This is a genomic window from Eubacteriales bacterium mix99, from assembly GCA_038396605.1.
Classification (GTDB): domain Bacteria; phylum Bacillota; class Clostridia; order Caldicoprobacterales; family DTU083; genus UBA4874.
In genome coordinates this window covers 57,672-173,014 of the sequence record CP121690.1, presented here as the reverse complement: position 1 = coordinate 173,014, position 115,343 = coordinate 57,672, and the positions used below count along the sequence as shown (strand labels likewise).

Below are 115,343 nucleotides of genomic sequence, written 5' to 3'. Positions count from 1 at the left end.
ATGCCCATTCAAATATCAATTACCCTGGTGGAAGCGAATAATATGCAGATTCGCTGTTTTTTTCTATCAGGCCCGTTTCTGATTTTCCAGCTTACGGTAAGAGCCCGGCGTAACTCCCTCTGCTTTTTTAAATACCCGGATAAATACACTGCTGCTCAAAAAGCCCGTTTCTGCCGCAATCTGCTGGACGGTCTTATCCGAATCTCTCAGCAGCTCCCTGGCATGAGTGATCCGGCATATGCTGATATAGTCTGAAATACTGATGCCGTTTGTTTCCTTGAACGTTCGGGACAGGTGGGATGTGGAAAGGTTGAATTCACTGCTTAAGGCGTTCAGGCTGAGAGCAGGATCCGAAAAGTTCCGGCTGATAAAAGTTTTTATCTGTGCCCCGACAGAATATAATTCAGGCTTTTTGTGCAGATATTCCTGATACTTATTCAAAATATCGATGAGTTCGCTGCGGAACTGGGTCAAGGTATCACATTGCAGCAAGCGATAAAAGATTCCCTTCTTCCATTCCGTATCGGCATCCATCATTTTTTCAGTTACTGCTTTGGACAGGCTTCCGGAAACATCGTAGATGAAATCCTTTGCAATGCCAGGGGAAACATGGGAATCAATATTCTTATTGGTAAAAAGTGCGGAAACAAATTGGCCGATTTCCCCGGAGCTCCTGGGCTCTTTGAGAAACAGACTGATAAAATGATCGGTTTGAAAGGAAAAAGTATAGATTGAACCGTCCTCTTGTTTCTCCTGATAGGGAATAATCTGGTTGAATCCGATGGTCAACCGGTACTCCATTGCGTATTGGGCTTCCTGGAAAGCCTGTTGGATGCCATCATTTTCTTCATTTTCCGTATGTATATTACTGAGACTGATCGTCAGGGGCATTCCAAAGCTTGATTTCAGGGATGTTTTTACTTCCCTTGCAATGAACAGCAAAGTCTCCTGCATGATTGTTTCCCGGATTAATGGGGCAAAGTTTATGAGCAGTGCACATTGCTCTTTGTCCATTGGTACAACGAAACCCTGAAAGTCATTTCCAGACAATTTATCCATTGTATTGGTTGTCATTGCCGTAAAAAGATTTCCGGTGTCCAATGCTTCTGTCACTGCGGGATGGCTGTATTTTTCATCCGTATTGATCAGGATGACAGCATATTGATCCGACAGGAGAGGAATATCATTTTTTGCAAAGATATCCTGTATGGAATTTCCCTGTGTGGGGGAAGACGTATCACAGAGCAGATTGCGAATGGAGGATTGCAGCAAGTCCTTTTTTTTGTTTTGGATCTGCACAATTAAATTTTCCTGATCCTGGAAGCTTAATTGCAATACCTTTTCCAATATATCAATTTCGTTTCCTGTCTCAAAGCTTTTCGGATCATACATGGCTTTTTCGTCCACCCAGTCAATCAATTTTTTCAGTGGTGCATAGTTTTGCCTGGACAGGATATAGGCAATCCACATTCCGACACAGAAAAGCAATACGCTGAACAGCAATACTTTGTTTCGGAAATCCGTAACCGGTTTCACAGCAACCGCTTTTGGTGTTACGGATGCGTAATAACAGTCTGTTTTTGCGGATTGAATAATCTTACAGGTGTATTCTTTTCCGTCATGTTTCATATCGAAAAAGCCGTTCCTGTCAAAATACGATCTCAGATTCATATCATTGTAGGCAGAATCCGTGGACGTCAACAGATTACCGTTGCCGTTGAATACAAGAAATGCTCCGTTGCTCTCCCATTTGCTGTTGCACAATATACTTCGGAGTCTGGATGGATTAAAGCATACAAATACCTTGTCCCGTTCTTTTTTTCCCTGCTGAAACGGCGAGTAAACAAAAGCGATACTTATGGCGCCGGTTTTGGCAGGAAAAGCCGTGAAGCCGCTTGAGGTTCGCAGGGCATTGTTCCATTCCTCCATGGAGAACCCATTTTTACGGTAGTACGCTTCATAGAAGATATCGGCCGGAACGGAGCTTTTTAACCCTGCAATATAGCGCTGCTCCGAATAGTAGATAAATAGGTTTTCTATATTTGTCTGTGCCGCTGTATTCAGTTGATTCAGGTTTTTGCAGATCCGATATCTTTCATAGGATGACAGATTGTTCTGGCTTTGAAGCTCCGATTGGGCTCCAATGTAAGCCTGGACGGCCAATTCGGACATGGACAGGAACTTGTCTTCCAATGCATTGCTGAATTGCTTCAAAATCGCGTTGTTTGCCCTGTTATTCTCCTTTTTCAATATATTTGCTGTTTGAAGATGAAATAGGGAGCTGATCAACAGCGTAAAAACAAGGAGATACAAATAGGACAGAAAAAAGCGAAGCAATACGCTTTTCTTTCCGGTGCCTGTGTTCCTGCTCATCCTGTATTACCTCCGGGGGATATTATTTTGCCTCAGAATTTGAAAGCGATAAAAATAATAGCATTAACAAACAATAAAAAGCGTAAAACGCTATTTAATATTATTATATAATAGTCAAAGTGCAATAGAAATAACTTATTTATCTATATATGATATAATTTGTATATTTCGCAATGCATCATCAATCATGCATCCATTTATCAATTTCAAAATGAGAAAATTCCCATTGTATATCAATCGCGCCGGAAACTGTCCATATACAGGGAATGCGGTTCTATGCTAATCTTCTTATGTTCAGATCAGTTTACGTTCTGATCAACCGGGAGGAATCGGAACGATCTGCCCGAATTCTACTGGAAAACACAAGCACAAGGAGGTATGAAAATGTCAAAAAAGGTGCTGTCTTTTCTTCTTATCGCTGTGATGGGTTTTACGATTTTCACTGGTTGTGGCAAGAGTACCGGTGGCACTTCGGATAACACTGCCGATAAAAAGTCTGCAAAAGACGGGAGCAAAAGCCCGGAGAAGTTTACCGGATATCCTATGGATCAAAAAGATACTGAGCTTACCTGGTGGGTAGGCCAAGGGTATACTCTGAATGAGGCGTATGCCACAGCGGAAGAATCGCCATTTCACAAAAATCTGCAGGATATGGTGGGCGTAAAGATCAACTGGCAGTTTCCGACAGCCGGGACCGATGCCAATCAGGCTTTTAACCTGATGCTGAACAGCGAGACCCTGCCGGATATTATTTATCATTCCATTATGGCAGACATCGAACGTTATATGGAAGAAGGTATTATTCGTGACCTGTCAGATGATCTGGAAAAGAACTCTCCCGCCTATTATTCCTTTATCACATCCAATGAGATGTATGATAAGCATATGAAAACGGACAGCGGCAAGTATTATGGCTATGGCCTTTTCCAGGAAGACGGCGGCTGGAACGCTACCTATCAGGGTCCCTTAATTCGGCAGGATTGGCTGGATGCACAGAGCCTGGAGGCTCCGAAGACAATTTCCGATTGGGACAACATTCTGAAGACATTCAACAAGGAATACAATGCCGTATTCAGCGGCCCATGGAGCCGCGTAAAAGCTTCTGCGATCAGTGGCGCATTCGGAGCGTATACCCTGGCGGATTATAAGCTGTATGTTGATGACGATGCAAAGGTTCAGCTTGCTCAGGCCCAGCCGGAATGGAAAGATTATATGGAAAAACTTCATGAATGGTGGGAAGCCGGCTTGATCGATCAGGACATCACCACCAATGATGATGAGGCAGTCCGCACCAAGGTATTGAACGGCTTGACCGGCCTTGCCTATTCTTCCATGGGGCAGTTGTCCAACTGGGTCACAGATGCTGAAAAAGCAGGCAACGGTGCAAAATGGGTCGGAATGCAGTATCCCACAGGGGATGATGGAACCCTGTCCATGGTATACGGCGGATATGGAATTGGGCGCACTGTCGCAGCCATAACGACCAGCTGCCCCGATGAAAAACTGGAGACCGCCATGCGGGTACTGGATTATGCCTATACCGACGAAGGTAATCTATTCTGGAATTTCGGGAAGCAGGGTGAATCCTGGGATTATGATGATAAAGGGGAACCGGCTTATCTGGATCTGGTGACCAAGGATCCTGACGGGCTGAACAATGCAATCTCCAAATACGGCGGTTCGGTTTGGAACGGTTCCTGTATCCAGTTAACCAAGTTACTGTACCTGAAGAATGAACCGGTGGCAATTGAAGCAAATGATACCTGGTTTTATCCCAATGAGAAGGTTACTGCGAAGTGGGTCTTACCCAACGGAGTAACCCGGACGACCGAAGAGAGCAATGCTCTGGATGAGTTGGTCAGCTCCATACAAACCTATGTGTCGGAGACAGCCGTAAAATACATGACCGGTGAAGAATCTCTGGATTCCTATGATAAATTTGTGAAAAAGCTGGATGATATGGGCCTTCCTACAGTTTTGAAAACAAATCAGGCGGCTTATGATCGGTTCCTGGCCCGTTAATGCTCTTGAATATTATGGAAGAAATGTTGACATGGAAAGGAGACGATTCAGGTGGCAAATGGAAATTTGGCGGCATCCGGCCGGGCAACCGGGCAGAGAACTCTGAGTCATACACTGCAGCGGGATTTTAAGCTCAATAAGTATAAGTATCTGATCATACTGCCGGTTCTTGTTTATCTGGTTTTATTTGCCTATAAGCCCATGTACGGCATAATCATCGCATTTAAGGATTATCGCCCAGCTTTGGGAATAGGGGCAAGTAAATGGGTGGGATGGAAACATTTCAGGAATTTTTTTAATGACATTTATTTCGGGAGACTGATAAAGAATACTTTTTCCATCAGCGGGCTGAGTATTTTATTTGGATTCCCTGCTCCGATTCTCCTTGCCCTTTTCTTGAATGAAATCCGGGTAAACTGGTTCAAGCGCGGTATCCAAACCATTACCTATATGCCATACTTTATATCCATGGTAGTGGTGTGTTCGCTGGTGAGAACCTATGTGCAGTATGACGGACTGGTTTCCCAGCTGGCAGTGGCATTTGGCGGAAAGGCCCGGAATTTTCTGATGTCCAGCAAGTATTTTTATCCCATCTATATTATTTCGGATATCTGGAAGAACATTGGGTGGAACTCCATTATTTATCTGGCGGCTCTGACCAGTATTGACCAGGAACAATATGAGGCGGCAAGAATAGACGGAGCAGGACGGTTGAAACAGATGGTTCATATTACCGTACCCGGTATTCTGCCCACCATCGTCATTCTGTTTATTCTTCGCATGGGCAGTATTTTAAGCGTAGGTCATGAAAAAATCCTGCTTCTTTATAATGAGGGAATTTACGATGTGGCGGATGTTCTATCGACTTATACCTATCGCAAGGGTATTTTGAATGCGGCCTATAGCTATAGTACGGCGGTGGGGCTGTTCAATTCATTGGTCAATGTGGCATTCCTGCTCCTGTCCAATTTTATCAGCAGGAAAACGACCGAACTGAGTTTGTTTTAGGGGGAAAAAGGAATGGCGAAAAACAAGTTGAATCAAAGAGGTACGGGGGATGTTATATTTGAAGTCGTAAACAGTATTGTAATGATTCTTCTGGCTTTTGTAACCCTTTATCCCATGTACTATGTAGTATGCGCTTCCATCAGCGATAACGTCAGGCTGCTGGCAAGCCCCGGTGTGTTGTGGCGGCCAAAGGGATTTACCATGGGGGCGTATAAACTGGCTTTCAGCCATCCGCTTTTATTAAGCGGTTACAGGAACATCCTGTTTATTCTGGTTGCATCGCTGCCACTCAATATCATAATGACGTTATTCTGCGGATACTTTTTGTCATCCAAAAATGTTTATTTCAAAAAGCCCGTTATGATGATCATTATGTTTACCATGTTTTTCAGCGGCGGCATGATTCCCGGGTATCTGAACGTAAAGTCCCTTGGCCTTTACAATTCCCTCTGGGCGTTGATTCTTCCGGGTGCGATGAGTGTTTACAATGCGATCATCTGCAAAACAGCGATTGAAGCGCTGCCGGACAGCTTGGCGGAATCCGCCTATATCGATGGGGCAAATGATCTGTCCATCCTTTTCCGCATTATCTTTCCGCTGATTATGCCGACCGTTGCCGTTCTGCTTCTGTACTACGGCGTTGGCCACTGGAACAGCTGGTTTCCCGCGTCCCTGTATATCCAGGATAATCCAAAGCTGCCCATACAGAATGTTCTGCGGGCTGTCCTGATTGCAAACTCCAATATTCTGAATTCGGCTGCTACGGAGGACGACCAGATCAATCAGTTTGCGGAGACAATTAAATATGCGGCCATTGTAATTACAACGGTACCGGTTTTGTGCATTTATCCCTTCCTTCAAAAGTATTTTGTGAAGGGTGTGATGATAGGGGCCGTGAAAGGCTGAATGCCACACGCCGTCGCATAGATAAATGTCCGGTTATACTTGAAATGCCTGCCAGGTGTTTCAAGTGTAACCGGACTTGTTTTTCCGGAAAGCGCAGTGATATATTGGCGGAACTCGACTATGCCCCGGATCATACATTACGGGAAAAAGCTTATCAGCAAATCAAAGATCCATACGGAAGTGCATTTGTCCGGAAGTATCATTTGCACAGGGAAGGCTTTTACAGCAGTGCATGAGCCGGTTAAGCGGGTTATTTACCAGCTTTGCTTTTTATTTCGTACATGCTTTTTATCGGTTTTGAAAGGGGCATCGGTCCAGCCGACCAGGCGGATTCCTTCAGATTCAATGGCCCGGAAGACTGTGTCGTCCAGCATGAGCCGGTATTCCCATACCCGTTTTTGCCAGCTGCCGCAGATGGCTTTCAGTTCCTCTGTTTCCCTGGCCGGGTGCAGAAACATTTCCGTAATCCCGGGGTCGATACTGCGGATCCGGTTCAGATAATAATCCCGGACGGTTTCGTAGGTATCATTGGGCGTCAGGGCATTCGGATGGGAGAAAAGATCGTCCGGGATGCCGATTCCAAGCCCATCCACTTCCGCCTCAATGCCTGAAAGCGCATCTTTCAGCTCTTCAGGCAGTCCGGCAAATTTTTTTGCGGACCGCGGCAGGCGAAAATTGAGATGGTGTTTCGCGCAGAATGCGAAGGTTTCTTTCAGAAAGGGCCTGCCGTTTAATCCATATACACTGCCCATGTGATTGTCCATATGGGTCGGCCGGATACCCTGTCGTGTCATAAATTCATATTGTGCTTCCATTTCTGCCGTGATGTCCTCTGACTTTGCAGTCTGCAGCAGCGGTGGTACCTTATCATAAAAAAATCCATTCTCATCCAGAAGAGAACCAACCGTTCGGTTCCGGCAAACCGGTCCCCATTTGTAAAGGGGATATTCTGCATTGAAGGTCAGATGCAGCCCTACCCGCATTTTTTTATTGTTTTTTGCCCGGTGCAGGGCTTCCGTTGCCCATGGGCAGGGTGTCATCAGGGTGGCGGAGGTAAGAAACCCCTCGTCGAACAGATGCTCCACTGCCTGATTCGCCGACAGGCTGACCCCATAATCGTCCGCATTGATGATAAGACAGCGTTCCATACCGATGCCTCCTGTGGAAAAGTATTTGCAGCAAGAATGCTACATAATACCAGTTTACTTGACGTATTACCGGAATGCAAGTATTATATGTAGGGAAACGGATCCGTAAGGATCTGCTTTCACTGATTTCCTTTCCAATGAATTCAGATAACGGATCCAGGGGAAGGAATTGGGAACAGGCCAAAGGCACAGGAAGGAACAGGAGATTTTGGAGTGAATGGGACAATGGGCAGCCGAAGATATGCAGTTTTTCTTGATATTGATGATACGTTGATGAGCAGGGGGGTTCTGCCGCAAAAAAATATTGATGCCATCGCCCGGGCAAGGAAACTGGGCAACAAGGTATTTCTCAATACCGGACGGGCTTATTCCTTTATTCCGGAAAAGATTATGGAGAGCATCCGGTTTGACGGGGTTGTTGCAGGAATTGGTTCCTATGTGCGTTACGGGAACGAAATTTTGCGCAGCGTCACCTTCACGGAAAGGCAGCTGAAGATGCTGGTTGGACATTATCTGACCACTGAAAGCCAATGTCATGTGGAAGGGGAAACGAGGATGTTTTATATCCATCCCCGCGATCCGAAGGGAAAGACCATGATCCGGAGCAGCGATGATTTTTCCGTGCGCTATCCGGACAGCAGGATTTCCAAGTTTTCGGTGGACGGAAGGATGACCGCAGAAGAAAGGAAAATGCTGGCGGACGATTTTGTATGCTGGCAGCATGAGAATTACTATGAGTTTGCGCGAAAGGGCTGTAATAAGGCCAGCGGGATGAAGGCGGTACTGGATTGGCTGGGGTGGAGCCGAAGCGCTTCGATTGCCATGGGGGACAGCAAAAATGATATCGATATGATGAAGTTCGCCGGCATCAGCATCGCCATGGGCAATTCTCCGGACCGGATCAAGGAACTGTGTGATGATGTGACAGCGCCTGCGTTGGAGGCAGGAGTTGCCGTGGCTCTGGAGAAATATGTGATCCCGGCTTCGGGAAAAAAGGCGAAGGGGGAAGAGTCCGCATAAGATCCTGCAGACAGCCGGAAAAATACATGTTCCATACTTTTTGGATTTGACAAAATGGGTTTTTATTGTTAAAATTATAACAGTAAAAGTATATATAATGTCGAACGGCATCAGAAGAAGTGACATCAAAAAGCGGTATCAAAGGATAAACGAACCAATTAAATCAGGAGGGAAGCATAAATGGCAAGATTTACAATACCAAGGGATATTTATTACGGAAAGGGAAGCCTGGAAACCCTGAAAACCCTGAAGGGGAAAAAGGCGACATTTGTGTTGGGCGGAGGATCCATGAAGCGTTTCGGCTTTCTTGACAAGGCACTGGATTATCTGAAGGAAGCAGGGATTGAGGTGAAGCTGTTCGAAGGCGTGGAGCCCGATCCTTCTGTGGAAACCGTGATGCGCGGTGCAAAGGAAATGCAGGAGTTTGGACCCGACTGGATTATTTCCATGGGCGGCGGCTCTCCCATTGACGCAGCGAAAGCCATGTGGACGTTTTATGAGTATCCGGATACGAAATTCGAAGATCTGTGCAAACCGTTTCATTTCCCGACGCTGCGGCAGAAGGCTAAATTCGTGGCAATTCCATCGACTTCCGGGACAGCGACGGAGGTCACTTCGTTTTCCGTCATTACGGATTATTCCACAGGGATAAAATATCCTCTGGCTGATTTCAACATTACCCCGGACATCGCCATTGTGGACCCCCAGCTGGCAGAAACCATGCCGCCCAGGCTGACGGCGCATACCGGCATGGATGCACTGACCCATGCCATTGAGGCATATGTTTCCACGCTGCACAGCCCCTTTACGGATCCGCTGGCGCTGAAAGCGATTCATATGGTATTTGATTATCTTCCGGATTCCTACCGTGGCGATAAAAAGGCCAGGGAGCAGATGCATTATGCACAATGTCTGGCAGGAATGGCGTTCTCCAATGCGCTGTTGGGTATCGTTCATTCCATGGCACATAAATCAGGCGCCGCTTTTTCAACCGGCCATATTCCACATGGCTGCGCAAATGCGATTTACCTGCCTTATGTGATTCAGTACAATGCAAAGGACGGAACAGCACTGGCACGCTATGCGGAGATTGCCAGGTCGGTGGGTCTCACCGGTGCAAATGAGCAGGAGCTGATGGAAAAGCTCTGCGACAAGATCAATGAATACAATGCCAAACTGAGCATTCCCAGGACCCTGAAGGAATTTGGCATAGAAGAAAAGGAATTCAACGAAAAAGTTGCGAAGATTGCGGAAACAGCTGTCGGGGATGCCTGCACCGGTTCCAATCCCAGACCGGTCACACCTGCGGAAGTGGAAAAGCTGTTCCGCTGCATCTATTATGGCAGGAAGGTTGACTTTTAATTAAAAGGCAGACTCCTGGAATGTAGCTTCAGGGAATTGGCTTTTAAGCAGAATATGTCAGGGCTGCTTTCGATCAGAGGGGAGCAGCCTTCTGTTTTATATCTGAAATTATACCGGGAAAAGAGGAAAATGGATGTTCCAAATTCGTAAAAAAGAAAAATTGAACTCCACAGTCGGCAGGATGGAGATCGAAGCCCCGCTCATTGCAAAAAAGGCGCAGCCAGGTCAGTTCATCATTCTGCGAGTGGATCAGGACGGGGAGCGGATCCCGCTTACCATTGCCGGTTACGACCGGGAAAAGGGAACGATTACCATCATCTATCAGATCGTCGGCGGCACCACCGAAGCTCTGGATCAGAAAAAAGAAGGAGATTCCCTGGCGGATTTTGTCGGACCTCTGGGAAATGCAACAGAGACAGAGGGCCTGAAAAAGGTTGCCGTTGTGGGGGGCGGCGTAGGATGCGCCATTGCGCTGCCGGTTGCAAGAAAGCTTCATGAGCAGGGTGCCGTGGTTCATTCCATTGTTGGGTTCCGGTCCAAAGACCTGATCATTCTGGAAAAGGAGTTTTCGGAGATATCGGATCAGTTCGTTGTGATGACGGATGACGGAAGCAACGGAAATAAGGGCCTGGTCACCGACGCTTTGAAGAAACTGATTGAAGACGGTGAGAAGTATGATGAAGTCATCGCCATCGGACCCATTATCATGATGAAGTTCGTGTGCAGGCTGACGAAGGAATACGGCATCAAAACAGTGGTCAGCATGAACCCGATCATGATAGACGGCACGGGGATGTGCGGAGGCTGCCGCCTTACAGTAGGCGGGGAAACAAAGTTTGCCTGTGTGGACGGTCCGGATTTCGACGGACATCAGGTGGATTTTGACGAAGCCATGCAGCGTGCGGATATGTATAAACCGTTTGAACGAAAAGCGTATGAAGAGACATGCAGGCTTTTTGAAAAGGAGGTGGAGTAAATGGCAGATATGACAAAGACCAGCCTGAATGCATCCAGGCCAAAGCCGAATATGGCCACCAGGAAAAATGAGATGCCCACCCAGGATCCAAAGGTCCGGAGCGGAAATTTTTCAGAGGTTGCGCTGGGCTATACAAAGGAACAGGCAATGGATGAGGCAAGGCGCTGCCTGCATTGCAAGAATAAGCCATGTGTCGGCGGCTGCCCGGTTCAGATTGATATCCCGGCTTTTATCCGGGAGATTGTAAACGGCGACTTTGAAAAAGCCTATGAGGTCCTGGCAGATTCCAGTACTCTGCCTGCCGTATGCGGAAGGGTCTGCCCGCAGGAGACCCAGTGTGAGCAGAGATGCATACGGGGAAAGAAAGGCGAGCCGGTTGCCATCGGGCGACTGGAACGTTTTGCAGCGGACTGGCACAATGCCCACAGCACTGCCAAACCAAAAAAACCGGTTTCCAACGGGCACAAGGTGGCGGTGATCGGTTCCGGTCCGTCCGGACTGGCCTGTGCAGGAGAGCTGGCCAGGATGGGTTACGATGTCACCGTATTTGAAGCGCTGCATCTGACCGGCGGGGTATTGTCCTACGGGATCCCGGAATTCCGTCTGCCCAAGGCCATTGTGCAGAAAGAAGTGCATACCCTGACGGAGCTGGGCGTTCATATCAAAACGGATATGGTTATCGGCAAAATCCTGACCATTGAGGAGCTTCGGAAGGATTATGGGTTTGAAGCGATCTATGTTGGTTCGGGAGCCGGACTGCCCAGGTTTATGAATATTCCGGGGGAGAATCTGAAGGGCGTCTATTCCGCCAATGAATTCCTGACCCGCGTAAACCTGATGAAGGCATACCGGGAGGATTCCCCGACCCCTGTTCTGAAAGCCAATAAGGTGGCTGTGGTAGGCGGCGGCAATGTTGCCATGGATGCGGCAAGGTGTGCAAAACGTCTCGGCGCAAAGGAAGTCAGCGTTGTTTACCGGCGTTCTGCCAGGGAGCTTCCTGCCCGGGCGGAAGAAGTGGAGCATGCAAAGGAAGAAGGAATTGCATTCCATTTCCTGACCAATCCCACCGAACTGCTGTCCGATGAGAAAGGCTTTGTAAATGGCATGAAGTGCGTGGAAATGGACCTGGGAGAGCCGGATGCGTCCGGAAGACGGCGGCCTGTTCCCAGGGAAGGATCCGATTTCCGGATGGACGTGGACTGTGTCATCATCGCCATCGGCACTTCCCCCAATCCTTTGATCAAGTCCACCACCGAAGGGCTGAAAACCCAGAAATGGGGCGGCATTATTGCAGACGAAGATACAGGATCCACATCCCTTGCGGGAGTGTATGCCGGCGGAGATGCCGTAACCGGATCCGCAACGGTGATCCTTGCCATGGGCGCCGGGAAGAAAGCGGCAAAGGCAATTGATGAATATCTGACGGAAAAAGCAGACCCGGATCGGGCCTGATCGATTCCGGCCAGGGAAAGTGGTAGAGCTGCCATGCAGGACAAGATTTATTTTGTCCTGCATGGCAGCTTTTTTATACAATTCATCAATGATAAAATAAGATTTGCAAAGACTTTTACAACGATTTTCGATATAATAAAGCCATCACTAGGAAATGAGGGGGCTCATAATTAATATGGGTGAAAAATACAATCCCTATGAGGATATGCTGAAGTCGATGGAGGAAGCGGCTGACCTGTTGGGGTTGGAAAAAGATGATTACGAAGTACTGAAATATCCGGAAAGGGAGCTGAAGGTATCCATTCCGGTGGAGATGGACGATGGATCGATCCGGGTATTTGAGGGCTACCGGATACAGCACTCCAGTTCCAGAGGCCCTTGCAAAGGCGGGATCCGCTATCACGAAGATGTGGACATGAATGAAGTGAAAGCGCTTTCTGCGTGGATGACCTTTAAATGTGCAGTGGTCAATATCCCGTACGGAGGAGCAAAAGGCGGGGTGAAGGTCAACCCCAGGGAGCTTTCCCATGGGGAGCTCAAACGGCTTACGCGAAGGTATACCGCTATGATTCTTCCCCTGATCGGTCCGGAGAAGGATATTCCGGCGCCGGACATCAACACCAATCCGGAGATCATGGGCTGGATTATGGATACTTACAGCATGTTCAAGGGATATACCGTTCCCGGAGTCGTTACCGGCAAGCCGGTTGAAATCGGAGGTTCCCTGGGCAGAAAGGATGCCACCGGACGCGGCGTCATGCTGATGACAAAGGAAATCCTGCAGAGGCAGGGGATTCCGGTATCCGAAGCTTCCATTGCCATACAGGGAATGGGTAATGTCGGCGGAGCCGCAGCCAGAGAATTGTATCTGGAAGGCTGCAGGATCGTGGCGGTCAGCGATGTGACAGGCGGGATTTATCAGGAAAGCGGCCTGGACGTGGAAAAGCTGTCGGCATTTCTGCAGACCGGTAAAATGATAGAAGATTACCGGGAAGATGGCGTGCGGCATATCACAAACCGGGAAGTTCTCATAAGCGATGTGGATGTCCTGATTCCTGCGGCCATGGAGAACCAAATCACGGAAGAGGTGGCAGGATCCATAAAAGCCAGGATCATCGTGGAAGCAGCAAATGGCCCGACGACTTCAGAGGCGGATAAAATACTGAATTCCGAAAACATCATTGTAGTTCCCGATATTCTTGCAAATGCCGGCGGAGTGGTGGTATCGTATTTTGAATGGGTACAGAATATCCAGTCTTTAACATGGGACGAGGACGAAGTCAATAAAACACTGCAGAAAATCATGATCCGGGCATTCAATGAGGTATGGCAGAAGGCTGCTGAAAAGAATGCATCCCTGCGAATGGGCGCTTACATGGTTGCATTGGACCGAATCGTAAAAGCCAAAAAAATCCGTGCGGTTTTCCCGTAAGCAAAGGCAGGCCCAAATGGGAAGACGGCGATAGGAGGGCGGCATATGAGACTGGTTGATCTGGATAACGAAAAGTATAAGAATATACCGATGTATCGAATGAGTGAAAACCCAAACGGGGATCTGCCGTTTTTTATAGCGAGATACCGGTTGGAAAATTCCGAAAAAGAGCTTCACAGGCATGAGTATATGCAGATAAACTATGTTTACCAGGGAAAGGCGGAGCATGTGATCAACAATCACAGGTTTGAGATCATCAAAGGTGATATCTTTGTGATCCCGCCCTATATTCCCCACAAGATCACCGCGCCGAAGAACTGTTCTGCCCAAATTTACGAATTTGAATTTTTACCTCAGTTTATCAATCAGAATATGGACAAAATAGAGAATGCAGAATCGTTTCTGGACTTTGCATATATCGAACCGTTCCTGGTCAGCGAGAACATGGTGAGGCCAAGGCTGAATCTGATTGGAAGGCTGCAGATTGAAGTGGAGACCATTCTGAACGAGGTGTTTCAGGAATATCGGCAAAAGAAGCCGGGCTATATCCTGCTGATCAAATCCCTTCTTCTTCGGCTGCTGGTTCTGGTGGGCCGGGAATTCACCACGAACCTGGAAGGGTCCGAAACGCAGACGATTTATGACCGCCACAGGGAAGCGATTCTGACGGCCATCCATTACATCAATGAGCACTATGCGGACAATCTGACAGTGGAGGAGGTCGCAAAAGTATCTGCATTGTCCTTCTCCTATTTCAGTCATCTTTTTAAGAGCATCACTTTGAAAACATTTACGGAATACCTGAATGACTATCGGATTTCCGAAGCACTTCAGCTGCTGAAAGAGACAGATAAAAAAGTGCTGGATATCAGTTATGAGATCGGTTTTAACAGCGTAAACCATTTTAACAGGGTTTTTAAAAAGCAAATTGGAATTCCTCCATTGTCCTATCGAAAGATTTGCCGGGGAAATGGAATGGAAAAAAAAGCGCCAATCATTCAAAGGGAGGATTTATTATGAGTAAGCTGGCTTTATTGGGCGGGGAAAAGACGAAAAAGACACCGTATGGATCCGGAAAACGGTTCGGAGATGAAGAACTTCGCTATCTGAAGGAGGCTCTGGACCAGAATACCTTGTTTTACTGGTCCGGAAACAAAGCAAGGCAATTCTGCGAGAGGTTTTCGGATATGTATGGGGTGAAGCATTGTGTCACCACATCGTCCGGCACTGCTTCGATTCATGTGGCTCTTGGTGCCCTGGGGATCACGGCGGGAGACGAAGTCATCACTTCTCCGGTTACCGATATGGGATCGATCATTGGAATCCTGTATCAGAATGCCATTCCGATCTTTGCCGATCTGGATCCTCATACCTATAACCTGGATCCCAAATCCGTGGAAGAAAAAATCACAGACAAAACAAAAGCCATTGTTGTGGTTCATCTGGCCGGAAACGCAGCAGATATGGACGCCATTATGGACATTGCCAGGAAACACAATGTCAGGGTCATTGAGGACTGTGCCCAGAGCTACCTCACCTATTACAAGGGAAAACTGGTGGGGACAATCGGTGACATCGGATGCTTCAGCCTGAATGATTACAAGCATATTTCCTCCGGGGACGGCGGCATGTGCATTATGAATGATCAGGATCTTTTTGAACGGGCGTTCCGCTTTGCAGACAAGAACTACAACCGGTTCTCGAAAGATCCGGCGGCAACACGAAGAATTGAATTCCTTGCCCCCAATTATCGCATGAGTGAACTGCAGGCGGCAGTAGGCCTGGCTCAGCTGGACCGGCTTTCGTTCATCTGTGAACAGAGAAATGCATATGGGACCCGGATCAGTGAAGGAATCAAGGATCTGCCTGGAATCTACATTCCCAAAATAGAGGAAGGGAACAAGAGCTCGTATTGGTTCTATATGTTCCGCATCAATGAAAGGGAAGCGGGAGTCAGCCGGGATGAATTCTCAAAGGCTCTGGCAGCGGAAGGGGTGCCCAATCAGCCGGGATATATTCCGGCTTGTGTGTATGAATACGATATGTTCCTGAATCGGAATGCCTATAATGGAACAAAATGTCCTTTTGACTGCAAGTATTATGGAAAGGATGTCCGGTATTACAAGGGATTGTGCCCGGTGGCCGAGGAAATCCTGGATACGGCGGTTCGGATTTCGGTCAATGAGTTCTATACGGAAGAGGACGCGGAGGAAACCGTGCAGGCCATCAGAAAAGTGGCACAATATTATCAAGGGAAAAAGCTATGATCATTGACGCCCATAATCATCCCGACTGGCACGGACACGATCTGTCCCGGTTTCTGGATAATATGAAACGATATCACATTGATAAGACCTGGCTGCTCAGCTGGGAGACTCCTGCAGATGAGTATGATCCCAGCTACTACAGCTGCACTCCGGAAGTGGGGCCTCATGGACCGGTGCCTTTCAGCCGGTGCCTTTCCTACTACGAGCGTGCACCGGAAAAATTCATTCTGGGATATGCTCCCGACCCCAGGCGGCCGGAGGCCATCGATCAGCTTCAGGCGGCTGTCAGCATTTATGGAGTGCGGGTTTGCGGCGAGATCAAGCTGCGCATGATGTACGACAATCCGGATGCGATCCGTATGTATCAGTTTTGCGGAGAGAGAGGTCTGCCGGTAGTGGTTCATATCGACTATGAGTTTCCCGCCAAAAGCCGGTATCCCCGTCCGAACTGGTGGTACGGCGGAGGGATCGATGCCTTCGAACGAGCCATACGGGCCTGTCCGGGAACGATTTTTCTGGGGCATGCGCCGGGTTTCTGGGCACATATTTCCGGAGACAATCAGTACAATAAGACCGCATATCCCACCGGAAAGGTTGTACCGGGCGGGAAGCTGATCGATATGCTGCACACTTATCCCAATCTGTACTGTGATATTTCCGCAGGTTCCGGATGCAATGCCCTGAAACGGGATTCTGAGTTTGCCAAAAAATTTCTTGTGGAGTTTCAGGACCGAATTCTTTACGGGAGGGATTATTTCGACAATATCCATCAGGAGTTTCTGAACGGGCTTGGATTGCCGGACGCAGTCCTTCAGAAGATTTATTCAGGGAATGCGCAGAAGTTGGTGCTTTAGACGAATTGGAAACCAACGGGAGCGGAAAAAAGAGCGGAGGCTTATGGAACCAGGGCTCTACAACAGGGGTTATTTTTAAGAGGAAAAGAATGACTGATTATGCCGATTTTTGCAGACTATCAAAATCGGCATTTCTGTTTTTCTGATGGAACCGGATTCTGTATACCAGTCCTCTGGATACGACAACCCAGGTTGTCCTACATCCCCCAAAAACACGGCAGAGGTGAGGATTTCATGATCAGAAGAAAAGCGTTTCTCAGGTATTTGTTTTCTTATTTGATTGTTTTGATCCTGCCCATTATGGTAATCAGTTATTTTATATATTTTCAGTTTATCAGGGAATTTGAAGCAGAAGTCATGAGTTCCACAACAAAGGTGTTGCAGCAGACGAAGGATACCGCCGATGACTATCTGGACAGCCTGGAGCGGTTAACCGTTCATTTAACGGAAAATCGGCATATTTCCTGTTTGCTGTCCCGGGATCGCGTAGGATCCCTTTCCCCTTATCCCTATTTTACCAATGCAGTGAAGGAGCTCAGTAAATATAAAAATGCAAATCCGATTATTCAGAATATCTTTCTCATCTTTCCGGATCAGGATGTTGTGATCGGGGACTCCGGCAAGTATGATCTTTTCACATTTCACAATTCTGTTTTCCGGGTTCAGGATGCGGATAATCCGGAATTCAAAAAGCTGATACGAAAAGGAAACGGGAAAAATGTTGCTTCCTTTCATCGTGTCATTTACAACAAAAGAAAGACGGATGTGATCTGTTATATCCAGGCCCTGCCGATACAGGGCGTTTCCCCGAAAGCTGCTCTGGTGATGGTTGCTGATCAGCGGGATTTCAAGCAGCCCATGAAAACGCTGCTGGAGAAATATGGCGGCTATACCTATGTTCTGGATGAGACCGGAATTATTATGAGCCATGCGTTCCGTCAGGATCCATTATCCGGGAAGAAGAAAGCGGCCTTTTTGTCCGCTGTGGAAGATCCGAAAAAAGACAGGGATTCCATATCAAAGGATGGGTATATCGTTTCTTTTGTCCGGTCCGAAGACAACGGATGGAACTATGTATCCATTATCCCTTCTAAAAAGGTACTCTCCAGGGTAAACGCCATTCAGCAGCAAATGGTTTGGATTATTCAGCTCACGCTGCTTTGCGGCATTCTGATTATCCTTTATTTGTCCGGGAAGGATTATCGGAATATCGACCGGATTCTGCACAGCATTCAATATTATGAGAAGGATTCCGCCCCGGGTGCACAGCAAGCGGAATACCCCAGTGAGTGGGAATGGATTCATCGGACCATTGTGAATTATGTGGAGAAAAACCGGAATTTGCAGGAAAGGATCGTGCAACAGATGCCGGTAATCCGGAATTCCTTCTTTCGGAAGCTGATCCATGGCGGGATTCCGGATGAGAAAAGTATTGAAGAGATGCTTCGGTTTATGGGACTTGAGCTGGACAAAAAGTATTATGGAGTTCTGATTCTTGCTGTGGATCACCCGGAGATGCCCCATTTTAAAGATGCGCAGTCCGGACATAGATCGGAGAAATCCGGAAAAAGCGAACCTATCCGGGAAGTCCTGCAGACGGCCATGGCGGATTTGATTCAAAATGCCGTGGAGAAGGAAAATTTCGTGTATGTGCTGGAGGATCAGGAACATACGGTGGATATTGTCATCGGAATGGATCCGCCGGGCCACGGGACACCCTCCGACTCGCTGCGGGAGGCGGCTGTTCACATCCGTCAGGCAGTGAAAAAGGATCTGGGCTTTACGGTTACGATTGGTGTGGGAGGTCTTTGCCCTGATTTGATCCGTCTGAGCGATTCCTATCAGGAAGCGGCTGACGCTTTGGAGTACAGAATCCTGATGGGCGAAAACAGTATTATCCGTTATGATGAGATCTCCGGCAGACGGGAGAAGAGAATCAGCTATTCCTTTCAACAGGAAAGAGATCTTGTGAATTATATCAAAACCGGAGAGTACGAAGAGATTCAACAAGTGCTGGATGAAGTGGTATCGATTCTGAAAAGCAAGCCATATGATCTGCCTTCCATCCAGTATGTTTATTATGATATCGTTCATACCGCAGTGAAGGCAGCGGATGAGATCAATATCGGGAATGCAGACGTGGAAACATTTCTGAAGGAATTGAGCCGGATGGGAACGCTGGATCAGATATATCGTTCCGTATCTGCATTTTATAAAAGACTGTGCACTCAGATTCGGGAAGCGAGGCTGTCCAAAAATACGGAGCTGGCATCCGAAGTAGCGGAATATATCAAGGAAAATTATAGCGACAGCATGCTTTCCGTTGCAGGCATTGCCGATCGGTTTTCCATTTCTCCGTCTTACCTGAGCCGATATATGAAGGACTACCTTGGCTGTTCGGTTACAGATTATATCCATCAGACCAGGATTCAGCAGGCAAAATTTCTGCTGAGTCATACCGATCAGACGGTGGCTGTGATTGCTGAAAGGGTAGGCTACAACAGCCTGCAGAATTTTTCCAGGGTGTTCAAGCGATATGAGGGGATTACCCCGACCAATTACCGTATTCCTCATCGGGCAGCGGGTTCCAATTCTTTGTAAATTTTCCCATGCATAATTTGTTAAGGCAGAACACCGATTGTCACTTTACAAAACGTGTTTTTCTCTGGTTAAATATTCTAAGAGGAGAAAGGGGGAAAGGGCATGAGGGAAGCGGCAACCGAAAAAAACCGCATGGGAAAGGGCGGAGTTCAAAAAACAGGACGGGTTTCGTATTCCATGAAGCGTCTGTATGATTCCAGGTATTTGTATCTGATGATTCTGCCGGTGATTGTATATTTCTTTATCTTTCATTATCTGCCCATGTATGGTTTGACCATTGCTTTTAAGGATTTCAATGCCTATAAGGGGATAATGGGCAGCCCATGGGCTGGCCTGAAGCATTTCAGGGCTTTTTTCGAATCTCATTATGCCTGGCGTCTGGTACGGAATACCATACTGATTAATCTTTATGATCTGGTGGTGGGATTTCCCATACCAGTCCTTCTGGCACTGCTGATCAATGAAATCCAGGGAAATCGCCTGAAACGCGGCATTCAGACAATTGTTTATATGCCTCACTTCATTTCCGTAGTGGTAATTTGCGGCATGCTGATCTCCTTCCTGTCTCCCAGCACAGGCATGATCAACCATCTGATTGAAATGTTCGGGGGAAAGCCGATTCATTTCCTTGCGGATCCAAAGTACGGGAAGCCCCCATTATAAAGGGACCTTATGGAGATCAATTCCATATGTGGCCGGATAATGAGGTCGTTCCCAACGCCATGGCCATATCCGCTTCCAACAAACACCCGGAGGAAACTGCCATGTGGGCAGATTATTGGTATGGTAAAGTCGGTCAGACCTATGTCTACGGTGTGGAAAACGTAACTTATACCATTGACGACAAGGGAGAACCGCAGTGGACGGACTTTGTGCTGAAGAATCCGGACGGACTGACGATGAATGAAGCCCGGGGAGCAGTGACTTTTGGAAGAAGCACATGGCCTGCGATATTTCAGCCCTGGAGCCTGACTTCGTCAACCGTGGAAGACTATGTGGAGGAAGGCAGAAAGCAATATCGTGACCAGGATCAGTTTGTTCAGCCCATGGTTCCCGGATTGTCCTTTACCGAGAAGGAAAACGATGTCATCAGTCAGAAGCTGAACGACATTGAAACTTATGTGGATGAATCCCTGGTGAATTTCATCATCGGCAACAAGCCAATGACGGAGTGGGACAGTTACGTACAGGAAGTGAACCACATGGGAATGGATGAGGTGATTGGGATCTACCAGGATGCCTATGACAGATGGCAAAAGAGATAGACCGAAAAGTGGGTTGTTTCCGGCGGGGAAGCGACCCGTTTTTTTAGGGCTTTCCGGTTCTGCCGGGATCCGGTACGACAGTTCCATAAATACAGAGTTCCTGAAGCAGCTGAAATGGTAGAAGGAAGAGTATCGGAGGAATACCGGAAAAGATAATATCCAAACAGTAATGAATAGGAGTATTGGCATACGGGTATGCATCAAATGAAAAGCAGCGCCGTGACCCAGACAGGGTCGCGGCACTGTCATATATGATCTGATGTCTGTTTTATTTCAGATATCCGTTGGCAGCACGCGTCTGTATTGATTTACCTGCACAGGTATTCCTTACTCCGGCATCAGGCGCCGGGCATTCCCACAAAATATTTTTTCCCTGTCCTTTTCATCGATTCGCGCCTTATCTGTCATAAGGAAAGAGCTTTTCAAACAATACAGCGGAAATTGGGAGCCGTAAAGAATTTTGTCTGCTCCAAAGGTTTCCACCAGGTTTTCCGTATCGAAAAAGTTGCGAAGTCCGGAAGTATCGAAATAGACATTCCGGGCTTTCCGGATGGCATCCCCGCATGTCATGAGCTCTGCGGCAAGCATGCCGATCAGGACGATGGGGACGTCTCCGTCGTGTTTCCGGATAAAACTGCAGATTTCCTCTGCAGAAAGCTGTCTTGGCGTCATGAGGTAGTTCAACCGTTCGTCTTCCATCCGGACAACAACAAGCAGGGGCAGTCCGGAGCTTTCCAAGGCCCGGTACAGCCTATCAGCCGATTTCTCCTGTAAAGAGTATCCATGGTATCCCGGGAATATTTTGATTCCCCTGATATTCATTTCCTTTTCTGCCCTGTGTATATCCTGCTCCCATACCGGCAGAAGGGGATTCAGCGTCATGACATGCTGATAGGATGTCCCCGTCAGGGCTTCCTGAAGCTCTTTTTCCCCTTCATAGGGATCGTTGTAAAAGATGCTGTTCAGGGAAGAGACATAGCCGGATTCGATACCATTTTCCGCATGAATGCGTTTCAGATCCTCCATGCTGTTCCGACGCAGCCTCCGAAAAGGCCAGTTTCCGATATAGCAGTTCATATCTATGGCTTTCAAAAAACACTCCTCCAATGCTTTGCCCTTATTGGAATAGATCCATGGCATTTTTATAGAAAATCTGTTCCTTTTCCTCCGGAGTCAGATCTGCCTCCTCCACCTGGCCCATGCAGACCAGCGGAGAGGCCCCCGGCATATCTGTGCCATACAGGATCCGCTTTGCCCCGATGGTTTCCTTTGCGTAGTTGATATCTTCCCCACGGATGATGGTCCCCGAGAAGTCGGTCCAGACATTGTCAAGATCCCGGATCGGTTTCAGCCCGGTGTAGCAGTTCGCGGCCATATGGGCCATGATAATCCGGGCTTCCGGGTATCTTCGGGCCAGATTCGCCACATTCCAGCTATGGGATTCGAAAGGGAGCTGGCCTACGGCTTTATGAAAAGCATGAATCAGAATGGGAACATCATATTGGATGCATTGTTCAATCAATGGGTATACCCTTGGGTCATCGCAAAATGTGGCAACCCAAAGTTTCATTCCGGACATTCCATATTCCTCAATACCCTGTTTCAGGGTATCCAGGCAATTTTTATTTGCCGGGTTTATGGAACAGTACCCTCTTACCAGGTCCTTTTCTTCCTTCATAAACTGATGCACTTCGGCATTCACTTCTTTTACTTCCTGTTCATCCGGTTGTTGAGAGCCCAGTCCGGAGATATATATCCGTGAAATACCATATAACCTGCAGGCTTTTACAATATTCCGTTTATCCTGCTCATATTTTCCCTTCCAGATATGAGCATGTACGTCAATCAGCATGGCAAAACTCCTTTCTGCTCTGTTGCTATCATTATATATCAGAAATCACCCGGATTGTTTGCATGGTATGCTTTTTCCTTGATATTTTTTATGACAGTCCTGCTATAAAATGGCTTTTGCCATGGAGAAAATTCCGCTGCGTTTCCGGCGGGTACGCGTTATCGTGTGGGCATCACAGTGTGGATTCGCTTGCAGTTCCATAAGGAGCCTGCTCTGGCAGACGCAGCCTGGAACCGCCTTTTTTATCCCTGATAATGCGCTTTACGATATCCTCCCCCAGACGGTCCAATGTTCTGCCTTCCAGCCTCAGATCGCGTCCCAGCGCTGCGGAGGCCATATTGATCAGGGAGCTGCAGATGGGGGTCCCGATCCGGAACTTTTCCCCCAGAGTTTCAAGCAGCACAAGTCCCTGTGGCACATCCTCTGAAATATATCGGGAGTCCACTGTAACCGGTCCCTTTGCCCGTGTAGGCATGGCGGCGTACCAAAAGAAAACCTCCTTGGCGTCTCTGGTGTCATCCAGGGTGTTCCGGTACTTGCAGGCTTCCACATAGGAAAGACGTTCACACCCCAGTCTCTCCATCACATCCATTTTTTCCCCGTCCAATGACTCAAGAATGCGCCAGACACCGGGGGTGAAAACCTCATGATACATGCAGTACTCCCCATTGGTTTTTTCAATACGGGGGATACTCATAACAGCTCCCACTGTATGGACAATGAGATTGGGATTATGAAGGGCGGCTTCGAGGACAGAGGGGAGATAGACAAAAGGAAATCCCAGTGTATTCAGCGTATCCTTTGCTTTCCTGGCATGCTTTGCCGGATAGATTCCGATGGGATTGCGGACATTTCGAAAGCCAACCCTGATCTCGCCCGGTTCGCTGATCCGGCAATCAATAAAAGCGCTCTGCGCCTCACAGATGGTCAGATCGATGTTCGGGCAATGCTTCAGGACATAAGCCGTGGAAAGGTAGCCCGGATTGATCAGGAGGATCTGGCCATCATGAAGATATGGCTTGATGTGCCGGATCAGATCTTCATGGTAATTGGTCTGGATCAGAATGAGTATCAGATCGCTTTCGCTGATGCGGGAGAGGTCCCTGGTAACGTGGCTTATTTTGACCGTTGTCGTTTTTTCCTTTTCGCAAATTTTTACCATACCGCCATTTTTCAGAAGGGCATTGAAATTTTGATCGTGCATGGCATGGGATGTTTTGATCAATGTCACCTCATGGCCCCGACGGCTCAAGTCCGCAGCGACCGATGTCCCGCAGTTGCCTGCACCTAAAACAGAAATATTCATGGTACCATCCTTTCTGGTTTTGTATTTATTTGAAGTTGCCCTGCAACTCAAATATTCCGTAACTCATCTGCATGTAAAAATATCGTATTTAAAGCCGGTTCGGTCAGGTCCCCGAAAAGCGGGCCGCGGCTGATCTGGTTCATTCCGGGGGCACCGTTGTATTCGATCAGCACAGGATCTCCCAACTCATCAACGGAAAAATCCCAACCGATAATGCGGAAATGCGGATCCTTGCCTTCACATTTGTCACCACACACTTCCTCTGTAATTATCTTAATGCTTTTCGTATTCCGGGCTGCCGTATGCGGTCCGGGAAAGGAAACAAAAATATAGAAATATTCCCTAGTTTCCATTCCACCGGAATCAAAAATAAATGGATTATATCGTAATGTCCTGCAGTCTGCAGAGCGCCAGGCTCTGCCATGGCATACAGATACTGATGGAAATAAATCAGGTGTCTTCCAGGACGATCTTGCTTAAAACAGCAGCGATGGCCATAATTCTGATGAAAACTTATTTTGGATGGATGTCTCACTTACTTTATGGTTTTCTTCTATTTATCCTGCTATCTATATCATATATGTTTTCTTTGCAAATTGCAACCGAAAAAAGGTAGATTCTGTAAGAGAAGTACAACTATCCGTTAAATGGAAGAAAGATCGCCGGAATATTTATAGAAATGGTCAATACAAATGAAAAATATGCAAAGGAATCCGGGAAATCCGGAGGTATAATAAAGGAAGATAATCAGAAGTATGGAAGTATACAAAGTATATAGAAAGGGGATTGTCCATATGTCGGATCCGAATAAATTAGCCATTGATGGAGGGGAGCCGGTCCGCAAGACGCCTGTGCCGATGCCCTATCCCGGAGCCAGTGTTTACGGGGAGGAAGAGAAGCGGTCGGTGACGGAAGTGATCGACAGCAAATCGCCTTATCGTTATTACGGCCCTCATGTACTGGGGAAAGCCAGGGCATTTGAGAAAGCATTCTCTGAAAAAATAGGCAATCCATATACATTGGGCGTAACATCAGGAACCGCATCCCTTATTGTAGCCATGAAAGCGGCGGGTATCGGCCCCGGAGACAAGGTGATCGTTCCGGCCTGTACCTTTATTGCGTCAGCGGGAGCTGTCGTATGCGCGGGAGCCGTTCCGGTATTTGCGGATATTGATGAAAGCATGAACATCGATCCGGATTCCATCGGCAAAGTGGTGGACAAATACACAAAGGCCATTATGCCCGTACCCATCCTCGGCAATCCGTGTCAGATGGACCGGATCATGGAGGTTGCAAAGAAGTATCATCTAATGGTGATCGAAGACGTGGCGCAGTCCTGCGGTTCCAAATATCGGGATCAATATTCCGGTACCTTTGGGGAAATCAATTGTTTCAGCCTGCAGATCAACAAGATTCTGACCACCGGAGACGGGGGAGCGGTGACCACAAAGGATGCAAAGCTGTATGAAAGGGCAGTCCGATATCATGACCAGGGAATGTTCCGGGAAAAAGAAGGCTTTCTGTCCAAAAACGCAGCGGATGATGTGTTCATCGGGCAAAATTACAGGATGAGCGAGATTACCGGCGCGGTCGCTCTCGAGCAAGTAAAGAAGATGGATTATATTGTGAGCTCCATGCATCGGATCAAATATCAAATCAAGGAACAGATCAGGGATATTGACGGCATTGGGTTCCGAAGGATCAATGATGAAAAGGGAGACGCGGGCAATGCGCTGATTCTGCTCCTGCCGGATACGGAAATTGCTGCAAAGTTCCGGGAGGCAATGAACGGGGAAGGAATCTCCACCGGTCTTTTGTATAACGGCGAGCCGATTTATATGATGCCTCAGATTTTTGACAAGAAGACAGCGGACAAAAAGGGGTTCCCGTTTAACCAATTCGATGAGGAAATTGAATATACCAGGGATATGTGTCCGAATGCATGGAACATCATGCCGAGATCTGCCTCGATCAGCCTGAGCCCGGCGTTTACCGACCGGGACGTGGAGGATGTGGTGACGGCAGTCCGTAAGGTTATGAGGCACCTGGTATAAAAAGGGCTATGGACCAGAGGAAGAAGAGAAAGGGGAATGGATTCATTGAAATTTTTTGACTGCCATTGTTCCTTTGGGATGCGGAGTATCCGATATCCCGGTTCCTTTTATCAGAAGGAAGACCTGATAAGGAAGATGAAGTCCTGCGGGATTGAAAAGGCACTGGTGTATCATAGCATGGCGCAGGAATACAATCCGGAGGCAGGGAATCAGATGCTGATGGAAGCGGTTCAGGGGATTCCTTCCCTGATTCCGGTGTGGGCTGTCATGCCTCATCATACCGGGGAGTTTCCTGAACCGGATGAGCTGGCAAGACGGATGAAGGAAAATGCGATTCAGGCGGTTACTATGTTTCCCGGCGCTGCGGATCAGACATACAGTATGGCGGAGTGGAACTGCGGCGGGTTATATGGCATGCTGGAGGAGCAAAGAGTTCCTTTGCTTCTTGGTATGGAGCAGACTGCCTGGAATGATCTGCAGGAACTGCTCAGCCGGCATCCGCAGCTGAATGTCATTCTGACAAATGTGAATTATCGGATTGACCGGAATCTGTATGCCATGCTGGAAAAGCACGATCATTTGTTTCTGGAGACATACGGATACAAAGTATACGGGGGAATCGAAGCAATCTGCAGGCGGTTCGGCGCCCGACGGCTGATATTCGGAAGCGGAATGCCGGTATTCTCCGGCTCCGGGGCAGTGAGCATGATAAACTACGCGCAAATCAGCGAAGAGGAGAAACGGGAAATCGCCTATAAAAATCTGGAGAATCTGCTGAAGGGAGTGAGGCAGGCATGAGCATTGCGGATTATGTGAAAAAAGGGCTGCCCCTTCATGAAATTCCTGTTATCGATTGCCATAATCATATCGGGCTGTGGAAAGCCTTTCATATCCCGGATCCTTCCGCAGAAGGGATGCTTTCCGGGATGAACCGGCTTGGCATTGACAAGGTCTGTGTAACCGCCCACTCCTCCATCGGACCGGATTATCATTTTGGAAACGATATGGTAATGGATGCCGTAGCCCGTTATCCGGATCGGTTTCTGGGCTATGTGACCGTGAATCCCAATTATCCGGAAGATATGGAGCAGGAGATTCGAAGGTGCCTGCCGGTGAAAGGATTTATCGGCATCAAGCTTCATCCTTCCTGCCACGGTTCGGCAGTGGATAACACGAATTACACGGCCGCATTTGAGGCGGCGCAAAAGGGGAAACTGCCGATTCTTATCCACATATGGGGAAGAGAAAATGTTGCGGATGTTGATCGGCTGTCCGATCGGTACCCGGATGCACAGTTCATTATGGCACATGCCGGCGGGGATGTACTCTCCATGGGATATGCCCTGGAGGTGGCCGGCCGTCATGCCAATGTTTATGTGGATGTCGCGGTTTCCACTGCCTATGAAGGCAATGTGGAGTGGTTTGTAAGGGAAATCGGCTCCAAAAAAGTGTTGTTTGGGACAGATATGCCTTTCCTGGACCCCCGGCCGACTTTTGGAAGGGTAGGCATGGCAGAGATCGGGGAAGAGGAGAAAAAGGATATTTTCGGCGGGAATATGCAGCGCATTCTGGATCAAAGGGCAGAGGGCGGAAGCAAAGATTAAAAAAGATTGAAGTGAGGAAAGGAGGGAGGCCAATCCAATGAAAAAGCTCGGATTCGGTATTGTGGGATGCGGCGTCATATCGGAATGGCATGCCAGGGCTATTTCCGGGATCGAAGGGATTGTCCTGGTGGGAGCCACGGATCGAAATCAGGATTCCAGGGAAAAGTTTGCAGGGAAGTTCGGGATTGTTGCCTTTGATACCTATGAGCAGATGCTCGCGTGCAGGGACATCGATGTCGTCTGCATCTGTACTCCCAGCGGTTTGCATTCTTCCATGGCAGTACAGGCAGCCGATGCCGGCAAACATATTATCGTGGAAAAGCCCATGGCCCTGAATCTTGAACAGGCGGATCAGATCATCCGTGCCTGTGACAGGAATTATGTCAAGCTTACGGTGATCTCCCAGCTGCGGTTCACCGAGGCGGTATCCAGGATGAAGGATGCCGTGGATCAGGGATTGCCCGGGAAATTGGTGATGGGAAACCTGTATATGAAATATTATCGTTCCCAGGAATATTACGACAGCAGCAGCTGGAGAGGGACCTGGGCCATGGACGGGGGCGGAGCGCTGATGAACCAGGGAATCCATGGGATTGACCTGCTTCAGTATATTATGGGCGATGTGAAGTCGGTTTTTGCCTATGCCAAAACACTGGCAAGGGACATCGAAGTGGAGGATTCCGCGGCGGCTGTGTTGGAATTTGAAAATGGTGCTGTGGGCACCATACAGGGAACCACGTCGATCTATCCGGGATTCCCGCGGGTGCTGGAGGTCAACGGAACCCATGGAACCATTGCCCTGCAGGAAGACAGCATTGTCAAATGGGAGATCGAGGGACAGGAAGCGCCGGAAGGGATTCTTGCCGGTCCGAAAGGCAAAAAGTATCAATCGGAGCGGAACCCCACCGATTTTGGCATCGAAGGGCACAGAAAGCAGATCAGCGATATGGTTCATGCCATCCGGGAGGACAGAAAGCCTTCGGTGGATGCTTATGAAGGCAGAAAGGCGATCGAGATCATTACGGCTATTTATGAATCGTCCCGGACAGGAAAGCCGGTCTTCCTTCCATGAAAGCCTGTAATTGCCTTGTCCTGCGTTCCGGGAAAGGCGAAATCAGGGACATGAAATCAGGGACATACAGAACGAAAGTGATGAGTCTTGCAAAGAGGCTGTAGGATATAATGAGATTGCTGCAGCCTCTTTTTTCATTCCTGCTTTGAGCTGCCTTTATGGCATTGCATTGGAGAGTCAATGGATACATGAAAAATTCAATCTGTCCGTTTATTCGGGATTATATTATAATATAAGCAGAATATGTTCCTGATCCCTGAGGCCATTCCAAAACGGACAGAGAGGAGTGTATGATATGCGAAACTTTGCTGCCAACGCCGGACTACGGAAAAGATATCTTCTGTCCTTTATGCTTGTTGCCCTCATTCCTGCTCTCGTTGTACTGACATTATATATCCCCGTGATCAATCTGTTCCGGGAGGAAGCCATTCAGACGGATTCCCTGCGGACCAACACCATTCAGGTAGCCGTAGAGGAAAGGATGCAGGAGATGCATAATCTGTCCGTACAAATCAGTTCCAATAAGAAAGTTACAGAGTTTCTCTATAAAGAGGCTCCGCTGGATAATACATCCCGCTACTATATCAGGGATTTATCGGATTATATCAAAAGCTGCAGTGCAGGAAACAATTTTGTCAGTCTGATAGCCGTTTACCTGATCCAGAGTTCTTCTGTGGTAACACGGGATGGGGTATACCCTTCCGATTATTTTTTTGAAAATGTATTGCAGTATGAGGGAATGCAGCCGTCTGAAGCAAAGAAAATGATGTCCGGATATGCTTATAACAGATGCCTTCCTATACAGAAAATAAAAGGGCATGGTTCCTGGAACGGAGAATATGTGACTTATCTTCAGACCGTTCCCATTGGAGATCCCAACGTGCTGGCAAATGTCATTATGCTGATTGATGGCAAGGATATTCAGGCATTGACCGGGGAGACGGATGAATCTTTCAACCATCAGACCATGATTTTATCCAGGGAGGGGAATATCCTATTCTCTGAACCGGAGGGCAAGAAACTGAGTCAGATGATTTTTCAGAATATCGGGAAGGAGGACAGCGGCTCCTTTGTCATGGATCTTCCCGATCAGCCCAATATGGTCTTCTGTTATTCCAGATCCAGGGTAAATCAATGGACCTTCATCACATCTTTCAGCATGAAAGAGATTTTGCTGCGCATCGGAAAAATACGAAACAATGCCATTGCCGTTGCAATGATTGGCCTTTCCATCGGAATTTTTCTGTCCCTTCTCATGGCAGATTCCAGTTATAGGCCTTGGGCTTTGCTGATAGCGGAAATGAAACAACTGTTCAGTAAATCTGCAGAGGACAGTGGGAGCTCTGAAAATGAATACGATATTGCCATGCATACCATTCAGGGTATACGGGCAGAACGGGAACAAATGCTGCGGGACAGGGACGAAAGGGATGCCTGCCTTCAAAAAGTCACCCTTCAGAATTTTTGTTCCGGAAAGGCATCTTCTTATTCTGAAAAGGATTGGGAGCCGGTCTTTCCCTATCCGCATTTCTGTGTGATTCTGGTGGATGTGGAGGAGGAAGCCCAATGGATAAGGAAAGTTGACCGTACATTGAACAAACTGGTCTCTGTTTATCTCCGTGAGTGCCGGATTGATACCTTTGAGGATGAAAAGGGACGTTTATGCATTGTACTGAACACCGGGCTGTCCGGGGAAGCGCGCATTGTGGAACAGATCAGAAGTTTGGCAGGCAGCCTGGGCAGACATTTCGACATCTTGCTTTATACTGGCATAGGAAGTATTTATGAAGGCGTGGATGATATATATTCTTCCTGTCAGGAAGCGGAGGAATCCCTGGAATATTGCTTCTTGAAGGGAAGAGACTCTGTCGTGTACTATGCGGATATCCGGAATTATATCTTCCGCTCGCTGAACATTCCGGTTTATTCCGACAATCCCCTGCTGAATTCGGTAAAGACCGGGGATATCAGGAACTGTACCAGACTGCTGGATGAGTATTTCAATGATATTAAGGACAGCAACTGCGTGGTTTCCGCTCAATATATGTATTGCCTGTTCTATAATTTTATCGGTGTGATCATTAAGGCCTGCAGCGATATGCGTATCGATTTTGAAGTCATATTCCACCAAACCGCGGAACAGGTCCTTGATCTGGGCAGATACCGCAATGCAAAGCAGATGATGGACGATGTCTATCGCGCTTATCTCACCACCTGTGAATATGTACAAAGTAATAAGACTTCCCGTAATCGGGCACTGAAAGAGCATTTTCAATCTTATCTTGAAAACAATTATACTGATCCGGGAATCTCTCTGGAACAGACCGCAGGTACACTTGGATATTCCTCTTCCTATTTGAGCCGGTTTATCAAGCAGGAATTCGGCATGGGTTTTGGAGAACTTCTCAATCAAATCCGGCTGAATCATGCAAAAAGGCTTCTTTCATCGGATCTCATGTCCGTTGGCGCAATAGCGGAAGAGGTGGGGTATACAAGCATAAACAGTTTTATCCGTGCCTTTAAAAGAAGGGAAGGCAGCACGCCAAACCAATATCGCAATGCATCCTGTTTCCTGAATCCGGAGCAGGGACAGTGATAAGGATCTGTTGCAGATACCATACGCCAGGGCTGTGAAAGAAATTTAATGAGTTGATTCATTCTGTCATTCTCCGGAGCATTTCTTGTAAACATCCTGGTTGGGGATACCTGTGCAATGTTTTATATGGTATATAATGGTTTAAATGAAATAAAAAAGTATATTTACTGCCGTGAATATCATGTAATGTTCAAAAAAGTAAAGAAAAGCAGATGGGAATTCATTTCAGCATTCAATATAATGGATAATAAGAGGATGGAACGTAAAATTAAATAATAATGGGGGGGAGCTCCAAATGATCGATCGATCACAGATCATACCAGTCGAGAAACATCAGCGAACCAAAAAATGGATGGATACCTTAAAGAAGGAAAAAGCCTTATGGCTTCTCGTTTTACCAGGAATCCTATGGTACCTGATTTTTGCCTATGCGCCTATGTTCGGGCTAGTCATTGCATTCCAGGACTTTTCTCCTTTTAAAGGATTTACAGGGAGCTCATGGGTGGGACTCACGTGGTTTCAACAATTTTTCCATTCACAGTTTTTCGGGAGACTGATCCGAAACACCTTGTTGCTGAACATCTATAATATTTTGTTCAGCTTTCCGGTGCCAATTATTTTGGCGCTCTTATTGAATGAGATCCAGCATTCCCGGTACAAGAAAACAGTGCAGACCATCAGCTACCTGCCGCACTTTGTATCGACCGTTGTGGTGGTTGGTATGCTGACCAATTTTCTTTCTCCTGTCGGTGGAATTGTGAATCTGATGATTGGAAAGCTGGGAGGGAAGAGCATCAATTTTATGATCAAACCGGAGTGGTTCCGGCCCTTGTACATTATTTCCGGGATATGGCAGGAAGCTGGCTGGGGATCCATAATATATCTTGCAGCATTAAGTGGAATCGATACCCAGTTATATGAGGCATCCATTGTAGATGGTGCGAATAAATGGAAGCAACTGTGGCATATCTCCATTCCTGGCATTTTACCTACCATCATTATCATGCTCATCATGAATCTGGGTCATATTCTGTCCATTGGATACGAAAAAATTATCCTGATGTATAATACATCCACTTATGAGACAGCAGATGTGATCAATACCTATGTATACCGAAGAGGGATCCTGAGCGGCGAATACAGCTTTGGTACAGCAGTGGGTCTGTTTCAGTCCGCCATCAATTTTGTATTTGTCATCGCTGCAAATCGCATCAGTAAAAGAGTTACAGAAGTAAGCTTATGGTAGGAGGAATCGAAATGGTGAAAAATAGATTATCGATTGGCGACAGGATATTTTATATTATTGACTATATCTTCGTTGCATTGGTTGCAATTGTTGCTCTGTACCCGTTCATTTTCATTTTCAGCGCTTCCGTCAGCAATTCGGCTGCTCTTGGCCGTGGAGAAATATGGCTCTTTCCCAAAGGCTTCAATACCGACGCCTATGAAATTGTCCTGGAGGAAAAGGCAGTATGGAGCAGTTACGGAAACACCATATGGTATGTGGTGGTGGGGACGACAATGAATATGGTCCTGACAACGTTCACCGCATATCCCCTTTCCCGTAAAAACTTCAGCGGCAGAAACAAGGTTATGATGTTTATTGCATTTACCATGTTTTTCAGCGGCGGCCTAGTACCATCCTATCTGCTGGTAAAAAAACTGGGATTGATCGATACCAGATGGGCAATTGTGATTCCCGCGGGGATCAGCACCTGGAATCTGATTATTATGCGTACTTTTTTTGAAAGCATCCCGCAGAGCCTGCATGAAGCAGCCACCATCGACGGATGTTCCGAGCTCCGGATTATGACAAGAATCTTTTTGCCCCTGTCCCTTCCTGTTCTTTCCGTTATGGTGCTCTTCTACGCAGTTGCTCATTGGAACAGCTACTTCAGCGCTTTGGTTTATTTGAATGATCAGAAGCTGTATCCCCTGCAAATGCATTTACGTAAAATTCTGATCCAATACAATCAGAATGAAATGTTGCAGGAGCTGACCCAGGGTCGGGATGTCGTGGGGCAATCGGTGCGTTATGCCACCATTATCGTTTCAACGGTACCTATTTTGCTTATTTACCCTTTCCTGCAGAAATATTTTGTAAAAGGGGTTATGGTGGGAGCAATCAAAGGCTAGCGCTTTGGAAGCCGCCGCTGTTTGCCAACAGATCCTGTTCCGGCAGGATTGTTGTATAAAAAACAAGGAGGAGTGAGGACGCATGAAAAGAACGAGGATTATTCAACTCAGCTGCATTATCCTTTCGTTATGGATGGTGATATCTGTCGTCGGGTGCAGCAAGACAAATTCAGGCAAGGGGGGCGATTCCACTGCAGGGAGAACACCTGCTTCTGATGAAAAAGACAATACAAAGGAAAAGGGGAAATCATCAAGCTATATAACGGATAAGAAGATTACATTATCCATCCTGACTCCGGAATGGACTGGTGGACAGGTCGGGAATGACATGCCGGTATATCAGGAGATGGAAAAGAGAACCAACATTCATCTGGATTTTCAGTTGCTCCCCTTAACGGATCCGCTGGAAAAGTTCAATCTGATCATGGGATCGGATAAGCTCCCGGATATCTTAGGATTTTCCAATGGGGAGGCGATCAACAAGTATGGGATGGAAGGAGCCTTTATTCCGCTGCAGGATCTGATTGAAAAGTACGCTCCCGATATCAAAAAACAGCTGGACGATCCGCTGCCCGGTGAAATACTGCCGTATAAGCAAAGCGGATGGGGAGAGGCAACAGCGGGGGACGGAAACGTCTACACCATACCATTGTTTTCCTCTTCCAATGCCATTGGAGCTGTTTATGCAATTCGGGTGGATTGGCTGGAAAAACTGGACAAAAAGATGCCGGAAACCGCAGACGAGCTGTATGATGTGTTGAAGGCTTTTCGCGAACAGGACCCCAACGGCAATCAGAAACAGGATGAGATTCCGCTGGTTGCAGGCCAGGGTGGCAAAACAGCCAGGATTATTCCGCTCATCAATGCTTTTGATGCGCACATGAATTTGCATGTGGATCCCAAAGATGACACCATCAAATACGGCCCTGTGGAAAACAACTATCAGGAAGGACTTTCGTATCTGAACAAGCTTTATCGTGAAAAACTGCTGGAAGAGGATTATCTGACTTCCACGAACGATCAGTGGCTGGCAAGAGCCACCGGCAACCAGGCGGGTTTGATGTTTGTATGGCCTGCCAGTGGCATCGGAGCAGCAAATAACGGATTGCAGAAATTGGATTCCAGCTATAAATTCATGCCCATGGCACCGCTGAAGAGCAAAAGCGGAGCGCAGTTTAAGGACACCAATACAGCGGGAAGAATGATTCAGCCCAGGATGGCAATCAGCATCACCAACAAGTATCCGGAAGAAACCATGAAGCTGTTTAACTATTGCTTTACGGAAGACGGCACACGGTTAATCTCGTATGGGATAGAGGGAAAGCATTATAATATGATAGATGGGAAACCGGTTTATACGGAGTATGTTACTCATAATCCGGATGGATTGGATCCGGAAGCCGCAAGAGTAAACGATGGCCTGCTGACAACGGCACTTCCCTATCAAATGGGGTGGGATTGCCATTTTCAGGCGCATGCCGACGCAGACCCATGGACAGTGGAGGCATGGAAAATATATCGGGAACCCGGCATGGTGGAAGCACCGCTTCCTACATTGAACTTTACGGAAAAGGAGCTTTCCAGGAAAAATCAGCTGGTTGCCGAAATCGATACCTTTAAGGATCCCATGATCGATAAATTCATCATGGGTGTGGAATCCCTTGATCGATTCAATGATTTTGTGAAGGGAATCAAACGGGCCGGCCTGGACGAACTGCTTGAGATTTACAACACAGCATACAAGAGGTATCAAAAAACGGCAAAGTAGTTTGCAGGAGTCGGAAAGTGGGAGCATGCTCCCACTTTTGCATTTTTGGAACGCAAGATGATTATTTCGGAGGTCATTTGCGGTAATATTAAAAATCTTCTATGATCGTAGAATATTTCTATTGTTCTTCACGGAGCATTCTGTTATTCTCTAAATACCGTATCCGATCAACAATTTCATTTAAGTTACTAAAATGGAGGGGGTTACCCATGACACAAAATTCCAATATAGCAGCGCGGGAAGCTGGTCATCAATCCTCAACAGATCTGGTGAAGCCTTCCCCTGCTCCGGAAAAGAAGTCCGGTATATTATATAATTATTGGAAAAACCGTTATCTTGTATTATTGCTGTTGCCGGCTATCCTTTTTTTCGCTATCTTTTGTTATGGACCGATGCCCGGTGTGATCATAGCATTCAAAGACTATAAGTTCCGATTGGGGATCTTTAAAAGCCCCTGGGTGGGCCTGGAAAATTTCAGGATGCTCTTTTCCATTAAAAGTTTCGGAGAGGTATTCCGCAACACCCTGATTATCAGTGTTTACAAACTTCTTACCGGATTTCCTGCCCCGATTTTGTTTGCTCTGTTTCTGAATGAAATACGGCAGCAAAAGTTCAAAAAGACGGTGCAGACCATCAGTTATTTACCGCATTTTGTTTCCTGGGTTGTCCTTGGCGGATTGTTTATACAATTTTTATCGCCCTCCGCCGGACCGATCAATGTCATTTTAAAGAACCTGGGCATGGATCCCATCTTTTTTCTGGGTGATCCAAAATGGTTTCGCAGTGTATTGGTGGTTACCTCCATGTGGAAAGGATTTGGCTGGGGGTCTATCGTATATCTGGCATCCATCACATCAATATCGCCTCAGCTATATGATGCAGCAGATATAGATGGTGCCGGGCGTTTTCGAAAGATGTGGAGCATCACCCTGCCGGAGATGGTCCCTGTGATTACCATTATGCTTATTTTCTCCGTCGGCGGGATTGTCGGGGATGATTTTGACCAGATATTCAATTTATACAATAAAGCGGTTTACAGTGTAGGCGATGTACTGGGTACCTATATTTACCGGGTAGGTCTAGTTGATATGAAATACAGCTTTTCTGCGGCGGTTGGTCTGTTTCGGAATGTGATTTCATTTGCCCTTGTTTTCCTTGCAAACTTTGCAGCGAATCGAGTCAATGAATATGGAATATGGTAGATTACAGATAAGTTATACGTTTCTATGCGAATAGAAAAGGAAAGGGGAAAGGTTCATGGCATATCTGAGCAGACGCCGGGCAAAAGGCGAAATTACATTTGAGTGTGTGAACGGTTTTATTATGGTCCTGCTGAGCTTCACGACGCTCTATCCGTTCCTGTTTTTGATTTTTCAATCTTTGGGAAACTCAGCGAGCATCAGTTTTCTGCCGAAAGAATTTGAAACGGCAGCGTATGCTACTGTTTTTAAAAATTCCTATATCTGGAGCGGATTTCGGAATACCATATTGCGTACTGTTGTAGGTACTGTGCTATCTGTGCTCGTTACCACTTCCGGGGCCTATGCGTTATCCAAGCCATGGTTCCCGAATCGGAGATTATGGACCGGCTTCATTGTATTTACCATGTTTTTTTCCGGAGGATTGATTCCGAGCTATCTTCTCATGAAGGGCCTTGGACTTTATAACAGCTTCTGGGCCATGATCCTGCCCGGGCTTTGCAGCGCCTATAATCTGACGATTATGCGCAACTTTTTTATGGGAATTCCCAATGAACTGGAGGAGTCCGCCAAGATTGACGGCGCAAATGATATCCAGATCATGCTCCGGATCGTGATTCCCATTTCGCTTCCCATTATTGCCACTATATCCCTGTGGAATGCTGTGGGACACTGGAATGCCTGGTTTGACTGCATGATTTACATTACGGAGCCGCGCAATCAGGTGCTTCAGCTGATTCTCCGCCATATTGTAATTGAAGGGACTTCCCAGTATATGAACTTCACCGGAACCATGGATACCGGAACCTATATGCCGGAGGCTGTAAAAGCAGCGACTACCATTGTAGCCACCTTACCGATTCTGCTTGCCTATCCGTTTATTCAAAAGTATTTTGTAAAAGGAGTGATCGTGGGATCCCTCAAGGGGTAATTGCCATAGAACTTTTTGGAAATACATCTTGTGTTTCCGTTTCATAAAAGATAATATATTTAAGAGGAGGATCAATATGAACAAAAAGCTCATCAAGGTCATATCCGAAATGGTTCTTGCGGCAGTTTTGATGGTGTCCATAGTGGCGTGCAGCAAGACTACAGGTCCCACGAAGGAAAACACAAAGACACCGGATTCCTCCGGAAAGTCAGCGTCAGGAAAAGAAGAAAAGGACCCTGCTGCTCCAAAGGATGAAACATATACCATCTCCTGGATCGGCGCACAAAACAACCCTCTCAGTGAGGATCCGGTCATGCTTGAAAAATGGGAGAAAGAATTCAATGTTGTGATTGATTTCTGGAATATTGATTCCAATGAATGGAATGAGGTCCTGTCTACCAAGTTCGCCGGAGATGAGATCCCGGATCTTCTTTACTGCAATTCCCCTGCAAATTTTGCGAATTATGTGGATCAGCAGCTGCTGGCGGAAATTCCACCGGAAATGCTTGAAAAATATATGCCAAAAACAATAGCCGCCCTGAAGGCGGACAACGAAAAGGTCTTGCTGCAAGGTCAGGTGGATGGCAAGCAGTACGGCATTCCGATAGGGACCTACTTTCACAATCAGTTCCATGAGCCCATCGTCTATCGCGGGGACTGGATGAAAAAGGCAGGCGTAAGTTCCGCTCCCGCCACACTGGATGAATTCCAGGATTTAATGTATAAGTTTGCCAATGAGGATCCGGATGGAAACGGAAAAAGGGATACCTATGGCTTTTCCACCTCCGGGCTGAATATGGTATATGGAGCCTTTGGCTATGAGCGAAAGCAATGGGTGGAGGAAGACGGTAAACTTGTATACTCCTCCATTCAGCCTGAAATGAAAGAAGCTTTGGCAGTGCTGGCCAAGTGGTATAAAGACGGAATCATCGATCCGGAGTTCATCACCGGGGAAAACAAGGGTGGATACTGGGCAATTACCCATGCCTTTGACGAAGGGCGAATCGGATATTCCGGCCACGGGTGCTATTATCATTGGAATCCCGACCTGGGGCCATTGAATGAGTCCACGGGGAAATCCTCTGTGATTGCCGCCACGAACTATCAGGAGCTGGAAAAGAAGTTCCCTGGTATAGGCAGTGAGCTGGTGCATGGCACTCCGGTAACCGGACCGGATGGCAAATGCGGATCCCGCGGGGACCCCCTGCAGCACCCCCATCAGGTGGGCTTTGGAATCCAACTGGAAGACGAATTGGATAAAATGGCGAAAATCATGACGATGTATGAATACTGGACTTCCGATACCGATCATTATTTTGAATCCCGCAGCGGTATCAAGGATGAAATGTGGCATTTTAATGAAGATGGCGTACCGGTCAGCGACTTTGATGCATGGAAAGAGAAGAATAAGAAGCCGGATGAAACACTGTCCGGTGTCGGAGCAGCCACCGTCCTGGAGCCATTCCTGCTTTCAAGCTACGATAAACTTCAGAACAAATACCTTTATGACTGGGCGGTTGAGAACAAGTATGACAAAGATCTGATCCGAAGCGAGCTGTTTGTGGCCCTGCCTTCCGCGGGAACGTATCAGACCGAGCTCGACAAAATGGAAGACGAGGCCTATATTGCCATCATTACCGGTGACAAGCCTGTGGACTATTTTGATACTTTCGTGGAGGAATATAAAAAGTCCGGTTATGAAAAGCTGGAGAAAGAAGCCAATGAATGGTGGAAAACCATGAAATAGTGTCTGCTATCAGGAAGCATGTCTGCTGTTGCGGGAATGCTTCCTTTTTTTCCATCATATAATGAAATAAAGGTATACAACATTCCATTCTGAGTATATGGGTATATTTGGAGGAGGATGAAAATGCAGGGGAAGTTCAGGAGAAAAAGCCGAAGGAAATATGGATTGGCTTATAGAAAAATTATACTTTCCTTTGCTGTCATCGTTTTGCTGATTACCTCTCTCAATGGAATTATCACTTATGCCTTTGTGAAAGTCTACGGCGATCAGGTTCGAAAGAATCGTCAGGCTGAATTGAAACAGATAGGCATACAAATGCAGCAGCGTTTGTTTCGGCCTGCCAATCGTCTTTATGTGGATTTTATCAGCAATCCGGTATTGTATCCGGAGTTGAAGGACTTTTTTCATCATTCAGTTAAAACCAGGCCAAGCGAGTCTGTATTGTATTATCGGTTGTATTCCTCTTTGCACGCAGCAGTCTCCAGTATGCCGGAAACCTTTCGGGACGTTTCTGTATACAGCAAAACGGCCAATGTGGTTCTTTCCACAAGTGGAGGTGCCAACTGGCTAAATGATACCTGGTCGGATAATCTATCGCTGGATGGGATAGAGCAGGTTGTGCATGGGAAGAGTTCATTGTTTTGGAAGTATACCCCGATACAGATTTCATCTGAAACGGGAAAGAAAATGGAAGATGCATCCATTGCCCTTTGCGGAGCTTACCCTTTCAATGCTTTCGGCGAAAAGTGCAAAGGGGTTTTTCAAATCCGATTGAATACCGTCGCAATCAGCAGGTTGCTGCAGGAATATCAAACACAGCAGACGTCCTATTATTTAATTGACAAACTGGGCAGGCCAATTGCGTCTGTTGGCAAACCCATTGATTTTACCAACCTGTATCAGGATAAGCTGAATGATATCGGACAATCGGAATATATTGAGACGTATAAGGTGGACGGGGTGGATTCCGTTCTTGTTTCCCGTCCCTTTCAGGAAGATTATATCCTGATGTCCGTTACGACACTCGATGTTTTTTATGAACAGGCAAACAGAGTCCGACATATGGTAAGTCTGGTGGAGCTCAGTGTGCTGCTGGTCGGTTTTTTACTGGCCAAGTTTTTTTCGGACCGCCTGTACCGTCCCCTGCGGCAATTGATTGAGCCTGCCCGGGAGTATTCGGGGAGTGTCCTACAGGAGAAACGGCGCCTAGATGAGTATGCGTATATTCATGAGGTTATGGAGAATCTCTCTTCCCATGCTTCTTCCCTGGAGAATATGATGGATGAAAACTTTTCGTTGATACGGGATGGTTTCCTGCAGACGCTTCTTTATGAGCCAAAGCTGGATCGGAATGAAATTCGTGAGAAACTGGATCTTTTGCACCTTTCCTTTCCTTATCCGTACTTTTGTGTTGTGGGAGTATCTGTTCCGCAGAAGATTTTCCGTACGCTTCAAACGGAACAAAAAGTGGTGCTTCTTTATGGGCTGCTGAATTGTTATCATGAGTACAAAAGCAGTGAAATTGTCCTTGCCGGCACCAAAAACAACGATCGCTCCCTGACGCTGATTGTAAATCTGCCGGCAAGTGCAAAGAGCCGTCAGGATGACTGGATGCGGGAAATCAGCCGGATATGCTTCCGATTTTGTCAGGTTCCTCCGAATCTCAGTGTCAGCTCCTGCGTAACGGATATTTTGGAACTGAGCGAGGCCTATCAGCAGAACAGTATATGTGAACCCTATTTTTTCTTCCTGACAGACGAGCCCTATCTGAAAGCCGAACGGATTCTGACGATGGAATGCAAAGCAGACAGCGGGATCCCGGCACGTTTTCCGGATGATTTCAGAAAGCATCTGGATTCCTTTGACGAAGAGAGCGCAACGGTCGATATTTTAAAGCTGGTGGAGAAATGCAAATCCGGTCAATATACCGCGGCACATTGCAGGGCACAGCTTTTTTCCGCTGTCTCCGCTCTGTCCCGGTTTATTCTGCGCATTTATCCGGGGGGCAACCATGCCAATGGGAAAATTTATGATGAGTTTTTTGGGTGCACAGATATCGATTGCTTTCAGGATTGGATTTGCGGACGAATCCGCTATTATGTGAATCTGCAGAGACAGAATCACGCTGGCCAGTATTCTGATATCCTGCAAAGCATGACAGACTATATTTTGCAGCATCTGAGCGAATCCATATCTCTGGAAGTGTTGGCGGATACGTTTCATATCAGTCCAAATTATCTCAGCCGTTTGTTCCGGGAGCAGGTTGGGCTGAACTATACGGAATATGTGAACAATGCCAGGCTGGAACTTGCCGCAGAGCTTTTGATCAACAGCGGGGAAACGATTGAGCGGATTGCCGGCGAAGCGGGTTTCAACAGTTCCGTGTATTTTATTAAGCGATTTAAGCGCAAATATGGCATGACTCCGAAAACATATCGTATGAATGCAATGATGCAGGAAAGCATGGACTCCTGAAAGTTTTTGACAAAATGCAATATTCCTGAACGAAAATCACTTTTGTAGAATTCATCAATAGCAGAGCAGAATAAGCGAAGGAAAGACAGACCGGTTGAAGGTATAATAAATGACAGGGAGGTAGTATACTATGAATTTTGTCAAAACATATGAGGATTGCTATGTATCATTTGACGGCAGCAATCTTACGATAGGAAACAACCGGATCGAACGGTCCTGGGAGATGAAGGGGGAGGTTCCCCGAAGCCTGTCTTTCCGAAATAAGAGGATGGAGAAAGAATGGTTCTCCGATCCAACCCCTGCGGGATGGTTATCTGTAGGAAAATCGGCATCAGCGGGAGAAACCATACCCAATTCCGGGAAGGCTTCCGGAACGGCGGAAGAGCCCGTGGATTGTACGATAACGACTCATACGGATGATGATTTCGGATTTGCTGTTCCTCACTTTGTGATCGATGTTGAGCTGGAATACCACTCGTGGAAGGCGATATGGCGCCATATCATTTATCCCGGACTGCCGATTCTGCGGAACTCCATTATTCTGGAAAAGAAAAGCCCGATTGCCTCCGGCCATTGCGCAGGCAGCCGTGGCAAACAGGAAAGGCCGGGAATTGCCGGAATGTATGAAACTCTGTTTGAAAAAGAATCCAATGGAGAAGGGTATATCGATGTGCTTCCGGGTTTGCCAATCCATTGCAAGTGGAAATCGGTGTGCTTTCAGGATGCAACGGATCATCATAACAATCTGGTTTCCTCGCAGGAAGGGCTGCTTTACAGCAATGAAAAATCGCATCTTTCGGGAAACCTTTTATTTGTAAAGGATTCGATGCACGAAGATGGGTTTCTTGCAGTAAAGGAGGGCCCGACGCCGGTGGCCTATCAGGGCGGCGTGACCCATGACTTTGAAATTTGCGGCAACAATATTCTTACATCCGGCGGGGGGATATCTGCGGAGGAGTGGAGGAAAGCCCAGACCATGACGACCTATGGCAGTGCCGTCGTCCTGTGGGAAGGGGACGGCGAGGATGCCATTCTGGCTCTCCAGCAGTACCATCGGGCGATTCACCGATACAACCCGGAGCGGGATGCGTTCGTCATGTGCAATACCTGGGGAGATCGTTCCAAATCCGTCATCATCAATGAGGATTTTATGCGAAAGGAATTGTCCCTGGCGGAGTCTTTGAGGATCAGCTGTTATCAGATCGATGCCGGCTGGCAGGAAGGCGTATCCACTGTTTCGGCACAGGGAGGGATCGAGGGATATTATCGTTCCAATCCAAATTACTGGCATGTAAACGGAAAGGGCTTTCCCAAAGGCCTGCAGCCCGTTGCAGAGCAGGCGAAAAGCGGAAACATGGATCTTGGCCTGTGGTTCTCCCCGGATTCTCTGGATGATTTTTGCAACTGGAGAAAAGATGCCGATACTTTGGTCAATCTTTACAGGGAATATGGGATCAAGGCATTTAAACTGGACGCAATTCATATCCGCTCGAAAAAGGGTGAAGAGAATCTGTTCCGCATGATGAGAGAAGTTACGGAGGAAACCGACGGAAAGGTGATACTCAATCTGGATGTAACGGCGCAAACGCGGAATGGATATTATGGAAGAGTCCAATATGCCAGCCTGTTTCTGGAGAACAGGTATACCGATTGGCATAATTATTACCCTCATTGGACCTTACGGAACCTTTGGATGCTTTCCGGGTATTATCCCACCTTCCGTCTGCAGACGGAGTTTTTAAACGTGAACAGAAACAGGGAGCTCTATTCGGGCGATGCGCTGGCACCATCCGTTTGCGGAATGGAATATGCATTTGCGGTTACCATGTTTTCCAATCCGCTGGCATGGATGACTCTCACCGGACTGGACAAAGCATCCCGGAATACTCTGGAGCGGATGATCCCCATTTATCGGAACTATCAGTCCGATATCCTTTCCGGCATTGTCCTGCCCATTGGGGAGGAGCCTTCGGGAACGGGATGGACGGGCTTTCAGTCCATAACAGGAGACGGAAAGGGATATCTTCTGATTCTGAAAGAACGAAAGGATGGCGAGCGCCATTCCTATGCGTTGTGGAAAATGAAAGACAGGGAAATCAAACTGCACCGACTGATGGGACAGGGAGAGGACAGAATGGCGAAGACAGACGGGGCAGGACGGATGGAGTTCTGTCTCACGGGGAACTTTCAATATGCGTTGTATGCCTATGAAAAAGTGACAGAGTCCTGATAGCGGATGCTCTCTTTCGTTCCTGCTTTTTACTTATTCTGTTTGTTATCTGTACGTCTTATGAGAGATGAATGGCTGCCTGATGCAGGGCCGACGGATGACAAATGCCGGGATGGCGCACTGTGATACAGCATGGAACGGAGGCTTTTATGGTAAAATCCAAAGTACTGAGGAAGTCGATTATGTCCTATCTGGCTGTCCTGCTGATACCTGCCACTTTGCTTGGACTTATGATTGTTACGGATTTCTCCAAAAGACTCAGAAAAGAAGTCATTCACTCAACAACCAGTATGTTGACGCAGGCCAGTGAAATATTGGACAGCCGGTTCAGCGATTTGAGCAGAATCTCTTATCAGATATCAGCGAATCGGAATCTGCAGCCTTTTCTTTCCCCGGCGGATGGAAATGAAATGGAGAACTATCCATCGGTTTACAACGGAATTCAGGAGCTGGAAGATTATAAAATATCCAATGGTATGATTGAGAATATCTATCTTGCTCTGAGAGAGAAAGATGTTGTACTGAGTGATAAAGGCAAATACAGTTATAATACATTTGAAAAGTATATTTGTGTGTGGCAGGATTCGCCGCAGGGCAGCTTTACAGACCGCATCAACAGTATTGCTTCTCTGACGGTTATCCCTTCCCGGCCGGCTTACGTGAACGGAACCCGGACAAATCTCATATCCTATGTACAGCCGCTGCCGGTCCAGGCTGATTATCAGTATACGGCGACTCTTGCTGTAACCATCCGGGAAGACTCTGTGCGGCAGATCCTTCATGAAGTGTTGGGAGAGTACAGTGGCTATGTGTACATTCTGGATTCAAAAAACAGGGGAATATTTACCTGCGGGCTGAACAACAGTCGGGACTACAGGAAGGCAGCCGATAAGGCAGTTCATAAATCCATGGCTTTCATTCAGGATCAGGATGGGGATCTTCAAAATGGAATAACAAATTTCGAACAGGGGAAGTTCATCCTTTCCTATATCCAATCGGATATTATGGGCTGGAAATATGTTGCAGCCATGCCTGCCAGGCAGATACAGCTAAAAATGAGGGATTATCAAAAAATATTTATTTTTGTCATGTTTATGGCCCTGATCATCGGTGGCTGGGCAGCATTTAAATTTTCAAGAAGGAATTATCGGAATATCCGGAATATTACGGATACCTTGCTGTCGGGACAGAACATGGAAGGGCAGGAGACGATCAGCAATGAGTGGAATTTCATAAATGATGCCGCAGTGTGTATGATTCGGGAAAATGCTTCTCTTCGGGACAAGCTGGAAAAGCATATGCCAATTATACGTAATGATTTTTTCCGTAAGCTCCTGACAGGAGAAATGCAGGATGGGAAATCCATTGCCGCCATGGCAAACTTCCTTTCCGTTCAACTGAATTTCAATGCCTGCGGGGTTCTCCTTACCAGTATTGACAGTTATGAGGAGATAGAAGATGCGGTAGGGGAGCCGGAGCGGAATGTAATCCATCTTTCCCTGGCAGCCAGGGCGGAGGAGATTGGCTCGGCGCTTGGACGGGGGTATGCCGTGCGTCTCGGGAAGGATAAAGATGCGGTTTTGGTGGCGTTCGACAACAAGGATCCCGATGCAGACAGAAAGGCCCTGAAAAGTGCAGCGCATCAGCTGCGCGCCTGTCTGTACTCCGATTTCGGAATATCCATTACGGCTGCGATCAGTGATATCCAGGGGGAAGTGTCCCGGATACGGACTGCCTATCAGCAGGCGGAATATGCTTTGAGTTATCGGCTGATCGATGGAAAGAGTACAGTGATCAACTATGCAGAACTGTACAACTGCGAAAGCAGGGTGGCCGGATGCTATTATACGTTCGATCAGGAAAGACAGCTGATGCAGTTCCTCCGGGTGGGGGACTTTGATTCCATCAGGAAGATGCTTGGTGCCATTGTGGAACAGATTAAAACCCGGCCGGTTCCGATTGAGGTGGTTCGATGCACTTATTTTGACATTATCAACACAACACGGAAGGCCCTGGATGAACTGGGAATAACGGACTTTGGATATGAGGAACACTTTGCCGGACTCATGAGGGGGAAATCGCTGACGGAAGTCTATGAAGAAGCATGCAGCTTCTACTTTAATACATGTGAACGCATTCGTGATGCCAGGAATCAAAAGAATTGTGATTTCAAGCAAAGAATTGTGGAGTATATTGGGCATCACAGCATGGATAATGAAATATCGGTGGAAAACGTTGCTGGACATTTTCACGTCTCAGGTTCCTATATCAGTAAGTTGGTCAAGGAGCGGACGGGCAGTGGATTCACAGATTATGTAAACAAGCAAAGACTTGCAAAGGCGAAGCATCTGCTGTGTGAGACGGAAATGCTTGTGTCCGACATTGCTGGCGCAACAGGGTATAACAGTGTATACAACTTTACGCGTGTATTTAAACGCTATGAGAAGATGACTCCCACACAGTACCGATTGAGTGGAAGCATTTCACAGAAGTGCGGAAGGGACCATCCCGCAGGTACTTCGATTTCATAAAACGGAATGAAATGTTAAAGCGGAACGGAAATTGTTTCTTTTCAAAAATCCATTTCCAATATATATTGAAGAAAAGAGATGGCGCCGTCTCAATGGTTCAGGAAAAGCAGAATATAAAATGTATGGGGAGGAACGTTGGATGAAAAGATGGCATTCGGTCCGATTCATCACAGCAGCTCTTGCGGTTTGTGTTCTGGGGTTGGCCGTCTTTGCCGGCTGCGGTAAAAAAGAGACAAGCGGTACAAAGCAACCGGCAGGAAATCAGGAAACAAACCAGGCAGCAGGGGATAGTGGCTTTCCAATCTCGGACAAGACGATTACGCTTGAAATCATGAAACCACTGGTCATGTATGATACTGATTATTCAAAAATGCCGGTTTTGCAGGATTATGAGAAGAAATCCAATATAAAAATCAAGTGGAATACGCCTGCGGCGGCAGACTTTACCAGCAAATACAACCTGGTTATGTCATCGGGAAAACTTCCGGATGCGATCATTGCAATGCCGGCGGATGACATCGAAAAGTATGGGCAGCAGGGTGCATTGATTGATATCAATGAATTGATTGATCAAAATGCTCCGAATCTGAAGAAAGTAATAAATGAGTTCCCCGATGCAAAGAAAGTGATCACCGGTACCGGCGGCAAGGTTTACAGTATGCCGTTTGTTTACAGGGAGCGTTGGGGAAATGACGTGCTGATCATTCGGGAGGATTGGCTTAAAAAACTCAATCTCGATATGCCGGTAACGACGGAAGACTGGTATAAAGTGTTGAAAGCGTTTAAGGAAAAGGACCCCAATGGGAATGGGAAACCGGACGAACTTCCTTTCAGCGGGGATGGGATCGGTGACCTGATGAAGTTTGCCATGACATGGGGGATGCACGATAACGGAAACAGCGAGACATTTGAAGGGAAATTCTATTCTGCTGAAAAGCTTTATCCCCAGGATGGAAAGGTACATTATTCGCCTATAGAGCCCCGTTATAAGGAAATGGTGGAGTGGCTGAACAAACTCTATCAGGAGGACTTGATTGATCCGGAAATCGTAACAAATGACAATAAGGCTTTTCAGGCAAAGATGACGCAGAATCTTGTGGGCGCTACCAGAGGAGTATTTGGCGGCGATCTGATCACCATGAACGATACCGCAAAAATGAACGGCGATTCTGAATTTCACTTAAACGTTGCGCCGGTGGCAAAAGGCCCGCATGGCGACCAGTTCCATACGATAACGGACCCCAGTGCCCTTCCGCAGGGATTTGTTGTTACAAGGGACAATAAGCATCCTGTCGAAACCGTGAAATGGGCGGATTACTGGTACAGTGAAGAAGGTCAGGCAAAGATGTGGGGCGAGGAAGGCAAAAGCTATACCATGGTGGACGGAAAGCCTCAATGGACAGACTTTATTCTGAAAAATCCGGACGGCAGGACGGTGGATGAAGCCTGGGGCTCCCTGACGCCCGGAAGGAGCATATGGCCTACTGTCTGGCTGCCTTCTGATCTTACCCTGCAGAGGGATTCGGAGGAAGTCAGAACTGCCAAGACCGATATTCTGACATCGGAAACTTTGGTGGAACCCCTGCCGCCAAGACTTTCTTTCTCACAGAAGGACAATGACAGAAGAAAGCAGCTTATGACCGATATCAACACCTATGTCAATGAATCTGTCACCAACTTTATCGTAGGGAAGCAGCCGATATCTGATTGGGACAAATACGTGGAAAAGGTTCAGAAGATGGGAATTGATGAAGTCATTAAGATATATCAGAAAGCCATGAATGATTGGAATGCAAAGTGAAAATATAATTCGCACTGCAAAGGCTTCCGGCAGGCTCTGGGAGCCTTTGCAGAAATAAAAAGCATGAAGGATTTATTTATCTGATATAGATTAGCCGCGCAAAAGCGGTGGAACGGAGGCTGCAATGGCACAAAACACAGTAAAAAATGTGAAAAATCAACGGAGGATTGGAAGATCCGGCACATTTGCAAGAGATATGTCCCGATCAAAATATCTGTATCTCCTGTTTCTGCCCACAATTGTTTATTTCTTCGTTTTTGCTTATATGCCCCTGTACGGATTGTTGATTGCGTTCAAGGACTATAATCCATACCAGGGAATATGGGGAAGTCCATGGGCCGGATTGCGGCACATCAGGGACTTTCTCCACTCGGTTTATTTCTGGCGTCTTATTTACAATACCATTACGATCAATATCTATGATCTTCTCGTGGGGTTTCCCCTGCCTGTTATCCTTGCGTTGATGATCAATTCTGTAAAAAACAATTTCATGAAGCGAAGCGTCCAGACCATCGTGTATCTGCCCCACTTCATATCCGTAATTGTTGTTTCCGGTATGCTGGTTTCCTTCCTTTCCCCCAGCTCCGGCATCATTAACTACCTGATCAAGACTCTGGGAGGAAAAGCGGTACATTTTCTGGCAGAACCCGGATGGTTTAAAAGCATTTATGTTCTGTCAGGGGTATGGCAGAATGCAGGTTGGAATTCCATTATATACATCGCTGCCCTGGCAGGAATTGATGCCCAATTATATGAATCGGCTACTATTGATGGCGCAAATAACTGGAAACAGCTCATATATATTACCATACCCGGTATTCTGCCAACCATCATTATCATGCTGATTCTTCGGATTGGATCCCTGTTTTCCGTGGGTTTCGAAAAGATTATCCTTCTTTATAATCCTCTTACCTATAAAACTGCGGATGTCATTTCAACCTATGTTTACAGGCGAGGCATACAGGATGCGGACTTCAGCTATTCCACTGCAATCGGGCTGTTCAATTCGCTGATCAATTTTGCCATGCTGGTGCTGTTCAATCAGTTCAGCAGAAAAATAAGTGAAACCAGTCTCTGGTAAAGAGGTGTAAAAATGATTTTTCAACATGAAACATTGGGAGATAAACTGTTCCGGCTGATCAGGAATGTGATCCTTCTCTTCTTTTGTGTCATCGTCCTGTACCCGGTAATCTTTGTCATCAGTGCATCCTTCAGCAATCCCCTTTCCGTAATGAAAAACGAGGTGGTACTGCTGCCAAAGGGATTTACCCTTATCGGTTATGAGAAAGTGTTCAGCAATCCGGATGTATGGAACAGTTACAAAAATACAATCGTATATACCATCGTCGGTACGGCACTGAACGTTATTCTGACATCCACCGGTGCGTTTGCCTTATCCAGAAAGGATTTCAAAGGCAGGAATTTCTGGACTTTCTATATCACCTTTACTATGTTCTTCAGTGGGGGAATTATACCGATGTATTTGCTCATTAAGCAGCTGAATCTGTATGATACTTTTTGGGTGATGATCCTTCCTGGTGCGATCAGTGCATGGAATATGATCATTATGCGTACCTTTTTTCAATCAAATGTTCCTATGGAACTGCAGGAGGCCGCCATCATAGACGGGTGCAATGATCTTGTCATATTCCTGAAGATTGCTTTGCCGCTGTCGATGCCGATTATCGCCATCATGACCTTGTTCTATGGTGTGGATCACTGGAACTCCTTTTTCGGAGCCATGCTGTATCTCAGCGACAGGGACAAGTTTCCGCTTCAGCTTATCCTGAGGGAAATCCTTTTGCAGAATATCAGCTCCGGCAATGTGGAAGGACCCGCCGCGGATCAGCAGATTGTCGGAGAAAGTATCAGGTATGCATTGATCATTGTGGCAACCGTTCCTATTCTCCTGGTGTATCCGTTCATTCAGAAGTACTTTGTCAAGGGAGTGCTCATCGGAGCAATCAAAGGCTAAATGCGGAGGAAATGTTATTGCGGGGGAAAGATGCCTGGAAATATGGTATAATAGAAACAGTCTGAAAGGTGAGGATACTTATGAAATGGTGGGAGAATGAATTTTTAAGGATTTCTGCCGTACAATGCAAATATGATGAAGACAGTATGGATATTCTGAAAAAGCATGTGGTGCCGCGGCACTTCAATACGGAGCAGCTTTTGCATCTGACTGCGGAAGGCCATATGGCCTTCTATGAGGAAGAACGCCATGGAGTGCTGCTGGATTCGTATCTTGCGGAGGCTCACAGGAATCATATCCGTGAAATTATCTATCTCAATGTACACTGCTTTGTGAAGCGCATTCGGGATGCTCATCCCGAATGGGTGCAGAGAGATCGGGACGGAAAGGAAATACTGGCTTATGGTGTGGATTATTTTGCCTGTATCAACAGCGGGTGGTTTGCATACTTCGCAGACAATCTGTCCGGGCTTTGCCGCCATGAGATCGATGGTATTTTTCTGGATGGACCTGTTCTGACCCAGCAGGGATGTTTTTGTCCGGCATGCTGCGATAAGTTTCGCCGGCATTATGGAAAGTCCATCCATGACGCCTCTTCTGCAGAGCTTATGGAGTTTAAGGTGGATTCCGTCACAGAGTTTATAAAGAAGACACATGATATCGTAAAGGGCATCAATCCGGATATTCTCCTGTATCTGAATAATTCTGCGCTTCGCGCCGATGTTACCGGCAGCAATACCCGAAAAGTGGAACCTTACGTGGACATGTTGGGAGCGGAAGGCGGATTTGCCTGGGTGAACAGGGATCTGACCCTGTGGCAGGCAGATTCTATGGCCCGCTATATTGAAACCCAGGCCAGGGGGAAATCGACGGTAATCTTTATTGCCGGGGATCATAAACCGTATTCCTATTATATGCATACCGCGGCGGAAACGAAGATCCTTTATGCGCAGTCCGTGGCCAACGGCGCCAATGTCTGGTATGGCATCCATGCCCCTACCTACATTATGGATACTCCCGGTGGGAAGGCCGCAGTGGAATTCAATGCCTTTCTGGAACAGAACGAATCCTGTTACCGAAATACGAAGCCGGTATCCAAAGTGGCTCTGATGTGGTCCATGGACAGTGCCAATCATTATTCCTCCAGCGTGGCCGCCACGGACTTCACACAGTCCCAGCAGCTGGGTCCGAAAGCAAAACAGGGGAACCATTATGAATCCTTTATGGGCTTCTACGAAATGCTTGTCCGATCCCATATTCCGTTCGAGGTGGTGGATGAATGCAATGTCCAGGATGGTACCATTTCAAAATACGATGTTTTGATCCTGCCGACATGCGCATGCATGAGCAGGGAGACCGCAGCAAACATACGGAGTTTTGTTGAGAATGGAGGCAGGATCCTTGCCACATTTGATACCGGTTTTTATGATGAAAAGGGCCGGTACCTGGGTAAATCCGGGCTTGAGGATGTACTTGGAATACAAAAGACGGACGGAACGATTGAGTATGGGACTCCCGGAACAGGATTCCACAGAATTCGGAAAGACAGCTGGATGGCCCATGGCCTCAGCGCAGATCTGATCCCCTCTCCAAGTCTTGCGGTGCGGTTCACCCCATCCAGTGGGACGCAGATTCCCGGAGTTTACCTGAGGCCGATGGAAAGCAGATATGTTGCACTGCCGACGGACGGTTTTCCTGCCATTGCAGTACACCGGTACGGCAAAGGGGCTGGGGTTTATATCGGCGGTACTGCAGGGGAGTTTTACTATAGCTCAACCAATCCCGATTATCGGTGCCTGGTTGCAAATATTGTGAACCGGTTTTCTTCTGAAATACTGAAAACCGATGCCCCCGGAAGCGTGGAAATGGTTCTGAGACATCAGGAGGACAAAGGCCGTTATATTCTGCACGTCATCAACATGACCGGTGAAATGGCAAGGCCCATTGAGCGTATTCTTCCGGTGCAGGATATTCATGTGACGCTGCACCTTGACAAAACGGTTCATGGGGCAAATTGGATTACCGCCGTGGAGGATTCGGATCGCTGTGAATTCTCCTGTCAGGATGGAACGGTACAGCTGACCATTCCCGTGGTAAAGGAATATGAGGTGATTATACTAGAATAACGGAGAGCTTTGCGGCGGTTGACTATGCCGTCCATTGTTCGGACGAGATCCAACTGACGCTGCTATACTTTAAGCGTGTGAGATCACCGATGAGGGAAAGAAACATGGATTCTGGCAGAATACCGAAGCATTTTTTGAAATTTTTCAGTGCCCATCAAAGGGGAGACAGAAAGGAGAAGGGCAGTGTATTTCTCCTTTTTCTTGTTTCCTATCTTGTTATGCTGTTTATTTCCATGTTATCCAATATGGTGTATTATGCCCGAATGGAAGACAAGATGCTTGAGAATGTCAAACGAACGAGTTTCGCCATGCTGAATCAGCTGAAGATTGATATTGATAACAGATTGGAAGTTGTGAACGATATCAGCAATAAGATTGTATTTGATAAAAAAGTCGAGATGATGCTGAAAGGCAGTTATTCTCTCTACTCTTACCGGGATATTATGGATGATATGAAAGCGCAGCCAAAATATGATTTCATTTATGACTACTATATTTACGACATGGGAAATGACGAAATTATAGGCTCTACCATTTGTCTCGAATCCGAACCATTCTATCGTATGATTTACAGCTATCAGGGCATGGATTATCATGCATGGAAAAACACATTATCCGGATATCATTTCAAGACCTGTCTGCCTGGCAGACAGCTGAACACCTATGCAGGGACACAAAAGAAGGAGGTTATTACCTTTCTTCAGTCCATACCGGTTGCCGCCGGTGGAAATGTTCTGGGACAGGCTGTTATCTTAATGGATCAATCAAAAATAGAGGAAGCAATGGACAAAATCAATTGGGCTACGGAAGGTTTTGTCTATCTGTTGGATAAGAATAAAGAGGTCATTACAGCAAAAAAGGATGCGCCGGAATTAACTGCCGATATGAAATCGGGGATGGCTTCGTCTGCCGATATCATTTCCTGCCACGAAGGGGAAAATGAGGCAGTCATATTATATGATGTATCGGAAGATACCGGTTGGACCTATGCCATTTACATGCTAAAAAGTGTATACCTGGCTGATATTAACCGGGATAAGTTGTTTACATTCCTGTTGATGTTGGCTTGTTGCCTGGCAGGCATTGTGCTTTCGTATACGTTTGCCTATCATAGTTATCAACCGATAAGGGAGATCAGGGATATGGTGGCAAAGAAGATTGACACGGAGAAATCCAGGCCATGCCGGAATGAATTTGACTATATCAAATCTTCCATAGTAAATGTTTTGAATGACCGTAATCAATTAACCAGTAGGATAGCGGAGCACTTGCCGACAATGCGTTCGGATTATCTGATGAAGCTCTTGAAAGGTTACGGGAAGCCTTCGGATATTGACAAAGAAACGCTGAAATTCATGAAAGTAAACATGGTATCGGATGATTTTATTGCTATTGTGGCAAAGATTGATGTCAGCAGCAGTTTTCTGGAAGGGGATCATGAAAAGGAATGGGCATTGGCCAGATTTGTTGTTCAGAATGTAGGAATGGAGATTTTGTCGAATCGTGGGGTACTGTATTTCGTGGAGATAGAATCGGACCGGATGGCAATTATTTTAAATCTTCTGCCGGATAAGGAAGGAGATATTTCCCGGAATGATATCAAAAATGAGGTGATGGAGTTTCGATCCGCACTGTCGGAATTATGTGAATTGAATGTTGTTTTCGGCATCAGCGATACGCACAGCAGGATGATTGAACTGAGGGAATGTTACGATGAAGCAGGAAAGGCTTTGGACTATGCATTACTGATTGGAGTACAGGACAGTATGCTTTTTAACGATCTTGCCGTAAAACATGATTATTATTACTATCCCATCGAAATGGAGGTTCAACTCACGAACAAGCTTCGTGCCGGGGATGATGCCGGTTCAAGGGAGATCCTCAATACTCTTTTTGAGATCAATTTCAAGTCCAGGGAAACCAGTCTGGATGCCGGACATTATTTTATTCTGGATGTTTATGCTACTATTTTAAAAGTAAAGAATGCCATGCATTCTCAAAATGATAAAACGTATCTGTATATGAATCTGCCAGCGGATCTTGCTGTGAAAGACAAGAACATTGATACCATTCGAAAGGAAATTCTCCGGATGGCAGATGATATCTGTAGTTCTGTACGAAAGCAATACACAGGCCCCGGCGAAAAATTAATTCGGAATGTGGAGAAATATATCAATGCAAATTATTGTGAAAACGGATTGGGCCTGTCTTCCATAGCTGATTATTTTGGAGTGACTTCTCCGTATTTATCCGGGTTATTCAAGAAGCAAAGAGGAAAAAACATAACGGATTTTATTGCGGAGTGCAGGGTAAAAAAAGCAAAGGAACTTTTGGTTTCCACGGATATTACGATCGCGGAAATCAGTGATCAGCTGGGCTATGCAAATGAGATGGGAATAACACGGGTATTTAAAAAACTGGAAGGCATCACACCGGGTGTGTACCGGGAGCAAAACCGATTCTGAGGCTTTTTCCTTTCGGAGCATATAAAAAGCTTGGTATAAATGACTTGTAAGGAGCTGTGATTAAAAAAATAAGGCTCATATTAAATTCTGTTGGTTTACCGGACGGATCCCTGTCTTTATAATGGATGTGGTTTGAAGTTCTCAGCAGTAATCGATCACCGCAGAGAGTTGCATGGCATTTCATTGCATGCACTTAGAAGACTCAGGGACAGGGAGGGACCATCTACATGAAGTTGGTAAGCAAAAAAAGCGAGGATGGAAGCAGCATCCTCAGGGCAAGTGGGACGAATATAGGGAAAACCAGCAACTGGAATAAAATCATGCGGAATTGGCAGCTTTATATATTGATTTTGCCTGCTTTTCTTTACTTCATCCTATTCAGTTACGTTCCCATGTATGGAGTTCAAATTGCTTTCAAGGATTTTATCGCGAACAAGGGAATATGGGGCAGTCCCTGGGCAGGGCTGAAGCATTTCCGGAATTTCTTTCAGACTTATTCCTCCAGAAGAGTGATTGGGAATACACTAAGCCTGTCTCTGTATTCTCTTGCAGCGGGATTTCCCATGCCGATTCTATTGGCATTGATGCTAAATGAGGTAAAGAATACCCACTTTAAAAAGCTCGTGCAGAATGTCACCTATGCTCCGCATTTTATTTCTACGGTGGTAATGGTAGGGATTATTTTGATATTTTTCAGTCCTACCGGGATTGTAAACCAACTGGGGAAACTAATTGGTGTGAAGCCCACCATGTTTCTGGGAAAAGATTATTTATTCCGTCACTTATATGTATGGACCAATGTTTGGCAGAGTATGGGCTGGGGATCTATTATCTATCTTGCAGCATTGTCAGGGATTGATCCGCAGTTAAGCGAGGCAGCTATTGTAGATGGTGCATCCCGGTTTCAAAGGATCTGGCATATCAATATCCCGGGAATACTGCCTACCATCATTATCATGCTTATTTTAAATGTCGGCAGTGTCATGAACGTAGGATTTGAAAAGGCGTTTCTGATGCAGAATACGCTGAACCTGAAATACGCAGAGATCATTTCGACTTATGTGTATAAGACAGGACTGGTGAATGCCAATTATAGTTTCTCTGCAGCAGTTGATCTGTTCAATACAGTAATCAATCTCATCCTGCTGGTTATCGTCAATAAGATTTCCAAAGATGTGAGCGATGTTTATTTGTGGTAAAGAATGATTTGAACAAGACGGTATTGATGGGAATATACTCAAAATCATTTACCTGAAAAAGGAGGAGTTTAATCATGGCTGCTATAGAAGAAACCAGAGGGGATAAGATTGCCAACTGTATCAACTATATTTTATTATTCTTTATTCTTATTATAACGTTTTATCCGCTGTATTTTGTTGTAATCGCTTCGATCAGTGATCCTAATCTGATCAACTCGGGAAAAGTGATCCTGTTACCGAAAGGGATTTCCTTTGCCGGTTATCGCCATATCTTTGATGATCCCAGAATTGCAAGCGGATATTTCAATACGATCTTTTATACAGTGTTTGGGACACTGATCAATCTTGTGGTAACAATCCCGGCAGCATATGCGCTATCCAGAAAAGATCTTGTAGGGAGAAGTGCAATTACCATTGTGTTTATCATCACCATGTTTTTCAGTGGCGGCCTGATTCCGACTTTCCTGTTGATGAAGGGGCTTCATCTGCTGGATACGCAGTGGGCTATTTTACTGCTTGGAGCAACAAACATGACGAATATCGTCATTGCACGGACCTTTTTTCAATCTACGATACCATGGGAACTGCAGGAAGCGGCCAAAATAGATGGCTGTTCTGACTTTCGGCTGTTCTTCACCATTATTTTGCCGTTGTCTTCTGCTATTATTGCAGTTCTGGCGTTGTTTTTTGCAGTGGCCCATTGGAACAACTATTTTAAAGCTCTTGTTTATTTAAGGAGAGAAAAGCTTTTCCCGCTACAGTTGATTCTTCGTGAAATGCTGATCAAAAGCGAGTTTGATGCACAAATGATATTGACCGGAGATATGGCAACGATGAACGATCAGTTGAAAATAGCAGAGCAGATAAAATACGGATTGATCATTGTCAGCACTTTGCCAATTATGATGGTATATCCTTTTGTCCAGAAATTTTTTGTAAAGGGGGTCATGATAGGAGCATTGAAGGGTTAGCCCTTGCGCTTTATCCTTGCAGGGCTATCTCTGCCAGACTATAACATCCTGCAAGGAGGGCTGCAAAGCAGCCTGACAAGTCTAAAGGACAGATATATAAAAAGCTCAAAACACAATTTTAGGAGGAGACAGTTATATGAAAAAAAGAATCTTAAATGTATTTCTGGTTTTTGTTTTTGTGGTATCTCTCCTGGTAGGTTGCGGCAGTGGAGGGAAAGATGTCGCTGATAAGAAAACAGATTCATCCGGCGGGAATCATACCGAAACGGCGGAAGGCGGCAAGCCTGATGTACCGGATTATCTGAATCCTACGGGTTATCCCATTACGAAGGAAAAATTGACGATTACCGCCATGGGCAAGAAGGATCCTGGCGGAGTGGAATGGAAAGATCTCGATATCATACAGAAGGCTGAAGAAGTTACCAACATTCATTTTGAGTTTGAACTGGCAGAGGAATCCACCTATCAGGAAAAAAAGAACCTGGCCCTAAATGGAGGGGAATACCCCGATGTGTTTCTGCGTGATATGGGCATCAATGATGAGGAAAAATATGGAGCACAGGGGATATTCATTGATTTGACTTCGCTCATTGACGATTATGCACCGAATCTCAAGAAGCGAATGGAAGAGTATCCGGATATCAAGTCCGCCATCACTTCCCTGAACGGCAGTATATACGGCTTGCCGAACTATATAAGGACCAGTACACAAAATCCATGGATCAACTTTATGGACGCCGGGTGGATGGAAGCAGTTGGAAAAGATATGCCGCAAACTGTTGAAGATCTGTATGAACTGCTGAAGGCATATAGAGAAGGGGATCCCAATGGAAACGGCGATCTCAATGATGAAATCCCATGGGGCGGTGCCGGACTGCACACCCTTGATTTTATCTGTGCTGCCTTTACCGGCTTGTCTGGAGGAATGGATTTTGATGTCCAGGAAAACGGAACAGTGGTATATACTCCGTCATTGCCGGTATTTGAGGAGTTTCTGAAATATACAAACAAGCTATACTCGGAAGGCCTGATTGATCCAGAGCTGTTTGTTCAGACCAGCCAACAGCATATTGCAAAAGTAAGAAGTGGGATTATCGGGATATATAACATTTCTCCTACCAACTTGCCTCCGGATGTCAAAACGCCTCAGGATTCTCTGGAGCCTCTGACATCGGAATTTAACGATAAGAAAGTGGCTCCTGCTTACCAGCCGGTCGGCACAGGAAAGGCCGTGATTACAGATAAATGCAAATCTCCGGAAGCAGTCATGCGTTGGTTTGATATGTGGTATGCTGATTTGGAGGAGGGGGATAGTGAAGCAAAGGATTTGAATGGCGTTTCCATGTTTCTTGGTTTTGAAGGGAAGCAGTGGGAGTATGCAGATGATAAGAGAGAGACTTACCGTTGGATTGAACCGGTGAAGGACTTTCAAACCCTTCGGGAGGATGCCAGGATTACATTGAATACCGGACTGCCTCAATATCTGAATTTTATGCCATATCCAGCTGACTTTCCACTTATGGAAATGAAAGTAAAGGCGGTTCAGACAAGGCAGGAGCCGTATCTGACAGACGAGTTCCCATTGACAGTGAGATATACCGCGGAAGAAACGGAGCGGATATCATTATTGGAAACCGACATTAAAAACTATATGGAAGAAATCGTATCAAAATTCATTAATGGGGAAGAGTCTCTTAAGAACTTTGACAAATATATTAAGACATTGGATGAAATAGGGCTGCCCGAGTTACTGGATTTGAAACAGAAGGCATATGACAGATGGGCGAAGGCCGCCAAATAAAAGATTAGAGAGAATTTTACACAAGTCGTGGTTTCTATGGGGGATCACGACAATTCTTTTGCTGAGAGGAAGGAGTTCGGTAAAATATGTAGAATCAAAGTAAATATAATGTAGAAATCGATTACTCTTTGATGACAGCCCAATGAAGCTTGCTGCTTCGAAGGAGGCTAAATAAATGAAACGGGGAAAATTTTATATTGGTGTGGATTGCGAAGGCGTATCCTGTGCTGTCGGCAGACCGGGAGGTAGCCTGAGCGACAGTGAAAACTTTGCCTGGGCACAAAAACAGGCGACTGCCGAAGCCAACGCGGCAGCTATCGCATTGTTTGATATGGGAGCAGAGGAAGTGATTGTCTGGGATAATCACCATTCTGGGGTAAACCTGCATTACGATGAGCTTGATTCCAGATGTAAGATTCTGTTGGGCAGCGGCCATCAGGGCAGATTTCCGACCATCGATGAGTCTTTTGATGGTGTTTTATTTATAGGCTATCACAGCCGGGATAATGTCCGGGAAGCCACACTGGCCCATACTTACAGCTCTCTCGCCTATCAGTATTGTAAAATAAACGGGAAAGAGGTCGGCGAGATGGAGATTGATGGGGCCTTTGCGGGATTGGCAAATGTTCCGGTCATCTTTGCTTCTTCTGATGACAAGTGCATTGCCCAGGCGAAGGAATCTTTTCCCTGGATCGAGACGGTTATTACCAAGCAAAGCCTGTCCTGGAACTCGGTGATCAGCAAGCATCCGAAAACAGTATGTCAGGAAATATATGAGAGTGTAAAACAGGCTGCTGCGCATTTGGAGGAAATGAAGCCCTATACCTTTGCTGAGCCGCTGAAAGTGGAAATCCGATATAAGAGACTGGACGCCGCCAACAGTGCCAGGCTTTTCGACAGGAATGGGGAACGATTTGGTTTTAAGGATGCCTATACGAGGGCGGGAACAGTAAGATCCATCCGTAATTTATTTTAATGATGGATAGTCCGATGGCCTAAAGGGAGGAAAGCATTCAGATGAATATACTTGTAGCATTGCCGGAAGATGTGAGAAAAACATTTATTCCGGAGGAAGTGGCCCGGAGGATCGGGCAGATGGGCAACGTTACCTGGAATGAAAAAGGTACAAACTATACAGAAGAGGAACTGAGTGAGAAACTCCGGGACATGGATATGTGTATGACAGGCTGGGGGATCCCCAGGTTCACTTCACGGGTTTTGAAAAATGCCGGCCGTTTGAAACTGGTTGCCCATACGGCAGGTTCCGTGGCAAATCTCGTTTCCGATGATCTCTATGCCAGGGGGATTCGGGTGATCAGCGCCAATAAAGTGTTTGCCGAGTCCGTGGCGGAAAGCGTCATCGGTTACCTGCTTGCGGCTCTTCGGGATATCCCGTACTATGTAAATCATATGAAATCAGGCGGCTGGAAATCCGCAGACTATTGGAACAGGGGATTGTTGGATCAAACCATTGGTCTGGTTGGCTTCGGGGAAATCCCCAGGTATCTGGTTTCCATGCTGAAGCCGTTTCGCGTCACCATCAAGGCATTCGATAAATATGTGGATGCACAGACCATGGCGGAATATGGCGTGGAAAAGGTGGAGCTGGAGGAGCTTTTTTCTTCCTGTCCTCTTATTTCCGTTCATCTGTCGGCAACGGAAGAAACGTACCATATGATTGACCAACCTCTGCTGAAGCGGATTCAGGATCATGCTGTATTGGTGAATACTTCCCGGGGGAGGGTCATCGATGAGGAAGCAGTGATTGAGGAACTGAAACAAAACCGGTTCCAGGCTGTGCTGGACGTATATGAAAAGGAACCACTGCCGGAGGACAGCCCTCTCCGGAAAATGGAGAATGCGCTTCTTATTCCGCATATGGCAGGACCGACAGTGGACAGGAGAAAGTATGCGACCCTGGCTGTGCTGGATGATATGGATCGCTTTCTGGATAATGAACCGCTTGTGCATGAAATCACGGCAGAACGGGCTTCCCGCATGACAAAATAGCAGGATTGCCGTCCTGGCGGACATTGCTTGCATCTCTGGAGGCTTTTATCATGACCGAACGAAAGAACAGAACAACCATATATGATATTGCAAAATTGGCGGATACTTCCGTGGCGACGGTTTCACGGGTATTAAGCGGATCCGGTTATCCCGTCAGCCCGCCGCTGAAACAAAAGATTTTTAAAATCGCGGAAAGGCTGAACTATTCTCCCAATCGGGTGGCAAGAAGCCTGAAGAGCAATATCAGTCCCGATATCGGAGTGATTATTCCAACGGTATCCAATCCGTTTTATTCCTCTGTGATTCTCGGGATTGAAGAGGAAGTCAATCAGAACGGCTGTTATCTGCTGTTATGCAATACCTTTCGGGATATCGGAAAAGAAAAGCGATATCTGCAGTCTCTTTATGAGAAACAGATCCGTGGAGTTTTGATCTCCTCCCTGGGATATGAAAACATCGGAGAATATGCGGAAAAGGGAATGCAGTTCGTGTTGATGGATCAAAAAATCGAAAACAACGATTTCAGTATGGTCAGTTTTGATTGCTTCCGGGGAGCCTACCTTGCAGTGGAATATCTGATCCGGAACGGACACCGAAAGATTGCATTTATCAGTTCCCCTCTTACCAAATGGACCCGAAAGGAGATGTACAAGGGATACCGGACGGCCCTTTCGGATTATGGCATCCCGCAAAATGAAGAATCTATCCTGATTGGAACCTTTGAAAAAGAAGAAGAGGAAGGTTTTGAATTTCAGAACGGCAAACGGATGGCGGATGAATTTACAAAACGAAAACTGGATGCCACCGCCGTGCTGACGGTTAATGATATGACCGCCTTTGGGTTCATCCAAAGGATGAACGTGCATGGGAAAAGGGTTCCGCAGGATCTATCGGTGATCGGCTTTGATGATATTTCCTTTGCCGGGATGTTTTCTCCTCCATTGACCACGATCCGATATCCCGGATATGAAGTCGGAAAGTCCGCAGCCAAGCTGTTGCTTGAAAAGCTGGACGGCCGGTCGGAATCCAATCGGGTCATCAATCTTCTTCCGGAGCTGATTGCCCGGGGGTCGGTAAGGCCATTGAAAAAATCAACTTGATTTTTGAATTTCAGAAGGATTTCAGGGATAAGTGTAGAACCCAAATAATATATAGAAATCGATTTCTATATGGCTTTAAGCGGAACATACATTATATTTTCATGAAAGACAAAAAACGGTTCAGGGGAAAAGAAGCAGGCAAAAAGGTATTTACAGGTATCATCACAAAATCCACAAAAACATTAAAGGAGCGATTGTTGTGAACAAAGAGATCAGAGTTGCTGTTATCGGACTGGACACGAGTCATTCGGTGGAACTTCCGCGGAGGATGCAGGCTCCCGACTGCCCTGAGGAAAGCAGGGTGGAAGGCCTGAGAGCTGTTACCTGCATGCGCTTTGAGACGCCTTTTACCAACAGGCAGGTACTGGATGAGAGACAGCAGCAGCTGGAAGCCTGGGGTGTCCGGGTAACGGAGGATTTCAACGACGCAGTTTCCGATTGCGATGCCATTATGATTGAGATCAATGATCCTGCTTACCATCTGGAGTATTTCAAGAAATGTATGAAATGCAACAAACCCATTTTCCTGGATAAGCCTTTGGCGGATCATTATGAAAATGGAAAAGCGATCTATGATCTTGCGAAGGAAAATAATGTTCAGGTGCTTTCTTCCTCTCCGCTGCGATATGTACAGGGGTTGACCGATGCCTGCCGCATGGTCTCGAAGCCCATGCAGACCTATTGCTACGGACCTTTGGGAATTCCGCCGGTAGGAAGCGGTGTGATATGGTACGGCGTGCATTGCTTTGAGATGCTGGAAAGAGCCATGGGCCGGGGCGCCATTTGTGTGGATACCCGGAAAGATCATGCCGGTGCCGTGGCCATTGTGGAATATCCGGACAAAAGAAGAGGAGTTGTCGAGCTGACAGAGGGCGCCTATACTTACGGCGGTACTTTGAGGGACGGCAAGTCGAATCCTTCCTATTCCGTGGACAGCCCTGTATACTATGCTGAGGAGCTGAAAGTGATTGAACGTTTCTTCCGCACCGGAAAAGCGGACCTGTGTCTGGATGACGCCCTGGAAGTAATGAATTTGCTGGATGCCGCGGCAAAGTCCTATGAGAGCGGCAAGCCCGAAAAGCTGCAGGATTAACTACCGGTAAGGGAGTCCAACAGGCGGAGGAAATGATATGAGATTTGGCATATATGGATGCCGGCATGGGCATATAGGGGAATTCATCGGGGAGATGCTGACGCTGGGACATGAGTTTACAGGCATCTATGAGACAGAGCCGGATATTGCGGGAGATCTGGCGGTAAGATACGGCGTACCTCTTTTTGACAGGGGGGAAGATCTTCTTGCGACGCATCCCGATATTCTGGGAACTTCTGCAGTAAACAATCAAAAGATGGATATCCTGGAGATGTGCAATCAGGAAGGAATCCATGTTGTGGCGGATAAGCCAGTTGTTACTTCCGGCAAGGACATGGGGCGGTTGGAAAGGATTGTGGAGGAAGGGCGCATCCAGGTGGGAATGATGCTGACAGAGCGGCTTAATCCACCCATTTACACCCTTTGGAAAATGATACAGGAAGGCAAATTGGGCGACCTGGTGAGCTTTACGATCATGAAGCCCCATAAATTGCTGGCGAAAACCCGGGCCGCCTGGCATTTTTCCAAAGAGGAGAACGGCGGGATTGCAGTGGATCTTCTGGTTCATGATATCGACCTGCTGCGATGGTTCACCGGAAGTGAAATGGCTGCCTGCAGCGGATATCTGAAAAAAGTTGGTTATCCTCAGTATGAAACCTTTTATGACAGTGCAAACGCCCTGATAAAAATGGAAAACGGCGTCGTGGCAACTCTGGAAGCAGATTGGCGGATGCCGGATTCCTACTTTGCATACGGAGACGGAAGGATCTTCTGTGTCGGCACCAAAGGGAGAGCGGAGATACGGACAACCGGAGACAGGAAAACCAATGGGTCGCCTTATGGGCTGTGGGTCCGGGATTCCGGGGAGTATAAAAGATGGGAGGAAGTTCCTGCTCCCACCACCCTGACCCGGGACTTTCTGAATCGGATTGAGGGGAAGCCTGGGACACTTATTACCAATCAGGAGGTGCTTCGGACCAGCCGCGCGGCAATACAAATGGATGAAAGCATGGAAAAAATAACAATGCCTTAAAAGGATACCGTAAGAAAGAAAAGACAGATCGAAATCTTATTAAAATGTCCGGCAAAGGTTCCGGGAAATGCCCGGGGGAATGCCGGATGGAAATTCGGGGGAATATCCGGTGCAATTCCGGCAATTCCTGTTAGAATACCGGACATTGAGGAGAGAAACGATAATGGATAAAAAAGTTCGTTTTGGAATCATTGGCTGCGGGGTAATTGCTCCGAATCATGCCAATGCCATTGTAAACAATGACAGGGCGCAGCTGGTTGCCGTCTGCGATATTGATGAGACGAAGGGAAAGGCCTTTCAGCAGAAATACGCGGCTCCTTATTTCCATAAGGATTATCATGAACTGCTGAAGCGGGAGGATGTGGATGTCGTATGTATCTGCACGCCAAGCGGGATGCATGGGGATATGACGATCGATGCTGCCAGGGCGGGGAAACACGTATTCTGTGAAAAGCCTTTGGATATTCATTCGGAGAAAATGACGCAGATGATCGATGCCTGCCGGGAGAATCATGTAAAGCTGGGGTGCGTCTTTCAAAGAAGGCTGATGAAAGAAGCCATTGCGACAAAGGAAGCATTTGAAAACGGGGAGTTCGGGAAGATTGTCCTCGCAGACGCCTATTTGAAATATTACAGGAGCCAGGAATATTATAATTCCGCCGGGTGGCGCGGAACATGGGATCTGGACGGCGGCGGAGCATTGATGAACCAGGGGGTTCATGGAATTGATATGATCCTTTGGCTGGCCGGCGATGTGAAAAGTGTTTTTGCCAGATGCGAGACTCTGGCAAGGGAGATCCAGGTGGAAGATACGGCTTTGGCGGTGCTGAAGTTCAAAAGCGGAGCCGTGGGAGTGATTGAAGGGACAACATCCGTGTATCCGGCACAGGAGACCCGTTTTGAGATACATGGAGAGAACGGAAGTGTGATCTTCAGCGATTCGGGATTCCGGCAATGGAGAAAGGTTGGAGAGGAACAGGATACCTTCCCGGATATCAAAAATGAAAAAGTCGGCGGTTCCTCGGACCCGAAAGCGATATCCGGTTCAGGACATTACGCATTGATTGATGATATGATTTCAGCTGTTCTGGAGGATCGGGATCCCATGATTACCGGGGAGTCCGCCCGAAAAGCGGTGGATCTGATCCTGGCAATCTATGAATCTGCCAAAACGGGAAAAGAGATATTCCTGTCATAAAAAACAGTGTCAATCCAAATCCGACATCCAATATCGGATATTCGATAACAGATAACTCAAACAGACCGAAGGTGCGGCAGCACTTTCGGTCTGTTTCTTTTTGTAGTATTTAATAGTAACCGAATCTATCCGTATTACACATTTCTTTAATTTTGGAATATAAAATGGAATTCCGGACTTTGATGATGGTTTCGCATTTTTGAATATTTACAGAAAGAGGCGAAGCCGTCATAATGGTACCGATAAAGAGTGCTCTTACAAAGAATGCAAAGAAGAGAGGAGTTATTTTCTTGAAGAAAACGTTTTACAGTAAGACGTTTCATTTTAAAATGCTGGCATTTATGACAGCAATCCTTATTTTGGGTATGTTTGCCGTTGGATGTACCAACAATGTCGATTCGTCTAACGGATCTCCTGATGAAAAAGTTTCTGAGAAGGATGGAAAGGACAATGCGGATTCAAAGGAGGCAAAAGGAGAGACCAAAAAGGACGGGCCGGTTACTCTGACATGTTTCTGGAATATGGATGCGAAAGCTTCCATGAGCATGAAAAGCTATAAGGAAATTGCCTGCTTTAAGGAAGCGGAAAAAGCAGCAGGGGTAAATATCAAATGGATGCATCCGCCGGCCGGACAAGCGACGGAACAATTCAATCTGATGATGGGCTCGCAGGAATTTCCGGATCTTGTTTACTGGGACTGGCGTACTGTTTCCGGAGGACCTGTGAAGGCAATAGAAGATGGTTCCATTCTGAAACTGAATGATATAATTGATGATTATGCGCCAAATTACAAAGCCGTACTGGAAGCAAATCCGGATTGGAAAAAAGATGCAATTCTGGATGACGGTACCTTATATATGTTCCCGTTTATCCGGGGTGATGAGAATTTGAGAATACCAGGCGGATTTCAGATACGGAAAGATTGGCTGGATGAATTACAGCTGGAAATTCCGAAAACCATTGATGATTGGTATACGGTTTTGACCGCATTCAGAAAAAACGATATGAATCATAATGGAAATTCCAATGATGAACTGCCCTTTGTCAGTGCAGGTCTTGGCAATATTGCAAATTTCGCAAAGGCCTGGGGAATTACAAATGGGTTTTATAAAAGCGGGGATCAAGTGAAATACGGGCCGGTTCAGCCGGAGTATGAAGATTTTCTGAAAACCATGGCGAAATGGTATAAAGAAGGCCTGATGGATCCGGACTTTGCTGCTACGGACGGCACCAATTTTGATGCGAAAGTGAGCGGTTCCCTTGGGGGATCCTATTACGGCGCCATTTTTGGCAATATGGGAAGGTTTACACAATCCGTAAGGTCGAATCAACCGGATTTTGAGCTGGCAGGAGCGCCGTTTCCCATTGGTCCGGCCGGAAAGTCCTATGGTTATATGGATCCTGCAGTAATGAACAGTGGAACCGCCATAATGTCAGGCTGTAAACATATCGAAGAGGCTGCCGGATATCTGGACTATGGATACGGTGAAGAAGGACATATGGCATTCAATTTTGGAATTGAAGGGGAAAGCTATACCTTGGAGGACGGCGAACCGGTTTATACCGACACAATAACGAAGAACCCCAAGCTTCCGATGACAAATGCCTTGATTCAATATGCCATGGCCATAGCGGACGGGCCATTTGTACAGGATGTAAGATACCATTGGCAAAATCTGATTTACCCTGAACAGAAGGAAGCAGTGAAAACCTGGCATGAAAGCAGTGTCCCCCTGAATATGCCTCCCATTACGCTGACCGCAGAGGAAAGCCAGAAGTTTACCAATATCATGTCTGAAATCAATACCTATGTGGATGAGATGACAACCAAATTTATTATGGGGGAGGAGTCTCCGGACAAGTTTGATTCGTTTGTAAAGCAGATAAAGAAAATGAAAGGGGACGAAGCTCTGAAGATACAACAGGATGCATTGGATCGATACCATGCAAGGTAAGAGCTCAAATTACCTTGAATCTGTGGAAGATAGGGCAGGATTCCGGGCTTTGATGATGCTTTCGCATTATTTGATATTTACAGACACAATCGGAGATGTCATCATAAAGGGGTAAAGAGTGCTCTTAGAAGAAGATGGGGAGGATTATTTTCTTGAAAAAAAGATTTCACATTAAAATGTTGGCGCTTCTGATTGCCATGATACTTGTTTCAGGCACATTCATTGCCGGTTGTGCCACCAGAGATGCCGATCAATCCGATGGGCCTGCCAATGGAAAAGGAAATCCAGGCTCAAACGATTCGGGGCAAAAATCCGAAAAATCGGAGAAAAACGGGAACATTACATTAACCTATTTCTGGGACATGGACTCCAAGGCTTCCATGAGTATGAAAAGCTATGACGAGATCGCCTGCCTTAAGGAAGCAGAAAAAGATACCGGAGTGAATATTGAGTGGATGCATCCACCGGCTGGGCAGGGCACCGAACAATTTAATCTGATGCTGGGTTCACAGGAGCTTCCGGATCTTATTTACTGGGGTTGGCGCGATGTATCAGGGGGGCCCGCAAAAGCCATAGCTGACGATTCCATTATAAAACTGAATGACGTGATTGCAGAACATGCGCCAAACTATCAAGCAATACTGGAAGCCAATCCGGACTGGAAAAAGGAAGCAGTGCTGGATGATGGCACCCTATATATGTTCCCGTTTATCCGTGGTAATGAAAAACTGCGGATAAGCCAGGGCTTTCAGATCCGAAAGGATTGGCTGGATCGTTTGAATATGGAAGTACCGAAAACGATGGAGGACTGGCATACGGTCTTAACAGCGTTCAGGGAAAATGATATGAATCAAAACGGGGATAAGACAGATGAACTGCCTTATGTCAGCACAGGTCTTGGAAATATTGCGACTTTTACAAGGGCCTGGGGTATATTGAAAGGGTTTTACAGGAATGGAGACACCGTGGAATATGGCCCGGTGCAGCCGGAGTATAAGGACTTTCTGAAGACGATGGCAAAATGGTATAAAGAAGGCCTGATTGATCCGGATTTTGCAGCTACGGACGCCACCAGCTTTGATGCCAAGGTAACCGGTTCCCTTGCGGGGGCGTTTTATGGTATGATACTGGGCAATATGGGCAGATTTACCCAATCCGTAAGAGCAAAACAGCCGGAATTTGAGTTGGCGGGCGCTCCCTTTCCAATTGGCGATGCCGGAAAATCATTCGGTTACCTGGAGCCTTCCGTTCAAAGCTCGGGAACGGCCATTACCACAGCATGTAAAAATGCAGACAAGGCAGCGGAATATCTGGATTATGCCTATGGGGAAAAAGGAAAGATGCTGTTTAATTTTGGAATTGAAGGAGAAAGCTATACAATGGAAAACGGCGAACCGAAGTATACGGAAATGGTACTGAACAATCCGGATCTTCCAGTGGCAAATTCCCTGATACGCTACGCTTTATCCATAGCCATTGGCCCGTTTGTACAGGATGTCAGATATTTTGATCAGGTTCTGATTTATCCGGAACAGCAGCAGGCATTAAAGACATGGATTGAAGACAGTGATGATATTTCATTGAACATGCCCCCCGTTACCTTAACTACGGAGGAAAGCCAGAAGTCTACCAATATCATGTCTGAAATCAATACCTATGTGGATGAGATGACGACCAAATTTATCATGGGAGAGGAGTCTCCGGACAAGTTTGATTCATTTGTAAAGCAGATAAAGAAAATGAAAGGGGACGAAGCTCTGAAGATACGTCAGGATGCATTGGATCGATACAATGCGAGATAGGGCAGGATAGAACGATATCTGATGGCACAAGTATTACTGAAGGGATGCCGCTAACATCCCTTCAGTAATATGTTTCAGAAGTAAATGAGCATATTTTGGGAATCAGAGAAAGAGGTGTCTTTGTGACGATGGAAAGGCAAAAGATGCAGAATGCAAAGTACGGTGTTTCGGAAAAAAGCAGCTATCGGTCCATGCTTGCCAGGGATTTCCGAAAAAATCGGCTGATCTATTTGATGGCTTTGCCTGTTCTGGCGTATTATATTATTTTTCAATACGGCCCTATGTATGGCCTTACAATCGCATTTAAAAATTTTACTCCCGCAAAAGGAATTCTGGGAAGTCCATGGGTGGGATTTCAATGGTTTCAGGAGTTTTTTAACAGTTATTATTTTGAAAGGCTGCTGAAGAATACATTGCTGATTAATTTATTCAGCCTGCTTTTTTCTTTTCCTGCTCCCATTATTCTGGCGCTCCTTTTGAATGAACTGCGAAAGGAGAAGTTTAAGCGAACCGTGCAGACGATTACCTATATGCCGCATTTCATATCGCTGGTAGTCATATGTGGTATGATTCATGACTTTACGGCAAGGGACGGGATTATCAATGATTTGGTTGTCCTGCTTGGTGGAAAGCGGAGCACAATGTTGTTGGAACCACAGCTGTTCAAATCGATTTATATCATTTCCGGTATCTGGCAGGGCATTGGCTGGGGCTCCATTATCTATCTGGCGGCATTGTCCGGGATCGATCCGGAGCTCTATCAGGCTTCCGTTATCGACGGAGCAAATCGTTGGAACCAGATCTGGCATATCACACTTCCTGGTATTCTGCCCACTATCGTGATTTTGCTGATTATGAGAATCGGCTCCATGATGAGCGTTGGGCATGAGAAAATTATTCTGCTGTATAATCCCAGTACCTATGAGACGGCAGATGTCATATCCTCCTTTGTATACCGAAAGGGTCTGTTGGAGGCAAATTACAGCTATAGCGCGGCAGTGGGGCTGTTTAATTCCATAATCAATCTGATACTGGTGATTGCAGCGAACTGGTTCAGCCGCAAAGCTACGGAAACCAGCCTTTGGTAAGGAGGAGAAGAGTGTGAAAATTAAAAGAAGCATTGGAGAAAGAACCTTTGACGGGATCAATGTAATATTCATGATATTATTAATCATTGTGACACTGTATCCGTTGTTGTATGTCGCATTTGCATCCATCAGCAGCCCATCCCTGCTCATGCAGCATCGGGGTATTTTGCTGGTTCCTCTGGGGTTTGAAACCGGGGCATATCAGGCAGTCTTTGATAATCCCATGATATCCCGGGGTTATATCAATACGCTGTTTATTGTCGTGGTCGGAACGACCGTCAATATTGTGATGACATCGCTTGGGGCATATGTGTTATCCCGTAAGGATCTATACTGGAAAAAAGTCTTCATGTTCCTGATTGTGCTCACCATGTTCTTCGGAGGAGGAATGATCCCGACTTATTTGCTGGTAAAGCAGCTGCATCTGACCAATACCCTGTGGTCCCTTATCATACCGAACGCCTTAAGCACCTATAATATGATTATTATGAGGACTTCTTTTATGTCGATTCCCGCAAGTCTGGAAGAATCGGCCAGAATCGACGGGGCAAAGGATTTTACGATTTTGTTTAAGATTATTTTACCGCTGTCCATGCCGGTGATCTCGGTTATGATACTATTTTATGGAGTAGGACATTGGAATGCCTGGTTCAATGCCATGATTTACCTGAGAAATCGTGACTTGTATCCGCTGCAGCTGATATTGCGGGAAATTCTGATTGCCAGCAGTCTGGATAACATGATGACGGAAACGGCTGTGGTGGACAGGGAACCCGTTGCACAGACGGTGAAATATGCTACAATAATGGTTGCAACTTTGCCCATTCTGTGTGTATATCCGTTTTTGCAGAAGTATTTCGTGAAAGGGGTTATGATCGGAGCACTGAAAGGGTAGAGCAGCTGTGAAAGCATGTTTTTGCAGCACAGACAACAGATGAGATGAAAATGGGAAACCATTCATCATGAAAGAGCTTTGAATCAGGAGTGATTCCAGTGGCATGTACCAAAAAAATACGGACGGCTATATGGAATGGATTAAAAAAGAGATCCTGGAATAACAAGAGTATATTGATCTCCTGGCTGATCTCCTATCTGTCCATACTCCTGATTCCCATTACTATCAGCGGATTTTTCTACATGGAATCCGCACGGATTGTTGAAAAGGAAATCAACAACAATAATTTTGTAATGCTGAAACAGATTCAGAGGATCATTGATAAAAAGATGTCGGATGTACAGCGCCTGAGTCTCCAGATTGCCTGGGATCCAAAGATAAAGTCTCTTGTATATTCCCGCGCGCCTATGGATTCCCACGGGAGGTATGTGATCAGTGAGGTAAAAAAAGATGTTTTTTTGTATCGGGTGGCCAACAGCTATATTGACGAGATCTATATCTATTTGCATGATACTGATATGTTTATAAATTCGCGGACCTCATACAGCATGGATTTGCTGAAGGGGGTGCTGGCAGATCATGAGAAGATTTCAGCCGGGCAATTTAAGAAGTTATCAGGCAGGGAATATATGAATCAGTTTACCAATATGGAAATATGGCAGGGGAAGACAAGGAAATCCACCATTGCCTGTATCCAGTCCCTGCCTTACGGAGTACATTACACAGCCCAGGCAACCATGCTGATATTACTGGATTATGATGCATTCCTGGATGAGATATCCAGTCTGGAAGGCCTCCAGCAGGGGAATGTGGTGATTCTGGATGAGAAAAGCCAGGTGGTTGCTTCCACCGACTCCGCACACTCCTATTCCGGGATTCAATATGGGAAGTTTCAGGATAACAGCTTATCCCATCAGACCATAGACGGGAAGGAGTATGTACTGTCCAGCATCCATTCCCAGGTCAATGACTGGAAGTATCTATTTATTCTTCCGTCCGGTGTATTTCTGGAAAAAGTAAAGTATATCAAACGGCTTACCGGATACAGCATTTTGTTATGCCTGATCATCGGAGGAATCGTATCCTACCTGTTTACCAGGAGAAATTATAATCCGGTTCAGGAAATTGTTCATGCGCTCGCAGATACTGCCGGTATCGAATTGAATCCTGGTTGGAATGAATATCGTTTTATCCGAAAAGCAATCACCAATACCCTGGATGCAAAGGAAAAGATGGAGCAGAAGCTGGAGCGGCAAAAGATTACACTGCGCTCCGACTTTCTGGTTCGCCTGATCAAGGGCATTCCGGAGCGCTCTGTGCCGATTGATGAAGCTCTCTCCTCATATGGCATTGAGTGGCCGGGAGACAGCTTTTGTGTGATACTGTTTTACATTGAAGACTTCAGGCAGTTGTTTGCCGGAGAATCTTCAGATTCCGTCGAACAATTAAAACTGGTTCGGTTTATTATTGCAAATGTGACGGAGGAATTGATCAACAGAAAATACAGGGGATTTGTACTGGAAGTGGATGATTTGACGGCATGTCTGGTAAACATCAGGGAGGATCGGCAAGCCGGGGCCAAAAATGATCTGAATACAATCGCCGGGGAAATCCAGCACTTTATCCGGGAGAACTTCTTTATTCACATGACCATATCCATAGGCAATATTCACTTCAAAATGGCCGGGATTCCACAATCCTTCCAGGAGGCAAAGGAGGCGATGCAATATCGGATGATCATGGGGAGCGAACGGATTATTGGATACTATGAGATCGTCAATCCAAAAAACAACTATGACTACCCCATAGAAAAGGAACAACAGCTGATCAACGCAATCAAAACGGGAGATTTTCAGGCGGCCCAAAACATTATCAATAATGTGTTTCAACAACATTTCTCCGGAGAGATGATTTCTGTGGAAATGACAAAATGCCTCCTTTTTGATCTGATGAGCACGATGATCAAAGCATTGAATGACATCGATATGCCGGATACCAGCGCTTTTGTGGAAGAATTGAATCCTATAACGAGATTGTCCGGATCCAATACGGTAATGGAAATGAAATATGAGATCATGAATATCCTGAAAAAAATCTGCGATTACATTGTGTGCAATAAAAAAGACCGGAATCAGAAGATAGCGGATCAGATCCGTTTTCTTGTTGATCAGAACTATACGGACACCAATTTATGCATTGCCGGTATTGCAGAGGAGTTTGGACTGACCGGCCCTTATATCTCGAAGATCTTCAAGGATCAGACGGGGGAAGGAATACAGGATTATATCAACAAGGTACGGATCCGGCGGGCAAAAGTACTGTTAATCGAAGAACGTTGGAACCTGGACCGGACAGCAAAGAAAGTCGGATACTGTAACAGCAACGGCTTGATCCGTATTTTCAAGAAATACGAAGGGCTGACTCCCGGAAAGTATCGGGAAATGAATCGGTAGAACTGCATGAGACTATAAAATAAGTGACTGGGACAACCCAGCCACTTATCTATTTTTGTTTCATCGATTTACAAAGCGGAAATCAGTTGTGGAGACGTTCTTCCAGGTTTGCCAGCTGGTGAGCCAGCTCTTTTGGTAATTTATCCCCATAGATCCTGTAATATTCCTTTATGGAATCCACTTCTTTCAGCCACTCCTGCTTATCCACATGGAGCAACTCCTGCATGTCCTCTTCACTGACATCCAGTCCCTCTGTATTGATGGCGCCCGGGCCAGGAATGTTTCCAATGGGGGATTTTACAGCTTTGCCTTTGCCGGAAGATCTTTCAAAGATCCATTTCAGTACACGGCTGTTCTCGCCGAATCCGGGCCACAGGAATTTGCCGTCATCGTCTTTACGGAACCAGTTGACATAATAGATCCTGGGCAGTTTGTCGGGATCTGCTTTCTTTCCGATGTCCAGCCAATGATTCAGGTAGTCGCCCATATTGTATCCGCAGAAAGGAAGCATGGCAAATGGATCACGGCGTACCTGACCGATGTTTTTGGAGATGGTTGCTGCTGTAATCTCGGAGCCCATAATGGATCCCATGAAGATGCCATGCTCCCAGTTAAAGCTCTCATGAACCAGGGGGATGGTTGTGGGGCGGCGTCCGCCGACCAGTATGGCAGAGATGGGAACTCCGGCAGGATCTTCCCATTCCGGGGCGATTACGGGGCATTGCTTCGCAGGTGCGGTAAACCGGGCATTGGGATGAGCAGCAGGTTTTCTGCTGTCCGGAGTCCAGTCGTTGCCTTGCCAGTCAACCAGATGATCCGGTGCGTCCTGGTCAATTCCTTCCCACCAGACGTCTCCGTCATCCGTCAATGCAACGTTGGTATAAATGGTGTTCTTTGCTGCACTGTGCATGGCATTGGGGTTGGATTTGTAGGAGGTTCCCGGTGCCACTCCAAAGAACCCTGCTTCAGGATTGATGGCATACAGGCGTCCGTCTTTTCCGAATTTCATCCAGGCAATGTCGTCTCCGACGGTTTCCACTTTCCAGCCCGGAATGGTAGGAATCAACATGGCCAGATTGGTTTTCCCGCAGGCACTTGGGAATGCTCCGGTTATATACTTTACTTCGCCTTCCGGGTTGGTAAGCTTCAGAATCAGCATATGCTCCGCCAGCCAGCCTTCATCTCTAGCCTGAACGGAAGCAATGCGGAGGGCGAAACATTTTTTGCCCAGCAGTGCATTTCCGCCATAGCCGGAACCATAGGACCAGATTGTCCTTTCTTCCGGGAACTGGCTGATATATTTTTTCTCCATGGGGGCACAGGGCCAGGTGGAATCCTTTTCCCCTTCCTTCAGCGGAGCGCCTACGGAATGCAGGCAGGGAACAAATTCACCGTCTCCCAGGACATCCAGTACTTTCTTTCCAATACGGGTCATAATGCGCATGTTTACAACAACGTATGCGCTGTCGGTCAATTCTACACCGATTTTGGAGGCAGGGGAGCCAACCGGTCCCATTGAGAAAGGAATGACATACATGGTTCTGCCTTTCATGCAGCCTTTGTACAGACCCTTCATGGTATCCTTCAATTCATCCGGATCAATCCAGTTGTTTGTCGGACCCGCATCTTCCTTTTTCCTGGAGGCAATAAACGTTCTGTCTTCCACACGTGCAACATCGGAAGGGTCGCTGCGGAACAGATAGCAGCCCGGCTTTTTATCCGGATTCAGCTTGATTGCTGTGCCTTTATCTACCAGTTCCTGCAACAGGCGGTCATTTTCCTCCTGGGAACCATCGCACCATTCAACTTTATCAGGTTGACACATGTCTTTCATCTCTTGTACCCAATCCAACAGCTTCTGATTCGTGGTCATCTTGTCACTCATCTGATTACTCCTTTGCTGAATAAGTATTTTATAGAATGGTAATGCACCATTGTATAATCCTAAAACATCTTTACCCATCTTTCAAAACATTTAACCGACTTTTTTCGTTAAAAAATTAACCCAATATATTATATCATGAAAATTCGAAGCCTGCCATGGAGTCTGCTTATTTTCCGAAGAGCCGTCCGGTAATACGATGCAGAAGAGATTTCTCGGCAGTCTTTTGCTGTGTTTTGGCAGAATTTTTCAATGTTCCGGAAGGTTTTTCCTGAGGTTTTTTGGCTTCGGAAACTTTATCAGGAGCAGGCGGATGGCTTTTTCCCTGCCCGGGATTTTCGATGGGCTTTTTTTCCGGCACTGTCTCTTTTGCTTTGTGAACTTGCCCCTGTCGGGATTTCGGTCTTTGAGGTCTTTGAGGTCTTTGAGGAGACGGATTGCGGGATGATTTTTTTCTCCCGCCTTTGGACCTGGAGACCGGCACAGGACGGCTTTTTATCCGATTGTGCTGAATCCAACGGTGGGATTCTTCCCTGCATTTTGCGAGATCCTGATCCGTCGGCAGGTCCGCTTCCGGAATCAGGGTGCCGATATGTTCCTCTATTTCATACAGGGTCATAATATCCTCACCGGTTACCAGGCTGATGGCATGGCCGTCATGTCCTGCCCGCCCCGTCCGGCCGATCCGATGGACGTAACCGTCCAGTTCTTCGGGAACATCATAGTTGATGACCAGGGACAGATTGTCAATGTCGATGCCGCGGGCAGCCACGTCCGTGGCAACCAGGATATTGTATTCCCTTCTCTTGAACTGCTGAATGTTTCTCATACGTTTTGCCTGGGGGATATCCCCGTGGAGGGAGCGGCAGTCATAACCCTTTCGGATCAGAAAGTTTTGCACCCGGTCCACTGCTGCACGGGTATTGCAGAAAATCATGCACGTTTCCGGACGTTCCATCAGGAGAATCCGGTTTAACTGGGTTCGCTTTTCGTTTCTCCGGACCCGGTAATGTTTCTGTTCGATGGTGTCCACTGTCATGGTTTTGGATTCGATTTCGATGGTAGCCGGATGATTCATGTATGCACTGCACAGTCTGCGGATTTCCCCGGGGATGGTGGCGGAGAAAAGAAGGGTGGTGCGATTTGGGGGAAGGGTGCGGATGATCCTGCGAACCTGACCAATAAAGCCCATGTCCATCATCCGGTCCACTTCATCCAATACCAAAAAGCGAATGTTTTTTGTGATCAGGTTTTTATGCTGGATGTGATCATAAATTCTGCCGGGAGTGCCGGTAACCATGGAAATGGGACTTTTAAGAGCCTGAATTTCCTTATTCATGTTGTGCTGGCCGTATACTGCCGTGGTACGGTGCGGAAGATGGCTTGCCATTTTTTTCAGGTCGTTGTCCACCTGAACCGCCAGTTCCCTTGTCGGTTCCAATATAAGACATTGGGGCCCCGGCTTTTCCGGATCGGTCATTTGCAGAAGGGATACCCCAAAAACAGCCGTTTTTCCGCTGCCGGTCTTGGACATGACAATCACATCCTCCCCGCTCAATATATGGGGGATCGCTTTCTTCTGTACCTCCGTGGGCTCTTCGAAACCCATCCCGTTCAAAGCTTTTAAAATAGGCTCCGAAAGGCCCAATTCCCTGAAATCATTATTACTGCTCATAATATTCTCCTATTCTGTGTCGCCGGCCATGAAAACAATACCACAATGTCCCTCCCAATGCAAGAAGGGAGACAGCGGGGAGACAGGAGACAAAGAACCCGCCGGAAATATCATACCATACCGGCTGTACCGGAATATCATGCCATTATGATCTGGTCATCGGATTGGAGTCCCAGCTTTTTGGCGGCATCTTCCCGCATCTGATATTTCAGTATTTTTCCTGCTGCATTCATTGGAAATTCCGTTACGAAGCTGACGTACCTGGGCGTTTTCTGCCTGGCCATATGGGAGCGGACATACTCCCTGACTTCCTCTGCTGTCATTTCCTCGCCCTTTTTCAGGATGACAAAGGCCATGATTGCCTCGCCGTATGTCTTGTCCGGTACGCCGATGACCTGCACGTCCTTTATCTTGGGATGGGTATAGATGAAGTCCTCAATTTCCTTGGGGTAAATGTTTTCTCCGCCACGAATGATCATATCCTTGATTCTTCCGGTGATGATGTAATTCCCGTTGGAGTCCCGCCTGGCCAGGTCCCCGGTATGGAGCCATCCATTTTCGTCAATTGCGGCAGCCGTGGCTTCCGGCATGTTGTAATATCCCTTCATGATATTGTAACCTTTTGCGACGAATTCCCCGTCTACATTGTCCGGCAGGTCTTCACCGGTTTTCGTATCCACAATTTTGCATTCCACCTGGGGAAGCGGACGCCCCACCGTATTGATCCGGACATCCAGGGGATCGTCCACGCGGCTTTGCGTGCACCCGGGGGAGGATTCGGTCTGACCGTATACAATGGTGATCTGCTTCATGTTCATCTTATCCACCACGTCCTGCATGACCCTGGCGGGACAGGGACTGCCGGCCATGATGCCGGTCCGCATATGGGAAAAATCGGTTTTTGGAAAATTCTCATGCTCCAGCATGGTGATGAACATGGTGGGGACTCCGTGAAAGCAGGTAATTTTTTCCTTGTTGATGCATGCCAGGGATCTTCTTGGCGAGAAATAGGGCATTGGACACAGGGTTGTGCCGTGGGTCATGGCAGCCACCATGGCCAATACCATCCCGAAACAATGAAACATCGGTACATGTATCATCATGCGGTCGGCTGTGGACAGATCCATACAGTCCCCGATGCATTTTCCGTTGTTTACCACATTATAGTGAGTAAGCATGACGCCTTTGGGGAAGCCTGTGGTACCGGAAGTGTACTGTATGTTGCAGATATCATCCTTGTCCATGGCGTCTGCCCGGCGTTCCGCCTCTTCCTCCGGTACCTTTTCTGCCAGGGAGACGGCTTCCTCCCAGGTGATGCATCCCGGCTGACTGGACTCCACCGTAATGATATTGCGAAGGCGGGGAAGGCGTTTGGTATGCAGAGGTTCTCTGGAAGGCGCGGTCTCCAGCTCGGGGCAGATCTCCTTCATGATGCTGATATAATCAGAGTCCTTGAAGCCATCCATCATCACCAAGGTATGGGTATCCGACTGCCGGAGCAGAAATTCGGTTTCACGGATTTTATAGGAGGTATTGACGGTAACAAGATTGGCTCCGATCATGGTGGTTGCCCAGAATGTGATAAACCATTGAGGTACATTGGTGGCCCAGATGGCAACCTGATCCCCCGGTTCCACACCCAAAGCAATCAGGGAACGGGCAAAAGTATGCACATCGTCCCGGAATTCGGAATAGGTCCTGATATAGTCCAGGGTGGAATAACGGAAGGCGTATTGGTCCGGAAACTCCTCTGTGACACGGTCCAATACCTGCGGAAAGGTAAGATCGATCAGGATATCGTGCTTCCATATGTATTTTCCGGTCCCGGCGGCGTTGTCATACAGAGGACTGTCCTGGACGGTTTCCGTTTCCATATAATGGCTCATTATCATTCTCCTCACTTTTGATATATTGTTGATATATGCTGATATATTGCGGAATCCCGGAGAGGCTTCTTCGAAAAACAAAAAAGCTTTCGTCTGACTGCACTCCTGCAAGAGACGAAAGCGTTCCCTTACGTGGCATCACTTCATGGGTATACAAGCACTACCCGCTTTCCGACATCCTTTCAAGACGAATGTCCTCCCGTGATTGCGGCAAAAGGCCTGTTTGCCGCAGCCGGTAATCTGAATCCGGCTTTTGACGTGTTTTCCTGTCAGGCCATAAATCAATTTTCAACCATTTTAACAAATTTTTTGCCTGGTGTAAAGTCGCCGGTAAATGATTTTCGCTTTCCGGCTGGTTTCGGAAGGGGAAAACGAAGGGGAAATCCTTGATTTTCCATGGGAAACATGGTATGATTCAAATATTAATATGAGAGGCAAAAGAGATGGAAAATCCCATAAAAACGATTCATTCTTATGCTCCGACCCGAATCTGTGATATCGGGGGCTGGACGGATACCTGGTTTGCAAGGTACGGCAATGTTTTCAGCATCGCCGTGTATCCCGGTGCGGAGGTTCAGATCAAGTGTTTCCCCACAGTCGGGGAACCGGAAATCAGGGTTTATCTTGAGAATTTTGATTACCGTTATACTCAATTTCCAAACAGGATTCAATATGGGATACACCCGTTGATTGATGCATCCATTGAAAGCATTCCCATACCGGAAAAGATGTCCTTGGAGATCAATGTCTATTCTGCCATGCCTCCGGGAGCCTCGGTGGGGACTTCCAGTGCCATTTCCGTTGCCCTGATCGGCGGGCTGGATGCTTTGAACGAAGGACATTTGTCTGCGGGAGAGGCGGCCAGGCTGGCTCATCAGGCGGAGACGGTAAAGTTAAAGCAGCAAAGCGGCATACAGGATCAGCTGGCGTCTGCCTATGGAGGGATCCGTTATATTGAAATACCAAGGTATCCCTATGCATCTGTTTCCCCTGTGTCCCTTCCGGAGCAGATATGGTGGGAGCTGGGACAATGCCTTTTGCTGATTTATATCGGTGCGCCTCACAATTCGGATAAAGTACATCAGAAAGTCATCCGGAGAATGGGGCAGGATGCTTCGGAGGATCCGCTGTTTTGTGCCATGCGGATTCTGGCCCGGGAAGCAAGAAATGCGGTGATTGCGGGAGACCTTTCCGCACTGGGCCGGACCATGGATGAGAATACGGAGATTCAGCGCCGGATGCATCGGGAGCTGGTGTGCGATTCCTTTGAGGAAGTGATAGCTGTCTGCAGGGAATTTGATGTGCTGGGCTGTAAGGTAAACGGAGCGGGAGGAGACGGTGGGACCGTCACCGCATTGACCGATGGGGATATGGTAAAAAAACGCAGACTGATCCGGGCCCTGGAGGGGAAAGGCTATCAGGTTGTTCCCATTATCCTTGCCCGTCAGGGACTTTCCATCTGGCAGGAGCAGACCGGCGGGGCACGAAAGGAAGAAAGACAGAAAACGGGAAAAGTACTCCGGGGCACAGATGAACAAGACGGATCCGGGATAACAAGTCCGGAAAGAGATGAAAGATAAAGGAAACAAAAAGATAAAGGGAACAACAGATGGAGGGGTGGAAATGGCAGATTGTGTTACAATTACCGGATTTGCAGATGAAATTGATCCGATGCTGGACAAACAGATGGAGGTCCTGAAAAAGCTTGGAATTTCTCATGTGGAAATGCGCAGGGCGGACGCCAAAAATTTGGTGGACTATCCGATAAAAGAGGTAAAACAAATTAAGTCACGTCTGGATGCAGGCGGGATTCGCCTTTCGGCGGTGGGATCGCCGATCGGCAAAATTGGGATTGCGGACGATTTTGCACCGCATATGGAGCAGTTTAAGCACACGGTGGAGATTGCCCATGAGATGGAGACTCCCTATATCCGGATATTCAGCTTCTTTATCCCGGAGGGAGAGGAGCGGACTGCATACAGGGAAGCGGTTCTGGAGCGATTGGGGCAGTTTGTGGATTATGCGGCTTCCAATGATGTTATCCTGCTTCATGAGAATGAAAAGAATATTTACGGGGAAAAGGCCCCGGAATGTCTGGAAATCATGAAGAATTTTTACGGCGATCATTTTAAGGCAGTGTTTGACTTTGCCAATTTTGTTCAGGTCAGGCAGGATACCCTGGAAGCATATGAGATGCTGAAGCCCTATGTGGAGTATGTTCATATCAAGGACGCCCGATGGAGCGACGGAACTGTGGTTCCGGCAGGCTACGGAGACGGTCATGTGAAAGAGATCCTGAAGCAGCTGAAGGAAAGCGGATATCATGGATATTTGTCGCTGGAACCTCATTTAACCAATTTTGTCGGCTTTTCCGATCTGGAACAGGGAGGAAAGATCGGAAAGAAATTGACGGGGGAAGAAGCGTTTACCCTGGCTTATGATTCCCTGAAGAAGCTTCTGAAGGAAATCTGAATTCCATCTGATTCCGATCTTTTGTGGCTTGGGATCCCGGTTCATTGGGACTTGCGGGGATCAAATAAATTCCATGGGAAAACATCCGGGGGATGGGAGGTAAATACCATCTCCCTTTTTGTTGTCGGATGCCGGAAAACAAGCTGATGGGACCAGAGTGCCATTTGCTGCCCGGGAGAGTTCACATCAGCGCCATATTTCTGATCCCCGTAAAGGGGGTGTCCGATGGCAGCAAACTGAACCCGTATCTGGTGAGAGCGTCCGGTCCAAAGGCGGATGCGGACCAGGGCAAGGGAACCCGGATTGCAGGAATCCCCTGTTTGAATCCCCTTGCTGTCCTGCACCTGATAGTCCAGAACGGCCCGTTTGCTTCCGGAAACGGACGGGGATACCGTCCGCACGATGTTGGTTGTCCTGTCTTTTTGCAGACAATGTTCCAGCCGCCCTTTTTTGTCCCCTGGTGTACCACGGACCACTGCCAGGTAGACTTTCCCGAATGCACGGGTCCGGATCTGGTCCGAAAGGCGGGCGGCGGCCTTGGAGGTTCTGGCAAAGACCATGACTCCGCCTGCCGGCCGGTCCAGACGATGCACCAGCCCCAGATAGACATTGCCCGGCTTCTGATACCGGATTTTGATATCCTGCTTCAGAAGGGACAAAAGATCCGGATCGCCGGATGCGTCTCCCTGTGATGGCATATTCACCGGCTTTTCCACGACCAGAAGATGATTGTCCTCGTATAATACAGGGATCGGGGGAGAGAAGACGGTTTGGCTCATTTTTCCGCCTCCGCTTCCCAGCGTCCGGACGCTCCGCATGGCAGGATCAGTCCCGAACGGGTAATGGGCAGTCCCACCTCATCGGATGTGACGGCTCCTCCATATTCCTTTTTCATGGAAAGGGTCAGGAGGTTGTACAGAACGGTAGGCGCCAGGCCAGTGGTATAGGAGTTAATCAGAAAGAACAGAGGGTGGGGGGAGAGCACCTTTCTGCAAAGCTCGATCAGACCATACAGTTTGTTTTCGATTTTCCAGACTTCTCCCCCGGGACCTCTTCCATAGGAAGGAGGATCCATGATCACTGCGTCATACTGTCGGCCCCTGCGTATTTCCCGCTGTACGAACTTTACAGCGTCATCCACAAGGAAGCGGACTCTCCGGTTTGCCAGTCCGGACAACCGAAGATTTTCCTTTGCCCAGGTGACCATTCCCTTTGCCGCATCCACATGACAGACCTCTTCCGCGCCGGCGCAGGCTGCGGCAGCGCTGGCGCAGCCCGTATAGGCAAACAGATTCAGCACCCGGACAGGGCGGCTGCTGTGCTTTATTTTTTTCATGATCCATTCCCAGTTAACGGCCTGTTCCGGAAACACTCCGGTATGCTTGAACCCCATGGGCTTTACATGAAAGGTCAGATTTTCCCAGGAAATCCCCCATTGCTCCGGGAGTTTCGAAAAATACTCCCAGGAACCGCCGCCCGTATTGCTTCTGTGATAGCGGGCATGGGCAATGTTCCAGAACTTGTCATCGGATGCCCTGGGCCAGATCACCTGGGGATCCGGGCGCCGCAATACAAACCTTCCCCAACGCTCCAGCTTTTCCCCGTCTCCGGTATCGATCAGTTCATAATCTTTCCAGTTCTCTGCTAAAAACAATTTCATGTTCCTCCTGTTCGCCTTATTATACCAATCCCAATCCGTCTTATCAATGCCGTATTTGAATAACAAATGTAAAATATTGTACTTCATAAAACGTCCGGAATCTGATATCCTAGTACATACGGGAACAATATGTCGTATTTTGCGGGAATGGCTGCTTTGCAGGAACTTCGGTTCTGTTTTGATGACCGGTTTGGGCCGGGACAGGGTTCCGGACGGCAGCAGTCCAAATTTAAGGGAAACGAAGGATGATGCTTATGAAAATTGCAGTTGCAGGAACCGGATATGTCGGGCTGGTTACCGGTGTATGCCTGGCAGAGATGGGACATGACGTGGTATGCGTTGATATTGATGAGGAAAAAGTCCGGAAAATGGAATCCGGGAAATCCCCTATCTATGAGCCGGGACTGGAGGAATTGATGAAAAAGAACCGGGAACGGCTGACCTTTACCACAGATTATCAAAATGCCTACCGGATTGCGAAGGTCATCTTCATCGGTGTCGGCACTCCGGAGAAAAAGGACGGTTCCGCCAACCTGAAATATGTCTATGAAGTGGCAGGGCAGATTGCGAAAAGCGTGGAGCAGGATTCCCTGGTTGTGATCAAATCCACTGTTCCCATAGGAACCAATGATCGGATTGAGAGACTTCTGAAGGAACGCGTCAGGGACGGCCTGAATATTGAAGTGGCTTCCAATCCGGAGTTTCTGGCCCAGGGTACGGCAGTGAGGGATACCTTGCACGCTTCCCGGATTGTGATTGGAGTGGAATCCCCACAGGCAGAAAAGGTTCTGCGGGATGTTTATCGGAACTTTGACCGGCCTCTGGTTGTCACGGACCGCAGGAGTGCGGAAATGATAAAATACGCATCCAATGATTTCCTTGCCCTGAAGGTGTCCTATATCAATGAAATCGCCAATGTCTGTGACGTGATCGGTGCCAACGTGGATGATGTGGTCACCGGCATGGGCATGGATCCCCGGATCGGAAGCCGATTCCTGAAACCCGGTATCGGATACGGCGGTTCCTGCTTTCCAAAGGATACCAGGGCCCTTCACTGGTTGGCCAGTTTTCATGATTATGAATTGAAAACGGTGAAGGCAGCCATTGAGGTCAATGAAAATCAGAAGATCAAGCTGATCAAGAAGGCCAGACAGTATTATGAAGATTTTAACGGGCTGAAGGCAGCGGCTCTGGGCCTGACGTTCAAGCCGGGCACGGATGATTTGCGGGAGGCTCCCTCTCTTTCCAATATACCGATCCTGCTGGAGGACGGCATGGATATCCGGGCCTGGGATCCCATCGGCATGGACTCCTTCCGCAGGCTTTACCCCGACGGGATCACCTATTGCGAATCCATGGAAGAAGCACTGAACGATACGGATATCTGCTTCATCTTTACGGAATGGCCGGAGATCGCAGACTTCAGTCTGTCCGGGTATGCGGAGCGGATGCGCACTCCCATTATCCTGGACGGCAGAAACTGTTACCGTCTGGAGGATGCGGAAAAGGCACCGGTTCTATATGATTCCATCGGCAGACGGGTTGTCGGCAAGTACAAAAAATGATTGCCGGATGGAAGATGGCCTTATTTTGCAGGAGGAACTATAAAAAATGGTGAGAATTCATCATTTTTTATAGTTTTTTCTTTTATGTGGAAGGAATTTCATGAGCGGTGTCGAAGAGAATATATGTAAATATAAATAAGTAAATAAGGGAATTGCAGGAGAAGGCGGTTTGAAATGTCCATCATTGAAAAGACCAGCAAGGCGATTGCATCGAAGACAGCTGCTATTCTGAATCTGGACCAGGACCATCGGGAAGTTCTGGAATATGGTGCCCTGAATTTTTTGCAAACCCTGTTTACCATTCTTCTGATTGTTCTGTTTGGTATTCTGGCCGGATCGTTGCCGGAGGTTCTCGTCCTGTCACTGACAGCTGCCCTGTTGCGTCAATTTTCCGGAGGGGTGCACGCCACTTCCCCCTATCGCTGTGCGGTACTCAGTGTTCTGATCTTTGGAGGACTTTCCCTTCTTGTGAAGTATGTGCTGCTTTTTTCATCACGGATGCCTGCTCTTCTTTTTCAAGGAGGAGCCCTTGCTTTGATTCTCGTTTTCCTGTATCGGTATGCACCGGCGGACAGTCCGAACAAAAGGATCAAAAATCCGGATACCCGGTATCGGCTGAAAAAATCATCCTTCTTCTTTGTAATGGCAGCAGAGCTGCTTACTGCGATATTATGGGAGGTTCATCTGAAAGCGGATTCGGAAATGGCACTTCAGTTCCTTGTCTGCATACAGCTGGGAATGCTTTGGCAGGCGCTCAGCATTACCCCGGTGATGCACCGGGTCATCTGCTGGATGGATTCTCTCTTAATAAAATTTAATCCGTGGAAAGGAGGCGTTAGAGCGTGAAAAAGTCCATCGTGAAGGCCGCAACCGTATGTGCTGGTTTCCTGACATTCCTTGCTACCATGGCATCTGCTTCTGCATGCTGGATCTGGTTCTATCAACCGGAAGAGCCCAAAGTCCTGCGCAGGGAGTAACTCCAATCCAATCGGGCCAATGGGACATGCACTGTTGATATCTTCAACAGTGCAGGCCCTTTTTTTAAGTTGAAAGGAAAATCAAAAAAACGGAATGAAACAAACGGATAGGAAAAACACCAGGTATGTATGGACTCTCCCTGTTCTGTGGATGTGCATCATTTTTGCCTTCTCCCATCAGCCGGGGAACGATTCTTCCCGGATGAGCGGGGGAATCACACAGATCATCGAATCAATGGCAGGATTTTTAAATATCAATACGGATCGTTTTGATTTGCATTTGTTTGTAAGAAAATCAGCACACTTTCTGGAATTTGCCGTTTTGGGGGCTTTGTTTTTTGCAGCATTCCGCCCGGCTTCCAGAAGACCGTCTCCCCGGAGCGGCTTGCGGACAGGTCTCAGGGCACAGGCGGCCGGCATGGCCTATGCGGCAACAGATGAACTGCATCAGTTGTTTGTTCCCGGGCGAAGCTGCCAGGTTCGGGATATGCTGATCGACAGCTGCGGTGTACTGCTGGCCGTTCTGCTCTGCTGTGCGTTTTATCTGGCGAGGGGCAGGCGGCGTGCCGAATATCATTGACTTTCCGGGCGATTCCTTTATAATTTATTTGTAATCGTGTGTTCGTATGGATAAGGAGGAGTCGCATGATGTTTCACGGAATCGGAACCAACATGAGCAATTTATTTCTGGCATCCAACGCAAAAACAAGGTCCATCAGCCCGGAGAACCTTACCGGCGAAAAGGGCGGAGGTGCCCGATGTGAGCTGGCAGACGGAACGGCAGGAGCGCCGGCCCGGGAGCTGGGCAAGGGTTGGAAGGTAAACCCTTTCATCCATATCAGGCCCCACAGTACCTTTTCTCTGGCCGGGATAGACGGACCGGGCTGTATTCAGCATATCTGGCTGACTCCGGTGGGAAACTTACGGCATTTGATTCTCCGCATATACTGGGACGGGCAGGACAATCCGTCTGTGGAGTGTCCCATTGGTGATTTTTTTGCCTGCGGGTGGGGCGTTTATGCGCCTGTGAATTCCCTGGCAGTCTGTGTAAATCCTGGCAGTGCCTTCAACTGCTACTGGCAGATGCCCTTCCGGAAAGGATGCAGAATTACTTTGGAGAACCGGACGGATGAGGTATCCACAATTTATTATCAGATTGACTACTGCCTGACGGAGGTACCGGTAGATGCACTGTATTTTCATGCCCGGTTCCGCAGGGTAAATCCTCTGCCCTACAGAGAAGTCTATACCATTCTGGATGGAGTTCACGGGAAAGGGCAGTATGTAGGCGTCTATATGTGCTGGGGCTCCAACAATAACGGCTGGTGGGGAGAAGGGGAAGTCAAATTCTACCTGGACGAAGACCGTGCGTATCCCACCATTTGTGGCACCGGCACGGAGGATTATTTTTGCGGATCCTATAATTTTGAAAACAAGGCAACTCATCAATACGAAGAGTTTTCGACTGCCTATGCCGGATTGCCTCAGGTGATCCGACCGGACGGTGTATACAATTCCCAGACCCGATTCGGCATGTACCGCTGGCATATTGCGGATCCCATTCGTTTTGAAACGGATCTCAGGGTCACGGTTCAGGCATTGGGCTGGAGAAGCGGCGGCCGTTATCTGCCCCTGCAGGATGACATTTCTTCTGTGGCATATTGGTATCAAACCCTCCCGGCAGAGAAATTTCCGCCTTTGCCGGACGATGATGCACTGGAGATTATCTGATGGCTGCTTGTATCCGAAGAAAATTGCTGAGTTTTGGCAGACAGCAGGCAAATCAGGAACCAACATAGGTCCTGCACGTGCTCATATGTCATGTCATGATATATTAGGATCGGGTACCATTACTTCAAGGAAATATGACGAAAAAAATTGTAATTCCATACCTGTTATGTTATGATATATTTGATTCAATCCGTAGGATCTCCGTTCCTGCTGCGGAGCGGGGATCAAAACAAGAAGGGGGCAGATCATGTTTTTTGTAATGGAGCGCACCAGAAAAGTGATGGAGGAACTGATGCGCCGGATGTTTTCCGATGCAGTGGAAATTCGATCCTTTCAAATGAAGACAGGGGATTTTCGGACTCTGCAGGATGCGGAGCAGGATCCTTCCCCGTGGCAGGATTACCAAACCGGCGGCAGCTGGGGCGGCCGGGGTGTCCATGCCTGGTTTCGGACGGTTTTTCAGATGCCGGATGCATTGGATGGACGTACAGTGGTGATCCGGATCCAGACGGGCGGCAGCGGCTGGGGTGCAGGAAATCCTCAGTTGTTGCTGTATGTGAACGATGAGGTTGTCCAGGGGGTGGACGGGAATCACAAAGTGGTGATTCTGGATCATTCTGCCGAGAAGGGGGTTACTGTCCAGATTGATCTTTCTGCATATACCGATGGGATAGACGATTTGAAATTGACTGTCGCTGCATTGGAAGAAAACGTAAAGGATCTGTGGTTTGATCTTTCCGTGCCGCTGGAGATTGCCGACCGGCTGGATGAGAATGATAAAAACCGGGTGGATATTCTGAACGCCTTGAACGATACGGTAAATCTGCTGGATTTGCGCAAACCCGGCTCCACAGATTTTTATCAATCCGTGGAACGGGCACGGAAGTTTATGGAGTCGGAGTTTTACGGGAAAAGGTGCGGACAGGAGGATGTCATTGCCACCTGCGTCGGGCATACCCATATTGATGTAGCTTGGCTGTGGACCCTTGCCCGGACCAGGGAAAAGACGGCCCGGAGCTTTTCCACCGTGCTGAAGCTGATGAAGGAATATCCGGAATATCTGTTTATGTCCAGCCAGCCTCAGTTGTATCAATTCTTAAAGGAAGATCATCCGGAAGTCTATGAAAAAGTCAAAGAGCGGGTCCGGGAAGGCCGGTGGGAGCCGGAAGGCGCCATGTGGCTGGAAGCGGACTGCAATCTCACTTCCGGGGAATCCCTGGTTCGTCAGATTCTTTTCGGCACCCGGTTTTTTAAAAAGGAGTTCGGCGTAACAAATGAAATCCTGTGGCTTCCGGATGTGTTCGGTTACAGTGCCGCTCTTCCCCAGATTATGAAAAAATCGGGTATCCGGTACTTTACAACGACCAAGATTGCCTGGAACCAGTTCAATAAGCTTCCCTACGATACCTTTCTATGGAAAGGTATCGACGGTACGGAGATTCTGACCCATTTTGTCACGACATGTGATTACCAGAAGGAGATTAAATCCCACTTTACCACTTATAACGGCTATCTGAATCCGTCCCAGGTCATGGGTGCCTGGCAGAGATACCAGCAGAAGGAGATCAACAACGACGTTCTGATTTCCTTCGGCCATGGAGACGGAGGCGGAGGTCCGACCATTGATATGCTGGAAAATGCCAGAAGGATGGCAAAGGGAATCCCTGGCTGTCCGAAGGTAAAGATGGGGACGGCCCGGGACTATTTCCATAAACTGGAGAAAACAGTGAGTGGGAATAAGCACCTTCCCAAATGGGTAGGGGAGCTGTATCTGGAATATCACCGCGGAACCTATACTTCCATGGCAAAGAACAAGCGGTTCAACCGCAAAAGTGAATTGCTGTATCAGGATGTGGAGATGCTGTCTTCCCTTTGCAGTGCTTTTGGCAGGGAGTATCCGCAGGACCGGATCAACCTGGGCTGGGAGAAAATCCTTTTGAATCAGTTCCATGACATTATACCGGGATCCGCCATTTATGAAGTGTACCAGGATTCCCACAGGCAATATGAAAAGATTTTGGCAAATGGCCGGGAGCTGCTGCATACATCGCTTCAGTTCCTTGCCGGTCATATCCGCCAAAAGGATCCGCAGAAGGACCTTACGCTGGTCATATTCAACACCCTGTCCTTTCCCCGGGACGATATGGCATCCTTTGCACTGCCCGAAGGCATGAAGGATCCTGAAATATGGGACGAAGACGATGCGGTTGTGCCGTTTCAGATCATAAAGGATGGGGATGCCGACAGGGCACTTGTTTATATTAAAAATATTCCGGCGAAAGGATACCGGGCCTACCGGATTCGGGAGGCATCCGGGGCGGATACCGGGAAGCCGGAGGAGGCATCCCTCTGTCAGGGGGATCTGAGCATCACAAAGAACTGCATGGAAAATCCGTTTTTCCGTGTGGAACTGGATGAGAAAGGAACCATTATCTCCCTGTTTGACAAAAAGAATCGGCGGCAGGTCCTTTCGGGAAAGGAAAGAGGCAATGTGATCCAGGCTTTCGAGGACCGGCCCATGAGTTTTGACAATTGGGACATTGATATCTACTACCAGGAGAAAATGTGGGAAGTGGACGATGTGCAGGAAATGGAGGTTCTGGAGACAGGACCGATCCGGGGCAGACTTCGCATTACAAGGAAATTTCTGGACTCCACCATCGTGCAGGATATGATCCTGTACCGGGATATTCCAAGGATCGATTTTCAAACCCATGTGGACTGGAAAGAGGATCGGATTCTGTTGAAAGCGGCTTTTCCCGTTGATGTGCATTCTGATAAGGCAACATATGAGATTCAGTTTGGCAACGTGGAAAGGCCCACGCACTGGAACACCTCCTGGGATACGGCAAGGTTTGAAGTTTGCGCGCAGAAATGGGCGGATCTGTCGGAGGATGGTTACGGTGTCAGTCTGCTGAATGACTGCAAATATGGTCATGATATCCGGGACGGCAATATGCGTCTGACACTTTTGAAATCCGGCATGGATCCGAATCCGAAGGCGGACCGGGGCGAGCATGAATTTACCTATTCCCTGTATCCCCATGCGGAAAGCTGGAGAGAAGGAGGCACCGTACCGATGGCTTACCGTTTGAATGTGCCCCTGCACACGGCGATTGGCCGGGGAGACGGCAGCGACAGCAGTGAAGTGCTGCCGGGGAACCTCTCCATGATCAAGGTGGACTGCCCCAATGTGGTCATTGATACGGTTAAAAAAGCAGAAGACAGCGGGGCGATTGTCGTTCGGATGTATGAATGCTACAACCGGAGAAGTAAGGTGAATCTGACGTTCTTCAGGGACCTGGAGGAAGTCATCGAGTGTGACCTGATGGAAAAGCCCCTGGCGGAGATTCCGTTGAAGGGCAGCAGTTTTTCCTTTGAAATCCGGCCGTATGAAATCCGGACTTTTTTGCTGAAGGTGAAAAAATAGAAAAAAGTGGCTAAATTTTCATGTTTCTGTTTCAGCCTCTGCAATATGTGGTATATAATAATGAAATAAGAGACGATGGGAATAGGGTGCAGAAGGAACAGTGCCCTTACATAACCATGAGAGGAATAAGGGAAAGAACAAAAGGATAACATACCGGAAAACAGAGTTGCAAAATGAGAGAAAGGATGTGCAGGGAATGCTGAACAGTCTGACCAGTACCGTAACATTGCAGAATGGCGTGAAAATGCCCGTCATGGGCCTTGGCGTATGGCAGGCGAAAGACGGCCAGGAGGTGGAGAACGCTGTAAAATATGCCGTGGAAGCCGGGTATCGGTCCATTGATACAGCTGCGGTCTATGGCAATGAAGAGGGAGTCGGCAATGCGATCCGGGACTGCGGAGTGCCGCGGAAAGAGCTGTTTATTACGACAAAACTGTGGAACGGGGATCAGGGGTATGATTCTGCCCTGAAGGCGTTTGACCGCAGTATGGAAAAGCTGAAGCTGGATTATCTGGATTTGTATCTGATTCACTGGCCGGTGAAGGGAAAATACAAGGATTCCTGGCGCGCCATGGAAAAATTGTATAAAGACGGACGGGTACGGGCAATCGGAGTGTGCAATTTCCATCCCCATCATCTGGATGATCTGACGGAAAGCGCTCATGTTATTCCCATGGTGGACCAGGTGGAGTTTCATCCGCTGCTGACTCAGGTAGACTTGCGCAAGTTCTGCAAGAATAAAAAAATACAGTTCGAAGCATACAGTCCGTTGCTTCATGGACAACTGGATCAGCCTGTTCTGAAGCAGCTGGGAGAAAAATACGGAAAATCACCGACACAGATCATACTGCGCTGGGATCTGCAAAATGGAGTCGTTACCATCCCGAAATCCGTTCATAAGGATCGGATTATCGAGAATTCCAGGGTATTTGATTTTGAATTATCGCAGGAGGACATGGATGTTATCAGCGATTTGAATCAAAATTACCGGACCGGCAGCGATCCGGATCATTTTGATTTTTAACAAACGTGTTGAGAATTTTCCATCTTCTATAGATGGAGAGATGAAGAAGATTATCACCCCATCTGACTATTTTGAAATAATCATCCTGCTACCGCAGGGTGATTATTTTTTTGAAAATGGGACAGGATCGGTTACCCGGCAACTCTGTATTTATGGCTTTTTGAGAAAGAAAGAATATTCCATAGTATAAACCATACCTAATATTTTCATATTTGGGTAAAATATCGGCATGTTGAAAAGATTTATTTTATATGGTTTTACCGGCTGGGGAATTGAGATCATATGGACGGGTCTCGGTTCCCTGCTCCAGGGCAACTACAAGCTTTCAGGGTATACCAGTATCTGGATGTTTTTTATTTACGGATGTGCCGTATTCCTTGAGCGGATCCATGACCGCATTGCTCATTTGCCATGGGGAATCCGGGGGTTGATCTGGGTCCTGCTGATTTACTGCATTGAGTACATCAGTGGCTTTTTGATGGATTCCCTGTTTGGGATCTGTCCCTGGCATTATACGGGAAAGTTTGCGATGAACGGCTATATCAATTTTTCCTTTGCACCGGCATGGTTTGTGGCAGGCCTGCTTTTTGAGCGCCTTCACAAAAGCCTGGATGAGCTCGGTATTGCCTGATGGGAACTGGACATAACTGGATTTTACCTTGTGGTATTCTGGAAAATAAGCTATAATATGCACAGGACGAATTGTATACGCCAAGAGGAGGGTGCCAGATGAAGTTTTCGTTTACCACGTTGTCCTGTCCGGAATGGACCTGGGAGAAAATCCTGGAAGAAGCGGGTCGTCTTGGTTATGACGGAATCGAGATCCGCGGGATAGAGGGGGAAATGTTTCTCCCCAAAGCAAGACCTTTTCTGCCGGAAAACCTGGAGCAGACCAAAAAGGATTTAAAACAGCAGGGGCTGGAGATCATCTGTCTGGATACTTCATGCAGTCTTCATGACGAATCGGGCTACCAGACAAACATGGAGGAAGGCAAGGCGACCATCGATCTTGCACAGGAGCTTGGAGTCCCGTACATACGTGTATTTGGAAACAATATTCCGAATCCGGATGAAAAGCAGCATACCATACGCTGGGTGGCCAAATGTCTGGAGGAGCTGGGAGAGTATGCAGAAGGAAAAAATGTCTGCGTCCTGATTGAGACCCATGGGGATTTTGCAGCGTCCGATGATCTTTCTGCTGTCCTTTCCCATACTCACAGCCCGGCAGTCGGGGTGCTGTGGGATGTCAATCATCCTTACAAGGCTTTCGGTGAGCCTATGGCTGTGACCTATGACCGATTAGGAAAATATATCCGACATACCCATTACAAGGATTCCAGGGGGAAGGGGCCCCGTGCGAAGTTGTGTCTGGTCGGCGAAGGGGATCTGCCCATTGGAGAGAGTCTGGATATCCTGAAACAGCATCATTATGACGGGTACCTGTCTCTGGAATGGGAAAAGAAATGGCATCCGGATCTTGCGGAGCCGGAAATTGCTGTCCCCTCTTTTATTTCCTATATGAAAACATTGATTTGATTTCGTAAAGGTCGAAAGTCCGGAGCCGAGCGAACCTTTTTGGAAAATTCATGGAAGAGATCATGCAGGAAGATAGTAGCGGAAAATGGAGATATGAAAGAGAATATGAAAAAAGAGCAGTACAGATATGAGAGGACTGCTCTTTTTTCATACGAACGAAATACAGAAATGGAAGGCTTTTTTAAGGAGATAAGATGATGTGGGATTCTACCATGCATGGTCCTTCCATTTTGCTTCATCTTATTTCTTTCTTATTTTAAATTATTCGACACTTCCTACATAAATCCTTCTTTTCTTTTTGACATTTTTAAAATTTTTAGATTTTTTTGTGATGCTTTCTATCCGTCGGCCTGGCACAAAGAAAACAGATTATGATGGATCAGAAACACGCAGTGCATACGCTCATGGAATGTAAGGATTGACTTACGGTGCCGTGTACAATATAATGGAAGTAAATAGCAACCTGTCCAACATTTCACCCATTTCAATATAGAAAGGAAGAATGAACATGAGCACCGGCAGGATGATGAAAGCATTAATAAAAAAGTATGACAGACTCGGAATCTGGCTGGACGAGGTGCCTGTTCCGGAAACCGGAATCAACGATGTCCGGATAAAGGTGCGGAAAACAGCGATCTGCGGTACCGATATTCATATCTATAAATGGAATGAATGGGCTCAGAGAACGATCCGGACTCCCCTTACCATCGGCCATGAATTTGTCGGGGTCATTGATGAAGTGGGAAGCAATGTATCGGATTTCAAACCCGGCGATCTGGTTTCCGGGGAGGGACATGTGGTTTGTGGCCGGTGCCGCAATTGCCTTGCCGGAAGGAGGCATTTATGCAAGGATACCAGCGGAGTCGGTGTAAACCGTCCCGGCGCTTTTGCCGAATATGTTGTAATCCCGCAGACCAATGTGTGGTACTGTGACAAATCCATTCCTGAGGAATTGTTCAGTTGTTTTGATCCTCTTGGCAACGCCGTACATACTGCTCTGAGTTTTCCTGTCCTGGGGGAGGATGTCCTCATTACCGGCGCGGGCCCCATCGGTATTATGGCCGCAGCCGTTGTACGACATGCGGGGGCAAGACATGTCGTCATAACGGATATCAACTCCTATCGTCTGGAACTGGCAAAGAAAATGGGCGTCACAGCCGCATTGAATATCCGTACCGATTCCATTGAAGACTGCATGGGCAGGCTGGGAATGAAGGAAGGATTTGATGTGGGCCTGGAAATGTCGGGCAATGACAGTGCGTTCCGGAGTATGATCGATGTGATGTGCCACGGCGGCAAAATAGCGCTGCTGGGCATTCAGGAAGGACAGACCGCGATTGATTGGGATAAGGTTGTCTTCAGCGGCCTTACCATCAGGGGAATCTATGGACGGGAAATGTTTGAGACATGGTACAAGATGCAGTCCATGATTCAGTCCGGTCTTGATATCGCGCCGGTGATTACCCATCGCTTTGATTATACCGATTATCAGGAGGCTTTTGACACAATGGCATCCGGTTCTTCCGGCAAGGTGGTGATGAATTGGGTGAGGGAATCTGCTGTCCCATCTGATACCACACAGATATAGCTTTGAAAAATGAATATATTGTAAAAACGGAGGGATATTCATGAGCAAAAAACTGTACGAGAGGATCCGGACCCAGCTGAAGGAAATGAAAAATGACGGGACGTACAAGGAATACCGGTATTTGGAGTCCCCGATGAGTGCCCATACCCGAATTGAAGATAAGGGAGATGTTCTGGTACTATGTTCCAATAACTATTTGGGGTTATCCGACAAGGAAGAGCTGATCCAAAGCGGCATCCAGGCGCTTCAGAAATACGGCGCAGGCGGGGCCAGTGTAAGGTTTATCTGCGGTACCTATGATATTCACAGGGATCTGGAAAACAAAGTTGCCGGATTCCTGGGGACGGAAGCGGCGCTTACCTATTCTTCCTGCTGGAGTGCCAATACTGCGGTGATACCTGCTCTCCTGCAGCCTGGTGATACAGTGATTTCCGATGCCCTGAACCATGCCAGCATTGTGGACGGATGCAGACTGATTGCCAAAGGGGTAAACAAGGCGATTTACAGACATTCCGACATGTCGGATCTGGAGGAGAAGCTGAAGGAAGCGAAGGACAGCTCGGTCCGACTGGTCCTTACCGACGGCGTGTTTTCCATGGAGGGGGACATTGCCAGGCTTCCGGAAATCGTGGAATTGGTACGCAAATACGATGCCGTCCTGATGGTGGATGATTCCCATGCCACGGGGGTAATCGGTGAAACGGGGAAGGGAACGGCGGAATACTATCATATGCAGGGTCAGGTGGACATTATTACCGGCACATTCGGCAAGGCACTGGGAGGTGCCGGGGGCGGCTTTGTGGCAGGAAGAAAATCTCTCATCGATTTGTGTGTTCAGGCTTCGCGCCCACATTTGTTCTCCAATTCCCTTCCGCCGGTGTTGACCGCCATCGCCGGAACAGCCCTGGAGTATCTGGAGGTTCATCCGGAGATCGTACGTTCCCTGAGGGAGAAAACCCGTTATTTTCGAAAGCAGCTGAAGGACAGGGGACTTGATATTCTGGAGGGCGACAGTGCCATTATTCCCATTATGATCTATGATGCGCCGAAGGCTGTCCGGCTTGCCAATCAGCTGTTCGGGCATGGCATCTATGTAACGGGCTTCTGCTATCCGGTCGTGCCGGAAGGTCAGGCAAGAATCCGCCTGCAGGTATCGGATGCACTGAGCTATGAGGATATTGACCGGGCAGCGGATGAGATACAGGAGCTGGTGAAGTAAATTGTTAACCGCAATCTATAATGAAGGGTTTCGAAAAATAAAGGAGGACCTTTCCCATGAGTAAATTGCCACGATCCACACCGGAAAAGCAGGGGATCCCATCGGCGAGCATTCGGGGGTTTCTGGAGGATATCGCAGGGAAGAACTTGGAGCTGCACAGTTTCATGATGCTTCGCAACGGGCATGTTGTTTCGGAAGGGTGGTGGGATCCATACCGGCCGGATCTGCCGCATCACGTGGGAATGCTGTCCCATGGGCATCAACTGCGGCGGCTGGGGCCTTTCCATACGGACAGAGGACATCGCCAGATTCGGGCAGCTGTATCTGCAGGACGGAATCTGGAAAGGAGCCCGGGTTTTACCGGAAGGATGGGTACAGGAGGCCACACGCTCCCATATATCAAATGGAGAGGATCCCGGGAGCGACTGGAGCCGGGGATACGGCTATCAATTCTGGCGCTGCAGGCATAACGCCTATCGTGGAGACGGTGCCTTTGGCCAGTTCTGCATCGTTATGCCGGATCAGAATGCCGTGATTGCCATTACAAGCGGATTGGACGATATGCAATCCGTATTGGAGTCGGTCTGGAGGCATCTTCTTTCTGCCATGGGAGACGCAGAGCTGCCGGAGAATCCGCCAGTCTGTGCAACGCTTCAAAAATTCCTGCGCAGCCTTGCGCTTTTCCCTCCGAAGGGAAGGAATTCCTCCCCACAGACATTGGACCGGACAGGGAAAAGCTATGTTCTGGAGGAGAACGAACCGGGATGGGAGAGGATTTCCTTTGAATTCCTGGCGGAGCGGTGCAACCTGCGATTGCGGGAAAAGGGAAAAGGAATCGTGGAGATTCATTGCGGCACAGGGGACTGGATGGAAAATCCGGAGCACGCGGATTGGCTGCCGGGAAAAATCATGGCCAGCAGCGTATGGACGGAGGATGTGGTCTGTCAGATTACTCTCCGGTTCATTGAAACACCCTTTTATTTTACTTTGCGCTGCAGCTTTGACGGGGAAGATATCAGGATATCCGCTTCCCGGAATGCTTCCTTCGGGCCAAGGGAAATCCCCGTCATTCACGGAAGCATGGCCGGAGTATAATTAGCGGACAGCTTTTATAAAATATGGGAAAAGACAAGCTGTCGGACAGGCAGCAGGGAATTGCACGAAAGGTAAGGTGAAGTTAAAAATGAATCCAGCCAGTAAACGTTTTCATTTTGTTCGCAAGTCGGAAAATCAGGCGATATTGAGTATTCACGCTTCTCAAAAGGAAGGTGGAACGATACCCGGCAGATTATTTGGGAATTTTTTGGAGCATCTTGGCTTTACTGTTCAGGGAGGGATCTTGGCACAGCTCCTTCGAAATCCGGCTATGGCTGCGGACCATAATCTGACACCGGATCAAAAAAACAATCTATTGGATAACGGCAGGGTTGCCGAAGGTATCCACAGATTGCGGAAAGAAGATATCGACAAATACAGGGAGTGGTCTCCCCAGATTGGTTGTACGGGATTTGGTATGCTGATTCTGGATGATGAGACGAAAGATGGGATCCCACTCCCCTGGAAAGTTGTCCCGCATGGGGCGGGCAGAGGCAACGAAAAAGGGCGGATTGGAACTTCCGTCAGATTGAATCCAGGGAAGGAAAAGGTTTCCCTCAGGCAGGGAATTTTTGCTCCTCTTCATAGAGAAAAGAACTATAGTGGGCATATATGGATCAAGGCGGTGGGGGAAGGAAATCTTTCCGTAGAGTTCCGGCGAAGAGGAAAGAATGAACAGAATTCAGATGAAAATAGTGTGATAGTGCGGACAGATTTACCGTGGCCAAAGGATCGTTGGGAGAAGATCCACTTTAATTTGGTTGTTCCTGAGGGGGCCGCAGACAGATATGAACCCATTGATTTTTCCATAACAGCGGAAGGGAATGGATATGTATGGATAGACAGGGCGGTACTTCTTCCCGATGACAACATCCATGGGTTTGACCCGGATATCATTGAAGAGGCAAGGACCTTGGCACCACCGGTTTTAAGGGGCCCAGGGGGGAATTTCACAAGTGGATATCATTTCTGGAATGGTATAGGGGATGTTGATTACCGGCAGACATTACCCAATCCGGCGTGGGGTGGTATGGAAGACAATTTTTTTGGAATAGATGAATTTCTGCGCTTTTGTGAGCTGATTGGGGCCGAGCCCCATATCTGTGTAAATATGGGGAGCGGTATTGCAGAGGAAGCCGCTGCCTGGGTCGAATATGTGAATGGTCCGAAAGATTCTCCATGGGGGAAAAAGCGGGCGGAAAATGGTCATTCCGATCCATATAATGTGAAGTTATGGGAAGTCGGCAATGAGATATACGGCGAATGGCAGATTGGTCATTGCGGCGCTGAGGAAAATGCAAGGCGGTTTCAGGAATGGTCCGGGGCTATGAAGGCTGCAGACCCGAATATTGAACTGCTGGCAACGGGAAGTCCTTTTGACGCAGTGGAATCCCATCATCATTGGCATGAGGCTCTTCTTGATGAGGGGGGCAGGAACCTGGAGTGTATCACTTTGCATGCATTGCCAGACAACAACAGCCAATTGGGTGACAATGAGAGGATTGAAAATATCTGGCGGTCCATCATGGCCCATACAACCAGATGGGAGGATGTGGATATCCCCAAACTGCTGCAACTTATCGACAGCAGGGGCAAGAGCGGAAAGGTGGATCTGGCTATTACGGAATGGGGCGTTTTGGGAAGGCCCGATCTTCCCGTGGTTCAGAATATCGGGGGTGCCGTATATGCAGGACTTTTCCTCAATATGTTGATTCGGATGAAGGAGCATATACGGGTTGCCAACGCCACGGCTATTCTGCATGGAGGCTGTATCAGAAAAGCAGGACCATTTATATACCTGGATCCACAGGTGGAAGTGATCAAAAGGTATTCCAGGCTTGCGGGGGGGCATCTGATTCCAATAAGCTGTGAAGGATCAGGCTATGACGTGGAGGAAGGAATTTTCATGGCTCCGCAGGTAGAAGATGTTCCCTATGTGGATAGTTTATGCGTCGAAAAAGAGGATAAAATTACCCTGGCTATCGTGAATCGTCATCCCCTTGAAAAGATTCCTTTGAAAATTTTTTCCGATGAATTAAAGGGATTGGATTTAATTCTGTCAGAGGAAATGACCAGTGAAGGGTTGGCTGAGGGCAATACTCCATTCATGCCGCATAGAGTGAAGTTCGTAAATAAAGATGTGGAATATAACGCCGACAATAATGTTATGAGGTTCGACCTTAGTCCCCATAGTATAACATGGCTGGAACTTGAATAGTGGAATTATCCTGTTGTTTGTTATATAGCATGTGGCCGCGCAGAGGCATATCTTGAGAAAAGCTCAAAGCCATGGGATGATACAGCCGGTTCGATTATTTTAACGGAAGCGGGAGGAGAAATATCTGATTGGAGTGGAGAAGAAGTACCCTACTTGCAGAATTCGGATGTTCTATATAGGCCTTGTCACCTGATGGATCCCTTCCCGGGTTTGACAGCAAAAAAAGAAAAAGGAGCCGTAAGCCTTAGGTATGAGCAAGGTTGCGGCTCTTATCATATGAGAAGAAGTTGTAGTGAATGACTGGTATGGGCAACCATGTATTTTTGCCGTGCCGCAGGATTTCACAAAGAAAGAAAGCGCAATTCGCCAATTTGACAGGATTCCATCTCACATTCTGTATAAATATATCAATATACTATTGACATATATACAAACATATGGATGAATATCTGAACGGCGATCCGGATTATAACCTGAAAGATCTGCCCGACTGGTATCCGGACTATACTACATATGAAGATAAAATCTACGGCGTGTATACGGACGTTTCCACCGAGGCTTTGGTATGGAACAAGGATTTGTTTAAGAAAGCCGGTCTGGATCCGGATACTCCACCCCAAACGCGCAGCGAATTTCTGGATTATGCAAAGAAGCTGACGGCATTTGATTCCAACGGAATGGTCAAACAGCTGGGCTATAAATGCGGGGGCGGATTTGAAGGATGGATTCTGTCCACCGGGAAACAGTATCAGGAAGAAGACGGTAAAGTCGACATCAATACACCGGAAGTGGCGGACACCTTCGAGTTTTTAAAGAAAACCATCGATATCTACGGCAGCGATGACAAGATCCCGGATACGATAAACTGGGATAAGGGGAATATTGCCATGGTCAATACGGATATTGGCTATTCAAACAATATGAAAAACAAGAACTTTGCCGTTGGGGTTGCGCCATTGCCCCGTCCGGACGAGCTGAAAGATCATGAGCCATATGTAACTGGCTTTATCAATCAATGGTATGGCATCCCGACCGGAGCGAAAAACCCGGATGGTGCCTGGCTGCTTCTGAAATATTGTGTCACCGGAGGCGTCAGCAATGTAATGGACGGCGAAGCCATAGATAATCCGGAGACCTGGGTGCCTGTCTTTATGACAGATCCGGCAGCGAAGAATGCCCTTTTTGACAAATATCTGGACAACACCAGGCCGGACATCAAGCAGAGCGTTTTGGACCGGGAAGAGATTTATAAAAAAATCAACATAAAAAGATCCACAAATTCCATCATTAATGCAAAATGGAACGGTGTTATGGTAGACGGTATGTTTAAAATGCTGAACGGGGAAGTTACCGTCACGGATGAGCTCGCTGCCCTTCAGAAACAGGCGGATCAGATCTATGAGGATTACCAGTCCGGGAAGATCAATTTGAAGGACGAGGCAAAGAAGGAAGAAGAGCGGATAGCCAAGGAAAAGGCGGAAGCTGAGAAAAAGGAGAAAGACAAAGAGGGAGAAAAACCCGAAGAGGAAGAGAAAAAATAACGGCCTTTCATAGCTCTGAAAATCAATGATTACGGTATCTATGCACCGGGTGTGATCCGGGCATAGATACCTCTTGTATGTTTATTTTTGTTCAAAGGGGAAATCGAGTTGAAAACGGCAGGACGAAAAGGGAACCAATCAGCAGGTTTCAAAACTACAATACTCTTGCTTTTGATATTATGTATAATGGGATGGAGTTTTTTCGGTGTTCCTGCAGAAAGCCGGAAAGCGATCGCTGCCGGAGAAAATGCCGGAACGGATGGGAATGTACCCGAAAAGAATATCAAAGGGGAAGCAAATGCGCCGGCGTCAGCGGAGAACAGCTATGCTGCCGTTTCCGGGAAATATGACGATCCCTCAAATTATCAGCTTTCCGGGAAAGACAGGATCGTTCTGAAGGCTGCCAATGCATTTTCCGATTCCGGAAAACCTGTCTTTAAAAAGGAGGAAGCCGGGAGAGATTCGGTTTCCGTCTGTACGGATGAGAAGACAGAGGCTGTGTCCTGGGATTTTGAAGTGAATCGGGAAGGCCTGTACGAAATCGGGTTCGAGTATTTAACCGACGCGGAGGAAGGCTCGCAGGTACAGCGCGAGATATGGATTGATCATGAACTTCCCTTTACCGAAAGCGGGAATATCGCCTTTCCGCGAAGATGGTATGAAGCTTCCAAGGTAACAAAGGATATCAACGGGGATGAGGTCAACCCTCTTCTGAAGCAGCAGAATGAGTGGTTTACCGTAAAAGCAACCGATGTGGACGGGTACACCAGTGAGCCATTCCGGTATTATCTAGAAAATGGGAAGCATACCCTGACCCTTGTAAGCGTAAGCGGAAAGCTTTCCATCGGGGAGATTTCGCTGATTCCTGCGGAAGATTACCCAAAATACCGGGAAGTCCTCAAGGAATACAAGGAAAAAGACTTTCCGGAATACAAGGGGGAAAGTGTTGTGTTGCAGGGGGAAGATGCCGACTATCGGTCGGAACAGATTCTGCGCAGGGAATACAATTCGGATCCTGCCACGCAGCCCTATCAAAAAGGTCAGGTAGTATTGAATACAATCGGCGGATACAACTGGAGGAATGCCAATCAGAAAATTGAATGGGATTTTTATGCCCCGGAATCCGCGCTTTATAAACTGAACCTAAAGGTCTTTCAGAATCACGGGGAAGGGTTGAATGTCTACCGGCAGATTGCCATTGACGGTGTCGTTCCCTTTGAGGAGGTAAAGGAATATCCCCTTTCCTACAGTGATAAATGGCAGAGCGTAACCGTCTCGGATGGCAAGGGGAAGCCTTATCTGTTTTATCTGTCGGAGGGAAAGCACCGGATTTCCCTGGAAAACAAGCTGGGAAAATCCGGCTATGTAGCCCGGGAAATCTATTCGATCAATGAAGACATGTCCGCCCTTCTGCGAAATATTACAAAAGTGACAGGCAGCGATCCGGATCCCAATTTTCAGTATGAACTGGATGAGAAGGTTCCGAAGCTCATGGATACCATGGCGGATATCCGGGATCGATACCGGCATCTGGTGGATTATCTGATTAAAATATCGGGAAAGACTCCTACTCTGGCAAACAGCCTGAATACAGCAGCAGACCAGCTGGATTATTTGATCCGGAAGCCGGAGAAGATCCCCAAAAAGCTGAGGGAGCTGACGACCACCCAGTCCAGTCTGTCCACTTATGCCTTTGAAATACAGGAGCAGCCCGCGACAATTGACTTTCTGCAGTTTGCCACACCGGAAAAGGAAATCAAGCTGCGGAAAAGCACCCTGTGGGAAAGGGCTGCAGGCACCATGGTAAACTTTGCTTCCTCCTTTTATAAGGATTATGACAGCGTGCTCTATTCCCGGAATGAAGCGGCAGCCGCTGTGAATCAGGTGGAAGTGCAGGAGCAGAAGCCCGTTGTTCTGGATGTATGGGTTGCCAGGACAAAAGAGATGGGCGAGATTATTCAGAGGCTTGCCAATGAAGACTTTTCCACAAAAACCGGAATCGCAGTAAAGGTGAATATTCTGCCTGCCGGTTCCGTTGGCGCAGTGGGAAGCGTCAGTCCGTTGATGCTTTCCATTATTTCCGGAAATGCGCCGGATGTCGCGCTGGGAAGTGATCAATCCACTCCGGTGGAGCTTGCCATCCGGGGCGCTACCCGGGACTTGTCCAAATTCAGCGATTTTGATGAGATCCGGAAAAGGTTTTTACCGGAAGCTCTGACTCCGCTGGAATACCGCGGTGGAGTTTACGCGCTTCCGGAAACAATGGATTTTTCCATGATGTTTTATCGAAAGGACATTCTGGAGGAGATTGGCATGGATGTCCCGCAAACATGGGATGATCTGTATTATACCGCCCTGCCGATCCTGAAACAGAATGCGCTGGATTTCTATATGCCTTCGGATTATTCGCCGTTCCTGTATCAAAACGGCGGAGAATACTATAATGCGGATCGGTCTGCACTGGCTTTGGATTCCGATGCTGCGTACAAGGCTTTTCTGCAGTGGACGGAGAATTACACGATTTATGATATTCCGAAAACAGTGGATGTTTACAATCATTTCCGGATTGGGGATGTTCCGCTGGTGATAGGAGGATATGGAGATTTCATCAAGCTCACCTATGCTGCACCGGATATCTATGGAAAATGGGGAGTGACCAATATACCCGGGATATTGCAGGAGGATGGGACCATGGACCGAAGCAACAGCGGCGCCATCAGTACCATATGCATGTTTTCGGATTCCGATAAAAAGGAGGAAGCCTGGGAGTTTGCGAAATGGTGGTCCAGCGCGGAGATACAGGAACGGTTTTCCATGGAGGTGGAAGCAGTCATCGGTCTGGAAGCCAGGTGGAATTCGGCCAATACGGAAGCCTTTTTGTCCCTTCCCTGGCCAAAGGAAGATCTTCCGGTTTTCCGGGAAGCCTGGGATTCGTATAAGGGAGTTCCCAATGCATTGGGAGGATATTATACTTCCCGTCATATCAGTAATGCCTGGACCCGGGTCGTCATGGACGGCATGAATCCGAGAGAATCGCTGGAGAAAGCCATCAAGGCCGTAAACATTGAGATGAAACGGAAACAGGTGGAGTATGGTCTGGAAGACGGTCAGGATCCGGAAGAATAACGGACCGATCAATGGAGATGTGAGGGGAATGGGAAGGATTTGACGAATATAATGAATACATCGGGTGCAACGGGCAGGGCAGGCACGGTTCCGGGCAGGGTTCCGAAAAAGAAACACGGCTTTTTCAATCCATTCCGGAAGGATACGGCGGAAGGATATCTCATGGCCACTCCGTTTGTCATTCTGTTTACTGTTTTTGTTGTCATACCTGTTATATGGAGTCTGGTCTTAAGCTTAACGAGTTACAACATCATCCAGCCCATGAAATTCATCGGGCTTGAGAACTATAAGGAACTGTTTACCAATGACGACTTGTTTATCAAGGCGGTGAAAAATACCTTCAGCTATGCTGTGGTTGCCGGTCCCCTGGGATTTATAGCCTCTTTTCTGTTTGCCTGGATCATCAACCAGCTGAAATTCCGCAATACCTTTGCCCTGGCCTTTTATGCGCCGTCCCTGACCAGTGGTCTGGCCATGTCGGTGGTTTGGCTGTATCTGTTTTCCAGCGACCGGTATGGACTGGTCAATGATATCCTGATCCGGCTGGGATTCCTGAGTGAGCCAGTCCAATGGACAAAGGATCCCCAATATATAATGAAGCTGATTATTTTCATATCACTGTGGACCAGCATGGGTACCGGCTTTTTGACCAATCTTGCGGGGCTCAATAATATTCCGAAGGACATGTACGAAGCCGGGAAGATTGACGGGATCCGAAATAAATTCCAGGAGCTGTGGTATATTACCCTGCCTTCCGTCAAGCCTCAGCTTCTGTTTAATTCCATTATGGCCATGGTGGGAGCTTTGGGGGTCTTTGATATTACAGTGGGAATTGCAGGATTTCCAAGTCCGGACTATGCGGCTCATACCATGGTGGGCCATATGTATGACTATGCATTTCTCCGGTTTGAACTGGGCTATGCGTCTGCCATATCTTTTCTGCTGTTTCTGCTGAATTTTGGATTGGGACGGATTCTGATGAAGATTTTTTCATCCAAGGATGAATAGGAGAGGGAGGAACATTGTGCATATACGGAACCGTAAACGGAAATATTTCAGGAGGATCACTCCGGGGCTGGTGCTTCTGTATATCGTAATGATTTTGTTGGCAGCCTTTATGGCGCTTCCTTTGATTTATCTGGTTGTCACTGCATTTAAACCATTGGATGAGCTGCTGCTGTTTCCACCCCGGTTTTTTGTCAAAAAGCCCACCCTGCAGAACTTCAGCAGCTTGCTGGGGACTCTGGACAGCAAGGTGGTGCCCTTTACCCGATATCTGTTCAACAGTGTAGTTACAACGGTATGCAGCGTCGTGGGCACGGTATTGGTTTGCTCCATGGGGGCTTATTCCGCTGAAAAGCTTCATCTGAGGGGCATGAAGACATTTTCCAGAATTGTGGTTTATGCTCTGATGTATTCCGCTCCGGCGTCTCAGATTCCTATCTATCTGATTGTGAGCAAAGCCGGATTGCTGGACAATTATTTGTCCCTTATCATACCGAAATTTGCGATTCCCATGTATTTCTTCCTGTATCAGCAATTTGTTTCACAGATCCCGGATGAGCTGCTGGACAGTGCCAAACTGGATGGTTGCGGTACGTTTGCCACCTTTCGGAAAATTGTGCTGCCTCTGACGAAATCGGCGAGTTCCACTATCGTCGTATTTTCCTTTATCGCAAACTGGAATGACAGTTTCGGGCCCATGATCTATATCACCAGTCAGGCCAAAAAAACGCTTCCCATTGTGCTGCAGAGCATAGCTGACGGAGGGATTGCCAGGATGGGAGCGGCTGCGGCTGCGACGTTCCTTACGACGGCACCGGTGATACTGATCTATGTGTTTATGCAGTCCAGGGTGTTGCAAACGATGGAATATTCAGGTATCAAAGGATAAGGTGGTATCGTTCATGAAAAAATCCAAATTCTTAAAGGGATTCGTTGCGGTTTTGCTTTCCCTGTTTATCATTTATCAAACAAATGCACCCTGTCATGCCTATAACGAAGCGGACTATGTTTTTGATCCCAATGTCGGGCTTTCCTATATTCCTGTTACCTATAACGCGATCAGGGCGCAGGGCTATTTTGGCAGTCAGGTGGCGCAATTGAATAAGCCGGAGGATATCTTTATCGATCAGAAGGATCATATCTATATCGTGGACAGCGGAAATAACCGGATTGTCATGATGGATGAAAACATGGAACATGTCCGGGCTCTGAACAATTTTGGCGGGGAGACACTGAATAATCCGCAGGGGATCTATGTATACGATAATGGGAACATGCTTATTGCAGATACCGATAACGGAAGGGTCCTGAAGGTGTCCCCGGAAGGAAAGCTGCTGAAGACATTTGTCAAGCCGGAATCAGATTTATATGACAGTTCCTATGCCTTTCGGCCCACCAAGGTTTCCATCAATTCAATTGATCAGATCTTTATATTGAATAAGGATGATTATCATGGCCTGACGATTATTGATGAAGAGAATACGTTCCGGGGATACATGGCCTCCACCAAACTGCAGTACAGCTTTGCGGATCATGTGGTTCAGGCGTTTGCATCGGAATCCCAGAAGAAAAAGATTGCAAAACGGATTCCCCCTACAAACTCCAATTTTCTGATCGATCAGAAGAATGCAATCTACACCACCACGATACATACGAAGCAGGGGCAGCTGAAGAAGTTTTCCACCATAGGAAAGAATATTTATCCATATGGAGGAAGCTTTGGAGATAAATACATTGACTATGTCCTTCTCCACTATGGAAAGAAAAATTCGGATCCGGAATTTGCTGATCTTTGTGTGGACTCGGATGGCATCATCAATATGGTGGACAATGTATCCGGAAGAATCTATCAATACGACGGCAACGGAAACAATCTGATGGTATTTGGAGGAACCGGGAACTGGGCAGGTAAATTTCTAAGTGCTTCCAGCATTGCCATCAACAGCAAAGGAAATATTTATGTTCTGGACAGTACGCAGAATCTTCTTCACGTGATGAAACCCACGGAATTTACTTTGCTGATCCATAAAGCACTGAAAAACTATGAGAACGGCAGGTATGACAAGGCAGTGGTATACTGGCAGCAGGTCATGGATATCAGCCCGAATTATCCCATGGCCCACAAGGGGATGGGAGACTCGTATCTCCGGAACGGGGAATATCGGAAAGCAATGCAGGAGTATCGGATCTCGTTTTATCTGCCGGGATATTCCGAAGCGTTTGATGCACAGCTCCTGCTCGACGTCAGGGAACATTTTGCATTTGTTCTGTTTGGCATCCTGGCAATTGCAATCCTGATCATGCTGCTCTTCAAATATTTCCACGGAGCTTACAAGCGATCCTTTGAGAAGCCGGTTCGAAGCAGGTGGTTCCGAAAAGGGAGCCGTCTCCGGATCCTGCTCGGATCTGTATTTGATCCCATGGAAGGATTTCGGACCATCCGGGAGCAAAGATCCGAGTTTGATGTGACCCTGCCGCTGATCCTGTATGGGCTGGTACTGGCTTCCAGGGTTGCTTCGCTTTATCTGACTCATTTCCCGTTTCAGAAGGATCTTTATAACCGGAACATCGGAATGGAACTGCTCAGCCTGATGATTCCGTTATTGTCCTGGGTGACCTGTAATTATCTGGTTACCACGATACGAAGCGGGGAAGTGAAAATCAGCGAAGTGTTCAGTGCATCCGCTTATTCCATGGTACCCTATATCCTGATCACGGTTCCGCTGGCGCTGTTCTCCAACGTGCTGTCCCTTTCCAGCCTTTCCCTGTATAACGGCATCAATGATATCATGTGGATATGGATCTTTGTTCTGTTTTTTATCAATGTGATGTCCATGAACTCCTATAGTTTTACGGAAACGGTGAAGGTTGCTCTCATTACCCTTCTGGGCATCCTGTTTATCTGGATTATTCTGGGATTGGTGTTTCTGCTTGGAGAGGAACTGGTTGATTTCATAAAGGAAGTATGGGGCAGCTATCGGATGTATTTTCAGTTGAACTGAGGGTGTGGATGGATGACAAGGAGGCAAAGCATGAATAAAAAAAGAGTAGGTACCATGGCCCTTGCAGTTCTGCTGTTTTTCGGATGCCCTGGTCTGTTTCATCCGGGAAAAGTGTCTGCCCGGGAAAATGGGACGGCAGGGCAGGAACCGCAGAAGATGGAAGAGCAGAAGACGGATGAGCAAAGATCGCAGGACATCAAACCGGAAAAGCAGATTTCGCAGGGCTTGGCATCGGAAGTTAGGGAACCGGAAGGGTATACGCTTGCTGCAGAAAATGATTTTCTCATCCTTTATGTAAGGGAGGAAACCGGCGTCATCGATGTAGTGGACAAAGAAACGGGATATGTATGGAGCTCAGCTGTGGATCCTGCAAAATATACGCCGGAAGGGGAGAAACCGGACGCGTATTTCATGGAAACCTACAATTCGCTGTTTGGATTGTCCTATACGGATCTGGGCATGAATTCAACCGATATCATTACCGCTCCCGTAAACACTCTGGAACCGGAGATTGGCATGAAGGAAATAAAGAATGGCGTAAGGCTTTCCTATCATCTTCCGGAAGAAAATATTTCCCTGGCTGTGGACATTTCCATAGACGGGAAGTCCCTGATTGCCTCTGTTCCGTCAAAACGTATCCAGGAGGGGGAAGGGACAAAGAAAAAACTGGATGGCTATGTCAAAACCATCCGGGAGTTTATTGCTCATACGGAAAAAATCGTCGATGAGGCGGATAAACTGAAGCTCAGTGAAAATAAAGCCACGATTGCCAATGCCAGAAAAGGCATCGCCAAACTCAAGGATTATTTTAAAGATGTGAAGAGTGCGGTAGGCATCCAATATATAGCGGAGAAGGCGAGTGGCGTCATACGGAGTCATTCAAACATCCAATCTCTCGACGACTGTATTTATGGCGGGCAGAAAGATGAAAAAGGCTTTTTCAATAAGATCAGGGAATCGGACAAGGTTTCAAAGAAGGACAAGGACCGTTTTGCAAAGATGAGGAGCGACCTGGAGAAAGAAGAGGACTATGCCGTATACTGCATTGGGCTGATGAAATCCATCAAATACGGCGGGATAATACAAATCCAGCTGCTTCCCAATTTTGGCGCCTCTTCGGACGATGAAAAAGGCTATGTTTTCTTTCCCAACGGATCGGGTGCCATCGCTTACAATAAGCCGGATCATGGCAATGTAACCGGACATTATGAACAGGATATCTATTCCGACCGGGGTGTGGATATCCGGTGGGAATTCAACCGGGATCTGGCAGGGCTGAAACGGGCTATGCTGCCGGTTTACGGTTCAAAAAAGGAAAAGGACGCTTTTCTGGCCATAATTGAAAAAGGGGACGTGGACGCGTCTGTATCCTTCTATCCCAGCGGAAATACCGTTAATCTGAATCGGATCAATGCAAATTTTACTTACCGGAATATGGTGGAGATCAGCTCCTCCAGTGCTTATTCCTCCAAAACCGCCAAGGTTTATGAAAAAGAGAAGAACAGCTTTGATGCGGAAGTCCGGTTTCAATTCCTGAACGGGGAACAGGCAAACTACAGTGGCATGGCCAACGCCTACCGGTCTTATCTTCAGAAAAGATCCCTTCTGAACAAAAGCGACCGGCTTCAGAAAGGGAAAGTGCCCATAGGACTGGAATTTGTCGGTGGCGTGGAAAAGCCAGTCCTGTTCTTTAGCCGGTTCATCCCCTTCTCCACTTTCGGGCAGGTACAGGATATCATGGGGAAGCTGAAAACGGCTGGTGTGGAAAACATGATGATCGGAATGGATCGCTGGACCGATCCGATCAAAAGGCCCACCCGGTTCCGACCAGCAGCCGGCCTCGGGGGAGGACAAGGGCTGAAGGATCTGGAAAAAGAAGCAAAACGGCAAAAGAATGCCCTGTTTCTGGCGGAGGATTATGTTTATGCCGATTCGTCCGACCGCAATATAAATAAGAAAAAGCTGGCAAACGATACGAACCAGAGGATCTTTGAGTTCGGTACCCATTCCGATAAGCTGTTTTCACCATTGGTGGTAAAGGAAAGCTTATTGAAACAATCCCTGCCGGCTCATAAGGAATATGGCAACCCCGGCATGATGGTTTCTGCAATTCCGAATCTCATGTATTATGATTACAATGAGAAATACCGGTCCACCCGGGCAGGGACGGTGAAAACATGGATGGAAAGCTATGAACAGGCAGCCAGGCAGATCGAGCTTGCCAGTATGGGCGGCAATCTGTATGTGCTGAAAAACAGCTCCTGGCTTCTGGATATTCCCATCGGCTCCACAGATTATGTCTTTGCCGATCAATCCGTGCCGTTTTATCAGATGGTGGTTCATGGCTCCATTCCCTATACGGCAAAGCCTTTCAACACGTTCTTTGATAAGGAACTGGAAAAATTGAAGGCCATTGAATACGGATGCGTCCCGTTCTATTTGCTGACGGTGGAGGAAACGGCCAGGTATGCGGATATCTATGATGAATTCACTACTCCTTACCCATTGGCAGAGAAGGAGATCATCGATACCTATCGGGAGTTTGAAAAAAACTTTTCCCGGTTTACCGATGCTTATATGATATCCCATGAATATCGGCCGGATGACATTGCAGTGGTAAAATACAGCAACAACAGGACAATATATATCAATTATTCCGGGAAAGAGGGTAAGGCAGATGATATTGTGGTTCCGGCAAAAGGATATGTTGTACATTAAAACCGGCCTGCCGGCGCAGGCAGGTACCTGGACAGAGAGCGGGTTTGCAATATGAAGATAAAAAAGTCGAAGCTTACTTCAAAGGAAAACAAATGGGGCTATTTTTTCACTGCTCCATGGATGCTGGGGTTCTTGGCCTTCTTTACCTATCCGTTGGTGTATTCGCTGATTCTTTCCTTCGGCAAGGTCAGGGATATCGTTTCTTATTCCCTGGACTTTGCGGGATGGACGAATTATGCCAATGCATTTTTCCAGGATACAGATTTTATTCCGCTGCTTCTGGACACGCTGAAGGAGGTATTGATTAAAACGCCTCTCGTCGTCGTATTTTCTCTTTTTATTGCCATATTGCTGAATCGGGAATTGAAGTTCAAGGGATTGTTCCGAGTGGCGTTTTTCCTGCCTGTTTTACTGGGTACCGGTGTTGTTATGGATACGATCACAGGGAACATTGCGAAGACGGCTTCTGAGCTTGCTGCAGAGGCGTACGAATCGATGGCGACATCTTCTGAAGAAATGATCAGTCTCTCCGGTACGTTGGTGGCAATTTTCGGGTACCGCATCGCTTATTTCATGAGTAACCTGCTGACGCTTACAAAGGATATCTTCTGGATGTCCGGAATCCAGATCATTATCTTTCTCGGGGCCCTGCAGACCATACCGGAATCCTATTACGAGGCAGCTTACTGCGACGGTGCCATGGAGTGGGAAAAGTTCTGGAAAATCACCCTGCCCCTGGTTACTCCGACCATATTGCTCAATACGGTATTTACGATAATTGATTTCTCCACAAATGCCGGAAATAAGGTGATAAAGTATACTCTGGATACCACATTCAAAGACTTTAATCTTGCTTACGGCAGCGCTTTGGGATGGATTTACTTTGTGATATCCGGAGCCATTGCCATTCTCGCTTTCACAATCCTGAGGCGTTTTACCAATTATGATTAAGAAGACAGGACTCTGCAGTAAAGGCTCCGGTGCGAACCGTCGCGCAACAGCCTTTTTGCGGTGAAATCAAACAGGAAAAGAGGTCTGGAATCTGTTGATGAATCCAACAATAAGTGAAAATAGAAGAAAGCAGGAGAAAATCACTTTCCGCATGGATCATTTTCGGAAAGTATCCGGCAAATTTCTGATCAATCTCATTATCTATGCGCTGTTGATTGAGCTGGTTTTTGTTTTTCTGTATCCATTGATCTATCTGGTCTTCAATTCACTCAAGTATGATTTTGAGTTGATTGATGCCAGCAAGGTGTGGGTGATTACCAGGGTGAATGCTGAGAACTACAGTAACGTATTCCAAAAGATGAATTACTTCCATACCCTTTTCAATACGCTTACGGTGGTGCTGATCAGTACGGTGGGACATGTTCTTTCCTGCGGCCTGGCAGGCTACGGCTTTGCACGGTTTCAGTTCCGGGGCAAGGGGATCATGTTTGGAATTGCCATGCTGAGTCTGATTATTCCGCCGCAGGTGCTGATCATGCCTCTCTATATCCAGTATTCCGAACTCAACTGGATGGGAACGTTTCTGCCGATTCTGGTTCCCTGCTTTTTTGGCTTTGGGCTAAAGGGAGGGCTGTATATCTTTTTGTTCCGGCAGTTTTTCAAAACCCTGCCGAAGTCTTACGAAGAGGCAGCAAAAATTGAGGGCTGCTCCATGCCGCGGATATTTTTCAGCATTATGCTTCCCATTGCAAAGACCACAATCCTGGTGGTATCGATTTTATCAGTCGTATGGCATTGGAATGACGCCTTTGAGCCGGATACCTATTTGTCCAACTATAACAAAATACTGGTGCAGCGAATATCCGGGGTAGCCCAGTACGGGGTAAAAGTCACCACTGCACTGGGAAATGAGATCAATCTGGATGCCATGGCAGCATGTGTGCTGGCAATGCTGCCTTTGATGATCATCTATTTTGTGTTCCAGAAGCAGTTTATGCAGGGAGTGGAAAACAGCGGGCTGGCAAATTTTTAAGGGAAGCCGGGACTCCGGAGCCACTATTTTTTGGGCTCTCCAAAATCATAATATCGGTTCTTTTCATGGAATCAGAAAGAAATGTGCCAAAAAAAAGAGATACCGATCCTCAACCTGTAGTACAATAGAGACAGGGGGGATCGGTTTTTATGAACAGGCCATTTTCGTTATTGATCAAGCCCACATCAGCGGATTGTAATTTAAGATGTGAATATTGCTTTTATCTGGAGAAGAGTGTGTTGTATCCCCGAAGCAAAAAACATCGTATGTCGGATGAGGTTCTGGAAAAAATGATTGCAGGCTATCTGGCTACTGAGCAGCCGGTCTATGCCTTCGGCTGGCAGGGAGGGGAGCCGACTTTGATGGGCCGGGAATTCTTTGAGAAAGTTCTCTCTTTGCAGCAAAAGTACGGAAAGGGCAGGACCATTGCCAACAGTCTGCAGACCAATGGTACTTTGCTGGATGACGATTTTGCCCGTTTCCTGGCAGAAAACCATTTTCTGGTGGGGATCAGCCTGGATGGGCCGGAGGAGGTCCATAACCGGTATCGAAGGCGGGCGGACGGCTCCGGATCCTGGCAGGATGTTCGCAGGGGAATGCAGTGTCTGGAACGGAACCATGTTGAATTCAATGTCCTGACGCTGGTGAATGCGGCAGACGCAGGCCGGGGAAAGCAGATTTACCGGTATCTCCGGGATCTTGGAGTGCAGTATCATCAATACATTCCCTGTGTGGAGCCGGAGCCGGACGGCAGTCCCATGCCTTTTTCCATAACCGGGGAGCAGTGGGGACAGTTTCTGTGCGATGTGTTTGCTGAATGGATCCGGGAGGATGTCTATCGGGTATCGGTCCGCATGTTCGATGCTGTTTTGAACCACATGATAGACGGCAGCTATTCGGTGTGCCATATGGCTGGAAATTGCTGTCAATACTTTGTGGTGGAGCATAACGGGGATGTTTATCCGTGTGACTTTTTTGTGGAGAAGGACAAAAGAATTGGGAACCTTGCGGACCGTTCCTGGGAATCCATGTTGTCTGACCCCGGATATCTTGCGTTTGGGCGGCAAAAGGCACAGTGGAATCCACAATGCCGTTCCTGTGAATATCTTACATATTGCTCCGGTGACTGCCTGAAGCATCGCATTTATAACGGAAACCCGCCGGATCATATGAGCTGGCTGTGCAGCGGGTGGAAAGCTTTTTACCAGCACGCCCTGCCTCAGCTGCGGGAGCTGGCGGAGGCCTGCAGGAAGGATCCTGCCATGGCGGGGAAGTGGGAAGATGCTCCCAAAAATGGACTTTTTGTGGATGCCGGATGGGGGCGGAATGAACCCTGCTACTGTGGCAGCGGTAAAAAATACAAGAAATGCCACGGCGCCCATTGATTCATTGCATGGATTTTCTGCTTTCCTTCACATGAACCGATCTTCAGACTGCAGTACAATAGGAACAGGAGTGGAAACAAACATGTCCCCAAATATCATTATTGTTATGACAGACCAGCAAAGGGCTGATTTGCGCAAAGGAGCGGGATACTCCCTGGATACCATGCCATTTTTGGATTCCTGGGCCAAAGGCGGAGTGGATTTTGCCAGAGCTTATACACCCAACCCCACCTGTATGCCTGCCAGAGTCAGCATGTTGACCGGGCGCTATCCGGAAAGTCATGGAGTACGCACCAATCATAATGCCCGGGATGCTTTCTATACGGCGGATTTGCTGGATGTATTGAAATCAATGGGTTATGTGACTGCGTTGTGTGGGAAAAATCATTCCCATCGCAATCCGTCGGATTTTGACTTTCATGAAGTGAACGGGCATACCGGTATAGAAGATCACCAGAAGATTTCGGAAGCAGAGAGCAGGCTGGATCAATATTTATCAGAATTACAGCATATGGAAGGGCATCGGCCGTCCCCGGGAGGAATCATGGTACAGCAACCTTATCGCAATGTGACGTCCGCCTTGAGATTCATTGATCAATGCAAGGGAGACAGACCCTTCTTCCTTTGGCTGTCCTTTGCTGAGCCACATAACCCTTATCAGGTACCGGAGCCTTATTTCGATATGTTCCCTCCGGAGTCCTTGCCGGAGCAGCAAACATCCACGGAAAATCTGGCGGACAAGGGACATCGCTTTATCTGGCTTCGCAGTATCTGGGAAAAGATCCTGGGCCCGGATATAGACAACCGAATTTTGCGCGTCCGTTCCAATTATCATGGCATGCTCCGGTTGATTGATGATCAGTTCAAACGCTTGATCCATGGTCTGGATGAAAGAAATCTCGTGAAGAATACCATCATATTGTTCGTATCGGACCATGGCGATTTTGTCGGGGAATACGGGCTGATCCGCAAGGGGCCGGATCTGCCGGATGTGTTGACCCATATTCCCATGATATGGCGGGGGCCTGGAGTGGCTCCACAGGGAACGTTAAAGAGCCCTTTCGTAAATCTGGTCGACATATTGCCGACCATTTGTGATATTCTCAGAGCGGAAACTCCTTTTGGAGTACAGGGGAAAAGTATTCTCCCGCTTCTTCGAAACCGAAATATTCCGGAAGGGGAATATCAGGTTGCCTATTCGGAAAGCGGTTACTCCGGACGCTATTGGACGGACAGGGACAGGCTGGATATTGTAACGGAGGGTGCAAGCAGGAATATGGAGACGTTTGATTGTCTGAACACGTGGACGCAATGCGGTCAGGTGCGAATGATCCGTAAAGGCGATTATAAAATGCAGGTTGATATGATGGGAAAAGGGTACTTATACCACTTGGTATCCGATCCGATGGAAATACGGAATCTATGGGATAATCCTGCGTATATGGCTATCAAGGCGGACCTTTTAACCGGGT

Annotated in this window: 82 protein-coding genes and 1 pseudogene (1 of these 83 only partly in view); 72 read left to right on the top strand and 11 right to left on the bottom strand. The window is 47.3% G+C overall.

Going from position 1 to position 115,343, the window contains the following annotated elements:
- Window positions 1-66 precede the first annotated feature (66 nt).
- Window positions 67-2,373, bottom strand: coding sequence for an AraC family transcriptional regulator (locus QBE55_00635; protein ID WZL78714.1), 2,307 nt, complete (start codon window positions 2,371-2,373; stop codon window positions 67-69).
- Window positions 2,374-2,757: 384 nt separating this feature from the next.
- On the opposite strand from QBE55_00635, the gene QBE55_00630 reads away from it, so the two are divergent.
- Genes QBE55_00630 through QBE55_00620 form a run of 3 tightly spaced genes read left to right on the top strand, consistent with a single transcriptional unit; the run spans window position 2,758 to window position 6,309 of the window.
- The gene (locus tag QBE55_00630) at window positions 2,758-4,395 is read left to right on the top strand and encodes a hypothetical protein (GenBank protein ID WZL78713.1); all 1,638 of its coding nucleotides are present in this window, start codon (window positions 2,758-2,760) and stop codon (window positions 4,393-4,395) included.
- A gap of 51 nt (window positions 4,396-4,446) precedes the next feature.
- The gene (locus tag QBE55_00625) at window positions 4,447-5,403 is read left to right on the top strand and encodes an ABC transporter permease subunit (GenBank protein WZL78712.1); all 957 of its coding nucleotides are present in this window, start codon (window positions 4,447-4,449) and stop codon (window positions 5,401-5,403) included.
- Between the two features lie 12 nt (window positions 5,404-5,415).
- Window positions 5,416-6,309, top strand: coding sequence for a carbohydrate ABC transporter permease (locus QBE55_00620; protein WZL78711.1), 894 nt, complete (start codon window positions 5,416-5,418; stop codon window positions 6,307-6,309).
- A 254-nt stretch (window positions 6,310-6,563) separates the two neighbouring features.
- Here QBE55_00620 and QBE55_00615 read toward each other — a convergent pair whose 3' ends face one another.
- Complete coding sequence (locus tag QBE55_00615) at window positions 6,564-7,457, bottom strand: polysaccharide deacetylase family protein (GenBank protein ID WZL78710.1); 894 nt, start codon at window positions 7,455-7,457, stop codon at window positions 6,564-6,566.
- A 213-nt stretch (window positions 7,458-7,670) separates the two neighbouring features.
- On the opposite strand from QBE55_00615, the gene QBE55_00610 reads away from it, so the two are divergent.
- From QBE55_00610 to QBE55_00560, 11 genes are all read left to right on the top strand, one after another.
- On the top strand, window positions 7,671-8,477 hold the full coding sequence (locus QBE55_00610; protein WZL78709.1) for an HAD-IIB family hydrolase: 807 nt from the start codon (window positions 7,671-7,673) through the stop codon (window positions 8,475-8,477).
- A 180-nt stretch (window positions 8,478-8,657) separates the two neighbouring features.
- A complete protein-coding gene (locus QBE55_00605) occupies window positions 8,658-9,839 on the top strand; it encodes an iron-containing alcohol dehydrogenase (GenBank protein WZL78708.1) in 1,182 nt (393 codons plus the stop codon).
- 133 nt (window positions 9,840-9,972) lie between these two features.
- Window positions 9,973-10,815 (top strand): sulfide/dihydroorotate dehydrogenase-like FAD/NAD-binding protein, encoded by an 843-nt coding sequence (locus QBE55_00600; GenBank protein ID WZL78707.1) that lies wholly within the window; start codon window positions 9,973-9,975, stop codon window positions 10,813-10,815.
- Window positions 10,816-12,267 carry an NADPH-dependent glutamate synthase gene (gltA, locus tag QBE55_00595; protein ID WZL78706.1) on the top strand — a complete coding sequence of 484 codons (1,452 nt, stop codon included), beginning with the start codon at window positions 10,816-10,818 and terminating at the stop codon, window positions 12,265-12,267.
- A 175-nt stretch (window positions 12,268-12,442) separates the two neighbouring features.
- Window positions 12,443-13,699: a Glu/Leu/Phe/Val dehydrogenase gene (locus tag QBE55_00590; protein WZL78705.1), complete on the top strand. Its 1,257-nt coding sequence runs from the start codon at window positions 12,443-12,445 to the stop codon at window positions 13,697-13,699.
- Between the two features lie 45 nt (window positions 13,700-13,744).
- A complete protein-coding gene (locus tag QBE55_00585) occupies window positions 13,745-14,719 on the top strand; it encodes an AraC family transcriptional regulator (GenBank protein ID WZL78704.1) in 975 nt (324 codons plus the stop codon).
- A complete protein-coding gene (locus tag QBE55_00580) occupies window positions 14,716-15,966 on the top strand; it encodes a DegT/DnrJ/EryC1/StrS family aminotransferase (protein ID WZL78703.1) in 1,251 nt (416 codons plus the stop codon). The genes QBE55_00585 and QBE55_00580 overlap by 4 nt, the downstream gene beginning before the upstream one ends.
- Window positions 15,963-16,820 carry an amidohydrolase family protein gene (locus QBE55_00575; protein ID WZL78702.1) on the top strand — a complete coding sequence of 286 codons (858 nt, stop codon included), beginning with the start codon at window positions 15,963-15,965 and terminating at the stop codon, window positions 16,818-16,820. The genes QBE55_00580 and QBE55_00575 overlap by 4 nt, the downstream gene beginning before the upstream one ends.
- A gap of 234 nt (window positions 16,821-17,054) precedes the next feature.
- Window positions 17,055-19,421 (top strand): helix-turn-helix domain-containing protein, encoded by a 2,367-nt coding sequence (locus QBE55_00570; GenBank protein WZL78701.1) that lies wholly within the window; start codon window positions 17,055-17,057, stop codon window positions 19,419-19,421.
- A 102-nt stretch (window positions 19,422-19,523) separates the two neighbouring features.
- Entirely contained in the window at window positions 19,524-20,084 is a 561-nt protein-coding gene (locus QBE55_00565) for a hypothetical protein (protein WZL78700.1), read from the top strand.
- A gap of 26 nt (window positions 20,085-20,110) precedes the next feature.
- On the top strand, window positions 20,111-20,686 hold the full coding sequence (locus QBE55_00560) for a hypothetical protein (protein WZL78699.1): 576 nt from the start codon (window positions 20,111-20,113) through the stop codon (window positions 20,684-20,686).
- A 327-nt stretch (window positions 20,687-21,013) separates the two neighbouring features.
- Here QBE55_00560 and QBE55_00555 read toward each other — a convergent pair whose 3' ends face one another.
- The 4 genes from QBE55_00555 to QBE55_00540 form a co-directional block, all read right to left on the bottom strand.
- On the bottom strand, window positions 21,014-21,778 hold the full coding sequence (locus QBE55_00555) for an amidohydrolase family protein (GenBank protein WZL78698.1): 765 nt from the start codon (window positions 21,776-21,778) through the stop codon (window positions 21,014-21,016).
- Between the two features lie 25 nt (window positions 21,779-21,803).
- The gene (locus tag QBE55_00550) at window positions 21,804-22,538 is read right to left on the bottom strand and encodes an amidohydrolase family protein (protein ID WZL78697.1); all 735 of its coding nucleotides are present in this window, start codon (window positions 22,536-22,538) and stop codon (window positions 21,804-21,806) included.
- A gap of 172 nt (window positions 22,539-22,710) precedes the next feature.
- Window positions 22,711-23,844, bottom strand: coding sequence for an NAD/NADP octopine/nopaline dehydrogenase family protein (locus tag QBE55_00545; protein ID WZL78696.1), 1,134 nt, complete (start codon window positions 23,842-23,844; stop codon window positions 22,711-22,713).
- A 47-nt stretch (window positions 23,845-23,891) separates the two neighbouring features.
- Entirely contained in the window at window positions 23,892-24,197 is a 306-nt protein-coding gene (locus QBE55_00540; protein ID WZL78695.1) for a hypothetical protein, read from the bottom strand.
- 441 nt (window positions 24,198-24,638) lie between these two features.
- Between QBE55_00540 and QBE55_00535 the strand changes: the two genes are divergently transcribed.
- The 33 genes from QBE55_00535 to QBE55_00375 all read left to right on the top strand — a co-directional run bounded on the left by QBE55_00535 (window position 24,639) and on the right by QBE55_00375 (window position 73,152).
- On the top strand, window positions 24,639-25,898 hold the full coding sequence (locus QBE55_00535) for a DegT/DnrJ/EryC1/StrS family aminotransferase (protein WZL78694.1): 1,260 nt from the start codon (window positions 24,639-24,641) through the stop codon (window positions 25,896-25,898).
- Window positions 25,899-25,934: 36 nt separating this feature from the next.
- On the top strand, window positions 25,935-26,696 hold the full coding sequence (locus tag QBE55_00530; GenBank protein ID WZL78693.1) for a hypothetical protein: 762 nt from the start codon (window positions 25,935-25,937) through the stop codon (window positions 26,694-26,696).
- Window positions 26,693-27,502, top strand: a complete 810-nt coding sequence (locus tag QBE55_00525; protein ID WZL78692.1) for an amidohydrolase family protein — start codon at window positions 26,693-26,695, stop codon at window positions 27,500-27,502. The genes QBE55_00530 and QBE55_00525 overlap by 4 nt, the downstream gene beginning before the upstream one ends.
- A gap of 37 nt (window positions 27,503-27,539) precedes the next feature.
- On the top strand, window positions 27,540-28,574 hold the full coding sequence (locus tag QBE55_00520; GenBank protein ID WZL78691.1) for a Gfo/Idh/MocA family oxidoreductase: 1,035 nt from the start codon (window positions 27,540-27,542) through the stop codon (window positions 28,572-28,574).
- A gap of 295 nt (window positions 28,575-28,869) precedes the next feature.
- On the top strand, window positions 28,870-31,170 hold the full coding sequence (locus tag QBE55_00515; protein ID WZL78690.1) for a helix-turn-helix domain-containing protein: 2,301 nt from the start codon (window positions 28,870-28,872) through the stop codon (window positions 31,168-31,170).
- Between the two features lie 295 nt (window positions 31,171-31,465).
- Window positions 31,466-32,416 (top strand): sugar ABC transporter permease, encoded by a 951-nt coding sequence (locus tag QBE55_00510; protein WZL78689.1) that lies wholly within the window; start codon window positions 31,466-31,468, stop codon window positions 32,414-32,416.
- Window positions 32,417-32,427: 11 nt separating this feature from the next.
- Window positions 32,428-33,306 (top strand): carbohydrate ABC transporter permease, encoded by an 879-nt coding sequence (locus QBE55_00505; protein WZL78688.1) that lies wholly within the window; start codon window positions 32,428-32,430, stop codon window positions 33,304-33,306.
- Between the two features lie 82 nt (window positions 33,307-33,388).
- On the top strand, window positions 33,389-35,074 hold the full coding sequence (locus QBE55_00500; protein ID WZL78687.1) for an extracellular solute-binding protein: 1,686 nt from the start codon (window positions 33,389-33,391) through the stop codon (window positions 35,072-35,074).
- Between the two features lie 209 nt (window positions 35,075-35,283).
- Entirely contained in the window at window positions 35,284-36,276 is a 993-nt protein-coding gene (locus tag QBE55_00495; GenBank protein WZL78686.1) for an ABC transporter permease subunit, read from the top strand.
- A 55-nt stretch (window positions 36,277-36,331) separates the two neighbouring features.
- The gene (locus QBE55_00490) at window positions 36,332-37,204 is read left to right on the top strand and encodes a carbohydrate ABC transporter permease (protein WZL78685.1); all 873 of its coding nucleotides are present in this window, start codon (window positions 36,332-36,334) and stop codon (window positions 37,202-37,204) included.
- Between the two features lie 76 nt (window positions 37,205-37,280).
- Window positions 37,281-38,951, top strand: coding sequence for an extracellular solute-binding protein (locus QBE55_00485; protein WZL78684.1), 1,671 nt, complete (start codon window positions 37,281-37,283; stop codon window positions 38,949-38,951).
- Window positions 38,952-39,074: 123 nt separating this feature from the next.
- Window positions 39,075-41,426 carry a helix-turn-helix domain-containing protein gene (locus QBE55_00480; GenBank protein WZL78683.1) on the top strand — a complete coding sequence of 784 codons (2,352 nt, stop codon included), beginning with the start codon at window positions 39,075-39,077 and terminating at the stop codon, window positions 41,424-41,426.
- A 130-nt stretch (window positions 41,427-41,556) separates the two neighbouring features.
- Window positions 41,557-43,656, top strand: a complete 2,100-nt coding sequence (locus QBE55_00475) for an alpha-galactosidase (protein WZL78682.1) — start codon at window positions 41,557-41,559, stop codon at window positions 43,654-43,656.
- A gap of 149 nt (window positions 43,657-43,805) precedes the next feature.
- Window positions 43,806-46,187, top strand: coding sequence for a helix-turn-helix domain-containing protein (locus QBE55_00470; protein WZL78681.1), 2,382 nt, complete (start codon window positions 43,806-43,808; stop codon window positions 46,185-46,187).
- Between the two features lie 139 nt (window positions 46,188-46,326).
- Window positions 46,327-47,988 (top strand): extracellular solute-binding protein, encoded by a 1,662-nt coding sequence (locus tag QBE55_00465; GenBank protein ID WZL78680.1) that lies wholly within the window; start codon window positions 46,327-46,329, stop codon window positions 47,986-47,988.
- A 124-nt stretch (window positions 47,989-48,112) separates the two neighbouring features.
- Window positions 48,113-49,069 carry an ABC transporter permease subunit gene (locus tag QBE55_00460; protein ID WZL78679.1) on the top strand — a complete coding sequence of 319 codons (957 nt, stop codon included), beginning with the start codon at window positions 48,113-48,115 and terminating at the stop codon, window positions 49,067-49,069.
- Between the two features lie 12 nt (window positions 49,070-49,081).
- Window positions 49,082-49,963: a carbohydrate ABC transporter permease gene (locus QBE55_00455; GenBank protein WZL78678.1), complete on the top strand. Its 882-nt coding sequence runs from the start codon at window positions 49,082-49,084 to the stop codon at window positions 49,961-49,963.
- Window positions 49,964-50,043: 80 nt separating this feature from the next.
- Window positions 50,044-52,089, top strand: coding sequence for a beta-galactosidase trimerization domain-containing protein (locus tag QBE55_00450; protein ID WZL78677.1), 2,046 nt, complete (start codon window positions 50,044-50,046; stop codon window positions 52,087-52,089).
- Window positions 52,090-52,193: 104 nt separating this feature from the next.
- Window positions 52,194-54,554 carry a helix-turn-helix domain-containing protein gene (locus QBE55_00445; GenBank protein ID WZL78676.1) on the top strand — a complete coding sequence of 787 codons (2,361 nt, stop codon included), beginning with the start codon at window positions 52,194-52,196 and terminating at the stop codon, window positions 54,552-54,554.
- A gap of 227 nt (window positions 54,555-54,781) precedes the next feature.
- Entirely contained in the window at window positions 54,782-55,753 is a 972-nt protein-coding gene (locus QBE55_00440; protein ID WZL78675.1) for an ABC transporter permease subunit, read from the top strand.
- A 74-nt stretch (window positions 55,754-55,827) separates the two neighbouring features.
- Window positions 55,828-56,724, top strand: coding sequence for a carbohydrate ABC transporter permease (locus QBE55_00435; protein WZL78674.1), 897 nt, complete (start codon window positions 55,828-55,830; stop codon window positions 56,722-56,724).
- A 136-nt stretch (window positions 56,725-56,860) separates the two neighbouring features.
- Complete coding sequence (locus tag QBE55_00430) at window positions 56,861-58,525, top strand: extracellular solute-binding protein (protein WZL78673.1); 1,665 nt, start codon at window positions 56,861-56,863, stop codon at window positions 58,523-58,525.
- Window positions 58,526-58,700: 175 nt separating this feature from the next.
- Window positions 58,701-59,501 carry a M55 family metallopeptidase gene (locus tag QBE55_00425; GenBank protein WZL78672.1) on the top strand — a complete coding sequence of 267 codons (801 nt, stop codon included), beginning with the start codon at window positions 58,701-58,703 and terminating at the stop codon, window positions 59,499-59,501.
- Window positions 59,502-59,542: 41 nt separating this feature from the next.
- On the top strand, window positions 59,543-60,535 hold the full coding sequence (locus QBE55_00420) for a hydroxyacid dehydrogenase (protein ID WZL78671.1): 993 nt from the start codon (window positions 59,543-59,545) through the stop codon (window positions 60,533-60,535).
- Between the two features lie 50 nt (window positions 60,536-60,585).
- Window positions 60,586-61,635 carry a LacI family DNA-binding transcriptional regulator gene (locus tag QBE55_00415; protein WZL78670.1) on the top strand — a complete coding sequence of 350 codons (1,050 nt, stop codon included), beginning with the start codon at window positions 60,586-60,588 and terminating at the stop codon, window positions 61,633-61,635.
- A gap of 199 nt (window positions 61,636-61,834) precedes the next feature.
- Window positions 61,835-62,728: a Gfo/Idh/MocA family oxidoreductase gene (locus tag QBE55_00410; GenBank protein WZL78669.1), complete on the top strand. Its 894-nt coding sequence runs from the start codon at window positions 61,835-61,837 to the stop codon at window positions 62,726-62,728.
- A gap of 37 nt (window positions 62,729-62,765) precedes the next feature.
- Complete coding sequence (locus tag QBE55_00405) at window positions 62,766-63,761, top strand: Gfo/Idh/MocA family oxidoreductase (GenBank protein ID WZL78668.1); 996 nt, start codon at window positions 62,766-62,768, stop codon at window positions 63,759-63,761.
- Window positions 63,762-63,924: 163 nt separating this feature from the next.
- Window positions 63,925-64,959 (top strand): Gfo/Idh/MocA family oxidoreductase, encoded by a 1,035-nt coding sequence (locus tag QBE55_00400; protein WZL78667.1) that lies wholly within the window; start codon window positions 63,925-63,927, stop codon window positions 64,957-64,959.
- A 290-nt stretch (window positions 64,960-65,249) separates the two neighbouring features.
- Window positions 65,250-66,914: an extracellular solute-binding protein gene (locus QBE55_00395; protein ID WZL78666.1), complete on the top strand. Its 1,665-nt coding sequence runs from the start codon at window positions 65,250-65,252 to the stop codon at window positions 66,912-66,914.
- A gap of 152 nt (window positions 66,915-67,066) precedes the next feature.
- Complete coding sequence (locus QBE55_00390; protein WZL78665.1) at window positions 67,067-68,716, top strand: extracellular solute-binding protein; 1,650 nt, start codon at window positions 67,067-67,069, stop codon at window positions 68,714-68,716.
- A gap of 128 nt (window positions 68,717-68,844) precedes the next feature.
- Window positions 68,845-69,804 (top strand): ABC transporter permease subunit, encoded by a 960-nt coding sequence (locus QBE55_00385; GenBank protein WZL79824.1) that lies wholly within the window; start codon window positions 68,845-68,847, stop codon window positions 69,802-69,804.
- 13 nt (window positions 69,805-69,817) lie between these two features.
- Complete coding sequence (locus QBE55_00380) at window positions 69,818-70,699, top strand: carbohydrate ABC transporter permease (GenBank protein WZL78664.1); 882 nt, start codon at window positions 69,818-69,820, stop codon at window positions 70,697-70,699.
- A gap of 98 nt (window positions 70,700-70,797) precedes the next feature.
- Window positions 70,798-73,152 carry a helix-turn-helix domain-containing protein gene (locus QBE55_00375; protein WZL78663.1) on the top strand — a complete coding sequence of 785 codons (2,355 nt, stop codon included), beginning with the start codon at window positions 70,798-70,800 and terminating at the stop codon, window positions 73,150-73,152.
- 82 nt (window positions 73,153-73,234) lie between these two features.
- Here QBE55_00375 and QBE55_00370 read toward each other — a convergent pair whose 3' ends face one another.
- From QBE55_00370 to QBE55_00360, 3 genes and pseudogenes are all read right to left on the bottom strand, one after another.
- On the bottom strand, window positions 73,235-75,037 hold the full coding sequence (locus tag QBE55_00370; protein WZL78662.1) for a phosphoenolpyruvate carboxykinase (GTP): 1,803 nt from the start codon (window positions 75,035-75,037) through the stop codon (window positions 73,235-73,237).
- A 166-nt stretch (window positions 75,038-75,203) separates the two neighbouring features.
- On the bottom strand, window positions 75,204-76,709 hold the full coding sequence (locus tag QBE55_00365) for a DEAD/DEAH box helicase (protein WZL78661.1): 1,506 nt from the start codon (window positions 76,707-76,709) through the stop codon (window positions 75,204-75,206).
- A gap of 137 nt (window positions 76,710-76,846) precedes the next feature.
- Window positions 76,847-78,595, bottom strand: a pseudogene (locus tag QBE55_00360) (AMP-binding protein).
- Between the two features lie 443 nt (window positions 78,596-79,038).
- Here QBE55_00360 and QBE55_00355 point away from each other — a divergent pair.
- Together QBE55_00355 and QBE55_00350 are read left to right on the top strand one after the other, a co-directional pair.
- Window positions 79,039-80,175 carry a hypothetical protein gene (locus QBE55_00355; protein ID WZL78660.1) on the top strand — a complete coding sequence of 379 codons (1,137 nt, stop codon included), beginning with the start codon at window positions 79,039-79,041 and terminating at the stop codon, window positions 80,173-80,175.
- 43 nt (window positions 80,176-80,218) lie between these two features.
- Window positions 80,219-81,067, top strand: coding sequence for a sugar phosphate isomerase/epimerase (locus QBE55_00350; protein WZL78659.1), 849 nt, complete (start codon window positions 80,219-80,221; stop codon window positions 81,065-81,067).
- Between the two features lie 41 nt (window positions 81,068-81,108).
- On the opposite strand, the gene QBE55_00345 is transcribed toward QBE55_00350, so the two are convergent.
- Window positions 81,109-81,846 carry an RluA family pseudouridine synthase gene (locus tag QBE55_00345; protein ID WZL78658.1) on the bottom strand — a complete coding sequence of 246 codons (738 nt, stop codon included), beginning with the start codon at window positions 81,844-81,846 and terminating at the stop codon, window positions 81,109-81,111.
- Window positions 81,843-82,721, bottom strand: a complete 879-nt coding sequence (locus tag QBE55_00340; GenBank protein ID WZL78657.1) for a class I SAM-dependent methyltransferase — start codon at window positions 82,719-82,721, stop codon at window positions 81,843-81,845. The genes QBE55_00345 and QBE55_00340 overlap by 4 nt, the downstream gene beginning before the upstream one ends.
- 260 nt (window positions 82,722-82,981) lie before the next feature.
- Between QBE55_00340 and QBE55_00335 the strand changes: the two genes are divergently transcribed.
- The 23 genes from QBE55_00335 to QBE55_00225 all read left to right on the top strand — a co-directional run.
- On the top strand, window positions 82,982-84,292 hold the full coding sequence (locus QBE55_00335; protein ID WZL78656.1) for a UDP-glucose/GDP-mannose dehydrogenase family protein: 1,311 nt from the start codon (window positions 82,982-82,984) through the stop codon (window positions 84,290-84,292).
- A 174-nt stretch (window positions 84,293-84,466) separates the two neighbouring features.
- On the top strand, window positions 84,467-85,138 hold the full coding sequence (locus QBE55_00330; protein WZL78655.1) for an accessory gene regulator B family protein: 672 nt from the start codon (window positions 84,467-84,469) through the stop codon (window positions 85,136-85,138).
- On the top strand, window positions 85,135-85,269 hold the full coding sequence (locus tag QBE55_00325) for a cyclic lactone autoinducer peptide (GenBank protein WZL78654.1): 135 nt from the start codon (window positions 85,135-85,137) through the stop codon (window positions 85,267-85,269). Before QBE55_00330 ends, QBE55_00325 begins: the two co-directional genes overlap by 4 nt.
- A gap of 94 nt (window positions 85,270-85,363) precedes the next feature.
- Entirely contained in the window at window positions 85,364-85,849 is a 486-nt protein-coding gene (locus QBE55_00320) for a VanZ family protein (GenBank protein WZL78653.1), read from the top strand.
- 68 nt (window positions 85,850-85,917) lie between these two features.
- Window positions 85,918-87,000, top strand: a complete 1,083-nt coding sequence (locus QBE55_00315) for a DUF2961 domain-containing protein (GenBank protein ID WZL79823.1) — start codon at window positions 85,918-85,920, stop codon at window positions 86,998-87,000.
- A 247-nt stretch (window positions 87,001-87,247) separates the two neighbouring features.
- The gene (locus tag QBE55_00310) at window positions 87,248-90,430 is read left to right on the top strand and encodes an alpha-mannosidase (protein WZL78652.1); all 3,183 of its coding nucleotides are present in this window, start codon (window positions 87,248-87,250) and stop codon (window positions 90,428-90,430) included.
- A 196-nt stretch (window positions 90,431-90,626) separates the two neighbouring features.
- Window positions 90,627-91,454: an aldo/keto reductase gene (locus QBE55_00305; protein WZL78651.1), complete on the top strand. Its 828-nt coding sequence runs from the start codon at window positions 90,627-90,629 to the stop codon at window positions 91,452-91,454.
- 229 nt (window positions 91,455-91,683) lie between these two features.
- Entirely contained in the window at window positions 91,684-92,085 is a 402-nt protein-coding gene (locus tag QBE55_00300; protein ID WZL78650.1) for a hypothetical protein, read from the top strand.
- 98 nt (window positions 92,086-92,183) lie between these two features.
- On the top strand, window positions 92,184-92,990 hold the full coding sequence (locus QBE55_00295) for a sugar phosphate isomerase/epimerase (protein ID WZL78649.1): 807 nt from the start codon (window positions 92,184-92,186) through the stop codon (window positions 92,988-92,990).
- Window positions 92,991-93,498: 508 nt separating this feature from the next.
- The gene (tdh, locus tag QBE55_00290; protein WZL78648.1) at window positions 93,499-94,578 is read left to right on the top strand and encodes an L-threonine 3-dehydrogenase; all 1,080 of its coding nucleotides are present in this window, start codon (window positions 93,499-93,501) and stop codon (window positions 94,576-94,578) included.
- A gap of 40 nt (window positions 94,579-94,618) precedes the next feature.
- Window positions 94,619-95,797, top strand: coding sequence for a glycine C-acetyltransferase (locus QBE55_00285; GenBank protein ID WZL78647.1), 1,179 nt, complete (start codon window positions 94,619-94,621; stop codon window positions 95,795-95,797).
- A gap of 183 nt (window positions 95,798-95,980) precedes the next feature.
- Window positions 95,981-96,892, top strand: coding sequence for a serine hydrolase (locus QBE55_00280; protein WZL78646.1), 912 nt, complete (start codon window positions 95,981-95,983; stop codon window positions 96,890-96,892).
- 88 nt (window positions 96,893-96,980) lie between these two features.
- Window positions 96,981-99,110, top strand: coding sequence for a hypothetical protein (locus QBE55_00275; GenBank protein ID WZL78645.1), 2,130 nt, complete (start codon window positions 96,981-96,983; stop codon window positions 99,108-99,110).
- Between the two features lie 437 nt (window positions 99,111-99,547).
- Window positions 99,548-100,651, top strand: coding sequence for an extracellular solute-binding protein (locus QBE55_00270; protein ID WZL78644.1), 1,104 nt, complete (start codon window positions 99,548-99,550; stop codon window positions 100,649-100,651).
- 186 nt (window positions 100,652-100,837) lie between these two features.
- Complete coding sequence (locus QBE55_00265; protein WZL78643.1) at window positions 100,838-103,777, top strand: extracellular solute-binding protein; 2,940 nt, start codon at window positions 100,838-100,840, stop codon at window positions 103,775-103,777.
- 39 nt (window positions 103,778-103,816) lie between these two features.
- The gene (locus tag QBE55_00260) at window positions 103,817-104,785 is read left to right on the top strand and encodes a sugar ABC transporter permease (GenBank protein ID WZL78642.1); all 969 of its coding nucleotides are present in this window, start codon (window positions 103,817-103,819) and stop codon (window positions 104,783-104,785) included.
- Window positions 104,786-104,801: 16 nt separating this feature from the next.
- Window positions 104,802-105,671, top strand: a complete 870-nt coding sequence (locus QBE55_00255; GenBank protein ID WZL78641.1) for a carbohydrate ABC transporter permease — start codon at window positions 104,802-104,804, stop codon at window positions 105,669-105,671.
- Window positions 105,672-105,684: 13 nt separating this feature from the next.
- Window positions 105,685-107,784, top strand: coding sequence for a YIP1 family protein (locus QBE55_00250; GenBank protein ID WZL78640.1), 2,100 nt, complete (start codon window positions 105,685-105,687; stop codon window positions 107,782-107,784).
- Window positions 107,785-107,814: 30 nt separating this feature from the next.
- Window positions 107,815-110,502, top strand: coding sequence for a DUF5696 domain-containing protein (locus tag QBE55_00245; GenBank protein WZL78639.1), 2,688 nt, complete (start codon window positions 107,815-107,817; stop codon window positions 110,500-110,502).
- Window positions 110,503-110,553: 51 nt separating this feature from the next.
- On the top strand, window positions 110,554-111,453 hold the full coding sequence (locus tag QBE55_00240; GenBank protein WZL78638.1) for a sugar ABC transporter permease: 900 nt from the start codon (window positions 110,554-110,556) through the stop codon (window positions 111,451-111,453).
- A 151-nt stretch (window positions 111,454-111,604) separates the two neighbouring features.
- Window positions 111,605-112,486 (top strand): carbohydrate ABC transporter permease, encoded by an 882-nt coding sequence (locus tag QBE55_00235; protein WZL78637.1) that lies wholly within the window; start codon window positions 111,605-111,607, stop codon window positions 112,484-112,486.
- A gap of 149 nt (window positions 112,487-112,635) precedes the next feature.
- Window positions 112,636-113,871: an anaerobic sulfatase maturase gene (locus tag QBE55_00230; protein ID WZL78636.1), complete on the top strand. Its 1,236-nt coding sequence runs from the start codon at window positions 112,636-112,638 to the stop codon at window positions 113,869-113,871.
- Between the two features lie 82 nt (window positions 113,872-113,953).
- Window positions 113,954-115,343: the 5' portion of a sulfatase-like hydrolase/transferase gene (locus tag QBE55_00225; protein WZL78635.1), read on the top strand. Its footprint extends 128 nt past the window's final position; the window shows 1,390 of its 1,518 coding nt (coding positions 1-1,390); its start codon is at window positions 113,954-113,956; the stop codon falls past the right edge of the window.

What these genes read in the sequence shown, in the direction of transcription:
- QBE55_00505 (WZL78688.1), top strand. Translation starts at nt 32,428, where the DNA reads ATGGTGAAAAATAGATTATCGATTGGCGACAGGATATTTTATATTATT.
- QBE55_00420 (WZL78671.1), top strand. Translation starts at nt 59,543, where the DNA reads ATGAATATACTTGTAGCATTGCCGGAAGATGTGAGAAAAACATTTATT.
- QBE55_00630 (WZL78713.1), top strand. Translation starts at nt 2,758, where the DNA reads ATGTCAAAAAAGGTGCTGTCTTTTCTTCTTATCGCTGTGATGGGTTTT.
- QBE55_00345 (WZL78658.1), bottom strand. Translation starts at nt 81,846, where the DNA reads ATGAGCCAAACCGTCTTCTCTCCCCCGATCCCTGTATTATACGAGGAC.
- QBE55_00495 (WZL78686.1), top strand. Translation starts at nt 35,284, where the DNA reads ATGACACAAAATTCCAATATAGCAGCGCGGGAAGCTGGTCATCAATCC.
- QBE55_00480 (WZL78683.1), top strand. Translation starts at nt 39,075, where the DNA reads ATGCAGGGGAAGTTCAGGAGAAAAAGCCGAAGGAAATATGGATTGGCT.
- QBE55_00585 (WZL78704.1), top strand. Translation starts at nt 13,745, where the DNA reads ATGAGACTGGTTGATCTGGATAACGAAAAGTATAAGAATATACCGATG.
- QBE55_00575 (WZL78702.1), top strand. Translation starts at nt 15,963, where the DNA reads ATGATCATTGACGCCCATAATCATCCCGACTGGCACGGACACGATCTG.
- QBE55_00515 (WZL78690.1), top strand. Translation starts at nt 28,870, where the DNA reads ATGCGAAACTTTGCTGCCAACGCCGGACTACGGAAAAGATATCTTCTG.
- QBE55_00270 (WZL78644.1), top strand. Translation starts at nt 99,548, where the DNA reads ATGGATGAATATCTGAACGGCGATCCGGATTATAACCTGAAAGATCTG.
- QBE55_00350 (WZL78659.1), top strand. Translation starts at nt 80,219, where the DNA reads ATGGCAGATTGTGTTACAATTACCGGATTTGCAGATGAAATTGATCCG.
- QBE55_00335 (WZL78656.1), top strand. Translation starts at nt 82,982, where the DNA reads ATGAAAATTGCAGTTGCAGGAACCGGATATGTCGGGCTGGTTACCGGT.
- QBE55_00405 (WZL78668.1), top strand. Translation starts at nt 62,766, where the DNA reads ATGAGATTTGGCATATATGGATGCCGGCATGGGCATATAGGGGAATTC.
- QBE55_00235 (WZL78637.1), top strand. Translation starts at nt 111,605, where the DNA reads ATGGATCATTTTCGGAAAGTATCCGGCAAATTTCTGATCAATCTCATT.
- QBE55_00425 (WZL78672.1), top strand. Translation starts at nt 58,701, where the DNA reads ATGAAACGGGGAAAATTTTATATTGGTGTGGATTGCGAAGGCGTATCC.
- QBE55_00490 (WZL78685.1), top strand. Translation starts at nt 36,332, where the DNA reads ATGGCATATCTGAGCAGACGCCGGGCAAAAGGCGAAATTACATTTGAG.
- QBE55_00520 (WZL78691.1), top strand. Translation starts at nt 27,540, where the DNA reads ATGAAAAAGCTCGGATTCGGTATTGTGGGATGCGGCGTCATATCGGAA.
- QBE55_00445 (WZL78676.1), top strand. Translation starts at nt 52,194, where the DNA reads ATGGATTCTGGCAGAATACCGAAGCATTTTTTGAAATTTTTCAGTGCC.
- QBE55_00580 (WZL78703.1), top strand. Translation starts at nt 14,716, where the DNA reads ATGAGTAAGCTGGCTTTATTGGGCGGGGAAAAGACGAAAAAGACACCG.
- QBE55_00565 (WZL78700.1), top strand. Translation starts at nt 19,524, where the DNA reads ATGAGGGAAGCGGCAACCGAAAAAAACCGCATGGGAAAGGGCGGAGTT.
- QBE55_00470 (WZL78681.1), top strand. Translation starts at nt 43,806, where the DNA reads ATGGTAAAATCCAAAGTACTGAGGAAGTCGATTATGTCCTATCTGGCT.
- QBE55_00240 (WZL78638.1), top strand. Translation starts at nt 110,554, where the DNA reads ATGAAGATAAAAAAGTCGAAGCTTACTTCAAAGGAAAACAAATGGGGC.
- QBE55_00535 (WZL78694.1), top strand. Translation starts at nt 24,639, where the DNA reads ATGTCGGATCCGAATAAATTAGCCATTGATGGAGGGGAGCCGGTCCGC.
- QBE55_00400 (WZL78667.1), top strand. Translation starts at nt 63,925, where the DNA reads ATGGATAAAAAAGTTCGTTTTGGAATCATTGGCTGCGGGGTAATTGCT.
- QBE55_00295 (WZL78649.1), top strand. Translation starts at nt 92,184, where the DNA reads ATGAAGTTTTCGTTTACCACGTTGTCCTGTCCGGAATGGACCTGGGAG.
- QBE55_00540 (WZL78695.1), bottom strand. Translation starts at nt 24,197, where the DNA reads ATGGAAACTAGGGAATATTTCTATATTTTTGTTTCCTTTCCCGGACCG.
- QBE55_00440 (WZL78675.1), top strand. Translation starts at nt 54,782, where the DNA reads ATGAAGTTGGTAAGCAAAAAAAGCGAGGATGGAAGCAGCATCCTCAGG.
- QBE55_00250 (WZL78640.1), top strand. Translation starts at nt 105,685, where the DNA reads ATGAAAAAATCCAAATTCTTAAAGGGATTCGTTGCGGTTTTGCTTTCC.
- QBE55_00435 (WZL78674.1), top strand. Translation starts at nt 55,828, where the DNA reads ATGGCTGCTATAGAAGAAACCAGAGGGGATAAGATTGCCAACTGTATC.
- QBE55_00355 (WZL78660.1), top strand. Translation starts at nt 79,039, where the DNA reads ATGGAAAATCCCATAAAAACGATTCATTCTTATGCTCCGACCCGAATC.
- QBE55_00275 (WZL78645.1), top strand. Translation starts at nt 96,981, where the DNA reads ATGAATCCAGCCAGTAAACGTTTTCATTTTGTTCGCAAGTCGGAAAAT.
- QBE55_00280 (WZL78646.1), top strand. Translation starts at nt 95,981, where the DNA reads ATGTTGTTTCGGAAGGGTGGTGGGATCCATACCGGCCGGATCTGCCGC.
- QBE55_00245 (WZL78639.1), top strand. Translation starts at nt 107,815, where the DNA reads ATGAATAAAAAAAGAGTAGGTACCATGGCCCTTGCAGTTCTGCTGTTT.
- QBE55_00315 (WZL79823.1), top strand. Translation starts at nt 85,918, where the DNA reads ATGTTTCACGGAATCGGAACCAACATGAGCAATTTATTTCTGGCATCC.
- QBE55_00635 (WZL78714.1), bottom strand. Translation starts at nt 2,373, where the DNA reads ATGAGCAGGAACACAGGCACCGGAAAGAAAAGCGTATTGCTTCGCTTT.
- QBE55_00285 (WZL78647.1), top strand. Translation starts at nt 94,619, where the DNA reads ATGAGCAAAAAACTGTACGAGAGGATCCGGACCCAGCTGAAGGAAATG.
- QBE55_00265 (WZL78643.1), top strand. Translation starts at nt 100,838, where the DNA reads ATGGGATGGAGTTTTTTCGGTGTTCCTGCAGAAAGCCGGAAAGCGATC.
- QBE55_00385 (WZL79824.1), top strand. Translation starts at nt 68,845, where the DNA reads ATGGAAAGGCAAAAGATGCAGAATGCAAAGTACGGTGTTTCGGAAAAA.
- QBE55_00525 (WZL78692.1), top strand. Translation starts at nt 26,693, where the DNA reads ATGAGCATTGCGGATTATGTGAAAAAAGGGCTGCCCCTTCATGAAATT.
- QBE55_00620 (WZL78711.1), top strand. Translation starts at nt 5,416, where the DNA reads ATGGCGAAAAACAAGTTGAATCAAAGAGGTACGGGGGATGTTATATTT.
- QBE55_00330 (WZL78655.1), top strand. Translation starts at nt 84,467, where the DNA reads ATGTCCATCATTGAAAAGACCAGCAAGGCGATTGCATCGAAGACAGCT.
- QBE55_00300 (WZL78650.1), top strand. Translation starts at nt 91,684, where the DNA reads ATGTTGAAAAGATTTATTTTATATGGTTTTACCGGCTGGGGAATTGAG.
- QBE55_00600 (WZL78707.1), top strand. Translation starts at nt 9,973, where the DNA reads ATGTTCCAAATTCGTAAAAAAGAAAAATTGAACTCCACAGTCGGCAGG.
- QBE55_00560 (WZL78699.1), top strand. Translation starts at nt 20,111, where the DNA reads ATGTGGCCGGATAATGAGGTCGTTCCCAACGCCATGGCCATATCCGCT.
- QBE55_00450 (WZL78677.1), top strand. Translation starts at nt 50,044, where the DNA reads ATGAAATGGTGGGAGAATGAATTTTTAAGGATTTCTGCCGTACAATGC.
- QBE55_00475 (WZL78682.1), top strand. Translation starts at nt 41,557, where the DNA reads ATGAATTTTGTCAAAACATATGAGGATTGCTATGTATCATTTGACGGC.
- tdh (WZL78648.1), top strand. Translation starts at nt 93,499, where the DNA reads ATGAGCACCGGCAGGATGATGAAAGCATTAATAAAAAAGTATGACAGA.
- QBE55_00465 (WZL78680.1), top strand. Translation starts at nt 46,327, where the DNA reads ATGAAAAGATGGCATTCGGTCCGATTCATCACAGCAGCTCTTGCGGTT.
- QBE55_00230 (WZL78636.1), top strand. Translation starts at nt 112,636, where the DNA reads ATGAACAGGCCATTTTCGTTATTGATCAAGCCCACATCAGCGGATTGT.
- QBE55_00550 (WZL78697.1), bottom strand. Translation starts at nt 22,538, where the DNA reads ATGCTGATTGACGTACATGCTCATATCTGGAAGGGAAAATATGAGCAG.
- QBE55_00530 (WZL78693.1), top strand. Translation starts at nt 25,935, where the DNA reads ATGGATTCATTGAAATTTTTTGACTGCCATTGTTCCTTTGGGATGCGG.
- QBE55_00320 (WZL78653.1), top strand. Translation starts at nt 85,364, where the DNA reads ATGAAACAAACGGATAGGAAAAACACCAGGTATGTATGGACTCTCCCT.
- QBE55_00485 (WZL78684.1), top strand. Translation starts at nt 37,281, where the DNA reads ATGAACAAAAAGCTCATCAAGGTCATATCCGAAATGGTTCTTGCGGCA.
- QBE55_00460 (WZL78679.1), top strand. Translation starts at nt 48,113, where the DNA reads ATGGCACAAAACACAGTAAAAAATGTGAAAAATCAACGGAGGATTGGA.
- QBE55_00455 (WZL78678.1), top strand. Translation starts at nt 49,082, where the DNA reads ATGATTTTTCAACATGAAACATTGGGAGATAAACTGTTCCGGCTGATC.
- QBE55_00615 (WZL78710.1), bottom strand. Translation starts at nt 7,457, where the DNA reads ATGGAACGCTGTCTTATCATCAATGCGGACGATTATGGGGTCAGCCTG.
- gltA (WZL78706.1), top strand. Translation starts at nt 10,816, where the DNA reads ATGGCAGATATGACAAAGACCAGCCTGAATGCATCCAGGCCAAAGCCG.
- QBE55_00570 (WZL78701.1), top strand. Translation starts at nt 17,055, where the DNA reads ATGATCAGAAGAAAAGCGTTTCTCAGGTATTTGTTTTCTTATTTGATT.
- QBE55_00500 (WZL78687.1), top strand. Translation starts at nt 33,389, where the DNA reads ATGAAAAGAACGAGGATTATTCAACTCAGCTGCATTATCCTTTCGTTA.
- QBE55_00365 (WZL78661.1), bottom strand. Translation starts at nt 76,709, where the DNA reads ATGAGCAGTAATAATGATTTCAGGGAATTGGGCCTTTCGGAGCCTATT.
- QBE55_00310 (WZL78652.1), top strand. Translation starts at nt 87,248, where the DNA reads ATGTTTTTTGTAATGGAGCGCACCAGAAAAGTGATGGAGGAACTGATG.
- QBE55_00590 (WZL78705.1), top strand. Translation starts at nt 12,443, where the DNA reads ATGGGTGAAAAATACAATCCCTATGAGGATATGCTGAAGTCGATGGAG.
- QBE55_00545 (WZL78696.1), bottom strand. Translation starts at nt 23,844, where the DNA reads ATGAATATTTCTGTTTTAGGTGCAGGCAACTGCGGGACATCGGTCGCT.
- QBE55_00605 (WZL78708.1), top strand. Translation starts at nt 8,658, where the DNA reads ATGGCAAGATTTACAATACCAAGGGATATTTATTACGGAAAGGGAAGC.
- QBE55_00430 (WZL78673.1), top strand. Translation starts at nt 56,861, where the DNA reads ATGAAAAAAAGAATCTTAAATGTATTTCTGGTTTTTGTTTTTGTGGTA.
- QBE55_00415 (WZL78670.1), top strand. Translation starts at nt 60,586, where the DNA reads ATGACCGAACGAAAGAACAGAACAACCATATATGATATTGCAAAATTG.
- QBE55_00370 (WZL78662.1), bottom strand. Translation starts at nt 75,037, where the DNA reads ATGAGTGACAAGATGACCACGAATCAGAAGCTGTTGGATTGGGTACAA.
- QBE55_00510 (WZL78689.1), top strand. Translation starts at nt 31,466, where the DNA reads ATGATCGATCGATCACAGATCATACCAGTCGAGAAACATCAGCGAACC.
- QBE55_00305 (WZL78651.1), top strand. Translation starts at nt 90,627, where the DNA reads ATGCTGAACAGTCTGACCAGTACCGTAACATTGCAGAATGGCGTGAAA.